This is a genomic window from Paractinoplanes globisporus DSM 43857, from assembly GCF_000379645.1.
Lineage (GTDB): Bacteria > Actinomycetota > Actinomycetes > Mycobacteriales > Micromonosporaceae > Actinoplanes > Actinoplanes globisporus.
On the sequence record NZ_KB903296.1, the window covers coordinates 57,672 to 172,093 of the forward strand.

98 protein-coding genes (1 of these 98 only partly in view) are annotated in these 114,422 nt (G+C 71.1%); 53 read left to right on the top strand and 45 right to left on the bottom strand.

The window, feature by feature from the left end; all coding sequences use genetic code 11:
• Positions 1–10 precede the first annotated feature (10 nt).
• The 6 genes from A3CQ_RS61635 to A3CQ_RS0109680 all read right to left on the bottom strand — a co-directional run bounded on the left by A3CQ_RS61635 (position 11) and on the right by A3CQ_RS0109680 (position 7,693).
• Positions 11–853, bottom strand: a complete 843-nt coding sequence (locus A3CQ_RS61635) for a maleylpyruvate isomerase N-terminal domain-containing protein (protein WP_020510725.1) — start codon at positions 851–853, stop codon at positions 11–13.
• A 49-nt stretch (positions 854–902) separates the two neighbouring features.
• Positions 903–3,317, bottom strand: a complete 2,415-nt coding sequence (locus tag A3CQ_RS0109660) for a transglycosylase domain-containing protein (protein ID WP_040432099.1) — start codon at positions 3,315–3,317, stop codon at positions 903–905.
• A gap of 241 nt (positions 3,318–3,558) precedes the next feature.
• The gene (locus A3CQ_RS0109665) at positions 3,559–4,356 is read right to left on the bottom strand and encodes a MerR family transcriptional regulator (protein WP_020510727.1); all 798 of its coding nucleotides are present in this window, start codon (positions 4,354–4,356) and stop codon (positions 3,559–3,561) included.
• Positions 4,356–5,114, bottom strand: a complete 759-nt coding sequence (locus A3CQ_RS0109670) for an ABC transporter permease (RefSeq protein ID WP_020510728.1) — start codon at positions 5,112–5,114, stop codon at positions 4,356–4,358. Before A3CQ_RS0109670 ends, A3CQ_RS0109665 begins: the two co-directional genes overlap by 1 nt.
• A complete protein-coding gene (locus tag A3CQ_RS0109675; RefSeq protein WP_026205499.1) occupies positions 5,111–5,881 on the bottom strand; it encodes an ABC transporter ATP-binding protein in 771 nt (256 codons plus the stop codon). Before A3CQ_RS0109675 ends, A3CQ_RS0109670 begins: the two co-directional genes overlap by 4 nt.
• Positions 5,882–5,947: 66 nt before the next feature.
• The gene (locus tag A3CQ_RS0109680; protein ID WP_051115209.1) at positions 5,948–7,693 is read right to left on the bottom strand and encodes an alpha/beta hydrolase; all 1,746 of its coding nucleotides are present in this window, start codon (positions 7,691–7,693) and stop codon (positions 5,948–5,950) included.
• Between the two features lie 266 nt (positions 7,694–7,959).
• Here A3CQ_RS0109680 and A3CQ_RS0109685 point away from each other — a divergent pair, with 266 nt between their 5' ends.
• Positions 7,960–11,265 carry an AfsR/SARP family transcriptional regulator gene (locus tag A3CQ_RS0109685; protein ID WP_020510731.1) on the top strand — a complete coding sequence of 1,102 codons (3,306 nt, stop codon included), beginning with the start codon at positions 7,960–7,962 and terminating at the stop codon, positions 11,263–11,265.
• Positions 11,266–11,376: 111 nt separating this feature from the next.
• Here A3CQ_RS0109685 and A3CQ_RS0109690 read toward each other — a convergent pair whose 3' ends face one another.
• From A3CQ_RS0109690 to A3CQ_RS0109700, 3 genes are all read right to left on the bottom strand, one after another.
• Positions 11,377–12,204, bottom strand: coding sequence for an ABC transporter permease (locus A3CQ_RS0109690; protein ID WP_020510732.1), 828 nt, complete (start codon positions 12,202–12,204; stop codon positions 11,377–11,379).
• Entirely contained in the window at positions 12,201–13,190 is a 990-nt protein-coding gene (locus tag A3CQ_RS0109695) for a daunorubicin resistance protein DrrA family ABC transporter ATP-binding protein (RefSeq protein ID WP_020510733.1), read from the bottom strand. Before A3CQ_RS0109695 ends, A3CQ_RS0109690 begins: the two co-directional genes overlap by 4 nt.
• 96 nt (positions 13,191–13,286) lie before the next feature.
• Positions 13,287–14,150 (bottom strand): SDR family NAD(P)-dependent oxidoreductase, encoded by an 864-nt coding sequence (locus tag A3CQ_RS0109700; protein ID WP_020510734.1) that lies wholly within the window; start codon positions 14,148–14,150, stop codon positions 13,287–13,289.
• Between the two features lie 101 nt (positions 14,151–14,251).
• Here A3CQ_RS0109700 and A3CQ_RS0109705 point away from each other — a divergent pair, with 101 nt between their 5' ends.
• The 4 genes from A3CQ_RS0109705 to A3CQ_RS0109720 all read left to right on the top strand — a co-directional run bounded on the left by A3CQ_RS0109705 (position 14,252) and on the right by A3CQ_RS0109720 (position 19,231).
• Positions 14,252–14,782 carry a TetR/AcrR family transcriptional regulator gene (locus A3CQ_RS0109705; RefSeq protein ID WP_020510735.1) on the top strand — a complete coding sequence of 177 codons (531 nt, stop codon included), beginning with the start codon at positions 14,252–14,254 and terminating at the stop codon, positions 14,780–14,782.
• 67 nt (positions 14,783–14,849) lie between these two features.
• Positions 14,850–15,029: a hypothetical protein gene (locus tag A3CQ_RS60625; protein WP_157295599.1), complete on the top strand. Its 180-nt coding sequence runs from the start codon at positions 14,850–14,852 to the stop codon at positions 15,027–15,029.
• Positions 15,026–16,759 carry a ubiquinone-dependent pyruvate dehydrogenase gene (gene poxB, locus A3CQ_RS0109715; protein WP_020510737.1) on the top strand — a complete coding sequence of 578 codons (1,734 nt, stop codon included), beginning with the start codon at positions 15,026–15,028 and terminating at the stop codon, positions 16,757–16,759. Before A3CQ_RS60625 ends, poxB begins: the two co-directional genes overlap by 4 nt.
• A gap of 81 nt (positions 16,760–16,840) precedes the next feature.
• Positions 16,841–19,231 (top strand): putative bifunctional diguanylate cyclase/phosphodiesterase, encoded by a 2,391-nt coding sequence (locus tag A3CQ_RS0109720; RefSeq protein ID WP_020510738.1) that lies wholly within the window; start codon positions 16,841–16,843, stop codon positions 19,229–19,231.
• On the opposite strand, the gene A3CQ_RS0109725 is transcribed toward A3CQ_RS0109720, so the two are convergent.
• The gene (locus A3CQ_RS0109725; RefSeq protein ID WP_020510739.1) at positions 19,226–19,864 is read right to left on the bottom strand and encodes a DUF1062 domain-containing protein; all 639 of its coding nucleotides are present in this window, start codon (positions 19,862–19,864) and stop codon (positions 19,226–19,228) included. The genes A3CQ_RS0109720 and A3CQ_RS0109725 overlap by 6 nt on opposite strands.
• A gap of 125 nt (positions 19,865–19,989) precedes the next feature.
• Here A3CQ_RS0109725 and A3CQ_RS52190 point away from each other — a divergent pair, with 125 nt between their 5' ends.
• The 3 genes from A3CQ_RS52190 to A3CQ_RS0109740 are packed head-to-tail and all read left to right on the top strand — an operon-like array spanning position 19,990 to position 21,977.
• Positions 19,990–20,967, top strand: coding sequence for an RNA polymerase subunit sigma-70 (locus A3CQ_RS52190; RefSeq protein ID WP_020510740.1), 978 nt, complete (start codon positions 19,990–19,992; stop codon positions 20,965–20,967).
• A 12-nt stretch (positions 20,968–20,979) separates the two neighbouring features.
• Positions 20,980–21,423 (top strand): DUF6069 family protein, encoded by a 444-nt coding sequence (locus tag A3CQ_RS0109735; RefSeq protein WP_020510741.1) that lies wholly within the window; start codon positions 20,980–20,982, stop codon positions 21,421–21,423.
• An 11-nt stretch (positions 21,424–21,434) separates the two neighbouring features.
• Positions 21,435–21,977, top strand: a complete 543-nt coding sequence (locus A3CQ_RS0109740) for a hypothetical protein (RefSeq protein ID WP_157295603.1) — start codon at positions 21,435–21,437, stop codon at positions 21,975–21,977.
• A 7-nt stretch (positions 21,978–21,984) separates the two neighbouring features.
• Here A3CQ_RS0109740 and A3CQ_RS0109745 read toward each other — a convergent pair whose 3' ends face one another.
• On the bottom strand, positions 21,985–22,698 hold the full coding sequence (locus A3CQ_RS0109745) for a type 1 glutamine amidotransferase (RefSeq protein WP_026205501.1): 714 nt from the start codon (positions 22,696–22,698) through the stop codon (positions 21,985–21,987).
• A complete protein-coding gene (locus A3CQ_RS0109750; RefSeq protein ID WP_020510744.1) occupies positions 22,676–24,028 on the bottom strand; it encodes a glutamine synthetase family protein in 1,353 nt (450 codons plus the stop codon). Before A3CQ_RS0109750 ends, A3CQ_RS0109745 begins: the two co-directional genes overlap by 23 nt.
• Positions 24,029–24,118: 90 nt before the next feature.
• Here A3CQ_RS0109750 and A3CQ_RS0109755 point away from each other — a divergent pair, with 90 nt between their 5' ends.
• Positions 24,119–24,631, top strand: coding sequence for a MarR family winged helix-turn-helix transcriptional regulator (locus tag A3CQ_RS0109755; RefSeq protein WP_020510745.1), 513 nt, complete (start codon positions 24,119–24,121; stop codon positions 24,629–24,631).
• On the opposite strand, the gene A3CQ_RS0109760 is transcribed toward A3CQ_RS0109755, so the two are convergent.
• From A3CQ_RS0109760 to A3CQ_RS0109790, 7 genes are read right to left on the bottom strand one after another with little or no spacing between them, the layout of a single operon-like run.
• A complete protein-coding gene (locus A3CQ_RS0109760) occupies positions 24,597–25,262 on the bottom strand; it encodes a gamma-glutamyl-gamma-aminobutyrate hydrolase family protein (RefSeq protein WP_020510746.1) in 666 nt (221 codons plus the stop codon). The genes A3CQ_RS0109755 and A3CQ_RS0109760 overlap by 35 nt on opposite strands.
• A complete protein-coding gene (locus A3CQ_RS0109765; RefSeq protein WP_020510747.1) occupies positions 25,259–26,110 on the bottom strand; it encodes a fumarylacetoacetate hydrolase family protein in 852 nt (283 codons plus the stop codon). Before A3CQ_RS0109765 ends, A3CQ_RS0109760 begins: the two co-directional genes overlap by 4 nt.
• Entirely contained in the window at positions 26,110–27,045 is a 936-nt protein-coding gene (locus A3CQ_RS0109770) for a 3,4-dihydroxyphenylacetate 2,3-dioxygenase (RefSeq protein WP_020510748.1), read from the bottom strand. The genes A3CQ_RS0109765 and A3CQ_RS0109770 overlap by 1 nt, the downstream gene beginning before the upstream one ends.
• A complete protein-coding gene (locus tag A3CQ_RS0109775; protein WP_020510749.1) occupies positions 27,033–28,514 on the bottom strand; it encodes an aldehyde dehydrogenase in 1,482 nt (493 codons plus the stop codon). The genes A3CQ_RS0109770 and A3CQ_RS0109775 overlap by 13 nt, the downstream gene beginning before the upstream one ends.
• Positions 28,511–29,311, bottom strand: coding sequence for an acetoacetate decarboxylase family protein (locus A3CQ_RS0109780; protein ID WP_020510750.1), 801 nt, complete (start codon positions 29,309–29,311; stop codon positions 28,511–28,513). Before A3CQ_RS0109780 ends, A3CQ_RS0109775 begins: the two co-directional genes overlap by 4 nt.
• A 10-nt stretch (positions 29,312–29,321) precedes the next feature.
• The gene (locus tag A3CQ_RS0109785) at positions 29,322–30,257 is read right to left on the bottom strand and encodes a PDR/VanB family oxidoreductase (protein ID WP_020510751.1); all 936 of its coding nucleotides are present in this window, start codon (positions 30,255–30,257) and stop codon (positions 29,322–29,324) included.
• Positions 30,254–31,501: a cytochrome P450 gene (locus A3CQ_RS0109790; protein WP_020510752.1), complete on the bottom strand. Its 1,248-nt coding sequence runs from the start codon at positions 31,499–31,501 to the stop codon at positions 30,254–30,256. The genes A3CQ_RS0109785 and A3CQ_RS0109790 overlap by 4 nt, the downstream gene beginning before the upstream one ends.
• A gap of 184 nt (positions 31,502–31,685) precedes the next feature.
• Between A3CQ_RS0109790 and A3CQ_RS0109795 the strand changes: the two genes are divergently transcribed.
• Positions 31,686–32,096, top strand: coding sequence for a hypothetical protein (locus A3CQ_RS0109795; RefSeq protein ID WP_020510753.1), 411 nt, complete (start codon positions 31,686–31,688; stop codon positions 32,094–32,096).
• A gap of 482 nt (positions 32,097–32,578) precedes the next feature.
• Positions 32,579–32,719, top strand: coding sequence for a hypothetical protein (locus A3CQ_RS60630; RefSeq protein ID WP_020510755.1), 141 nt, complete (start codon positions 32,579–32,581; stop codon positions 32,717–32,719).
• Between the two features lie 541 nt (positions 32,720–33,260).
• On the opposite strand, the gene A3CQ_RS0109810 is transcribed toward A3CQ_RS60630, so the two are convergent.
• Positions 33,261–34,457 carry an FAD-dependent monooxygenase gene (locus A3CQ_RS0109810; RefSeq protein WP_026205504.1) on the bottom strand — a complete coding sequence of 399 codons (1,197 nt, stop codon included), beginning with the start codon at positions 34,455–34,457 and terminating at the stop codon, positions 33,261–33,263.
• Positions 34,458–34,537: 80 nt separating this feature from the next.
• Here A3CQ_RS0109810 and A3CQ_RS0109815 point away from each other — a divergent pair, with 80 nt between their 5' ends.
• A complete protein-coding gene (locus A3CQ_RS0109815; RefSeq protein ID WP_020510757.1) occupies positions 34,538–35,134 on the top strand; it encodes a muconolactone Delta-isomerase family protein in 597 nt (198 codons plus the stop codon).
• Positions 35,135–35,138: 4 nt separating this feature from the next.
• Positions 35,139–36,119: a sensor histidine kinase gene (locus A3CQ_RS62640; RefSeq protein ID WP_020510758.1), complete on the top strand. Its 981-nt coding sequence runs from the start codon at positions 35,139–35,141 to the stop codon at positions 36,117–36,119.
• Here the strand turns inward: A3CQ_RS62640 and A3CQ_RS0109825 are convergent.
• The gene (locus A3CQ_RS0109825) at positions 36,085–36,453 is read right to left on the bottom strand and encodes a response regulator transcription factor (protein WP_026205506.1); all 369 of its coding nucleotides are present in this window, start codon (positions 36,451–36,453) and stop codon (positions 36,085–36,087) included. The two genes, A3CQ_RS62640 and A3CQ_RS0109825, sit on opposite strands and share 35 nt — an antisense overlap.
• A gap of 35 nt (positions 36,454–36,488) precedes the next feature.
• Here A3CQ_RS0109825 and A3CQ_RS0109830 point away from each other — a divergent pair, with 35 nt between their 5' ends.
• The gene (locus A3CQ_RS0109830) at positions 36,489–38,756 is read left to right on the top strand and encodes an ATP-binding protein (RefSeq protein WP_026205507.1); all 2,268 of its coding nucleotides are present in this window, start codon (positions 36,489–36,491) and stop codon (positions 38,754–38,756) included.
• Between the two features lie 21 nt (positions 38,757–38,777).
• Here the strand turns inward: A3CQ_RS0109830 and A3CQ_RS0109835 are convergent, their stop codons facing one another.
• Genes A3CQ_RS0109835 through A3CQ_RS0109850 form a run of 4 tightly spaced genes read right to left on the bottom strand, consistent with a single transcriptional unit; the run spans position 38,778 to position 42,017 of the window.
• Positions 38,778–39,704, bottom strand: a complete 927-nt coding sequence (locus A3CQ_RS0109835; protein WP_157295605.1) for an ABC transporter substrate-binding protein — start codon at positions 39,702–39,704, stop codon at positions 38,778–38,780.
• Positions 39,701–40,363 (bottom strand): ABC transporter permease, encoded by a 663-nt coding sequence (locus A3CQ_RS0109840; RefSeq protein WP_020510762.1) that lies wholly within the window; start codon positions 40,361–40,363, stop codon positions 39,701–39,703. The genes A3CQ_RS0109835 and A3CQ_RS0109840 overlap by 4 nt, the downstream gene beginning before the upstream one ends.
• Positions 40,360–41,010: an ABC transporter permease gene (locus A3CQ_RS0109845; RefSeq protein ID WP_020510763.1), complete on the bottom strand. Its 651-nt coding sequence runs from the start codon at positions 41,008–41,010 to the stop codon at positions 40,360–40,362. The genes A3CQ_RS0109840 and A3CQ_RS0109845 overlap by 4 nt, the downstream gene beginning before the upstream one ends.
• Positions 41,007–42,017 carry an ABC transporter ATP-binding protein gene (locus A3CQ_RS0109850; RefSeq protein ID WP_020510764.1) on the bottom strand — a complete coding sequence of 337 codons (1,011 nt, stop codon included), beginning with the start codon at positions 42,015–42,017 and terminating at the stop codon, positions 41,007–41,009. Before A3CQ_RS0109850 ends, A3CQ_RS0109845 begins: the two co-directional genes overlap by 4 nt.
• 104 nt (positions 42,018–42,121) lie before the next feature.
• Between A3CQ_RS0109850 and A3CQ_RS0109855 the strand changes: the two genes are divergently transcribed.
• Entirely contained in the window at positions 42,122–43,546 is a 1,425-nt protein-coding gene (locus A3CQ_RS0109855; protein ID WP_020510765.1) for an aromatic amino acid lyase, read from the top strand.
• Here the strand turns inward: A3CQ_RS0109855 and A3CQ_RS0109860 are convergent.
• Positions 43,532–44,038 (bottom strand): cysteine dioxygenase, encoded by a 507-nt coding sequence (locus tag A3CQ_RS0109860; protein WP_020510766.1) that lies wholly within the window; start codon positions 44,036–44,038, stop codon positions 43,532–43,534. The genes A3CQ_RS0109855 and A3CQ_RS0109860 overlap by 15 nt on opposite strands.
• Positions 44,035–44,928 carry an amidohydrolase family protein gene (locus tag A3CQ_RS0109865; RefSeq protein ID WP_020510767.1) on the bottom strand — a complete coding sequence of 298 codons (894 nt, stop codon included), beginning with the start codon at positions 44,926–44,928 and terminating at the stop codon, positions 44,035–44,037. Before A3CQ_RS0109865 ends, A3CQ_RS0109860 begins: the two co-directional genes overlap by 4 nt.
• 97 nt (positions 44,929–45,025) lie before the next feature.
• Here A3CQ_RS0109865 and A3CQ_RS0109870 point away from each other — a divergent pair, with 97 nt between their 5' ends.
• Positions 45,026–46,009: a LacI family DNA-binding transcriptional regulator gene (locus tag A3CQ_RS0109870; protein ID WP_020510768.1), complete on the top strand. Its 984-nt coding sequence runs from the start codon at positions 45,026–45,028 to the stop codon at positions 46,007–46,009.
• Here A3CQ_RS0109870 and A3CQ_RS0109875 read toward each other — a convergent pair.
• The gene (locus tag A3CQ_RS0109875; protein ID WP_020510769.1) at positions 45,986–47,422 is read right to left on the bottom strand and encodes an aromatic amino acid lyase; all 1,437 of its coding nucleotides are present in this window, start codon (positions 47,420–47,422) and stop codon (positions 45,986–45,988) included. The two genes, A3CQ_RS0109870 and A3CQ_RS0109875, sit on opposite strands and share 24 nt — an antisense overlap.
• Positions 47,419–48,423, bottom strand: a complete 1,005-nt coding sequence (locus tag A3CQ_RS0109880) for an ornithine cyclodeaminase family protein (protein WP_020510770.1) — start codon at positions 48,421–48,423, stop codon at positions 47,419–47,421. Before A3CQ_RS0109880 ends, A3CQ_RS0109875 begins: the two co-directional genes overlap by 4 nt.
• A 53-nt stretch (positions 48,424–48,476) precedes the next feature.
• Between A3CQ_RS0109880 and A3CQ_RS52200 the strand changes: the two genes are divergently transcribed.
• From A3CQ_RS52200 to A3CQ_RS0109895, 3 genes are all read left to right on the top strand, one after another.
• A complete protein-coding gene (locus A3CQ_RS52200) occupies positions 48,477–49,301 on the top strand; it encodes a MurR/RpiR family transcriptional regulator (RefSeq protein WP_020510771.1) in 825 nt (274 codons plus the stop codon).
• Positions 49,302–49,437: 136 nt separating this feature from the next.
• Positions 49,438–50,793 (top strand): DUF1996 domain-containing protein, encoded by a 1,356-nt coding sequence (locus tag A3CQ_RS0109890; protein WP_026205508.1) that lies wholly within the window; start codon positions 49,438–49,440, stop codon positions 50,791–50,793.
• A 74-nt stretch (positions 50,794–50,867) separates the two neighbouring features.
• The gene (locus A3CQ_RS0109895; RefSeq protein ID WP_040432102.1) at positions 50,868–51,215 is read left to right on the top strand and encodes a VOC family protein; all 348 of its coding nucleotides are present in this window, start codon (positions 50,868–50,870) and stop codon (positions 51,213–51,215) included.
• Between the two features lie 564 nt (positions 51,216–51,779).
• Here A3CQ_RS0109895 and A3CQ_RS0109900 read toward each other — a convergent pair.
• From A3CQ_RS0109900 to A3CQ_RS0109910, 3 genes are all read right to left on the bottom strand, one after another.
• Complete coding sequence (locus A3CQ_RS0109900) at positions 51,780–54,965, bottom strand: glycoside hydrolase family 3 C-terminal domain-containing protein (RefSeq protein ID WP_051115210.1); 3,186 nt, start codon at positions 54,963–54,965, stop codon at positions 51,780–51,782.
• A gap of 130 nt (positions 54,966–55,095) precedes the next feature.
• The gene (locus tag A3CQ_RS0109905; protein ID WP_020510775.1) at positions 55,096–55,821 is read right to left on the bottom strand and encodes a hypothetical protein; all 726 of its coding nucleotides are present in this window, start codon (positions 55,819–55,821) and stop codon (positions 55,096–55,098) included.
• Complete coding sequence (locus A3CQ_RS0109910) at positions 55,814–56,389, bottom strand: RNA polymerase sigma factor (protein WP_020510776.1); 576 nt, start codon at positions 56,387–56,389, stop codon at positions 55,814–55,816. Before A3CQ_RS0109910 ends, A3CQ_RS0109905 begins: the two co-directional genes overlap by 8 nt.
• A gap of 105 nt (positions 56,390–56,494) precedes the next feature.
• Here A3CQ_RS0109910 and A3CQ_RS52205 point away from each other — a divergent pair, with 105 nt between their 5' ends.
• The 7 genes from A3CQ_RS52205 to A3CQ_RS0109945 all read left to right on the top strand — a co-directional run bounded on the left by A3CQ_RS52205 (position 56,495) and on the right by A3CQ_RS0109945 (position 70,011).
• Complete coding sequence (locus A3CQ_RS52205) at positions 56,495–57,706, top strand: YncE family protein (RefSeq protein ID WP_020510777.1); 1,212 nt, start codon at positions 56,495–56,497, stop codon at positions 57,704–57,706.
• Entirely contained in the window at positions 57,703–58,170 is a 468-nt protein-coding gene (locus A3CQ_RS62035) for a hypothetical protein (RefSeq protein WP_020510778.1), read from the top strand. Before A3CQ_RS52205 ends, A3CQ_RS62035 begins: the two co-directional genes overlap by 4 nt.
• 85 nt (positions 58,171–58,255) lie before the next feature.
• Positions 58,256–63,715, top strand: coding sequence for an ATP-binding protein (locus tag A3CQ_RS0109925; RefSeq protein ID WP_020510779.1), 5,460 nt, complete (start codon positions 58,256–58,258; stop codon positions 63,713–63,715).
• A gap of 103 nt (positions 63,716–63,818) precedes the next feature.
• Positions 63,819–64,166: a YciI family protein gene (locus A3CQ_RS0109930; RefSeq protein ID WP_020510780.1), complete on the top strand. Its 348-nt coding sequence runs from the start codon at positions 63,819–63,821 to the stop codon at positions 64,164–64,166.
• Between the two features lie 15 nt (positions 64,167–64,181).
• Positions 64,182–65,444: an RNA polymerase sigma factor gene (locus tag A3CQ_RS0109935; protein WP_020510781.1), complete on the top strand. Its 1,263-nt coding sequence runs from the start codon at positions 64,182–64,184 to the stop codon at positions 65,442–65,444.
• A gap of 399 nt (positions 65,445–65,843) precedes the next feature.
• Positions 65,844–68,000 carry a carbohydrate-binding protein gene (locus A3CQ_RS0109940; protein WP_245577153.1) on the top strand — a complete coding sequence of 719 codons (2,157 nt, stop codon included), beginning with the start codon at positions 65,844–65,846 and terminating at the stop codon, positions 67,998–68,000.
• Positions 68,001–68,256: 256 nt separating this feature from the next.
• Complete coding sequence (locus A3CQ_RS0109945) at positions 68,257–70,011, top strand: carbohydrate-binding protein (protein WP_020510783.1); 1,755 nt, start codon at positions 68,257–68,259, stop codon at positions 70,009–70,011.
• Between the two features lie 51 nt (positions 70,012–70,062).
• Here A3CQ_RS0109945 and A3CQ_RS0109950 read toward each other — a convergent pair whose 3' ends face one another.
• The gene (locus tag A3CQ_RS0109950; RefSeq protein ID WP_020510784.1) at positions 70,063–71,145 is read right to left on the bottom strand and encodes a LacI family DNA-binding transcriptional regulator; all 1,083 of its coding nucleotides are present in this window, start codon (positions 71,143–71,145) and stop codon (positions 70,063–70,065) included.
• 427 nt (positions 71,146–71,572) lie between these two features.
• On the opposite strand from A3CQ_RS0109950, the gene A3CQ_RS0109960 reads away from it, so the two are divergent.
• The 5 genes from A3CQ_RS0109960 (at position 71,573) to A3CQ_RS0109980 (ending at position 77,095) form a co-directional block, all read left to right on the top strand.
• Positions 71,573–72,928 (top strand): ABC transporter substrate-binding protein, encoded by a 1,356-nt coding sequence (locus A3CQ_RS0109960; RefSeq protein ID WP_020510786.1) that lies wholly within the window; start codon positions 71,573–71,575, stop codon positions 72,926–72,928.
• A gap of 75 nt (positions 72,929–73,003) precedes the next feature.
• Positions 73,004–73,999, top strand: coding sequence for a carbohydrate ABC transporter permease (locus A3CQ_RS0109965; RefSeq protein WP_020510787.1), 996 nt, complete (start codon positions 73,004–73,006; stop codon positions 73,997–73,999).
• Positions 73,996–74,880 (top strand): carbohydrate ABC transporter permease, encoded by an 885-nt coding sequence (locus A3CQ_RS0109970; RefSeq protein WP_051115211.1) that lies wholly within the window; start codon positions 73,996–73,998, stop codon positions 74,878–74,880. The genes A3CQ_RS0109965 and A3CQ_RS0109970 overlap by 4 nt, the downstream gene beginning before the upstream one ends.
• A 50-nt stretch (positions 74,881–74,930) precedes the next feature.
• Positions 74,931–76,442 carry an arabinosylfuranosidase ArfA gene (gene arfA, locus A3CQ_RS0109975; RefSeq protein ID WP_020510789.1) on the top strand — a complete coding sequence of 504 codons (1,512 nt, stop codon included), beginning with the start codon at positions 74,931–74,933 and terminating at the stop codon, positions 76,440–76,442.
• A 53-nt stretch (positions 76,443–76,495) separates the two neighbouring features.
• Positions 76,496–77,095, top strand: coding sequence for a dihydrofolate reductase family protein (locus tag A3CQ_RS0109980; RefSeq protein ID WP_020510790.1), 600 nt, complete (start codon positions 76,496–76,498; stop codon positions 77,093–77,095).
• Between the two features lie 356 nt (positions 77,096–77,451).
• Here the strand turns inward: A3CQ_RS0109980 and A3CQ_RS52210 are convergent, their stop codons facing one another.
• On the bottom strand, positions 77,452–77,787 hold the full coding sequence (locus tag A3CQ_RS52210; protein ID WP_020510791.1) for a hypothetical protein: 336 nt from the start codon (positions 77,785–77,787) through the stop codon (positions 77,452–77,454).
• A 118-nt stretch (positions 77,788–77,905) separates the two neighbouring features.
• On the opposite strand from A3CQ_RS52210, the gene A3CQ_RS0109990 reads away from it, so the two are divergent.
• The 6 genes from A3CQ_RS0109990 to A3CQ_RS0110015 all read left to right on the top strand — a co-directional run bounded on the left by A3CQ_RS0109990 (position 77,906) and on the right by A3CQ_RS0110015 (position 82,796).
• On the top strand, positions 77,906–78,892 hold the full coding sequence (locus A3CQ_RS0109990) for an NAD(P)-dependent alcohol dehydrogenase (protein WP_020510792.1): 987 nt from the start codon (positions 77,906–77,908) through the stop codon (positions 78,890–78,892).
• Entirely contained in the window at positions 78,889–79,773 is an 885-nt protein-coding gene (locus A3CQ_RS0109995) for a phosphotransferase enzyme family protein (protein WP_020510793.1), read from the top strand. The genes A3CQ_RS0109990 and A3CQ_RS0109995 overlap by 4 nt, the downstream gene beginning before the upstream one ends.
• Before the next feature lie 57 nt (positions 79,774–79,830).
• Positions 79,831–80,169: a VOC family protein gene (locus A3CQ_RS0110000; RefSeq protein WP_211216513.1), complete on the top strand. Its 339-nt coding sequence runs from the start codon at positions 79,831–79,833 to the stop codon at positions 80,167–80,169.
• Between the two features lie 370 nt (positions 80,170–80,539).
• Positions 80,540–81,253, top strand: a complete 714-nt coding sequence (locus A3CQ_RS0110005) for a FadR/GntR family transcriptional regulator (protein WP_020510795.1) — start codon at positions 80,540–80,542, stop codon at positions 81,251–81,253.
• Positions 81,250–82,089 carry a sterol desaturase family protein gene (locus tag A3CQ_RS0110010; RefSeq protein ID WP_020510796.1) on the top strand — a complete coding sequence of 280 codons (840 nt, stop codon included), beginning with the start codon at positions 81,250–81,252 and terminating at the stop codon, positions 82,087–82,089. Before A3CQ_RS0110005 ends, A3CQ_RS0110010 begins: the two co-directional genes overlap by 4 nt.
• Positions 82,086–82,796 (top strand): lysoplasmalogenase, encoded by a 711-nt coding sequence (locus A3CQ_RS0110015; protein ID WP_020510797.1) that lies wholly within the window; start codon positions 82,086–82,088, stop codon positions 82,794–82,796. Before A3CQ_RS0110010 ends, A3CQ_RS0110015 begins: the two co-directional genes overlap by 4 nt.
• A 57-nt stretch (positions 82,797–82,853) precedes the next feature.
• Here the strand turns inward: A3CQ_RS0110015 and A3CQ_RS0110020 are convergent, their stop codons facing one another.
• Complete coding sequence (locus A3CQ_RS0110020) at positions 82,854–84,635, bottom strand: discoidin domain-containing protein (RefSeq protein ID WP_040432103.1); 1,782 nt, start codon at positions 84,633–84,635, stop codon at positions 82,854–82,856.
• 238 nt (positions 84,636–84,873) lie between these two features.
• Here A3CQ_RS0110020 and A3CQ_RS0110025 point away from each other — a divergent pair, with 238 nt between their 5' ends.
• Complete coding sequence (locus A3CQ_RS0110025; RefSeq protein WP_020510798.1) at positions 84,874–85,965, top strand: sensor histidine kinase; 1,092 nt, start codon at positions 84,874–84,876, stop codon at positions 85,963–85,965.
• Here the strand turns inward: A3CQ_RS0110025 and A3CQ_RS0110030 are convergent.
• A complete protein-coding gene (locus tag A3CQ_RS0110030) occupies positions 85,960–89,439 on the bottom strand; it encodes a S8 family serine peptidase (RefSeq protein ID WP_051115212.1) in 3,480 nt (1,159 codons plus the stop codon). The genes A3CQ_RS0110025 and A3CQ_RS0110030 overlap by 6 nt on opposite strands.
• A 236-nt stretch (positions 89,440–89,675) precedes the next feature.
• On the opposite strand from A3CQ_RS0110030, the gene A3CQ_RS0110035 reads away from it, so the two are divergent.
• Positions 89,676–91,205, top strand: a complete 1,530-nt coding sequence (locus tag A3CQ_RS0110035) for a M4 family metallopeptidase (protein ID WP_020510800.1) — start codon at positions 89,676–89,678, stop codon at positions 91,203–91,205.
• A 43-nt stretch (positions 91,206–91,248) separates the two neighbouring features.
• Here the strand turns inward: A3CQ_RS0110035 and A3CQ_RS0110040 are convergent, their stop codons facing one another.
• Positions 91,249–92,556, bottom strand: a complete 1,308-nt coding sequence (locus tag A3CQ_RS0110040; protein ID WP_020510801.1) for a radical SAM protein — start codon at positions 92,554–92,556, stop codon at positions 91,249–91,251.
• Positions 92,557–92,705: 149 nt separating this feature from the next.
• On the opposite strand from A3CQ_RS0110040, the gene A3CQ_RS0110045 reads away from it, so the two are divergent.
• Positions 92,706–93,551 carry an NAD-dependent epimerase/dehydratase family protein gene (locus A3CQ_RS0110045; protein WP_020510802.1) on the top strand — a complete coding sequence of 282 codons (846 nt, stop codon included), beginning with the start codon at positions 92,706–92,708 and terminating at the stop codon, positions 93,549–93,551.
• Here the strand turns inward: A3CQ_RS0110045 and A3CQ_RS0110050 are convergent.
• The gene (locus A3CQ_RS0110050) at positions 93,548–95,227 is read right to left on the bottom strand and encodes a DEAD/DEAH box helicase (RefSeq protein ID WP_020510803.1); all 1,680 of its coding nucleotides are present in this window, start codon (positions 95,225–95,227) and stop codon (positions 93,548–93,550) included. The two genes, A3CQ_RS0110045 and A3CQ_RS0110050, sit on opposite strands and share 4 nt — an antisense overlap.
• Before the next feature lie 118 nt (positions 95,228–95,345).
• Here A3CQ_RS0110050 and A3CQ_RS0110055 point away from each other — a divergent pair, with 118 nt between their 5' ends.
• From A3CQ_RS0110055 to A3CQ_RS0110070, 4 genes are all read left to right on the top strand, one after another.
• Positions 95,346–95,852, top strand: a complete 507-nt coding sequence (locus tag A3CQ_RS0110055) for a PH domain-containing protein (RefSeq protein ID WP_026205514.1) — start codon at positions 95,346–95,348, stop codon at positions 95,850–95,852.
• Complete coding sequence (locus tag A3CQ_RS0110060) at positions 95,849–97,525, top strand: PH domain-containing protein (protein ID WP_020510805.1); 1,677 nt, start codon at positions 95,849–95,851, stop codon at positions 97,523–97,525. The genes A3CQ_RS0110055 and A3CQ_RS0110060 overlap by 4 nt, the downstream gene beginning before the upstream one ends.
• A gap of 742 nt (positions 97,526–98,267) precedes the next feature.
• Positions 98,268–98,666, top strand: a complete 399-nt coding sequence (locus A3CQ_RS60645; RefSeq protein WP_157295618.1) for a hypothetical protein — start codon at positions 98,268–98,270, stop codon at positions 98,664–98,666.
• 78 nt (positions 98,667–98,744) lie between these two features.
• Positions 98,745–99,866 (top strand): flavin-containing monooxygenase, encoded by a 1,122-nt coding sequence (locus A3CQ_RS0110070; RefSeq protein WP_040432105.1) that lies wholly within the window; start codon positions 98,745–98,747, stop codon positions 99,864–99,866.
• 239 nt (positions 99,867–100,105) lie between these two features.
• Here the strand turns inward: A3CQ_RS0110070 and A3CQ_RS0110075 are convergent, their stop codons facing one another.
• On the bottom strand, positions 100,106–101,107 hold the full coding sequence (locus tag A3CQ_RS0110075) for a thaumatin family protein (RefSeq protein ID WP_157295620.1): 1,002 nt from the start codon (positions 101,105–101,107) through the stop codon (positions 100,106–100,108).
• A 149-nt stretch (positions 101,108–101,256) separates the two neighbouring features.
• Here A3CQ_RS0110075 and A3CQ_RS0110080 point away from each other — a divergent pair, with 149 nt between their 5' ends.
• On the top strand, positions 101,257–102,705 hold the full coding sequence (locus A3CQ_RS0110080; protein WP_211216514.1) for a nitroreductase family protein: 1,449 nt from the start codon (positions 101,257–101,259) through the stop codon (positions 102,703–102,705).
• 82 nt (positions 102,706–102,787) lie between these two features.
• A complete protein-coding gene (locus A3CQ_RS0110085; RefSeq protein WP_085944306.1) occupies positions 102,788–103,999 on the top strand; it encodes an alpha/beta hydrolase family protein in 1,212 nt (403 codons plus the stop codon).
• An 18-nt stretch (positions 104,000–104,017) separates the two neighbouring features.
• Here the strand turns inward: A3CQ_RS0110085 and A3CQ_RS0110090 are convergent, their stop codons facing one another.
• Both A3CQ_RS0110090 and A3CQ_RS52215 read right to left on the bottom strand, forming a co-directional pair.
• Complete coding sequence (locus A3CQ_RS0110090; protein ID WP_020510811.1) at positions 104,018–104,686, bottom strand: response regulator; 669 nt, start codon at positions 104,684–104,686, stop codon at positions 104,018–104,020.
• Positions 104,686–105,873: a sensor histidine kinase gene (locus A3CQ_RS52215; RefSeq protein WP_157295625.1), complete on the bottom strand. Its 1,188-nt coding sequence runs from the start codon at positions 105,871–105,873 to the stop codon at positions 104,686–104,688. Before A3CQ_RS52215 ends, A3CQ_RS0110090 begins: the two co-directional genes overlap by 1 nt.
• Before the next feature lie 109 nt (positions 105,874–105,982).
• On the opposite strand from A3CQ_RS52215, the gene A3CQ_RS0110100 reads away from it, so the two are divergent.
• Complete coding sequence (locus A3CQ_RS0110100; protein WP_020510813.1) at positions 105,983–106,600, top strand: class I SAM-dependent methyltransferase; 618 nt, start codon at positions 105,983–105,985, stop codon at positions 106,598–106,600.
• Entirely contained in the window at positions 106,587–106,913 is a 327-nt protein-coding gene (locus A3CQ_RS0110105; protein ID WP_020510814.1) for a TraR/DksA family transcriptional regulator, read from the top strand. Before A3CQ_RS0110100 ends, A3CQ_RS0110105 begins: the two co-directional genes overlap by 14 nt.
• 8 nt (positions 106,914–106,921) lie before the next feature.
• On the opposite strand, the gene A3CQ_RS0110110 is transcribed toward A3CQ_RS0110105, so the two are convergent.
• Positions 106,922–107,713: a hypothetical protein gene (locus A3CQ_RS0110110; RefSeq protein WP_020510815.1), complete on the bottom strand. Its 792-nt coding sequence runs from the start codon at positions 107,711–107,713 to the stop codon at positions 106,922–106,924.
• 141 nt (positions 107,714–107,854) lie between these two features.
• Here A3CQ_RS0110110 and A3CQ_RS0110115 point away from each other — a divergent pair, with 141 nt between their 5' ends.
• Positions 107,855–108,607 carry a class I SAM-dependent methyltransferase gene (locus A3CQ_RS0110115; RefSeq protein WP_020510816.1) on the top strand — a complete coding sequence of 251 codons (753 nt, stop codon included), beginning with the start codon at positions 107,855–107,857 and terminating at the stop codon, positions 108,605–108,607.
• Here A3CQ_RS0110115 and A3CQ_RS0110120 read toward each other — a convergent pair.
• Both A3CQ_RS0110120 and A3CQ_RS0110125 read right to left on the bottom strand, forming a co-directional pair.
• Complete coding sequence (locus A3CQ_RS0110120) at positions 108,587–109,735, bottom strand: lysylphosphatidylglycerol synthase transmembrane domain-containing protein (RefSeq protein ID WP_157295627.1); 1,149 nt, start codon at positions 109,733–109,735, stop codon at positions 108,587–108,589. The two genes, A3CQ_RS0110115 and A3CQ_RS0110120, sit on opposite strands and share 21 nt — an antisense overlap.
• Before the next feature lie 39 nt (positions 109,736–109,774).
• Positions 109,775–110,770 carry a lysylphosphatidylglycerol synthase transmembrane domain-containing protein gene (locus A3CQ_RS0110125; protein ID WP_020510818.1) on the bottom strand — a complete coding sequence of 332 codons (996 nt, stop codon included), beginning with the start codon at positions 110,768–110,770 and terminating at the stop codon, positions 109,775–109,777.
• A gap of 121 nt (positions 110,771–110,891) precedes the next feature.
• On the opposite strand from A3CQ_RS0110125, the gene A3CQ_RS0110130 reads away from it, so the two are divergent.
• The 4 genes from A3CQ_RS0110130 (at position 110,892) to A3CQ_RS57220 (ending at position 114,263) form a co-directional block, all read left to right on the top strand.
• Complete coding sequence (locus tag A3CQ_RS0110130) at positions 110,892–112,160, top strand: MFS transporter (protein ID WP_020510819.1); 1,269 nt, start codon at positions 110,892–110,894, stop codon at positions 112,158–112,160.
• 88 nt (positions 112,161–112,248) lie between these two features.
• The gene (locus A3CQ_RS0110135) at positions 112,249–112,722 is read left to right on the top strand and encodes a universal stress protein (RefSeq protein WP_020510820.1); all 474 of its coding nucleotides are present in this window, start codon (positions 112,249–112,251) and stop codon (positions 112,720–112,722) included.
• Positions 112,723–112,767: 45 nt separating this feature from the next.
• Positions 112,768–113,223 (top strand): PadR family transcriptional regulator, encoded by a 456-nt coding sequence (locus tag A3CQ_RS52220; RefSeq protein ID WP_020510821.1) that lies wholly within the window; start codon positions 112,768–112,770, stop codon positions 113,221–113,223.
• A complete protein-coding gene (locus A3CQ_RS57220; protein ID WP_020510822.1) occupies positions 113,220–114,263 on the top strand; it encodes a hypothetical protein in 1,044 nt (347 codons plus the stop codon). Before A3CQ_RS52220 ends, A3CQ_RS57220 begins: the two co-directional genes overlap by 4 nt.
• Here A3CQ_RS57220 and A3CQ_RS0110150 read toward each other — a convergent pair whose 3' ends face one another.
• Positions 114,264–114,422 carry the 3' end of a DUF1707 SHOCT-like domain-containing protein gene (locus A3CQ_RS0110150; RefSeq protein ID WP_020510823.1) on the bottom strand. The gene runs 258 nt beyond the window's last position, so 159 of the gene's 417 nt are visible here — the last part of the coding sequence; its start codon lies beyond the right edge, outside the window; the stop codon is at positions 114,264–114,266.

Sequence of the window (114,422 nt, forward strand, 5' to 3'; positions counted from 1 at the left end):
GACCCGGCCGTCACGGAAGGCGGAACAGGGAGTGGAAGCGCAGGCCGAGCCAAGGCCGACGGCCGTACGCGAGCGCGCCGCCGGACGCGATGGCATGCCAGAGCTTGCGTCGGTGGAAGCCGACGAGAAGGGCGTCGCAGCCGGACAGGGACAGGACGCAGTCGACCTCGCGGCCGTCGGCCGGGACGGTCGAGGCGCGCCCGGCGTCCAACTGGAGCACGAAGCGGGGAGCGTGGCGGATGCGCACCTCGTAGCTGCCGGTGAAGCCGCGGCTGCCGGACGGGTCGACGAGCAGCGGCAGCATCTCGCTCATCACGATCGGGGCGGCGGTCGCGGCGGATCGCTCGTCCAGCCACGGCCTTGTCCGCAACGCTCCCGCCAGGTCGTAGCCGTGCACGACGCTCTCGCTGACACTGAGGGCGACCAAGGTGCCGACGGTACGGGTGACATCGGTGCCATACCACGGCGTGGGCCGGGCGGCCCGTAGGTCGGGGCCGGTGTCGAGGGCGGCGAGCAGCTCGTCGGCGCAGTCGCGCAGGCCGTCGGCGGCCTCGCGAGGGCCGGGGAACGACACCACCGCCAGCGCCCGGGCGTTCGTCGAGGCGACCACCTCCGGCAGTGTGTGGCCGGTGCCCAGGTTGGCCGTGATGAACTCGCCGTAGTCGTCGCCGCGTACGGCCAGCGCGAAGGCGCGGTAGACCACGCACAGGTGGGCGACCAGCTGGCCGGCGGTCCAGTCCAGCCCCGGCGCCGGGGCGTCCAGGTCCGTGCCGGCGCGGACCCGGTCGACCAGGCGGCGGGTCTCGCGGTCCAGGGCGGCGCGGAGCGCGTCCCGGTCGGGCTCGACGATCACCCGGGGCGGTTGGTACGGCAGGTCCGGCGCACGCGCCGAACCTACCGGATCAATGCCCGGGCTTGCCGTTGCCCTTGCCGCCGCCCTTGGTGCCGGGGTTCTGGCCCGGCGGGCCGCCCGGCCCCTTGCTGATCTCCATGACGACGAGGCCGCCGCGGGAGGCGCGGTTGCTCGGGTTGGTGTCGGCGACGGTGCCGGGCGGGCAGTTCGAGGCCACCTGGCCGCCGGTCGTCGGGGTGAAGCCGGCGCCCTTCAGCACCGCGGTCGCCGCCTGGACGCTGGCGCAGTTCACGCCCGGGACCGAGACGAGGTCGCCGACGGCCACCTTGCTGTCGCCGGGCTTCTTGAACTGGACGCTCGGCTTGCCCCTCATGTAGTCGGCCACCGTGTTCCACACCGCCGGGTTCACGATGGCGTGGTCCATGTGCTGGCTGGTCTGTGGCCAGTCCGTATCGGCGAGATAGCCGGCCACCACGATCGAGGTGGTGCCCAGGATCAGCGCCGCGGTCTTGGAGCTGTCGGTGGTGCCGGTCTTGCCGAACACCGGGTGGTCGACGACACCGTGGGCCCCGGGGGCCGTGCCGGAGCCGCCGCAGCTGCCCAGCTGGGCCGAGTCGCCGACCGGGCAGCGGGCCGCGTCCAGGGCGGTGCGGGCCACGTCGGCCGAGACGACGCGCCGGCAGCTCGGGCTGCCGACGTCGATCTTCGAGCCGTCCCGGTCGACGATCGACTTCACCGGGGTGGGCGCGCAGTACATGCCGTCGCCGGCCAGCGTCGCGTACGCGTTGGCCAGGTCGAGCGGCGTGGACTCGGAGACACCCAGGGTGAACGCGCCCCATTGCTCGGCGTTGCCGGGCTTGGCCAGGTCCGCGTCGTTCGAGGCGCGGAACTGGATGCCGAAGTCCTGGGCGGTCCGCACCACGTTCTGAGCGCCGACCTCCTCCTCGAGCGGCACGAAGTACGTGTTCACCGAGTGCCCGAACGCGGCCCACATGTTGTAGACGCCGGCCTCGCTCTCACCGGCGTTGCCCGGGCAGTAGAAGTGCGTGCCGGGGCAGGCGGCCGGGCTGCTCGGCGAGACGATGTAGTGGGTCTTCGCGACGACCCCCGCGTTGATCACCTTGCTCAGCGGAATGCCCTGCTTCAGCGCGGTCACCATCGTGAACATCTTGAAGGTCGAGCCGGCCTGGTACCCGTCGACGTCGCCGCCGCCGCTGATGATCGGGTTGGTCGTGTTCGGGTACGTGCCCTTGAGCTTCTTCGCGGCCTTCTTCGGGTCCGACGAGATGTGGTTCTTCGAGTCGTCCAGCTTGTAGTTGCGGTTCGCAGCGAGCGCCAGCACCTCACCGGTGCCCGGTTTCACGGCCGCCAGCATCAGGGCGTCCTTGTTGCTGGTCTTGATCTTCTCGTTGATCCGCTTGTGCGCGGCCGCGGTCGCCTTGAGGTCCATCGTCGTGACGATCCGGTACCCGCCGTCGTTCAGGCGCTGCTCACGGTCGTACGTCGTGGCGCCGAAGGCCTGCTGTTGCAGCCACCAGCGGGTGAAGTAGTCGCAGAAGAAGCCCCACTCGTTCTTGTTGACCGAGACGCACCCGTTGCCGACCCGCTTGACGGTGTGCGGGATCTTCTCCTTCGCCGCCGCCTGCTCCTGCGCCTTGGTGATCGCGCCGGTCGTCACCATGCCGTCGAGCACGTACTGCCGCCGGGTCTGCGCCTGCGGGTACCCGCTCGCGGTGGTCGGGTTGAAGCTGGTGGGCGCCTTGACCATGCCGGCCAGCAGGGCCGCCTGCGCGACGTCGAGGTCCTTCGGGCTCTTGTTGAAGTAGATCTGGCTGGCGGCGTAGATGCCGTACGCGCCGTTGCCGAACGGGGCGATGTTCAGGTAGCGCTCGAGAATCTGCTGCTTGGTCATCTCCTTCTCGACCTGCATCGCGTACTTCATCTCGGTGATCTTGCGCTTCGGGGTGTCCTCGGTGGCGGCGACGACCTCCTGCGGGTTGGTCGCCGAGTAGGCCAGCGCCATACGCACCCACTGCATGGTCAGGGTCGAGGCGCCCTGCTTGTCGCCGCCGGTCTCGTCGTTCACGAACGCCCGGATCGTGCCCTTGAGGTCGACGCCGCCGTGTTTGTAGAAGTCGCGGTCCTCGGCGGCGACGATCGCGTTCTGCATGTTGATCGAGATCTGCGACAGCGGCACGTCGCTGCGGAACTCGTCGTACATGACCGCGATCTGCGTCTTGCCGTCGGACGCGTAGACCCGGGTGATCTGGGGGGAGGCGAACTCGTTGAGCTGGCTGGGCAGAGCCGCGAACGCCTTGCCGCCCGCCTCGACCGTCAGGCCGGACATCGCCGCGGCCGGGAACGCCGCCGCGGCGACCACCACCCCCGCGAGAACTCCGCAGATCAGAAGCGAGCTCGCGTTGGTGAAGATGTTGTGATCACGTCGCCGAAACCAGGAAGACACGCCGCGCAGGCTACAGAACGAATATGTGAGTCCCGCGTGAGGTGGAGAGGTGAATTCGCATACATCCCGTTTCACCAGTCCATTTCGAATTCCGCCTAATCAGATGGTTGTACCACCTGCGATGTGGGGATGACGGTCCGCGATCATGGTCGGGGAAGTCCTTAAGACCGCGGGGCTTCGCCCCACACCCCTCGGCTCAGAGATCACCCCCGGGTTTGTCTGCGCGGCTGTCGCCGCCAATTCAAGCGTCGTCTCCGGTCATCGCGGGGTCGAGGCGGTTGGCGGGAAATTTTTCGATTCTGGTCCAGCCTTTCCAGCCGCGGTCTTCGAGGATGGCCAGGAGGCGTGCGGCGCCGGGGGAGGATTCGAGCATGGCGGCGTCGAGGAGGGTGGCGAAGCTGTCGGTGATGGCGTCGGGGCCGGCCTCGCCGGACTGGACGGCGCGGATCATCAGGCGTTCCACGATGTCGGCTATCTCGACGACGCGGGGGTCGTCGGGGGGCCAGTCGAGCGCGTCGTTCAGCAGGAGGTAGAGCTCCACCACGTCGGGGTTGTCCAGGTCCTCGTGCTTTTGGGCGATCACGGCGTCGATCTGGTCCGGCACCTGGGCGGCGACGAGGATCCAGCCGTCGCGTTCCGCCTCGATCTGCCGCTCGTCCACGCCCAGGGCGCGCAGCCGGTCGAGGTAGTCCAGGACGCAGCGGGGGAGTGCGAGCCGGTCGCCGGCGGCCAGGCCGGCCAGGCGTTGGCGGGTGCCGCGCAGGCGCCGGATCTCGGCGCGCAGGTTCTTGTCGATCTCCCGTACGCCGGCGGCGAACTCGTCGGGGCCGGCGTCGAGAAGTTCCTGCACCCGGGCCAGTGGCACGCCGGCGTCGGCCAGCGTGTGGATCCGGATCAGGCGGACGATGGCGGCGGCGTCGTAGGTGCGGTAGCCGGAGCGGTCGCGGACGGGCTCCGGCAGCAGCCCGATCTCGTGGTAGTGGCGTATCGCCCGCACGGTGACGCCCGCGTACGCCGCGACCCGGCTGATGGTGAGCATCAGGCGATTTTCCGCCGATAGGCGAGCATCGCGAAGACGTACGCCACGACGAGCAGGCCGCCGCACCAGGCGAGGGCGATCCCGAGATCGTCGGCTGGTCGACCGGCGAACAGGTCGCGAAGTGTGTTGACGATCGGCGTCACCGGCTGATTCTCCGCGAACCACCGGACCGGGCCGGGCATGGTCTCCGTCGGCACGAACGCAGAACTGACAAATGGTAGGAACACCAGAGGGTAGGAGAACGCGCCCGCGCCCTCGACCGAGGTCGCGGACAGGCCCGGGATCACGGCGATCCAGGTCAGGGCCAGGGTGAACAGCAGCAGGATGCCGCCGACCGCGAGCCACGCGAGCACCCCGGCGCTCGAGCGGAAGCCCATCAGCAGCGCGACGCCCAGGACGATCACGAGCGAGATCGTGTTGGCGGCCAGCGAGGTCAGCACGTGGGCCCACAACACGCCGGACCGGGCGATCGGCATGGACTGGAAGCGTTCGAAGATGCCGCTCTTCAGGTCCATGAACAGCCGGAACGCGGTGTAGGAGATGCCCGACGCGATGGTGATGAGCAGGATGCCGGGCAGCATGTAGTCGATGTACGGGACGGGGCCGGTGTCGATCGCGCCGCCGAACACGTAGACGAACATCAGCATGAGGGCGATCGGCATGATCGCGGTCGTGATGATGGTGTCGAGGCTGCGGGTGACGTGGCGCAGGGTCCGGCCGGTGAGCACGGCGCTGTCGCTGAACAGGTACGTGGTCATTCCTGCTCCCGGCCGCCGGCGATGGTCGCGAGGAAGATCTCCTCCAGCGTCGGCTGCTTCTGGACGTACTCGATCCTGGCGGGTGGGAGAAGTTGTTTGAGCTCGCCGAGGGTCCCGTTCACGACGATCCGGCCCTGGTGGAGGATCGCGATCCGGTCGGCCAGCTGTTCCGCCTCGTCCAGGTACTGGGTGGTGAGCAGGACGGTGGTGCCCTGCCTGGCAAACCCTCTGACGGTCTGCCACACCTCGAGGCGTGCCGACGGGTCGAGCCCGGCGGTCGGCTCGTCCAGGAAGATGACCGGCGGGCTCCCGGCCAGGCTCATCGCGATGTCCAGGCGGCGGCGCATCCCGCCGGAGTAGGTGGACACTCTCCGCGCGCCCGCGTCGGTCAGCGAGAAACGGTCCAACAGTCCGTCCGCGACCGCGCCGGGGTTCCGGAGATGCCGCAGCCGCGCGACGAGCACGAGGTTCTCCCGCCCGCTGAGGATCTCGTCCACGGCGGCGAACTGCCCGGTCAGGCTGATCGACTCGCGCACCCGCGCCGGCTGCGTGGCCACGTCGAAGCCGCCGACGGCCGCCGTCCCCGCGTCGGCCTTCAGCAGCGTCGCCAGGATCCGCACGACCGTCGTCTTGCCGGCCCCGTTCGAGCCGAGCAGCGCGAAGATGCTCCCGGGCGCCACATCAAAATCCACACCCCGCAAAACCTCGAGCTTGCCGTACGCCTTCGTGAGCCCTCGCACGCGAATGGTCGGATGGTCCGCTGTCATGCCACCGAGGATGCGGGGTTGACGCGGCGTCAAGGTCAAGCCCCGACGCCGCGCCCCCTCATCGCGTTATCGAGTGCCGTTGAGCGTCGACGGCATGGGCGGGCCGGCCACCTGCGGGCGCGCGGTCTGGGCCGCGGTCGCCTTCAGGGTCGAGGCCGTCGCGCCCGGGTCGTCCGGGAGCGGCTCGAGGAAGGGCTGGTAGGCGCCCTGGCAGAGGGTGCCCTTGGCGGGCAGGGTCACCTTCAGCAGGTAGGCGTCGATCGCGCCGGTGGCGCAGTCGGACGTGCCGTAGGAGGTGTGGCCCCAGTTGGTGTTGGACAGCAGGCGGCTGTTGGGCAGGCGCTTGGCGGCCGACACCGCGTCGTCGTAGTTGGTCGCCGGGTCCCACTTGGTGCCGACGATCAGCACGGGCGCCGCGGTCTTGCGGGTCCACGGTCCGGTGTAGGCGTCCTCGTCCCGCACGGTCCAGGTGTTGCGCGCGCACTGGGCGGTGGCCCAGCCCCAGGCGCGGCCGAAGTACGGCGCCCGCTTGTCGGCCTTGGCCATCAGCGCGGGCCACGAGCCGGCGTCGGCGGGGTGCAGCGCGTCGGTGCAGTCGACACCGGCGAACGCCTCGAAGCCGTTGTCGTACGGGAAGTCGCGGGCGGGGGCCTTGGCGCGGGCGGCCCGGATGCGCTTCATCAGGGCCTTGCGCGCGGTGGCCGCCTTGGCGCTCGTGCTCGGCTGGGTGAGCAGGGTGTAGACGAACTGCGAGTCCTGCGTGACCCAGTCGCCGGCGCCCACGTCGTACAGGTCGCCGAGGATGGCGCCGACGAAATCGGCGTACGTGATGGTGAAGGTGCCGAACTCGTCGGTGACGACCAGCGGCTTCTGGCGCAGCTTCTGAGCGATCAGGTCGAAGTTGGCCACCGGGTTGCCGGCCGCGAACGCGCAGTACTTCTCGCCGGCCTTGTCGCAGCGCTTGAGGATCTCCTGCAGCGCGCGGTAGGCGCCGTCGGCCGAGCGCAGGCGCTCGTCCTGCTCCTGGGTCGCCGTCTTCTTGGTGCCGACCCAATGCTCGGGGTCGAGCACGCCGTCGACCACGATCGCGCGGAAGCGGTCCGGGAACATGTTGGCGTAGTACTGGCCGATCGCGGTGCCGTAGCTGAAGCCGAGGTAGCTCAGCTTCTTGTCACCGACCGCCCGGCGCAGCACGTCCATGTCGCGGACGACCTCGGCCGTCGACATCGAGCCGGAGAGCGGCTTGCCCGTGGTCGAGCAGGCCTTGCCGAACTGCTTCGCGCCCTCGACGTACGACTTCTCCTCGGCCTTTCCCCACGGGAAGGCGACATTCATCTTGCTCAGTACGGCGGTCTGATCCTTGACCGTCTTGAAGCATTTGACGTTTGTGCTGCTGGCGATGCCGCGCGGGTCGAAACCGACGATGTCGAAGCGGTCGAGCAGCGACGGGCTGAGGAACAGCGGAGCGGCGGCCGCGATTTCCACTCCCGAGCCGCCGGGGCCGCCGGGGTTGAGGAACAGGCTGCCGATCTTGTGTTTCTGGTCCTTGGCCTTGATGCGCAGGACCGCGATCTCCGTCTTCGCGCCCTTGGGGTTGTCGTAGTCGAGGGGAAGCCAGGTGGTCGCGCACTGGGCGCCGTCGTAGCAGTTGAACCAGCCGAGTTTCGGCGTGGGCACGCTGTCGACGCGCTTGCGTTCCTGGGCGGAGGTCTGGTCGGTCCGGGTCGCCGCCGTCGCCGGGGCGGCCGCCCCGGCGACGAGGACGCCGGCGATCGACACCGCCACGAGAACGGTTCTGCCAAGCCTTCGCATCCACGATTCCTTCCGTCGAGCTTTTGCGGCGGGATCGCCGCGCTCCGGATAGTAGGAAATGAATGCCATACATCTACATGAAGCAATGAAGTTAAAGGATATGACATTTCCCGCTGCGCAAATTTCGTTTGCGTAGGAAATGGCGACAATGCTGTAGCCAAGGAATTGACCCAGGTTCCTAGGACGCGTGCGCCTGAGACCGGGCTGAGAGGGTCGCCCGGTGGGGCGGGTTGGGCGCTCCGGGCCGGACGCGAGAGGATCGGCGTGTGGGTGGGCACGGGGAGATCGCTACGCGGCTGCGGCTGACGTTGCTGGGCGCGTTCGAGGTGTGCCTCGGCGACGCGCCGGTGGCGGTGCCCGGGGCGCGGCTGCGTGGCCTGCTCGTGCGGCTCGCGCTGGCCGGCGGCGCCGCGGTCGAGCCCGGCCTGCTGGTCGACGCGCTCTGGCCCGAGGAGCGCCCGGCCGACCCGGTCAACGCCCTGCAGTCCCTGGTCTCCCGGCTGCGCCGGCTGCTCGGCGCGCCGGGCGCGGTGGCGCAGACCGAGGGCGGCTACCGGCTCGACGTGACCGCGGCCGACGTCGACGCGCTGCGGTTCGAGCGGCTGGCCGCCGACGGGCGCGAGCGGCTGCGGGCCGGCGACCCTTCGGCCGCCGCCGAACTGCTGAGCGAGGCGGTCGCGTGCTGGGGGGAGCACCCCGCAGCCGAGCCGGCCGCCGTCGCCGCCGTGGCGCCCGCGGTCGCCACCCGGCTGGCGCAGGAGCGGGCCGAGGCCGAGTCCGACCTGGCCCAGGCCGAGCTGGCCCTGGGCCGGGCCGATGCGGCGGCCGCCCGGATGTCGGCCCTGCTCGCCGAGCAGCCGGTGGACGAGCGGGCCGCCGCCCTGCTGATGGACGCGCTCGCCGCGCAGGGCCGGCAGGCCGAGGCGCTCGCGCTGTACGAGCGGGTGCGGGAGGCACTGGCCGACCGGCTGGGCGTCGACCCCGGCGCCGCGCTGCGCGAGCGGCACGTGCGGCTGCTGCGCGCCCCGGAGCCGGTGGCCGAGCCGGCAGCCGAGAATCGACCGCCGCGCGAGCAGAGGCGCAGCAACCTGCCGGCGCCGGTCACCAGCTTCATCGGGCGCGACGACGACCTCGCCCGGATCGGCACGCTGCTCGCCGCCGGGCGCCTGGTCACCGTGCTCGGGCCGGGCGGGGCCGGCAAGACCCGGCTCGCGCTGGAGGCGGGCCGGCGGCGCCGGCACGAGTTCCGCGACGGGGTCTGGCTGGTCGACCTCTCCTCGGTCACCGAGGCGGCGAAGGTGGGGGCGGCGGTGCTGGCCGCGATCGGGCTGCGCGGCGCCGCGATGTTCGAGGCGTCCACCAAGCTGCGGCTCGACGGCGACGACATCGACGTGCTCACCGAGGAGCTCGGCGGCCGGGAGAGCCTGCTCCTGGTCGACAACTGTGAGCACCTGATCGACGCGGTGGCGCACCTGATCGCGGCGCTGCTGCCGCGCTGCCCGGAACTGCGGGTGCTGGCGACCAGCCGGGAACCGCTCGCGGTCGACGGCGAGGCGCTGGTGCCGCTCGGCCCGCTGACGCTGCCCGAGCCGGAGGACGGTGTCGAGGAGGCGAGGCGGCGGGCGTCGGTGCGGCTGTTCACCGAGCGGGCCGGTGCCGTGCGGCCCGGCTTCGACGTGGACGCCGAGACGCTCGGCGACATCGGGCGGATCGTGCGCGGGCTCGACGGCATGCCGCTGGCGCTGGAACTGGCCGCGGCCCGGCTGCGCACGCTGTCGCTGGCCGAGCTCGCCGACGGGCTCTCCGACCGGTTCCGGCTGCTGACCACGGGCAGCCGCACCGCGTACCCCCGGCATCGGACCCTGCGGGCGGTGATCGCGTGGAGCTGGGATCTGCTGAGCGAGCACGAGCGTACGGTGGCGGAAAGGGTCTCGATCCTGCCCGGCGGCGTCACGGAGGCCTCGGCCACCGCGGTCTGTTCCGGCACGGACGTGCCGGCGCGTGAGGTGCCGGAACTGCTCGCCGCGCTGGTCGACAAGTCGCTGCTGCAGCTCGCGCCGGACCCCGGCCGCTACCGGATGCTCGAGACCCTTCGTGAGTACGGCATCGAGCGTCTCGACGAGCGCGGCACGCTGGGGGCGGCACGAGATCTCGCGGCCGGATACCTCGCCGAGCTGATCGCGAGCCTCGACTCGCGGCTGCGCGGGCCGGGGCAGCTCACCGCGCTGGCCGCGCTGAGCGCCGAGTACGACAACGCCCTGGCCGCCCTGCGCCACCTGTGCGACACGGGCGAGGCCGACCGCGCGGTCTCGCTGGCGCTGCACCTGGGCTGGTTCTGGCAGATGCTGGGCCGGCACGCGGACGCCGCCTACTGGCTGGAGGAGTCCCTGGCCGTGCCGGGCGGTCGGTCGACGCTCGACCGGGACTGCGCCTCGGCGGTGATGCTGCTCAACCTGATCAGCAGCCGGGGCTCGGCGATGGACCAGGAGACCCGGGACCGGCACGACGAGCTGCAGGCGCTCTGCGACCGGCTGCTGGCCTACCCCGAGCTGCCGGGCCTGGCCGGGACGCTGGCGGCGGTGACGCTGACCTTCCTGGAGCAGGCGGATGCGGCGCTGGTCATCATCGGCCGGCTCATCGACGGGCCGGACGTCTGGGTGTCGGGCCTGGCGCGCATGTTCCGGGCCCAGTTCGCCGAGAACAACGGAGACCTTCCGCAGGTACGCATCGACGTGGAGGGCGCGCTGGACTGCTTCGGCAAGGCCGGCGACCGCTGGGGCCTGGCCACCGCGCTGCCGATGCGCGCCCAGCTGCGGCAGTACGACGGCGACCTCGACGGCGCGCTGGCCGACCTGAACCGGGCCCGTTCGCTGGCCGGCGAGTTCGGGTCGCTCAGCCTCAGCGACGAGATCTTCATCGACCTGCGCTGGATCGACCTGCACCTGCGGCGCGGCGACACGGCCCAGGCCGTCGAGATGATCGACGGCACGCGAGAGCGGGCGCAGCGGTCCGGCTCACCCGAGATGATCGTCCTGGTCGACGCGCTCGAGGCCGGGATGTGGATACGCATCGGCGACCTGGATCGGGCGCGGGAGCTGGTCGAGGTGGCCGAGGCCGGGATGACCACCGGGCTGCCGTTCGCCGGCGACCACGGCCGGGCGCTGGTCGGCAGCGTGCGGGCCTGGCTCTGCCTGGAGCTGGGCGACGCCGACGGCGCCGAACAGGCGGTGGTCAAGGCGTACGCGGCGGCGCTGGAGAGCCGGGACATGCCGATCCTCGCGCTGGTGGCGGTGACCGCCGCCGGGCTCGCCGGCTTGCGCGGCCGGCACCGCGACGCGGCCCTCATGCTCGGCGCAGCGGCCCGCCTGCGCGGCACCCACGACCGAACCGATCCGCAGGTACGGACGATGACCGAGCGCGGCGTGCGCGCGCTGGGCGAGGACGGCTTCGCCGAGGCGTACGAGATCGGGTGGAAGCTCGACGGAAAGACCGCCTCGGCCGAAGTGGACCCGGCCCGGCTGCGCCGCGAGGCACTGCCGGGCCCGGCCCTTCCCACGCCGCCGAGAGAGTGAAGGTTTGGCGGCGAACGCCGCTCAGAGGGACCACCCACCCACCGCAACCAAACCGCCAGGCCGATCTCCGAGCGCGGCCGGGGTGCGGGGCGGAGCCCTGCGGTGTTGAACCTAGGCCCGACGCGCGTAGGCCCGGAGAGCGAGCGGCACGAACACCACCAGCAACCCGGCCATCCACACCAGAGTCCAGAACAGATGCCCAGCCACCGGCCCACCCACGAGCAGCCCCCGGATCGTGCCCACCAACGGCGTGATCGGGTTGACGTGCACGAAGCCCTGCAGCCAGCCCGGCAGCGTGTCCGTCTGCACGAAGACGTTGCTGCCGAACGAGAGCGGGAAGACCAGCAGGAACATCACGCCCTGCACGGCGCCCGAGGTGCGGACCAGCATGCCGACCCAGACCGAGATCCAGCAGAAGCACAGGCCGAACCCGATCGACAGGGCGACCGCGGCGACCGCCGGCACGAAGCCGGTCTCGACCCGGAAGCCCATGATCGTGCCGAAGCCGAGCATGACCAGGCAGACGGTCAAGTAGCGGACGACGTCGGCCGCGACGGCGCCGACCAGCGGCGCCGAGCGGGCCACCGGCAGCGACCGGAAACGGTCGAAGACGCCCTTCTCGATGTCGGCGTTGAGGTTCTGTCCGAGCGCGATGCCGCCCATCGCCAGCGACTGCGCCAGCATGCCGGGCAGCAGGAACTGCAGGTAGGCGTGCCGGTCGCCGCCGGAGATGGCGCCGCCGAGCAGGTAGGTGAACAGCAGCAGGAAGATCACCGGCTGCAGGGTCACGTCGATCAGGGCCTCCGGCGTACGGATGGTCTTGATCAGACTTCGGCGCGCGAGCGCGACGCTGTGCCGGGCCAGGGCGGCGAGCGATCCGCCGCGGGGCTTGTCGATGTCGCCGACGATGTTGCGCACGGGAACGTCAAGAGTGGTCATACGAGCTCAGCCTCCTTGGCAGCGGCGGAGTCGGCCTGGTCGCGGGTGAGGGCGTGGAACACCTCGTCGAGGCTGGGCAGGTGCAGGCCGAGGTCGACGACCTCGATGCCGGCCCGGCGCAGCGCCGGCAGCGCCTCGTCGAGCGCGCTGTCGCCGGAGACCGGCACGCTCACCGCGCCCGGGCGGGCACCGGCGGCGGCGTCGGCCGACGCGTTCGTGCCGGGGGCGGCGACCGCGTCGAGCACGGCGAGGGCGTCCGGCACCCGGGCCGGGTCGGCCGGGCGTACCTTGAGCGTCAGGCCGCCGACGCGGCGCTTGAGCCCCTCCGGGGTGTCGTGGGCGATGACGCGGCCCTTGTTGATCACCACGATCTCGTCGGCGAGCGCGTCGGCCTCGTCGAGGTACTGGGTGGTGAGCAGGACGCTGGCGCCCTGGGTGACCTGGGTGCGCACGACGCCCCACATGTCCTCGCGCTTGGCCGGGTCGAGGCCGGTGGTCGGCTCGTCGAGGAAGATCACCTCGGGGTGGCCGACCAGGCTCGCGGCCAGGTCGAGCCGGCGCCGCATGCCGCCGGAGTAGGTCTTGGCCGGGCGGTCGGCCGCCTCGGCGAGGTCGAACCATTCGAGCAGCTCGGCCGCGCGCTTCCTCGCGTCCTTGTTGGTGAGGTCGAGCAGCAGGCCGATCAGCACCAGGTTCTGGGTGCCGGTCAGGTCCTCGTCGACGCTCGCGTACTGGCCGGTGAGACCGATGCGGCGGCGCACCCGCTGCGGCTCCTTGAGCACGTCGATGCCGGCCACCTCCGCATGGCCCTCATCGGGGCGCAGCAGGGTGGCGAGCACCCGTACCGCGGTGGTCTTGCCGGCGCCGTTGGGCCCGAGCACGCCGAGCACCGTGCCCCGGCGCATCGCCAGATCCACCCCGTCGAGCGCCTGTGTCTTGCCGAATCGCTTGCGGAGTCCCTCCGCGCGAACCACGAGATCGCTCATGATCCTGTCCCTTCGTTCGCGGGCCTGGCCGGCCCTCGGGAAGGAGACTGGCGGGTCGCGCTGACATCCCGCGCACACGCCGCTGATACGGGGCTGTCAGGCCGCTGTCAGGTCGAGTGACAGTCGCCACAGGCGGGCGGCCTTCGCCGGATCGATGGCGTACGCGGCGACGCCCCGGCGCACGCCCGGCGTGTACGGACCGGCCTCCCGGCAGTCCTCGAAGTACTTGCCGGTCACGCCCTCGACCAGCGGCGACGCGGCCAGCAGCACCGAGGTGGCGGCGCCCTGCTCGACGTTCTTGACCGAGACTCCGGTGGCGCCGGCCGGGTCGAAGGAGTCGGGCGGGGTTTCCATGTGGCGGCTCAGGCCGGTGCCCCAGATGCGGCCCGGGTTGAGGGCGTTGACGGCGATGTGGTCGGGCGCCCAGCGCTTGGCGGCCTCCACGGCGAACAGGATGTCGGCGGTCTTCGACTGGCTGTACGCGGCCCACGGGTCGTACGGGTGATGCTCGAAGTTGGGATCGTCGAAGAGCACCTCGCCGTTGACGTGCCCGACCGAGCTGACCACGACGACCCGGGCGTCGCCGGCCGCCGCGAGGGCGTCGTGCAGGCCGAGCGTCAGCGCGAAGTGGCCCAGGTGGTTGGTGGCGAACTGCAATTCAAAACCTTGGGGTGTACGCGTCAAAGGGGTGGCCATGACGCCGGCGTTGTTGACCAGGATGTCCAGCGGGCCGGTCCAGCGGTCGATGAAGCGGCGGACCGAGTCGAGGTCGGCGAGGTCGAGTTCCGCCGATGTGCCGACATTTCGGGCAGCGACGGTCACCTCGGCGCCCGCGGCGGCGAGAGTCCGGGCGGTAACGAGGCCGATGCCGGAGCCGCCGCCGGTGACGATGGCGCGCTTGCCGGTGAGGTCGACGCCGGCGATGACGTCGGCGGCGGTGGAGGTGGCGTCGAAGCTCATGGCCTTGCTCCCTTGCTACAGTGGTTAAGCGGACCGGGGTCCGGTTGCATCTCGAACGATAAGCGGACCGAGGTCCGGTTAGCAAGTGGGGAGGGTCACCCGTGCGCGCGGACGCCAGGGAGAACCACGACCGGGTGCTGGAGGTCGCCGCCCGGGCCTTCGAGCGGGAGGGCACCGGCGCCTCGCTCAAGGCGATCGCGCGGGAGGCCGGCGTCGGCATCGGCACGGTCTACCGCCGGTTCCCGACCCGGGAGGCGCTGGTCGAGGCCGTCTACCGGCAGGAGGTCGACCGGCTCTGCGCGGCCGGCCTCGAGCTCGCCGCCACCCGGCCGGGCGTCGACGCCCTGCGCGAGTGGATGGAGCTGTTCGTCGACTTCATGGCGGCCAAGCGCGGGCTGGGCGAGACCCTGCGGGCGGTGCTGACCTCCGACGACGACAAGCAGCAGACCCGCGACCGGCTGCGGGCGACCATCGCCGCCCTGCTGGCCACCGAGGGCGTACGCCCGGGGATCGAGCCGAACGATCTGCTCATGGCGCTCGGCGGGATCACCCTGATCGCGGCCGAGGAACGGCAGCGGGAGCTCGCCACCCGGCTGGTCGGGCTGCTGCTGGACGGGGTCCGCGCCCGGTAGCCGGATCCTCGGGCCCCAGCGCCAAGACCTTCCCTCGCGACATTTTCACGAACTGAAGGGACCTGCGATGACAAGGACGACGCCCCTGGGCGCGGTCGGAACGCTCGCCATGGACGCGCTGCTCTCCCTGCGCTACCGGCGCGCCGGCGGCACCGACAGCCTCCGCGACGAGGGCCTGTTCCAGCGCACGCTGCCCGACTCGTCCGCCGCGTTCGCGGCCGTCACCCCGCGCGGAGGCAAGTCGTGAGGACCGTCGCCGACCACATCGTCGCCACCCTGAAGGCCTCCGGCGTGCATCGCGTCTACGGCCTGCCCGGCGACAGCCTCAATGGTCTGACCGACGCGCTGCGCCGCGACGGCGACCTGGCCTGGCAGCACGTGCGGCACGAGGAGGCCGCCGCGTTCGCCGCCGCCGGGGAGGCCGCCACCACCGGGCGGCTCGCGGTCTGCGCGGCCAGCTGCGGCCCGGGCAACCTGCACCTGATCAACGGCCTGTTCGACGCCCAGCGCAGCGGCGTGCCGGTGCTGGCGATCGCGGCCCACATCCCGCGCGCCGAGATCGGCACGGCCTACTTCCAGGAGACCCACCCGCAGGAGCTGTTCCGCGAGTGCAGCGTCTACTGCGAACTGGTCAGCGACGCCGAGCAGCTGCCCCGGCTGCTCGAGATCGCCATGCGGACCGCCATCGAGCGTCGCGGCGTCGCGGTGCTGGTCGTGCCGGGCGAGGTGTTCCGCGCCTCCACCGCCGACGACACGAGGATCACCAAGATCCTGCCGACGAAGTCGGTGGTCGTGCCGTCCGACGGCGACCTGGCCACGGCGGCCGACGCGCTCAACCGGGCCGGCCGGGTCACGATCCTGGCCGGGGCGGGCTGCCAGGGCGCGCACGCCGAGCTGCTGCAGATCGCCGAGCGGCTGCAGGCGCCGATCGTGCACGCGCTGCGCGGCAAGGAGTTCGTCGAGTACGACAACCCGTACGACGTGGGGATGACCGGTCTGCTCGGCTTCCCCTCCGGATACCGGGCGATGGAGCACTGCGACGCCCTGCTCATGCTGGGCACCGACTTCCCGTACCGGCCGTTCTTCCCGGAGCACGCGACGATCGTGCAGGTCGACATCCGCGGCGAGCACATCGGACGGCGGGTCCCGGTCGACGTTCCCCTGGTCGGCGGGGTCAAGGAGACCATCGGCGCCCTGCTGCCGCGGCTGCGCGAAGGCCGCGACACCGAGCACCTGGAGCGCATGCGGGCGCACTACCGGCGTACGCGAAACCGGTTTGATTCTCTGGCTCGCGCGGGACGCGGCAAGGGACCCCTGCACCCGCAGTCGGTGGTGGCGGCGGTCGACCGGATCGCCGCACCGGACGCCGTGTTCCTGCCCGACGTGGGCACCCCGACATTGTGGGCCTCGCGGTATCTCACCATGAACGGCCGGCGGCGACTGATCGGCTCGTTCAACCACGGCTCGATGGCCAACGCGCTGCCCCAGGCGATCGGCGTGCAGGCGTCCCACCCGGGCCGGCAGGTGGTGGCGCTCTCCGGCGACGGCGGCCTCGCGATGCTGCTCGGCGAGCTGGTCACGCTGCGCCAGCAGAAGTTGCCGGTCAAGGTCGTCGTCTTCGACAACAACGCGCTGGCCTTCGTCGAGCTGGAGATGAAGGCGGACGGGTTCGTCAACTACGGCACCGAGCTGGACAACCCGAACTTCGCCGAGGTGGCCCGCGCGATCGGCCTGCACGGGGTCCGCGTCGACCACCCGGAGAAGCTGGAGGACGGCCTGCGCGAGGCGTTCGCCCACGACGGGCCGGCCGTGATCGACGTGGCGACCGTGCGGCACGAGCTGTCGATCCCGCCGAAGGTCAGCCTGGCGCAGGCCAGGGGTTTCACGCTGTGGGCGACCCGATCCATCCTCAGCGGCTCGGGCGACGACGTCGTCGAGGTCGCCGGGGCAAACCTGCGGCAGCTCGCGCGGGAATGACGTTCTGACCCACGGACCATTGGTGAAAGTGGAACGTTCGGGGGAGATCAGGCACATATCAAGGCCGATAGTGTTCGGGCCGTGACGTTGTCCGGGCGATACGTGCGGGCCACCGCCGCCGTCGTCGTACTCGGCACGGCCTGGTGCGTGGCCTACCTGACCGTCGGCGCCGGGACCGAGACGATCGCGTACGTCTTCGTGCCGATCGGTGGCGCGGTCGCGGTCGCGTCCGTCCGTCACCTGACCCGCGGCGGCCTCGATCCGGTCGCCCGGCGGTTCTGGCGGGCCGTCCTGTTCGCCGTCGGCGCGATCACGGTCGGCTACGGCTGGCTGGCCGTGGACATGATCACCCATGCCGCCGAGGCCCGCACCCGCAGCATGCCGATCCCGGCCGCGGGCTGCGTGGCCGCCGGGATCGTGATCGCCATCTGGGCGCTGGCCAGGGTACCGGTGGTCGCCACCGACGGTGTCGAGCGGTGGCGCGTGGCGCTGGATCGGACGATCGCGTTCCTCGGCTGCGCGGCCGTGCTGTGGTACGTCGGGCTGGCCCCGATGCTGTCGGCCCGTGAGCCGTGGAGCCGGCAGGCGATGCTGCTGGTCGGGCTGTGCTTCCTGATCGCGACCGCCGCCGCGACGAAGGTGTCGTACATCGAGGGCGGCCCGGTCGACCGCACCGCGATCCGGCTCGTCGCGGCGGCGTTCGGGGCCCCGGCCGCGGTCGTCGCCGTGCTCGCCGTGCGGCTGGGGTACTTCGGCAGCATCCCGTCCCAGGCGATCGTGATGCCGCTGGCCCCGCTGCTGATCACGCTCGGCGTCGCCGCGCAGGGGCGCGCCGGTCGCGAGCCGCGCCGCGGACCGGGCCGCCTGGGCGTGCTGCTGCCCTACCTGGCGATCGTGGCGGTCGACGTGCCGCTGATCGCGGTCGCGTTCGGCGAGCCGCTGCGCTGGCCGGTCCGGGTCGCGCTGGTGGCCACGGTCGCGGTGACGGCGCTGGTCACGGTCCGGCAGTACATCGCGTACCGGGAGAACGCCCGGCTGCTGCGGAACACGCGGATCCAGGAGGAGCGGCTGCAGTACGAGGTCAGCCACGACGGCCTCACCGGGCTGGCCAACCGGGCCCTGTTCCGGGACCGGCTCACGGCCGCGCTGGCCACGACCGGCTCGGCGTCGGTGCTGCTCGTCGACCTGGACGACTTCAAGACCGTCAACGACCTGCTCGGCCACGGGGCCGGCGACCGCCTGCTGGTCTCGGTCGCGCGGCTGCTGCAGGCCGAGGTCGGGGACGTCGGACTGCCGGCGCGGGCCGGGGGTGACGAGTTCGCGGTGCTGCTCACCGGCGCCGGCACCGATCCCGAGGCGCTGGCCGGGCGGCTGCTGGCCGCGCTCGCCCAGCCGATCAGCGAGCACCGCCTGCTGGTGCAGGCCAGCATCGGCATCGCCGTCGCCGGGCCCGGCTCCACCGTCGACTCGGTGCTGCTGAACGCCGACGTCGCGACGTACAACGCCAAGCAGCGGGGCAAGGCGTGCTTCGTGCGCTACGCGGACGGCATGAAGGAGCCCGTTCTGGCCCACATGCAGCTCGGCGGCGAGCTGCGGCGGGCCCTGGAGAACGACGAGTTCCGCGTGGTCTACCAGCCGATCATGCGGCTGGACGGCACCCGGATGATCGGCGTGGAGGCCCTGATCCGGTGGCACCACCCGGCCCGCGGCGAGGTCGGCCCGGCCGAGTTCATCCCGGCCGCGGAGAGCACCGGCCTGATCGTGCCGCTGGGCCGGTTCGTGCTGCGCGAGACCTGCCGCCAGGCGGCGGCGTGGCTGGCCGAGTTCGGGCCGGACGCGCTGGAGGAGGCCGGGCTGAACGTGTCCGCCCGGCAACTGCACGACCCCGACTTCGTGGCGGACGTGGCCGGCGCGCTCGCCGACAGCGGGCTGCCCTGCGAGCGGCTGGTGCTGGAGGTGACCGAGTCGGCGGTGCTTCGCGGCCAGCAGGTCTCCCGGGCGCTGTTCGAGCTCGACCGGATGGGCATCCGCCTCGCCCTGGACGACTTCGGCACCGGCGAGTCGTCGCTGAGCCTGCTGCGCGCCTTCCCCGCCGCGATCATCAAGCTGGACAAGTCGTTCGTGGACGGCATCGAGATCGACGACGGCCGGCCGGCCGACGCCCGGCAGGCGGTGGCGCGCGCGGTGAGCCAGCTCGCCCGGGCGCTCGGCCTGGACACGGTGGCCGAGGGGGTCGAGAGCGCCGAGCAGGCGGCCGTGCTCCGCGATCTCGGCTACACCGTCGGCCAGGGCTTCCACCTGGCCGAGCCGATGACCGCCGACGGCGTGTCGAGCCTGCTGGCCCGCCAGCGGTCCGCGACGCCGGCCGGCAGCCGGGCTCCCCTGAACCGGCCGCCCGCCGCCGGCCGCGCCACGACACGGCTGGCAGCGGGGGCGGGATCGAATGACGGGAGACTCACCGGCCAGTCATGACGCCGGCGCCATCACCACGAAGGTGAAGCCGGCGGTCGTGGGGCGCCGCAGGGAGACGTCGCACTTGATCCGCCGCCGTGCCTCGTTCCGGCTGAGGCGGAGCCCGTGCGCGATGAGCCGGTCGGGACGAACGGGCACCGGATCCTGGAACTCGACCGCCACGCGTACGGGCCACGCCTCGTCGAGCCGAGCGGGCGGAGCGTCCAGCCGCCAGGCTCCCCGCCAGTCCAGGGCGAGGCCGTGGCGCCGGGCGAACGGCGGATCCAGCAGGGTGGCCGCCACCAGTTCCGGATCGTTGGCGTGGTAGCCGTCGAGCAAGGCCGGATCGAGGGATCTGACCGTTGCCCGCTCGTGGACGGCGAGCTTGCTAGTGCGATCGCAGGACACGCAGCGGACCAGAAGCCACACGTCCAGCAGCTTGCCGTTGGCGTTGACGCGGAATCTCCCCTTGCCCGTGGTGGCCGACCTCGACGGGCAGTCGACGCACCGCACCGACAGCAGAGGCAGCCCGGTCCGGCGGACGATCCAGGGCAGCCCGGCAAAGCCGACGGAGGCGTCGGCCTGCGAATGCTCGGAGGAAAACGTCAGGTCTACAGAGCAGGCGTGATCACGCGGTTCGTCCTCTGTCCGCACAGCGAAGGGGTATCGGCAACCTACGAAAACGCCGCGACGGAACACAAACGAATTTCGGTGATGAGTTATCGGGTCCGCACCCGTCACACCTACGACGGAACACGACGGGACGGAAGGATGACGTAATGAGTGCGGACACGCGGCTGAGTGACGTCGACGAGCCGACATTCTCCGGGCTGGCCGAGCGGCACCGGCGGGAGTTGCACGTGCACTGCTACCGGATGCTCGGGTCGTTCGAGGACGCCGAGGACACGGTGCAGGAGACGTTCCTGCGGGCCTGGCGGCGGCGGGAGACGTTCGAGGGGCGGTCGACGTTCCGGGCCTGGCTGTACCGGATCGCCACCAACGCCTGCCTGGACCTGCTGGCCAGGTCCCGCCCGGAGCCGGCGACCGGCGGGGAGGTGCTGTGGCTGCAGCCCTACCCGGACCGGCTGCTCGACGAGCTGCCCGCGGGTGACGCGGACGAGCCGGAGACCGTCGCCGTCACAAGGGAAACGATCGAGCTGGCGTACCTGATCGCGGTCCAGCACCTCGCGCCGCGCCCGCGCGCCGTGCTGATCCTGCGGGACGTGCTCGGCTGGCCGGCGAAGGACGTCGCGGAGCTGCTCGGGGACTCGGTCAACTCGGTGAACAGCGCGCTGCAGCGGGCCCGGGCCGGCATGCGGGAGCACCTGCCCGCCGAGCGGCAGGACTGGACCGGCGGCGAGGAGGACGCGGGGACGCGGGAGCTGGTGCGCCGCTTCACCGAGGCCAGCGTGGCCACGGACATCGCCGGGATCGCCGCATTGCTGCGGGACGACGTCCGCTGCTCGATGCCGCCCACGCCGGGCCTGTTCGTCGGCCGCGACGCCGTGGTGAGCGACTGGGCCGAGAGCGGCTTCACCGACCTCGAGCACCTGCGGGCCGTGCCCACCTCGGTGAACCGGCAGCCCGCGGTCGCCTTCTACCACCGGCGGGAGCCGGACGGCGCGTACCTGCCGCTGACGATCGACGTCCTGCGCATCACCGGCGGGGCGATCACCGAGATCGTCACGTTCCACGGTGACCAGTTCCCGCGGCTCGGGCTGCCGGCGCGCCTGCCGGCCGACGAGATCACCGAGTGACGGGGGAACGACATGGCCAGCACGAATGACACCAGGATCGTCGCGGGCGGGACCAGCTACATCCGCCGGGCCCGCGGGCTCGCCGGCACCGGTCTCGTCGCCGCGCTCGGGGCGATGGTGGCCACCACGCTTGCCGCCGCGCTCGCCCGGGCCGCCGGCGTCGACTTCGAGATGCCCGATGGTGGCGAGACGATCCCGTTGCCCGGGTTCGCCGTGGTCACCGGCTTCTTCTCGGTCGTGGGCATCGTCATCGCCGCCGCCCTTCTGCGGTGGAGCGCCCGCCCCGCCGAGCGCTTCGTGTGGACGGCGGGGGTGCTGACCGCGATCTCGCTGGTCCCGCCCCTCATCTCCGGGGCCGACGCCGCTACCACCGCCGCCCTCATCGGGCTGCACCTCGTCGCGGCGGCGGTGATGATCCCCACCCTGGCCCGGAGTCTCCGCAACCGGGTTCGCTAGCCTCGACCACCGTGCGGAGCAAGCGCCGGCTGACGATCGTCGCCGTGGTGGTACTGCTCACCGGCTGCGCGCCGGCGGGGAGTTCGTCGGCGGGCTCCCCGGGTACCGTCACCAGCAGAGCTGCGGCTTCGGCCCCAGCCTCGTCCGAAGAGGCGTCCTGCACGCGGAGCCCGGCGCCGATGCCGGCGGTGGACCCGTCGGCGTCCTACGACAGCGGCGATCCCCAGCAACGTGCCCGGCGCGCGCTGGCCGAGCAGCACCATCCGACGCCGCGCCGCGGAACCGTTCCGCCGGCCGCCGTCCCCGGCGCCGAGGCGTGCGTCTACGTCCTGCGGCTTCAGTTCTCCCTGCTCACGAGCGGATTCCGCAGCGTGCCCGAGGGGCCGGCGGTCGACGACACGCTACGGGCCGCCGGTCTGACGAGCGTCGTCGTCGGCGCCGGGCCGGTCTTCGCGGCCTCGACCGGCGCCGCCTGCGTCTACGGCGCGTTCGCCGCGGCCGGTCCCGAATTCAGCATCGGCCCGCTCGGCGCCGACGGCGCGTGCAGCCCGTGACCAGGCGTCAGATCTGCCGCAGGAAACCGTCCACGAGGGCATACGCTCGCTCGATGGCACCGGCGCCGTCCACCGAGGTGCGCTCTCTCAACAGGGAAACGTCGATGCCCCGCTCGGCCGCCTTGGCCGCGCCGCCGTTGCTCAGCCAGCCGTCCAGCGACGCGGCGGTGAGCTCGGGATGGAACTGCAGGGCGAGATTCCGGCGCAGCACGAACGCCTGCGAGGCGGCCGGGTTGCGGGCCAGCTCCTTCGCGCCCGGCGGCAGCGTCCAGCGGTCGTAGTGCCACTGGAACCACGGTCCGCCGGGCACCAGCGTCTCGTCGTCGCTGGCCACGTCCGCCCAGCCGATCTCCGGCGCGTCCGAGGCGGCGACGCTGCCGCCGTGCGCCGCCGCGAGCAGCTGCCCGCCGAAGCAGATGCCCAGCACCGGCACGCCGGCCGCGTCCGCCCGCCGCAGCTGAGCCATCTCGGGCACCACCCAGCTGCCGATCAGCGAGTGGTCGTAGGCGGACCAGGGCGAGCCCAGCACCACCACTGCACTAAATCCCGAAAAATCGGGAAAATCAGTCAAAACGCCGGGGTGGGAGAAATGTGAGGCCGGCACGACCAGGTGGTCGACGACCGCGTACCCGTGGAAGGCGAAGCGCTCGGCGACCGGCCCGGCCGGGGAGGCGTGGTCGTGATGGACGATCAGAACCTCAGAGGTGGTAGCTGTACTCACGGAACTCCCAGTCGGTGACCCACTGCGCGAACCGCTCGAGCTCATTGCGCTTGTAGGCCAGGAACGTGGCGATGAACTGCGGGCCGAGCAGGTCGGCGATCTCGGTGTCGGCCTCGAGCGCGGCGATCGCCGCCGGCAGGTCACCCGGCAGCTTCGCCGCCTTGGTGACGTCGTAGCCGTACCCCTCCAGCTTGGCCGGTGGTTCGAGCTTGTCGCGGATTCCCAGGTACGCGGCCGCGATCAGCGCTGCCGTCGCGAGGTAGGGGTTCGCCGACGCGTCGCCGAGGCGCAGTTCGAGCCGGGCCGCGCGGCCGCGCTCGGGCGGGATGCGGACCATCGCGCTGCGGTTGTCCAGACCCCAGTCGATCAGCCACGGCGCGAGCGTGTCGGGGCCGAACCGCTTGTACGAGTTGACCGTCGGGTTCAGCAGTGCGGCGATGGCCGGCGCGTGCGCGAGGATGCCCGCGATCGCCGACCGGCCGACCTGGGACAGCCCGTCCTCGCCCTGCGGGTCGTCGAAGAGCGCGGCGCCGTCCGGCGACGAGACCGAGAAGTGCAGGTGGAAGCCCGAGCCGCCCTCGTCGTTGAACGGCTTGGCCATGAACGTGGCCATCTTGCCCTGCATGCGGGCCAGCTCCTGGATCGCGTTCTTGAAGCGGAACGCCCGGTCGGCCGCGTCCATCGCCTCGGAGTGCCACAGGTTGATCTCGAACTGGCCGGAGGCGAACTCGTGGTTGGCGGCGACCACGTCCAGCCCGTACGCCTCGAGCCGGCGCAGCGACGCGAGCAGCGTGTTCTCCGGGTCCCCCTTGTAGCCGGCGACGTAGACGTTGCCCGTGCCCTCGCCGTACCGCTTCCAGCCGTTCGGTGCGCCGGCGCTCTCCTCCATCACGTAGAACTCGAGCTCGGGCCCGACGATCGGCTTCATGTCGAGGGTGGCGAACCGCTCGACGACCCGGCGCAGCACGGTGCGCGGGCTCTCCTGCGCGGGGGAGCCGTCGGGGTTGAAGACGTCGGCGATGACGTGCGCGACGCCCGGCTCCCACGGCACCGGCTGGATCGTCGAGAGGTCGGGCAGGGCGAGCACGTCGGGCAGCCCGGCCGACAGGCCACCGTCGATGTCGATCACGTCGCCCATCGGGGAGGTGCCGTAGATCGAGCGGCAGAAGGCGACACCGTCGCCGACCGTGCGGGCGAAGTGGCGTACCAGGAGGTCCCGTCCGCGCTCCGCGCCGATCAGGTCGCTGTAGGCCAGTCGTACGACATCGATGTTCTGCTCGGTGAGCTCCGCCTGCGCGGCCTCCATGGCGTGCGCGTCGACAGAGAGCATGGGCTCAACTCCTTGGAAGGGCGATTGTGCCGGGCATCACAGCAGATCGTACGGACCCAAACGACCGTGTCAATAGCTACGATCGCTTCCATGACCGACCACCATCCCAGCCTCGTCGAGACCGAGCGGGCGATGCGCGAGCACGTCGAGTCGCTCGGGCTCGACTTCGAGGCGGCGCACGCCGTGTCGAGCATCTATCGCGCGGCCAACGCGGTGCGGTCGTACATCTGGAACGAGCTGCTGCGGCCGTACGACCTGAGCTGGACCGGATGGGTCGTGCTGTGGGTGGTGTGGATCTTCGACGGGATGGAGACGCGGCACGCCGCCGAGGCCGCCGCGATCTCGAAGGCGACGCTGACCGGGGTGGCCCGCACCCTCGAGTCGCGGGGCTGGCTCGAGAAACGCGGCCGCACCGACGACCGGCGGCTGGTCGAGCTCTACCTCACGGCCGAGGGCAAGAAGCTCATGGAGGAGCTGTACCCGAAGTTCAACGCGATCGAGACCAAGGTCGTCGGCCGCCTCTCGGGTCAGGACACGAAGGGCATGACGAAGAGCCTGCGCGAGATCGTCACCACGATCGAGGAGACCGGCCTGCCCGGATGAGGCCCTCGAAGAGAGCGGCCTGATCGGGGTCGGCGCCGGCGGTGTCCTCCGGATGCCACTGCACCCCGCGGAACCACCCCTCGTGGTCGTCGAGCGTCAGCGCCTCGATCGTGCCGTCGTCGGCGTGCGCGATCGCCCGCAGGCCCTTGCCGAGCCGGCCGATGCCCTGGTGGTGATGGCAGGAGACGGTCAGGCCGCCGACGACGTGCACGCGCCGGTGCGGGGTCGGCAGGTCCTGGATCAGGTCGCCGCCGCGGGCCACGTTCACCACCTGCAGGCCGCGGCAGATCGCCAGCAGCGGCCGCCCGTCCTCGATCGCGACCCGCGCCACCGCCAGGTCGAACGCGTCCTGCACCTCGTCGACGTCGTACTCGCTGGCGTGGGTGTCCTGCCCGGCCCAGCGGGCGGCCAGATCGCCGCCGCCCGGCAGCAGCACGCCGTCGGCGAAGTGCAGCCGGTCGCGGACCTCGTCGTCGCCGACCGGCCGGGTGGGATGGACGCTCATCGGCTCGCCGCCGGCTTCGAAGACGGCTTCCATCAGCTTGTACGCGTTGACCTCGGCGCGGAACCGCAGGGCCGAGGCCCGCTCCGACAAGCGGGCCGGGATCGCGATCAGCGGCCGCGCGCTCACCGGCGGGGCGCCCGGATGCCGCGGAACTCCCAGTCGCCGCCCTGCGCGGTGGAGAGCACCTCCTCGCTTTCCGTCGGCTGCGCGCCCACATCCGTACGGATGGAAGTGGGTCCTTCGATGATGTGGTTGCGCAGCGTGCCCAGGCCCTCGACCTCGACCTCGACGACGTCGCCGGGGTGGACCGTGCGGGAGATCGCCGGGGTGCCGGACATCAGCACGTCGCCGGGCTGCAGCGTGATGGTGCGGGCGATGTCGGCGACCAGGTAGTGCATGTCCCAGTTCATCTCGTCGGTGTTGCCGTCCTGCCGGACCTCGCCGTTGACCAGGGTCCGGATCCGCTTGCCGCGGAAGTCCCAGCCCTCGACCAGGCCGGGACCGAGCGGGCAGAGCGTGTCGGAGCCCTTGACCCGCAGCATCGAGCCGGCGTCGGTGTCCCGGAAGTCGTGCAGGCCGTAGTCGTTGCCGACCGTGTAGCCGCGGATGTAGTCGCCGGCCTCGGCCGGGGAGATGTTGCGGGCGGTGCGGCCGATGACGATCGCGATCTCGCCCTCGTAGTTGAGCCATTTACAACCGGCCGGCCGTACGACCGCTGCGTCGTGGCTGTTCAGGGCGCTGACCGGCTTGTGGAAGTAGGTCGGCGCCGGCGGCAGCTTCGCCATCATCTCGGTCACGCGCGAGGCGTAGTTGAGATGCACACAGACGATCTTCGAGGGGACGACCGGGGGCAGGTGGACGGCGTCGGTCGTCTTGACCGTCCGGCCGTCGTGGGCCACGAGCTCGTCGCCGCGGCGCTCGACGTCCACGACATTGCCGTCCAGCAGGATCCGGCGGGTCTCACGCAGCGTCATCACACATCCAAGGTCTGGCGGAGGTAGTCGGGGTCGGGCGCGGTGCGGTGCGGGCGGGGGAAGCCGGCGGACGGGCGGTCGAACCAGAGGTGGACCTGGCCGGTGCCGACCGAGTTCTCGTACTCGCCGTACTGCCGGCTCGGCGCGGTGCAGTCGCCCTCGCCGAGCGCGCCGATCATCATGAGGTAGTGCCCGAAGCGCGCCTCGGGCTTGTACTTGGAGAACTCGGGCATCGTCTCGAGGACCCGCGCGTGGTCACCCTCGGCGAACCATTCCAGCCGCTCCATATCCGCCGCGTACGCCTCGGGGCTGAAGATGTGTTCCTTGCCGGCGGCCTCGTGGTCGCGCAGCTGGCGCAGCGGCCAGAACGTGTGCGACATGGCGCCGGAGGCGATCAGCAGCACCCTCCGATCCGACTCCGCGATCGCGTCGCCGAGCGCCCGGCCCAGCCGCAGGTTGTCCTCGGTGTCGGCGGTCTGGCAGACGCCGATCGAGATCCACCGCTTCTCGGGCAGGCCCTGGCCGAGGAACTCCCACAGGTTCGTGGTGGCGTAGAAGATCGGCAGGTGGTCGTCGTCGATCGCGGTGATCCAGGTCGAGTGGCCGGCGCCCTTCGACGCGATCAGGTGGGCCAGCGCGGGGTCGCCCGGGAAGTCGTACGGCCGGCGGCACATCCCGCGTGGCAACTCCTCGGAGGTGAACAGGCCGGCCCGGCGCTGCTGAGCGGTGACGACGAACTCGACCGTGGTGGCCCAGTGCGAGTCGAGCACCACGACGGTGTCGTACTCGACGACGTCGAAGACCTCCTTGCGCAGCCGGTGCAGGCCGGAGACCAGGGTCGAGTCCTCGCCGTGGTTGAGCTCGCGGCGGGTCTCCTCCGGCAGCACGATCGTGGGCACGTGGGCGATCAGCCCGGCCCCGACTACCTCACCCATGAGCCGTCCATCCGTTGAGCCTTCCATCCGTTCGGGCTGAAGACCGTGTTCTTGACGTCGCAGTAGAAGTCGAACGAGTACGTGCCGCCCTCGCGCCCGATGCCGGACTTGCCGTTGCCACCGAACGGCGCGCCCAGATCGCGGACGAAGAAGCAGTTCACCCAGACTGTTCCCGCGTTCAGCCGCGCGCTCACCCGCTCGGCCCGATCCGGCGAGCCGGTCACCAGCGTGGCGGCCAGCCCGAAGCGGGTCTCGTTGGCCATCCGGACGCCCTCGTCCTCGTCGGCGAAGGTCTGGACGGTCAGCACCGGGCCGAACACCTCCTCGGTGAGGATCTCGCTGCCGGGCTTGGCGTCGACCAGGATCGTGGGGGAGTAGTAGAGGCCACCGAGCTCGGAGTTGGGCCCGCCGCCCAGCGCGACGCGCGCCCCATCCTCTACGGCACGTGAGACGAAGCCGCTGACCCGCTCGAAATGGGCGCGGCTGACCAGCGCGCTGACGTCGGTCCGCTCGTCGCGCGGGTCGCCCTGCACGAGCGCGCGGGCCCGTTCGATCACGCGGGCCTGAAATTCCGCGGCGATGCTGTCCTGCACGAGCATTCGGAACGCGCCCAGGCAGACCTGGCCGGCGTTGTCGAACTGCTCGACGGCCAGGTCGACGGCGAGGTCGAGATCGCAGTCGGCGAAGACCAGCAGCGGCGACTTGCCACCCAGCTCGAACGAGAGCGGCACGATGTTCGGCGCGGCCGCGGCGGCGATGATCCCGGCGGTCGGCACCGAGCCGGTGAACGACAGCCGGTTGATGCCCGGGTGCCGGGACAGCGGCGCCCCGGCTTCGGCGCCGGTGCCCTGCACGACGTTGAGGACGCCGGCCGGGAGTCCGGCCTCGTGCGCGATGTCGGCGAGCAGGGACGCGGTCAGCGGCGCCCACTCCGGCGGCTTGAGCACCACCGTGTTGCCGGCGGCCAGGGCCGGGCCGATCCGCCAGGTCGCTAGCATGAGCGGCGCGTTCCAGGGCGTGATGATCGCGGTGACGCCGGCCGGGTCGTACGTGATCCGCTCGCGGTGCCCGCGGATCTCCAGGTCCGGGTGGGCCAGCTTCTCGGCGTAGTCGGCGAAGAAGCGGAAGTTCATCGCCACCCGGGACATCACGCCGCGGCGGTGCGAGCGCAGCAGCGAGCCGTTGTCGCGGGTCTCGACCCGGGCGAGGTCCTCGCGGCGGGCGTCGATGCCGTCGGCGACCCGGCGCAGGATGTCGCCACGCTCGGCGGCGCTCATCGAGGCCCACCCGGGGAACGCCTCCCGTGCCGCCGCCACTGCGAGATCCACCTCGTCCGCGCCGCCGGCCGCGATCTCGCCGAGGGATGACTCGTCGATCGGGGAAACATCGGTGAATGTCCGGTTGGAGGAGACTCGTTGTCCGCCGATCCAGTGCCGGGTGTCGACCTTGACGCCCTCGACCTCGATCATCCGTCCTCCTTCGCCAGGTGGGCGAGCGTGCTGCCGCCGTCCCAGACGACGCCGACCTGCCGGTAGTACCCGCCGATCACCTCGTCGACCGTGAGCCGGGACAGCTCCTCGGTCGGCGACTCGAACAGCCGGAGCTCGACGTCCCCGGCCCAGGCCTGGCCCCCGTCGAAGGAGGCCGCACCGGAGCGGATCAGTTCGGCGTAGGCGTCCGGAGCCCCGCGCTCGATGCCGGGGTAGAAACGGTGGTGCGCCATCGGGTGCCCGTTGACGAATCCGTTGGAGTCGGAGGGCGCGCGCAGGGTCAGCACCGCCTCGGCGATCCGCCGGTCGGCCGCCGCGAGGGTCGCGCCGAACATGCCGCCGGCCGCGATCTGCGGCGCCGCCTGCCCGAACGGGTGCGGCCGGGTCTGCCACATCGAGCCCAGCTTCTTCGGGTACCCCTGGTGCAGCCCGCGGGCGATGGCGAAGTCCTTGTCGACCCAGATGTAGACGCAGCGCGAGAAGACCTGGCCCTCGAACGAGCAGCGGACCACCACGAAGGCTTCCTTGTACTGCGAGCGGACCGGGTCGAGCAGTTCCGCGCGGCTCGACGAGCAGGACTGCCAGTCGGCCCAGATGATCGCCACCGCGCCCGGGTCCTCGGGCGCGAGCTCGAGCGGCGCGGGCAGCAGCTCGGCGACCCGGGCCGGGTCGGTGCGGTACTCCACCGTGAGCAGGTCGCCCGAGTAGTACCAGGGCGGGCTCGGGATCAGCGAGGACGCGCCGCCGGCCGTACGCGGATAGAAAAAGCCCTTCATGTGCCCGTCCTCAGAGCGCGAGTGTGAGGCGTGACCCCTTGCAGCGGGACACGCAGATCATCATGACCTCGTTCGAGGCACGTTCCTCGTCGTCGAGCACCGAGTCGCGGTGGTCAATCTCGCCGTCGATCACCTCGGTCTCGCAGGTGCCGCAGATGCCCTCCAGGCAGGAGCCGAGCACGCTGACCCCGGCGGCGCGGATCGTCTCGAAGATGGACCTCTCCGGATGTACCGGCAGGGTCCGGCCGGAGTGGGCGAGGACGACCTCGAAGGAATGTCCCGGGTCGCCGGTGACGGCCCGCGGGGTGAAGCGCTCGAGATGCAGGCTTCCGGGCGGCCACGTCGCGCAGCGCTGCTCGACCGCGGCCAGCATGCCCTCCGGCCCGCACGCGTAGACCAGCGTGCCCGGCCGGGGGACGCCGAGGATGGCGTCGAGGTCGAGCCGCCCGTGCGAGTCCTCGGGCACGAGGTGGACCCGATCCCCGGCGAGCTCACGGGTGAAGGCCATCGACGCGCGGGAACGGCCGCCGTAGTACAGCTCCCAGTCGGCGCCCGCCGCCGCGACCTCGCGGATCATCGGGAGCAGCGGGGTGATGCCGATGCCGCCGGCCAGGAACAGGTAGCGCCGGGACGCGACGACCGGGAAGTGGTTGCGCGGCCCCCGGACCCGGACGGTTTCGCCGGCGGCCAGGGAGTGCACCCGGACCGAGCCGCCCCGGCCCTCCGGGACGGCCAGCACGGCGATCCGCCAGCGGGCCCGGTCGCCGGTGCGGCCGCACAGCGAGTACTGCCGGACCAGGCCCTCGCCGAGGATCAGGTCGATGTGCGCGCCCGGCGTCCACTCCGGCAGGTCGCGGCCGTCCTCGCGGGCCAGCGTCAGCGCGACCACCCCGTCGGCCGCCGGCTCGACCGACCGCACCACCAGGTCGGCCTCGAACTCGGTCATCGCGGCGTGATCGACACCGGGAACTTCTTGATCCCGTTGACGAAGTTGGAGCGGACCCGGGCGACCTCCCCGTTCAGCTGGATGTCGCGCAGGCGGGGCAGCAACTCCTCGAACATCAGCCGCACCTCCATCCGGGCCAGGGCGTTGCCCATGCAGAGATGCGGGCTCCCCTTGCCGAACGTCAGGTGGTCGACGTTCTGCCGGCGTACGTCCAATGTGTAGGGATTTTCGAAGACCGACTCGTCGCGGTTGCCCGAGGCGAACCACATGACGACCTTGTCGCCCTGCTTGATTGCCTTGCCGCCGAGCTCGAGGTCCCGGGTCGCCGTCCGCCGGAAGTGGTAGACCGGCGAGGCCCAGCGCAGCAGCTCCTCCAGGCTTCCCGCGATCAGCGACGGGTCCTCCTGGAGCAGGCGCAGCTGCTCGGGCTGCTCGATGAGCGCAAGCATCGACTGGCTGATCGCGTGCCGGGTCGTCTCGTTGCCGGCGATCACCAGCAGCAGGAAGTAGTTGTCGAAGTCCTTGTCGGTCATCGGCACGCCGTCCGACGGCAGCTTGTTGGCGAGCTGGCTGATCAGGTCGGTGCCGTCGCCGCCGCGCCGCCGGTCGCGCAGGGCCCGGCCGTAGTCGAAGACATCCTGCGTGGTGGGGGACCGGAACGGCAGGTGCTTGTACTTCTCGCTCTCGGGCGAGTCGAGTGGGTGCTCGATGAACTCGGGGTCGGTGTTGCCGACCATCTCGTTGCCCCAGGCGATCAGCTGCCCGGTGTCCTCGAGGGGTACGTCGAGCAGCCGCGCGAGGACCTGGATCGGGAAGTCGGCGCTGATCTTCTCGACGAAGTCGAACTCGGTGGCCGACAGCGCCTCGTCGACGGTGCGCTTGGTGAGCCGGCGCAGGAAGCCCTCGTAGTTCTTCATGAGGTTGCGCGGGCTGAACTCGCGGGCGATGAGCTGGCGCAGGACGAGGTGGCGCTGCCCGTCGGTCTCGATGAGGGACCGGCGGATGTCCATGAGGTCGTCGTCGACCTCCTCGAGATTGACGAACTGCTCGGAGGTGAAGCTCTTGGTGTCCCGATCCACTGCCCAGATGTCCTGATATTTCGTGACAGACCAGAACCCGCGGTTGGGCGCCGGCTCCGGGTTCCAGTGCACCGGGTCCTCGCGCCGCAGCGTGTCGAACTGCTCCCAGCCCTCGTTCCGCTGGAAGCGGTCGTAATCGGCGAGGTCGACCTCGTCGAGTTTCATCGCCGAACCTCCTGCGTCGAATATCGTTCGGACCCAAACGATATGTGCGAACGCGGGTCATCCGCAAGAGGGGGTTCTGCGCTTATCGTTCGCGATCAAACGTTCGCATGCGAACGATGCGTCCACCTCGACAAAGGACGGCGTCATAAGCCAAGCCGAGCGGTCGAGCAACGTCGAGCCCGAGGTGCACAAGCTGCGCCGGGGCAGCCTGGGCGTGCTCGCCATATCCTTCTTCGTCATCTCCGCGGCCGCGCCGCTTACTGCCATGGCCGGGGGCGCGCCCGTCGCCATGCTTCCTCGGCAACGGCTCGGGCATCCCGGCCGCCTACGTCGTGGTCAGCGTGCTGCTGCTGGTCTTCTCCGTCGGCGCACGCTCGTCGCCCCGCTGGTCGGCGGCATCGCCACCACAGCCCTGGCGGTCTATGCCGCATCCCAGTTCGGCCTGCTGATCAGCAGGCCCGGCAGCGCCCTGAGCTGGCTGCTGCCCGCCCTGATCGTCGTGGCCGCGGTGGCCGGCCTGGCCTCCGCCTTTGTGCTCAAGGCCAAGAATCCGCGGGCGTACGAGGTGATGGGCCGTCACCGCGGAGACGCCTGACCGCGCGTACGAGGTGATGGGGCGCCACTGAGGCGACGCCTGACCGCGCGGTGAGGCGTTGGCGCGGCCCGTCGGGTAGGCGATATGCGACCGATGCCGGAAGCGCACGCCGCCGGGTCGATCTCCCCCGCCGAGCGCCAGGAGGACATTGATGAGTACGAGTTCACTACAAACATCACGCCCTCATCGTTCGCGTCCCACTGCTGAACAGTGATGAGGAACTGTTCGACACGAACATTTGCGCCCCAAGATTGCCCCGAAGAGCCGACGGCACGCCGACCGAAACCGGCCGACCTCCGCGCGGCCAGGCACGACCCGGGCCGTGGCACGCCCGGCCCGGCTCTGCGCACCATGACGCACCGCTCTGCGCACCGTGACGCACCGCTCTGCGCACCATGACGCACCGGTCCGAGTTGCCGGGCTGGTGCGGGGATGGTGGTTGAGGGCTCGCCAAGGTGGACTGAGCAGCGCATACTGGGCGCATGGCGATCCTGATCTTCACCCTGCTGGTCATCGGTGTCGGACTTGTCGCGGGCACCGCCTCTCGCCGCCGGCGTGGGTTGCCCACCCCGCCGCAGAACCCGGACGCCGGCCCGACCATCCACCACCACCTCGGCCAGTGACCGCGGCGCCCGCCGCGCGGCTGCGATGCGCGTGGACGTGACTGCCTTTACGCCACGCCGGTGAAGGCAATCCACGCTTAGCCCAGCCACCACGAGCTGATGTGGCTTTACAGCTTTCGAGGGCAAGGTCCGCGTCGGATGGTTTGCGGTCGTGACCGTGCTACGAACACCTGCGCATCATTGATTGCCTGCTGTCGCGCAACGTTGAGCCGCAGGCGTCCGATACGAACACGAAGTCACCGAACTTGCCCGTAGCCTGACCATCCGCCGGGCCGGGCGGACCGCACCGGGCGCGACCGGGCAGCGGCCAGGGCCATGGCACGCCCAGCCCGGCCACCGGCCGTGCGTAACCCGCGCCGAACGGCGGTTCGGCGGCCGGGTCCGGTGTGGAACATCTCGGCCCGAGACCTCGGGTCCGAACGGCGTCTTGGTGCGCAGAGCAGTGCGTCTTGGTGCGCAGAGCGGTGCGTCTTGGTGCGCAGAGCTGACCGCCGCCGCGCGTCGGCTCCTGCCGGGTGCGGAGAACGCTTCGGCCGGGCGGCTATAGGGCCGGGAGGAGCGTCGCGTCGTGGCCGTAGATGGCGGTGATGGCGTTCATGGAGAGGTTGGTGGCGCCGTCGGCCATGGCGGCGTCTCGGGCCTGCTGGCCGGGCCCGTCGGGGAGATGGAAGCGGGTCTTGTTCTCGAGCGAGAGCGACTGGATGTGGCCGGCGCGCGGGCGGCGGATGCGCTCGTAGCGCTGGAGCGCCTCGGCCGGGTCGCCGGGGTTCTCGGCCAGGCAGGCGGCCAGGGCGGCACCGTCCTCGATGGACTGGGCGGCACCCTGGGCCATGAACGGGAGCATCGGGTGGCAGGCGTCGCCCAGCAGCGTCACCCGGCCCTGCGACCAGCGCGGCAGCGGCGGACGGTCGAAGAGCGCCCACACGTACGTCTCCTCGACCGTGCCGAGGATCGCGGAGACCTGGGGGTGCCAGCCGTCGTAGGCCGCCAGCGCGTCGGCGACGTCGCCGCGGTCGGTCCACGACTCGCGGGTCCACGTGTCCTGCTCGACGACGGCCACGAAGTTGAGGAAGCGGCCGCCGCCCACGAAATAATGCACGAAATGCCGGCCCGGCCCGAGCCAGACCTGGGTGGTGACCTCGAGGGACAGGTGGCTCAGCCGGTCGGACGGGATCAGGCCGCGGTACGCCACGCAGCCGGTGAACCGGGGACGCTCGGCCCCGAACAGCTCGCCCTGCACGAACGAGTGGATCCCGTCCGCCCCGACGAGGACGTCGACGTCCGCGCTGCTCCCGTCGGCGAACTCCGCGCGTACGACATCGTGGTTCTGATCTAAGCCGGTCAGCCGGCGTCCCAGATGAAGCCGTTCCGGGGGGATCGCCGCGGCCAGCGCGGCGAGCAGGTCCGCCCGGCGCATCTGGTAGTACGGGAACCCGAACGCCGCCTCGAGCCGGTCGCCCTGCGGGGTGTCGAGCAGCGTGCGGCCGTCCTCCCAGCGGCGTTGCAGCAGGGCCCGGGGCCGCACTCCGGTCTCCGCCAGCTCCTTCTCCAGCCCCAGCCCGTGCAGGATCCGGGTCGCGTTGGGGCTGACCTGCAGGCCCGCGCCGATCTCGCCGAGCGCGCTCGCCCGCTCGTACACCTGAACGTCGAAACCCGCCGCGAGCAGGGACAGCGCAGCGCTGAGCCCACCGATGCCCCCGCCCACGACGCCGATAGAGAGATCTCTATGGGTCGCCATGCCGGCCAGCGTACTGGCGACGGGCACGCCAGGGGGTCACACGGGCGCGAAGCCGACAGCCGTACGCGGAGCATGGGTGCATGGAGTTCCTGGTCACCATGACGACGACCGTGCCGGCGGGGACGACGCCGGCCGAGGTGGACGAGATGCGCGCCCGCGAGGCGGCGAACACGTCGCGGCTGGCCGCGGAGGGAAGGGTGCTTCGGCTGTGGCGACCCCCGCTGGCGCCGGGGGAGTGGCGGTCGATCGGGCTGTTCGACGCCGCCGGCCCCGACGAGTTGGAGGCGACGCTCGCGACGATGCCGTTGCGGGTATGGCGGAAGGACGAGGTCACGCCGCTGGGCCGGTTCGGCAACGACCCCGGGCGCGACCGGGTGGCCGTCGACCCGGACCGCCGGGAATACCTGATCTGGTTCGCGGTGGCCCCGCCGGCCGGCACCCGGCCGACGGACGCCGAGGAGGTGTACTCGCGGGAGGCCGCGGCCGCTCGGAAGCTGGCGGACGAGGGCACGCTGCTGCGGCTGTGGTCGGCGCCCGGGCGCAACGCCGGGCTCTGGCAGGCGTCCGGGGACGACGAGATGCGCGACATCGTGGCGTCGTTGCCGGCGACGGCCTGGCTGATCACCGAGACAGTGCCGCTGACCCGGCACCCGAGCGATCCGATCCGCCTATCGTGAGGCAGTGAGCGTCCTGCCGCCGGTCGCCGAGGCGCTGGCGCGATGCGTGGGCACGGGGGTGCTGATCGCCGCCGGCGATGTCGTGGTCGCGGTGAACGACGAGTTCCTCGGGCTCTTCGACGCGCCCGCGGAGTCGGCCGCCGGTCTCGGGCTGGCGGAATTGGCCGCTCGGGAGCCGTTCCGAGGGGCGGCCGAGCTGTGGGCGGCCCGCGATCAGCCCGGGCGGCGGCGTCGCTGCCGGCTGCCCGGCGACCGGGTCGTCGAGGTCCGGTGGCATCCGCTGCCCTCCGACGACGGTCCCCTGGTCGCGGCGGTGGTCACCGACCTCACCGCGGAGAACCGGGTCCGGGCCAGCCTGCGCTCGCACAACCGGGCCCTCGCCGAGCTGGTCGCGACCAAGACCGAGCTGGTCTCGGCGATGCTGCACGAGCTGCGCACGCCGCTCGCCGCCGGGCTGGCCATGGCCGACCTGCTGCCGGAGGAGACCGGCGACCCGGCGCTCGACGAGGCGCTCGCGCTGATCGTGCGCAACGTGCGGCGGATCCACGCGGTCACGGCCGAGATCGCCACGATCAGCGGGATCGAGAACGGGTCGGTGCCGCTCGAGCAGAAGGAGTTCGACCTGGCCGAGCTGCTCTCGTCGTGCGGCTTCGCGGTCGCGGCCGGGCCGTCGGGCGTCGTGGGGGACCGGGAGCGCCTGGCCGAGGTGTTCCGGCGGCTGGTCGCGGCGGTGCGGGCGCTCGGCGGCGACGACACGATGATCGCCGAGCCGCGCGGTGAGCGGTGGCGGATCGCGTTGCGGCTCCCGTCGCGACAGGCCAGCGACCGGCTGTTCACCTTCTCCGAGTCGGGCGGGAACGCGACGGCGCTGATGCTGGCCCGGGCGGTGATCGGCCGGCACGGCGGCACGGTCGGCGTCCAGAGCGCGGACGGCACGCCGTACCTGGTGGTCAGCCTGCCCCGGTCAGCGCGTCGACCCGGGTGAGCAGGTCCTGGGCGGTGAACGGCTTCACCAGGTAGTCGTCGGCGCCGGCGTCGAAGCCGGACGCCACGTCGAGCCACTGGCCCCGGCCGGTGAGCAGGATGATCGGGATGTCGGCGGTCTCGGCGTCGTCACGCAGCGCACGGCACACCTCGAGGCCGGTCATGTCCGGCATCGTGACGTCGAGGACGGCGCAGTCGGGCGGCCGCTCGTGCGCGGCCCGCAGCCCCTCGCGGCCGGTGCTGCTGGTGGAGACCTCGAGACCGCCCGAGCTGAGCACGGTCTTCACGATCTCCAGCATCGTCGGATCGTCGTCGACCACCAGGACAGAAGTCACCGCATCCCCCTCCGCCGTTACTTACAGTAGCTGGTGTGGGGGATCAGGGTGAGCGGTTCGCCTGGTGGACCGTCGGGCGGATGCTGACGTTCGGGTTCCTGCTCGCCCTGCTGGCCCTGGCCGTGGTGGGCGCGAGCGCGTACGTGCGGATCGGGGCGCTCATGCGCAGCCAGGCGCCGCTGCAGCATTCGCACCTGCTGCTGGGCGAGATCGGGCGGCTCGGCGACGCGGTGAACGGGCTGGACCGGGTGGCCCGCGGCTATCACGACGTGCCGACCCCGATGGGGGCCGAGGCGCTGCGGACCGCCTCGGGCGTGGTGGCCGACCGGCTCGGGCAGGTACGCACCGACAGCGCCCGGGACTCGGTGCACCAGCAGATCCTCGACCAGTTGCAGCCGCTGATCGACAGCCGGCTCGCGGCCTTCCGGGCGGCCGCCGACCAGGGCAGATCCGCCCAGGTCGACGCGGATCTGGCCGATGTGCAGGCGCTGGTCAGCCAGATGCACCTGCACGAGGAGTCGCAGCTCGCCGAGCAGCTGCGGGTCAGCGACACCAGTGCCCGGCGTACGCGCAGATTGATCTTGTGGGTCTCGCTGAGCACCGCGGCGCTGGTGGCGCTGTGCGGACGGTGGATCACGCGGCGGATCACGGCGCCGGTCCGGCGGGTCACGGCGGCGGCGCAGCGGGTCGCCGCCGGTGACCTGAGCCGGCGGGCCGAGGTGAGCGGGCCGCAGGAGCTGGCCCAGATGGGCCGCGCGGTGAACGCGTCGATGACCGCGATGGTCGCCGCCCGGGACGAGGCGGTGGCGGCCGCGGCCGCGAAGTCGGCCTTCCTGGCCACGATGAGCCACGAGATCCGTACGCCGATGAACGCGGTGATCGGGATGACCGGGTTGCTGCTGCACACCGACCTCGACACGCGCCAGCGGGAACTGGTCGACACGGTGCACGCCAGCGGCGAGTCCCTGCTCGTGATCATCAACGACATCCTGGACTTCTCCAAGATCGAGGCGGGGGAGCTGACGCTGGAGTCGCGGCCGTTCGCGCTCGGCCCGTGCGTGCAGCAGGCGATCAACCTGGTGGCCCTCACCGCGGACGCCAAGGGGCTGTACCTGTCCGGTCACCTCGCCGACGACTGCCCGCCGACGGTGCTCGGCGACGAGAGCCGGATCCGGCAGATCCTGGTCAACCTGATCGGCAACGCGGTCAAGTTCACCGAGCACGGCGCGGTCACCGTGACGGCGTCGTCCCCGGGCGCCGGCGAGATCCGCCTCGCCGTGCGGGACACCGGGATCGGGATCCCGCACGACCGGCTCGACCGGCTGTTCCTGCCGTTCAGCCAGGTGGACGCGTCGGTGGCGCGCAGTTACGGCGGCAGCGGGCTGGGGCTGGTGATCAGCCAGCGGCTGGCCGAGGCGATGGGCGGCGGGATCGCCGTGGACAGCACGCCGGGGCAGGGGTCGACGTTCACGGTCACGGTCCGCCTGGCCTCCACAAACGCTCCCGTGGTGGCTCCGGCTGTGACAGGAGCGCCCGTCGGGAGGTCGCTGCACGTCCTGGTGGCCGAGGACAACCCGGTCAACCAGCGGGTGGCGCAGCTGCTCCTCGAGCGCCGCGGCCATCGCGTCGAGCTGGTGACCGACGGCGCCGAGGCGGTGGCGGCGGTCCACCGTACGAAATTCGATCTTGTCTTGATGGATGTGCAGATGCCGGTGCTGGACGGCCTGGCCGCGACCGAGAAGATCCGGGCCCATCCGCCGGCGCACGGCTCGCCGCGGATCGTGGCGCTGACCGCGAACGCGCTGGTCGACGACCGGACCGCGTCGAGGCGCGCGGGGATGGACGGGTTCCTGGCCAAGCCGATCCGCGAGGCCGAGCTCGACGCGGTCCTGGCCGGGGCGGCGGCCCGGGTCGATGTGAACGAGTCGCTCTCCTACGCCACCGAGGCCGAGAGCATCCGGGCCTGGGTCGACGACATGGCCGCGGCCACCGGCGGCGACAACCACAAGCTCGCCGAGATCCTGCACAACTACGCCGACCGGCTGCCGTACGTGCTGCGCAGGATGGAGCGGGCCGCCGCCGACGGCGACGCCCGGAACCTGGCCCGGCTCGCGCACGGCCTGAAGGGCTCGTCGGCGACTCTCGGCGCCAGCCGCTTCGCCGCGCTCTGCGCCGACGTCGAGGACCGGGCCCACCTCGGGCCGCTCGAGACGCTGCCGAACGACCTCTATGAGCAGGCGCACGAGGTCGGCGGCGTTATGCAGGTGATCTCGGCCGAGCTGGAGGGCGCCGCCCGGGCCTGACGACCCGGGCGGCACGGGAGATCAGGCCAGGCCGTTGTCGGCGAGGAACGCCTTGGCGACCACCGCCGTGTCCTGCTTGTCGAGCTGCACCTTGGCCAGGTACGTGGTGAGGTTGTCGGTGGTGAGCTTGGCCGAGACCGCGTTGAGCGCGCCGCTCACCGTGGGGTTGTTCGCCTCGCTGCGGATCAGCGGGAGGACGTTCTCGGCGAGGTACAGGTTCTTCGGGTCGTCCAGGACGACCAGGTTGTTCTTCTTGATCGCCGAGTCGGTGGAGAAGATGTTGCCGACGTCGATCTGGCCCTTGAGCAGCGCGCTGAGCGTCAGCGGGCCACCGGCGTCGAGCGGCTTGAAGGTCTTGAACTTCACCCCGTACAGCTGGTCGAGGCCCTTGAGTCCCTGGTAGCGCTCCTGCCACTCGGGGCCGGCGCCGATCGACAGCTTGCCGGCGACCGGCTTGAGGTCGTCGATGGTCTTGAGGGTGTACTTGGTGGCCGTCTCCTGGGTGACGGTCAGCGTGTCCTTGTCCTCGGCCGCCGACTGGTCGAGCACCTCGGTGCCGGACGGCAGCACCTTCTTGAGCGCGGCGAGCACGTCGTCGGGGCTGCTGACGCCCTGCGGCGCGCCGCCGGTGGCCAGCGCGGACAGCAGCGCGCCGTTGTACTCGGGCAGCAGGTCGATCGAGCCGTCCTGCAGCGCCTTGAGGTACAGCTCGCGGGCGCCGATGTTGAACTGCCGCTTGACCTGCACCCCCTTGGCCTCCAGGGCCTGGGAGTAGATCTCGGCGAGCAGCTCGCTCTCGGCGAAGTTGGCCGAGCCGACCGTGATCGTCGACGGCGCGTTGCTGGCGCCGCCCTTGTCGGTGTCGTTGCTGAGCGGGTCGTTGTTGGCGCCGCAGGCGGCGAGGGCGAAGGTTGCCGCCGCGGCGACGAAAATACGGGCACGCATCATTTCGAGGACCTTTCTGTCAGTCCTGGGGAGACGACCCAGCGCTGGGCTAGGGCGAACACCAGGTCGAGCACGACCGCCAGCACCGCGACGACGATGGCGCCGGCCAGCACACGGGAGTAGTCGTTGACGGCCAGGCCGTCGATCAGCAGGCGGCCCAGGCCGTTCAGGCCGACCGCCGCGGCGACCGTCGCGGTCGCCACCACCTGCAGGGTGGCGCTGCGGAAACCGCTCATCAGCACGGGCAGGGCCATCGGCAGCTCCACCTTGGTGAGCACCTGCCAGGGGCGCATGCCGACACCCTTGGCCGCATCGACCACGCGGTGGTCGAGGGTGCGGATCCCGGCGTACGCGGAGGTCAGCACCGGCGGGATGACCAGCACGGTCAGCGCGATCAGCACCGGGGCGAGCCCGAGGCCGAGCAGCGTCACCATGAGCATGAGCAGGCCCAGCGTGGGCAGCGACCGGCCGGCGTTGCCCGCGTTGATGGCCAGGAACGAGCCGCGGCCGGTGTGCCCGATCCAGAGGCCGACCGGCAGCGCGATGGCCGTGCCGATCAGCAGCGCCAGCAGCACGTACCAGAGGTGGGAGAGGATCAGCCGGGGGATGCTGCCGTCGGCGAGGTCCCAGTGCGCCGGGTCGAGCAGGTAGGAGAGGTTCACGAGGCGGCCCCCTGGAACCGGGTCCACGGCGTGACCAGCCGGCCGAGCAGCACGATGACCAGGTCGGCGGCGGCCGCGAGCAGCACCGACAGGATGATGCCGACCAGGATCGGCTCCACGTAGAACAGCTGGAAGCCGCGGGTGAACAGCTGGCCGAGACCGCCGACGCCGATCAGGGCGCCGACGCTGACCAGGCTGATGTTCGCGACGGTGGCCACCCGCAGGCCGGCCAGGATCACCGGCAGCGCGACCGGGAGCTCCACGTCGGTCAGCCGGCGCAACCGGCGGTAACCCATCGCGGTCGCCGACTGGACAACCAGAGGATCAACAGATTTAAGACCATCGGCGACCGTACGCGCGAGGAGCGCGACCGTGTAGATGGTGAGCGCGACCACGATGTTCAGCGGCGACAGGATCTTGGTGCCGAGGAGGACCGGCAGGAAGACGAACAGCGCCAGCGACGGGATCGAGTAGAGCATGCCGCACGTGTTGACCAGCGGGTGGTACAGCCAGGGGAAGCGGACGCCGAGGTAGCCGATCGGCAGGGCCAGGACGAATCCGATGAGTACGGGGATGAGCGCGAGCGCGATGTGCTGCCGGAGGGCGGCCAGCACGGCGTCCCCGTTGTTCGACAGATAGGTGATCACTTCGTCTCCCGGCGCCGGACCAGGTGATCGGCGATGTCGTGGTGGGACACGACGCCCTCGGCCTTGCCGTCCGGGCCGACCCGCACCGCCATCCCGGCCGGCGAGGTGATGGTCAGGTCGGTGACCAGCCGCAGCGAGTCCGCACTGGTGAACGTGCCCGCGGCTCCGCCGCCGGTGCGCCATCCGGCCGGCCGCCCGGCGTCGTCGAGAAGAAGATCGGGGGCCTCGCTCACCGGGCGCACCGGCAGGCCGGCCGCGGTGTCGAAGGAGAGGCTGCGCAGCCCGCGGTCGCGGCCCACGAACTCGGCCACGAACTCGTCGGCCGGCTGCTCGAGCAGCTCGCGCGGGGTGCCGACCTGGGCCAGCACGCCGCCCTGCCGGAAGATCGCGACCACGTCGCCGAGCTTGATCGCCTCGTCGATGTCGTGGGTGACCATGGCGATGGTCTTGCCGAGGTCCTGCTGCAGGCGCAGGAACTCGCGGTGCAGGCCCTCGCGCACGATCGGGTCGACGGCGCTGAACGGCTCGTCCATCACCATGATCGGCGGGTCGGCCGCGAGCGCCCGGGCCACGCCGACGCGCTGCTGCTGGCCGCCGGAGAGCTGGGCCGGGTACCGCTTCGCGAAGTCGGCGGACAGGCCGACGCGCTCCAGCAGTCCCAGCGCGTCGGTGCGGGCCTGCCGCCGGGTCCGGCCCAGCAGCATCGGCACGGTGGCGACGTTGTCGAGCACGGTGCGGTGCGGGAAGAGCCCGGCGTGCTGGATGACGTACCCGATGCGGCGGCGCAGCAGGGCCTCGTCCTCGCCGGCGACGTCCTGCCCGTCGATGAGCACCCGCCCCGAGGTCGGGCTGATCATCCGGTTGATCATGCGGAGCGACGTGGTCTTGCCGCAGCCGGACGGTCCCACCAGCACCGTGGTCCGGCCGGTGGGAAGCTCGAGCGAGAGGTGGTCCACGGCGGTGCCGCCGCCCGGGTACACCTTCACGACATCGTCGAATGTGATCATGCCGCTCCCGGTTGTGAATGAGGCTATTCATACTTCATGGGTAGTGAATAAGATGTCAACAGCCGGGCCGAGCCTTTACGTTCCTGAAACTGAGTGGTGTCGATATGCGCGCAAACGTCCGGCTTGACGGGCACTCGCTCACGATCGACGGCCTGATCGCCGTCGCCTCCGGCCGGGCCGGCGTCACGGCCGACCCGGCGGCGCTGGCGCTGGTCGAGGAGCGGCACGCGGTGCTGCTCGCGGCCCGGGCGCGGGGCGGGGTCTACGGGGCCAACACCGGGGTGGGCGCGAACCGGAACGAGCAGACCTCGGACGACGGCGGGCACGGGCTGCGGCTGTTGCGCAGCCATTGCGCCGGCGTCGGCCCGGTCGAGGACGACCTGACCGCGCGGGCGGCGATGACGACCCGGCTCAACCAGATCCTGGCCGGCGGGTCGGGGATCTCCCGGCCGGTCGCCGACGCCCTGCTGGCGGCCCTGGCCGACGGCGCGGTGCCGACCCTGCACTCGTGGGGCGCGATCGGGACGGCGGACCTGGCCGCGCTGGCCGAATTGGGCCTGACGCTGGCCGGGGAGCGTCCCTGGCGGTCCGGTCACGCGCCGGTGGCCGTGATCGGCGCCACCGACGCGCTGCCGATGATCTCGTCGAGCGCGCTGACCGTGGCGACGGCGGCGCTCGCCCTCGACCGGATGCGCAGCCAGCTGCGGGCGTCCGTCGTGGTCGGCGCGCTGACCTTTCTCGCGCTGCGGGGCAATCCATCGGCGTACGACGAGGTGGTGCACGCGGCCCGGGCGCATCCCGGCCAGGCGGACGTGGCGGCCTCGCTGCGGGCGCTCGTGGACGGTTGCGGGACGCCGGCGCGCATCCAGGACCCGTTCGGGCTGCGGGTACTGCCGCAGGTGACCGCGCCCGCCCTGGACGCCGCCCGGTCGCTGCACGAGGTGGTCATCGGCGAGCTGAACGCGGCGGTGGAGAATCCCCTGGTCACCGACGACGGCGTACGCCATCACGGCCAGTTCCACACCGCGACGCTGGCCTCCCATCTGGACGCCGTCCGCGGCTCGTTCCTCCCGGTGCTGTCGCTGTCGGCGGCCCGGCTCGGCCTGCTGATGCGCCCCGATCTGACCGGTCTGCGCGCGTTCCTGGCCGACGGGCCGGCCGGCAGCTCCGGCCTGATGATCAGCGAGTACGTGGTGCAGGACCTGCTCACCGAGATCCGCGTCGGCATGCAGCCCACGGCGGCGGGAACGTTGACCATCTCGCTCGGCCTCGAGGAGCACGCGAGCTTCGCCACCCAGGGCGCCCGCTCGCTGCGGGCGATGACGCGGCTGGCGCCGACGCTGCTCGCCGCTGAGCTGGTCGCGGCCGTCCGCGCCCTCCGCCTGGCCCCCGGCCGCTTGATCGACGGCACGGCCCGCGAAGCGTTCGACCTGGCCGCCAAGGTCATCGACCCCTCGATGGGCGACCGGCCCCTCGGCGACGACCTCGCCCGGGCCGCCGCACTGCTCCCGGCGCTAGGGGACCTCTAGCGGCCGTAGTTCGTCGGCGTAGCTGACCGCGCGGCGGCGCAGGACACCGGCCGTGGTGATCGAGTACTGCCCCATGCGCCAGAGCGGCGGCGAGTAGGCGTGGATCGAAACCGAGCCGTCGACGGCGCCGGCCATGCGGTGGATGTGGTCGGGCCCGAACGCGAAGACCCGGCCCGGCCCGACCACCCGGGTCACCGGCTCCCCGCCCATCCGCGGCGTGGCCTCGGAGACCGCGCCGCGGGTCACCGCCACCGCGCCCGAGGAGATGTCGTGGTCGTGCCAGCCGGTGTCGTCCACGACGTTCCAGCAGAGGACCCAGACGTCGACGTCGCCGTCCCGGTAGAGCTGGGCGTAGTGCCGCTTGCCGGTGTCGTGCCGCACCAGCGGCTCCCAGACGTCGCGGCGGGCGGCGACCTCGCCCACCCAGGCCCGCAGTTCTTGCGGGGTCATGACCCGGCCGGGCAGCGCGGGCAGGGCGTCGACCATCGTCATCGCGGCTCTCCGATCAGGACACGTGGGTTGGCGGTGAACATGGCGTGGGTGAAGGCCGCGCCGAGGCCGGGGTCGACGGGTTCCGCGTACGGCCGGTCGGAGCCGTGCACGATCGGGTCGACGCCGACGACCCGGACCATCGCGTCGACGGCCCGCGTGCCGTAGGAGGAGGTCTCGTAGAAGACCCGTGGGTCGACCGGGCCGAGCGCGCCGCCGCGGGCCGCGAGGCGCTCGTGGTGCAGCGGCGCGAGTCCGGCCAGCGCCACGAAGGCGATCCGCAGCCGCGGGTGCCGTCGCCGGCCCTCGACATGCCAGGCCAGCCAGGAGTGGTGCAATTGCGTGACGTACGGGCCGATGGCCGGCCACCAGGACGGAAGGCCGGGGTCGCCGGCGGGCGCGGGGCCGGGATGCACGAGCACGGGCTTGCCGGCCCGCTCGGCCTCGTCGAGCAGCGGTCCCATGCGGGCGACGGCCGCCGGGTCGGCCAGCGCGGTCGCGGGCAGCTGCAGGCCGGCGACGCGCTCGGCCCGCAGCACCTTGGCCAGGCCGTCGGGGTCGAGGTCGGTGACCGACGCCGCGGCCCAGATGCCGAACGGGTCGCCCAGCTCGAGCGCGCTCTCGTGCCAGACGTCGATCAGCTCGGCTCCCTCGGGCCCGGCGAGGTGCTCGATGCCGAGCGGGCTGGACAGCGAGAGCAGCACCCGCTCGCGGCCCTCGGTGAGCTCACGCCGGCGACGTTTTTCGAGGTCGTGTGCGGCCGGGGCGACCTCGTAGGGCGGCTCGCCGGCGAGGTGCAGGGTCCAGCCGCGAAGGTACGGGAAATGCCGGCGGCGGCGGAGCGCGTCGAGCAGGAGCGGCGGCCAGAGGTGCTGGTGGCAGTCGATCGCCATGGCTGCTCCTGACTAGGGAAGCGCTTCACTCGATGCATGGAGTGAAGCGCTTCCGTACCCCGCCGCGCAAGATGTTCCCACCTGTTAGTCTCGGCACGTGGCGGGGCAGCGACGCACGTTGCAGGACCTTGCGGACGCCGTCGGGCTCTCGCTCGCCGCGACGTCGTACGCGTTGCGCGGGGTCCGCGGCTCCCCCGAGACCATTCATCGGGTCCGCGAGAAGGCCGACGAGCTGGGATACACGGTGGACCCGATCGCCCGGGCGCTGGCCAGCGGGCGTACCGGATCGGTCGGGGTGAGCGGCTCCCTGCGCGACCTCTGGCAGCAGGATCTCTCCGTGCTGGTCACCCGGGCGCTGCGGTCCCGCGGGCGGTACGCGACCATCGCCGACGCGGACGCCGACCCCGAGCAGGAACGGCTGATCGTCGAGCAGTTCGTGGCACAGCGCGTCGACGGCGCCCTGGTCTCGCCGGTCGACCCGACCGCCACCTACTGGCGGCTGCTCGGCCCCGAGGTCGCGGTCGTCGCGATCGGCGACGCGCTGACCACCCGGCCCGGCTCCGGCAGCGTGCTTTTCGACAACAAGTACGGCGTCGACGCGGCTCTCGCCCATCTCGCCGGGCTCGGGCACCGCCGGATCGGGCTGCTCGCGCCGGCCCTGCCGTCGACCCCGGGCCGCCCGGCGCAGGTGCTCGCGGCCTCGGTCGCCGAGCGCCTCGGGGTGTCGCTGATCGAGGTCTCCGCCCCGGCCGCCACGGCCGACGCGGTCGAGGTGGCGGCCGCCCTGCTCGCGGGGCCGTCCCGGCCGACCGGGGTGTTCTGCCTGAGCGACTCGCTGGCCTTCGCCGCCTACCGGGCCGCGCGCGATGCCGGCCTGCGGCTGCCCGACGACCTGTCGGTGGTCGGTTACGACGACCACCAGCTCGCCGCCCTGGTCGACCCGGGCCTGACCACGATGGCCTGGGACGAGGACGCGATCGTCGAGGCGGCCGTCTCCCAGCTGGAGGGTCCGGCCGATCCGCCGCCGGTCTTCCGGCCCGAGCTGGTCGTGCGGGGCTCAACCGCCGAGCCACCCGATTAATTCGTCGAGATCATGTCCGTACGGCCGATCGGCCGTGCTCACGGGCAGGATTTCCGCCCACGACCCGGCGGGCACGTCGGCGCCGAGCAGCCGGGCCTGGTGCACGGCCAGCAGCTCGCAGGCCAGCACGTCGCGCAGCCCGGTCACCGCCTCGCCGAGGCACTCGGCGGCCTCGAAGCCGAAGCTCTGCACGTCCTCCTGGCCGAGCGAGGTCTCCATCGGCCCGATCAGGGCCGGTCCGGTGAAGCGGCGCAGCCGGTGTGCGACGCCGACCGCGCGCTTGTGGACGGTCACCATCCCGGCGTGCAGACCGGGGGAGTCGGAGAGCTGCCGGGGCAGGCCGGTGCGGGCGTCGTCGAGGAGCCGGTGCAGGCGGGCCGTGCCCAGCTCGGCCAGGTGCACGAGCGCGGTGGTCAGGGCGGCGGCCGTGGCGGCCAGGTCGGTGCCGGCGAACCCGAACGTGCCGACGAACCGGCCGTCGAGATGGGCGGGGGAGTCGGTCACCGCGGTCAGCGCCCGGTCGGCCGCCGCCTCGAGCCCGGCGGCCGCGCGCAGCGCCACCGCGAGCGCGGGGGCGGTGACCCGGAAGGACACCGGGGCCTGCAGAGCGCCGGTCCGGCCGCTGCTCCGGTAGCGCTCGCGTAGTGCGTCGAGGACGTCGCGCAGTTCGTCGCTGTCGGCCAGGGCCGGATGCAGCGGGTCGGTGCTGGCGCCGATGACGGCGTGCTCGGCGGCCACCCCCTCCAGGACCTGGGCGAGCAGGGTGCGGACGTCGCTCGCGGCGAGGATGGCCAGGCCGGTCAGGCCGGGCACGCCCTCCAGGAAGGCGACGCCCTCCTTCGCCTCGAACGGGCGCGGGGCCAGTCCGGCGGCGGCCAGCGCGAGGGCGGCGTTCTGCCCGGCCGCGGCCTCGCCATTCCCGCCCGGGCTCAGCACCTGCCCGGTTCCGATCAGGACCGCTCCGGCGTGGGCGAGCGGGATGATCTCGCCGGCCGCGCCGCCGCGCCGCGGGATCGCCGGGACGACGTCGGCGTCGAGCAGGGCGACCAGGAACTCGCACAGGCCGGGGGAGACGCCGGCGGCCGGGTGCAGCAGGGTGCGCAGCCGGGCGGCGAGCACAGCGCGGGCCTCGATGCGGCGCAGCCACGGCGCCGAGCCGGCCGCGCGGCCGGCCATCAGCGTGTTCTGCTGGCGGGCGCGGGCCTCGGCGTCCAGGCGTACGCCGGCCATCGCGCCCATGCCGGTGTTCACGCCGTAGACCGGGCGGTCGCCGTCGAGGTCGTCCAGGGTGGCGCGGCGGCTCTCGGCCAGCGCGGCGAGCAGGCCGGGGGCGAGGACGACGCGGGACTCGGCGCGGGCCAGCCGTTCGATCGTCGCCCGGTCCAGGTCCTCGGGGCGGTGGATCTCGTTCATCGGTAGCGCAGCATCGTGCCGGTGTCCGCGGCCTCCGCCCGGGTCAGGATGAGGTGGGCCAGCGCGACGTCGAGGATCGACAGGCCGCGGTGCCAGAAGAGGATGCGCTCGTCCGGGCTCTCCCGGCCCGGCTTGCGCCCGCTGACGATCTCGCCGATCTCCGCGTACAGCGTCTTCTGGCTCAGCCGGCCGGAGTCGACGTGCGGGCGGAGGGCCCCGAACCGGCCGGACCGGGACTCGCGCCAGTCGTCGACGACCACCTTGTCCATGACGTCGAGCAGGTCCAGTTCGACCGCGCTGACGGTTCCGTACGGCACCACGAACGCGCCGCGCTTGACTTTCGACGTACGCAAAAGGGGTGTTGGTTCTTCCAATCGCGAAGCCTCGACCAGGATGTCCGCGTCGTCGAACGCCTCGTCGGCGGTCGCTACCGCCCGGACCGGCGTGGAGGTGACCTCGCGCAGCCGTGCCGCGAACGCCTCGCGCGACTCGGGGCGGCGGCTGGTCACCCGGATCTCCTCGAGCGGGAAGAGGCTGTCGAGCATGGTCACGTTGGCGAAGGCGGTGCCCCGCGCGCCGACGTGGCCGAGGATCCGCGAATCGGGCCGGGCCAGGTATTTTGCGCCGACCGCGGTCATCGCGCCGGTGCGTACCTCGGTGATCAGCGTGGCGTCCATGATCACCAGCGGGACGCCGGTCGTGGGGTCGTAGAGCGTCATCAGCGCCAGCTCGCTCGGCAGGCCGCGCTGGTAGTTGGGCACGAAGTCGCCGACCACCTTGACCCCGCTCACGCCGTGCTCGCCCAGGGTTCCGACGTGGCCGCGGAGGACGTTGAAATGACCGGCTCCGCCGTTGTCGGGCACCAGATGGGTGCGCGGCTCGAAGACCGTGCGGCCCCGGCCGTGCGCGTCGACGACCGCCTCGACGGCCGCGATGACCTCGCCGTGGGTGATGCCGAGCCCGTCGACGTCCGGCCCGGAGAGGAACCGGAGCTGAATCATGCAATGCACCCTATAACCTGAGCGTTTCAAGCTATTCAGTTCGGGGGGCCGCGATGGACACGGGTCACGCCGAGGACTGGCTGCTCTCGCTGGCGCAACGGCATCGGCTGTCGCCGGCCCAGCGCCAGATCGTGCGGCGGATGCTCGGCATGTTCCCCGACGTCGCCTTCCTGTCGACCATCGAGATCGCCGAGCGGACCGGGGTGAGCCAGCCGACCGTGACCCGGCTCGCCACCGCGCTCGGCTTCGCGGGCTTCCCCGAGTTCCGGGCCGCGCTGCGCGACGTCGTGGTCGGGGCCGCGCCTTCGCCGGCGGTGCCCGGCATCCCCGCCGTGGAGCTGGAGATTGCCAACCTGGAGAGCCTGCGACGGGTGCTCGGCGGCGATCCGATGCGGGAGGCCGTGCGGCTGCTGGCCGGCACGGCCCCGCTCGGCGTGATCGGGCTGCGCGCCTCGGCCGCTCTCGCCGACTACTTCGGCTACTTCGCCCGGCGCCTGCTGCCCGGGGTCGTGGTGTGCACCGACGCGGGCACGGTCGACGACACCGTGCTGGAGATCCATCAGCAGGGCGCGAGGGCGCTGCTGGCCTTCGCCATGCCGCGGTACCCGGCGGCGACGGTGGACGCCATCCGGCTCGCGCGGCGGCTGGGCCTGGCCACGGTCGTCGTCACCGACACCGGCCTGGCGCCGTTCGCCCGGGACGCGGACGTGCTGCTGGTCGCGCCGGTCGGCACCGGGCTGGTCTTCGACTCGCACGCGGCCGGGGTGGTGCTCGCCGTCAGCCTGCTCGACGCGATCGCCGGCACCGATCCGGGGCGCACCCAGCGGCGGCTCGAGGCGCACGAGACGCTGGTCGCGCGCTGGGCCTTCGGCGGCTGAGTTTCGGGAAGCGCTTCCTCAGGGTTCGCGCTTGTTTCCGCACATGATGATTATCTAAATAGCTGGCGGTTGAGGAAGCGCTTCCCCGGCGTCGATACTCCATCGCACCCCGTTTCCCTCCCCCGAAGGGATCGCCATGCATCAATCCCCACGGTTCTCGGCGCTGGTGGCTTCCGTTCTTGCCGCCGCGCTGGTGATCATGACCCCGGGCGCCGCCCGGGCCGCCACCGTCACCGTCCAGGCCGAGTCGTACGCCGCGCAGTCCGGCGTGCAGCTCGAGGCCACCGCCGACAGCGGCGGCGGCCAGAACGCCGCCTACCTCGCCGAGGGCGACTGGATGCGGTACGACAACGTCGACCTCGGCGCCGCCGGGACGCTGACGGTCCAGGCCCGGGTCGCCTCCGCGGTCGGCACCGGCCGGATCGAGCTGCGTACCGGGTCGGCGACCGGCCCGTTGCTCACCCAGTTCACCATCGCGGCCACCGGCGGCTGGCAGGTCTGGTCGACGCTCACCACGACCGTCGCGTCGCACCCGACGGGCGCGCAGACCGTCTTCGCGCTGCTGCGTAACTCCACCGGCGGCGACTTCGTCAACATCAACTGGTTCTCGTTCGGCGACGGCGCGCCCGCCGACTCCGGCCCCGGCTGGGTGCCGATCAACCAGGCCGCGTGGAACGCCCAGCTGGCCGAGTTCAACGCGCTCGTGCCCCGGACGGTGCCGGCCAACTCGGTGCGGGTGCCGGAGTTCAACGCCACCTGCGCGTACAGCCACTCCCACCCCGACGACCCGATCGTCTTCCCCGGCATGCCCGGCGCGTCGCACATGCACAGCTTCCTCGGCAACTCGCTGACCGACGCGTACACGACGACGGGCACGCTGCTGGCCAACGCCGGCACCAGCTGCCGCCCGGCGCCGGACCTGTCGGCCTACTGGATCCCCACGCTCTACCAGAACGACCGCGCGATCGAGCCCAAGGACGTCGTCGTCTACTACGGTTCGCGGCTCACGGACTCGTCGGTGACCAAGCCCTTCCCCCAGGGCTTCCGCATGATCGCCGGCGACGCCAAGCTGCAGACCCCGACGCCCGCCGGCTCGGTGAACGCCTTCTACTGCGCCGGCCCCGGCGGCGAGATCGGCCGCAGCACCGACGGCAACTGGCCGATCTGCGCGTCCACCGCCACCCTCATGTTCCACCTGGTCTTCCAGGACTGCTGGGACGGCAAGCATCTGGACAGCCCGACGCACAAGGCTCACGTCTCGTACAGCTACGACGGCACCTGCCGCGGTGACTACCCGGTGGCCATCCCCAACCTGTCATTCCTGATCTCGTATCCGACCGCCGGCACCGCGGCCGGCTTCCGCCTGGCCTCCGGCATGGCATCGTCGATGCACGGCGACGCCTTCTTCGCCTGGGACAACCGCGAACAGTCCCTCCGCGTGAAGAACTGCCTGGTCCAGCGCGCAAAATGCAACACCAACGGCGATTTCTAACTTTTCCCGTACGGGGCCGCGGGTGATCGCCCGCGGCTCCGTTCTTGTCATACCCGGCCCGTAGTGTCACCGGCATGGCACAACTCGGTAGCGTGTTCCTGCCGGTCGTCTCCCCCCGAGACAGCGCCGCCTGGTATTCGGCGGTCTTCGGCCTGGCCGTCTCCAGCATCCAGGAGCACGCCGCGGTCCTCGACTCCCCCGACCGCGAGTTCCGCCTGACGCTGATGGGCCCCACCAGCGGCATCGCCGCCCCGCCCGGTCTGACCTGGGCCCCGTTCAGCTTGCTGGTGACCGACATCGAGGCGGCCCGCAAAAGCCTGGTCGACCGTGACCCCGGCCCGATCACGGGCGACGACCGCAGCTGCTTCTGGTTCACCGCCACCGACCCCGACGGCAACATCCTCCTGATCTGCGACCGCTAACCCACCCACCCCAGGCGCGTGCCGCTCCCGCGCCTCGCGCTCGTGCCACGCCCGCGCTCGTGCCACGCCCCCGAGCGCTCGTGCCACGCCCGCGCGTCTGCGTGCCCCTCCGGTCCGCGCCCTTTTCGCGCGCGTGTGCCCTTTCGCGCCTGTGTGCCCCTTCCACATTCGCGCGCCCAGTCCGGGCCCGCGGGTCAATCCGGCTGGGTGCGCCACCCCGCGTTCGTACGGTCCTACTTTCCGGACGCGGCGTCCCACGTCCCGGGCAAACGCGATCGCGAACCCGCCGGAGCCCAACGCTGAGGAGCTTCTGTTCGCTGCGGATACGACCGCTGGAGCGTGACAGGCGGCGGCCAGGGTGACCGCGCACGTTGCGGGCATGGCGACCGGGCGTGACCCACCGCGGGGCGTGATGGGCGGCAGTGAGGGTGACCGTGCGCGTTGCGGGCGTGGCATCCGGGCGCGACCCACCGCGCGGCGAGACCGGCAGTCGGCGTCACACTGCGGGCGGTTGTGGGCCGGGCCGCTCGCCGTCGGGATTGCGGGCGGCCCGGCGCTGTCAACTCAGCTGACGGTCCAGACGAAGGTCATGCTGTCGGTGCCGTCCTTGGTCACTCGCACGGTGCTGGTGCCTCGGGCGGTGGGGGTGCCGGTGACCACGCCCGCTGGGGACATGGTCAGGCCGGGCGGGAGGCCGGTGGCCATCCACTGGCCGGGTGCGCCCGCGCTGGCCGGCCACGATATGGCCTTGCCGACCGGGGAGCTCATGCCGTGCGGGTTCACGAGGCCGGATGACGCCGTGATCGGCGAGGACGCGGTGGAAACGGTCAGGGAGGCGGGGGCGGTCAGGGTTGTGGTCACGGGGAGGTTTCGGCTCGAGTTGCCCAGCAGGATGGTGTAGGCGCCGGCGGTTGTCTTCCAGGTGTGGGTGGCGGTGTCCCAGTGGGCCAGGTCGCGGGAGCGTAGCTGGAAGGTGGCGGTTGCCGAGGCGCCGGCGGCCAAGGTGATGCGCTGGAATCCCTTCAACTGGTGTGGGGGCTCGCCGTCGGAGGCGGGGTTGGTCACGTAGAGCTGGGCCACCTCGGTGCCGGCTCGGGTGCCTGAGTTGCGGACGGTGGCGGTGACCGTGGCCACGCCGTTGGTCATCGCGGATGCGTGCAGGTCGCTGAAGGCGAAAGTGGTGTAGGACAGGCCGAAGCCGAAGGGGAACATCGGGGTCACGTTGCGGGCGTCGTACCAGCGGTAGCCAACCTGGAGGCCCTCGCTGTACTGGACCTGGCCGTTCACGCCGGGCCACTGCGCGGCGGTGGACGCAGGGACGGCGGAGAGGGACGTCGGGAAGGTCATCGGGAGCTTGCCGGAGGGGTTGATGTCGCCGAAGAGCAGGCCGGCGATGGCGGTGCCCCACTGCTGGCCGTCGTAGAAGCCCTCGAAGACGGCGGGCACCTGGGACAACCACGGCATGGCGATCGCGGCGTTGTTGTTGAGCACCACGACCGTACGGGGATTGGCCGCGACCACGGCCGAGATCAGCGCGTCCTGGTTGTTGGGGAGGGTCAGGTTGGCGCTGTCGTGCTCCTCGTTGCCGTAGTTGTCGCTGGCGAACACGATCGCGACGCTGCTGCGCTGGGCGAGCGCCACCGCGGACGCCTGGTTGCTGCCCTCGTCGTAGGCGACCGTCACCCCCGTACCGGCGACTCGGTTTTGAATGCCGGTCAAAGGCCAGACCGTCGCACCACTGCGGACCGTGGCCGAACCGCCGCCGATGGTCTGGGTGCCGGCGCCGCCGTCGACGCCGATGACCGCGATCGAGGAGAGGCCGCTGGTCGCGAGCGGGAGGATGCCGGTGTTCTTGAGCAGGACCGTTCCTTCCTGAGCGCCGCGCAGGGCGACCTGCACGTGCGCGGGCGTGGTCACGGTCGCGCCGAGCGAGCCGCTCGGCGCCCTGTCGAACAGGCCGAACGCGAACATCTGGGTCAGCACCCGGGAAACCATGGTGTCGAGGGTCTGGGTGGTGACCGTGCCGGCCTGCACCGCCTGCTTGAGGAAGTCGGCGTAGAAGTAGCCGTTCGGCATCTCCATGGTCAGGCCCGCGTTCGCCGACTCCACCGTGGAGTGGGTGCCGCTCCAGTCGGACTCGACGAAGCCGCCGAAGCCGGCCTGCTGGTAGAGACCCGTGTTGAGCAGGGCCGGGTTCTGGCAGGCGGGCACCGAATTGACCACGCTGTACGCGCACATCACCGAGGCCGGGGCGCCGTCGCGGATGGCGGTCTGGAACGCCGGCAGGTAGATCTCCTGGAGCGTCCGCTCGTCGACGACGACCGAGCCGGCCGGGTGCTCGATGTTGTAGACCGCGGCGTGCTTGACCGAGGCCATCACGCCCTGGCTCTGGATGCCCCGGACGTCGGCCGCGGCCATCTGCCCGGACAGGTACGGGTCCTCCCCGTACGTCTCGAAGGCCCGGCCCCACCGCGGATCGCGGACGATGTTGACGGTCGGGCCGAGCGCCACGTTCGCGCCCTTGCCGGCGAACTCGGCGCCGATCGCCGTGCCGTACTGCAGCGCGTAGTCGGTGTCGAAGGTCGCGGCCGTGGCCGTGCCGGACGGCATCTGGGTGACCCCGTCGAGGCCGTCGCCGACGCCGGCCGGGCCGTCCTGCAGGCCGAGGCCGGGGATGCAGAGCGCGGGGATGCCGGTGACGTTGCCGATGTACGGCGAGGCGTTGTTGTTGCCGTGCAGGATCGACACCTTCTGGTCGATCGTCATCCGGGCGAGCACCTGCGCGACCCGGTCGGCTATCGGCGCGGTCGACCCGACCCACGGGCAGCCGGTCCCGCCGGTGGGCGGCGGTGACGAGGTCGGCCCGCCAACGGTATGAACAATGAACTCCCAGAGCGAATAACCAAACGCGGTTGCGCGGGTCAGACCGTACATTCGTATGAATCGGCCGGTCGCGCTCAGCGAGACGGTCTGCGTGCCGTCAATCCCGTTGGTGACCGGGGTGGCGTCGGTCCAGGCGTTGCCGTCGGTGGACACCTGGATCTTGAAGGTGGCCGCCCGCGCCGTCTCCCAGCGCAGGTCGGCGCCGCAGATCTGCTGCGACGAGCCGAGGTCGACCTGCAGCCACTGCGGGTCGGCGAATGCCGACGACCAGCGGGTGCCGTCGTTGCCGTCGGTCGCGGAGGTGGCCGGGGTGCCTGCGTTCTCCGCCGACGACGCGGTGGTGGGGTGGCCGACGGCGCTGTTGCCCGCCGCGCACGACGTCGGCGCCGAGCCGCCGAAGACCTGGAACTCCCAGAGCGAGTAGCCGTACTGGGTGGCGCGGGTCAGACCATACATCCGTATGAAGCGGCCGGTGGCGGTCAGCGAAAGGGTCTGCGTGCCGTCGACGCCGTTGGTGACCGGGGTCGCGTCGGTCCAGGCGTTGCCGTCGGTGGACACCTGGATCTTGAAGGTGGCGGCGCGGGCGGTCTCCCAGTGCAGCGAGACCTGGCTGATCGCCTGGGACGAGCCGAGGTCGACCTGCAGCCATTGGGGATCGGCGAAGGCGGACGCCCAGCGAGTGCCGTCGTTGCCGTCGGTCGCCGAGGTGGCCGGCGTGCCGGCGTTCTCGGTGGACGAGGCGGTCGTGGGCCGGCCCTGGGAGAGCAGGGTCAGCGCGGCGTGCGCGCTCGGCGCCACCAGGACGATCGAGACGAGCAGGAGAGCGGCGGCGCCGATCAGCACCGACCGCCATCGGGGGATGGACATGAGAGCTCCTTTGGGGGAGAAGCCTGCGCTCGGGGAAGCGCTCTCTCACGACGGTCCTGCCGTTTTCGAAGCGTGTCAATGAGTACGGGACGGTTCCGGTACTAGATGGTGGTCGAGATAAGAAAGCGCTTCACGCCACCGACCGGGCCACCTCGACCGCCTCCTCCTTCGTGGGCAGCCCCTCCAGGCGGTAGGTCACCGCGCCGGACTGCCAGACCAGCGTCGGCCCGGCCAGCCGGGTGGTGGCCGTGCGCTCGACGCCGTCGCGGTCCACATAGGTCAGCGAGTGCGGGGCGGCCAGCCACAGAGCCACGTCCGCGCCGAAGTAGACCCACTCGGCGTCCGGCGCCTGCTTCATCCACACCGGCGACACCGTGCCGTCGAACTGGTCGAACAGCACCGTGCCGCCGCGATAGCCGAACTCGATCACCCGCGGGACGCCGGCCGCGCTCTGGTCGGCCAGCGTGACCTGCTCGGGGGTGCCGAGCTTGGCGGGCACCTTGACCGGGAACGGCGCGACCCGGCGGGCCTCCTCGAGCGCCGCCGAACGCCGGGAGGGCAACGGGCTCGGCGAGCCGGTCGGGGTGGGCGCCTTCTCCACGCGTACGTCCACTCCTGCGACATGCAGCAAGTTGCCCACGGCCGTGACCACCGCGGCTCGTGCCGGCGCGATGGCGCCGGTCGCACCGGCCACCGCGACCAGAACTCCGATCAACCACAGACGCCAGCGCCGCGCGGGCCGGGCTTGGGAGAGGCGCTCACGCACCAGGGCCCGCTGGTCACGAGGCGGCGGTACGTCGAGATGGTCACCGAGCGAGCGCAGGTCGGCGATCAGGTCGTCGTGTGGTTCAGGCATCGGTTCCCTCCTCTCCGCCCAGGTGTTCGCGCAGCTTCTTGAGGGCGCGGGCCGTGCGCGACTTGACCGTGCCCTTGGGCAGTCCCAGCGTCACCGCGGTCTCCGCCTCCGACAGGTCGAGCAGGTAGCGGCACACCAGCACCTCACGGTCGCGCCGATCGAGCCGGCGCAACTGGTTGACCAGGTGCTGCCGCCGCTCGTTCGCCATCGCCGACTCCGCCGGGTCGGGCGCCAGCGTGGGCTCCTCCTTCGCGGCCGCCCGCAGAACCAGGCCGTCCCGGCGGCCGCGCGACCGGTGCAGGTTGCGCGTCTCGTTCGCGACGATCGCCAGCAGCCAGGCCTTGAACCCGGACTCGCCCCGATACTTGGACAGCTGCCGATAGGCCTTGACCAGCGCCTCCTGCACCACGTCGTCGGCCTCGGCGCCGGCGCCGAGCAGGACGGCGGCCCGGTGCGCGGGCGCGGTGTACTGCGCGACCAGCACCTCGTAGGCGTCCAGGTCGCCGGCGCGCGCCCGCGCCACCGCGGTCGCGTCGTCCAGCTCGGTGGCCCTCTCCAGCCTCGACACCTCCGTCGCCCATCGCTGTCGAACACATCATCGACACCGCCGGCCGCAAAAAGGTTCCCGCCCTGCGAACGGGAACCTTTTCTCGTCCCGCGGTGTCGACTGGGCATGACGACGCGGCGAACATTCCTGGGGCTGACCGGCGGAACGGCGCTGGTCCTGGCCGGTGCGTGCGACGGGCCACGCGCCGCCGACGAGCAACGTGTGCCCGACGTGGTGCTGGTGGACAGCCGCAAGGGACTGGTTGTTCTCGGCGGGGCGCGGCCCGGCATGCCGGGGATGCGGGCCGCCGCCAGCGCCGACGGCCAGTTCGTCTACGCGGTCACGGCGGGGGAGGGCCTCGTGGGGTTCGACCCGGCGGAGGGGATATCCACCCGGGGCAGTGCGCTCGGGGGCGGGTGGATACCTCGCGTCATCTCTCCCAGGGGCGTGGCCTGCGCGCTGGCCCAGACGCCGCCGGCGACCGTTCCGGCGGGCCGGGCCAGCACCCCACTCCTGGTGACGGTCGGCGGGAAGGAGCGCCAGTTCGACCTGCCGGGGGTGATCGAGCCGGACGCCTTCACCACCGACAACGGCGGGCTCTTCGTGCTCGACTGGCGGCCGGCGACGAAACCCGACGCGTACCGCGTGCGGCTGCTCGACCTGGCGGCCGGGACCGTCGGGCCGCTGCTCACGCGGGACAAGACGGCCGTACCGCCGGGCGCCGAGGAGGAGATGCGCGGGGAGGGGCGGCAGGCGGTGCCGTCCCCGGACGGGGAGATCCTCTACACGCTCTACACCCACCAGCCGGGGCATCGGCACACCCGGGACCTGCTCTCCGGGCGGCCGGGCAACGCGCACGCGTTCGTGCACGTCCTGCACCTGGCCCAGCGGTGGGCCTACTGCCTCGACCTGCCCGACCCGTTCGGCCAGGGACCGCCGGCCGGGCACGCGATCGCCGTGAGCCCCGACGGACGCGAGCTCGCCGTGCTCGACGTGAACCACGGAAAGGTCGTGTTCGCGGGGACGGAGGCCCTCGCGGTCGCGGGAGTGGTGAGTGTTCCGGTCAAGGCGGAGGCGGCGGCGAGCCTCGCCTACGCCCCGGGCGGGACAAGGCTGCTGGCCGGCGCCGGTCGCACGGTCACGAAGCTCGACCACTCGGGCTCGGCAGTGGCAACCTGGCCGGTACCGGCGGAGGTGCGCGGGCTGGGATTGAGCCGGGACGGCCAACGGATCTACTGCGGCGGGGAGAACGAGGTGCTGTGGCTCGACGCGAGTACGGGCGCGGTGCGCGGACGGGCGCGCGTCAATGGTCTGATCGCCGTACGGCACGTCCGATGAACGCCATCCGCGGGTCGGCCGCGCTGATCCTCGTACTGGCAATTGGTGGATGCACGGCGAAGCAGGAGCAGGAGCAGGCCGCCGAGCTGCCTTGTTCTACCAAGATCGACACGAGCGCGCTGCCGACCTGGGCCCGGACCGGTTTCAGCGGCGACGGCAGCGGCAACCCGCACGTCTTCAGCAAGTCGGGGGACATGGTCGGGGTGCTGTTCGGCAATCCGCTGACCGCCCCGCCGGCCACGGATCACAACAACAAGATCCTCTGGGTGTCGAAGACGCCCGTGACCACCGGTGACAACCTGAAAATCACGGCGAAACTCGACGGAACCGGCGAAACGGCCGAACGGCAGGTCGACGGCGGCCCCGGGCCCTCGATCATCGACCTGCCCAAACCCGGCTGCTGGCGGTTCACGCTGGCCTGGTCCGGGCGCACCGACACGATGGATCTCACCTACTCCTCATGATCGACTAGCGCCCTGCGGCGAACTGTCGGTGCGGGCCTGTAGCCTCCCCTCAGAGTTCTCTTGAGGTAAGGCAGGGCAGGGTCTGGTGTTCAAGCGAATCGCGATCGTCAACCGCGGCGAGTCCGCCATGCGGCTCATCCACGCCGTCCGTGACCTGTGCGCCGAGACCGGCGCCCGGACCGAGACCGTCGCTCTCTACACCGACGTCGACCGGGGCGCGATGTTCGTGCGCGAGGCCGACATCGCCTACGACCTGGGCGCGGCCGCCTCGCGCCCCTATCTCGACCTCAAGACCCTCGAGCGGGCGCTGGTCGACACCGGCGCCGACGCCGCCTGGGTCGGCTGGGGCTTCGTGGCGGAAGACCCGGCGTTCGCCGAGCTGTGCGAGCGGGTCGGCGTCACCTTCATCGGCCCCGGCCCCGACGCCATGCGCAAGCTCGGCGACAAGATCGGCGCCAAGCTGATCGCCGAGGAGGTCGGCGTGCCGGTCGCGCCGTGGAGCCGCGGGCCGGTCGAGACGCTCGAGGCCGCGATCGCCGAGGCGGACCGGATCGGCTATCCGCTGATGCTCAAGGCGACCGCCGGCGGCGGCGGGCGCGGCATCCGCGTGGTCCGCGACGCCGACCAGCTGAGCGACGCGTACGAGCGCACCAGCCAGGAGGCCGCGCGGGCCTTCGGCAGCGGCATCGTCTTCCTGGAGCGCCTGGTCACCGGTGCCCGGCATGTCGAGGTGCAGGTCATCGCCGACGGCCAGGGCACGGCGTGGGCGCTGGGCGTGCGCGACTGCTCGGTGCAGCGGCGCAACCAGAAGGTCATCGAGGAGTCGGCGTCGCCGGTGCTCAGCCCTTCCCGGGCCGCGGAACTGAAGGCGTCGGCCGAGCGCCTCGCCGTCGCGGTGGGCTACCGCGGCGCGGCCACCGTCGAGTTCCTGTATCACCCGGGCGACGACCTGCTCGCGTTCCTCGAGGTGAACACACGCCTGCAGGTCGAGCACCCGATCACCGAGTCGACGACCGGGTTCGACCTGGTCAAGGCCCAGCTGCACGTGGCGTCGGGCGGTCGGCTCGAGGGCGAGCCGCCGGCCGAGCGCGGGCACGCCATCGAGGCCCGGCTCAACGCGGAGGACCCCGACCGCGACTTCGCGCCCTCCCCGGGCCGCATCGCGCGGCTGGTCTTCCCGGCGGGGCCGGGCATCCGGGTCGACACCGGGGTCGGCGAGGGCGACTCGATCCCGGGCGACTTCGACTCGATGATTGCCAAGATCATCGCGTACGGGACGGACCGCGACGAGGCGCTCGGCCGGCTCCGGCGGGCCATGGCCGAGACCACCGTGATCATCGAGGGCGGCGCGACCAACAAGAGCTTCGTGCTCGACCTGCTCGCCCAGCCCGAGGTCATCGACGCGTCGGCCGACACCGGCTGGATCGACCGGGTGCGCGCCGAGGGCCGGCTGGTCTCGCAGCGGCACTCCGGCGTCGCGCTGGCCGCGGCCGCGATCGAGGCGTACGAGGAGGACGAGCGCGTCGAGGAGGAGCGGCTGCTGGCCACGGCGTTCGGCGGCCGTCCCCAGGTGCGCCACGAGAGCGGCCGCCCGCTCGACCTCAAGCTCCGCGGCGCCGGGTACCGGGTTCGGGTCGCCCGGGTCGGCGCCCACCGGTTCCGGGTCAGCATCGAGGCCGGCGACAACCGGCGCGCCGCCGACGTCGAGATCCACCGCTTCGACGAGCACACCGGGTGGATCGTCGTCAACGGCGAGCGGCACCGCCTGCTCACCGGCGCGCACGGCGCCATCCACCTGGTCGAGGTCGACGGCGTCGCCCACCGGATCACCCGTGACGAGGGCGGCGTCCTGCGCTCGCCGATGCCGGCCCTGGTCGTGGCCACCCCGCTCGAGGCCGGCGCCGAGGTCGAGGCGGGCGCGCCCGTGCTCGTGCTCGAGGCCATGAAGATGGAGGCCGTGATCCGCGCGCCGTTCAAGGCCCGGATCAAGGAGTGCCTGGTGGCGGTCGGCGCCAAGGTCGACGCCGGCGCGGCCCTGCTGCGGCTCGAACCGCTCGGCGACGCCGAGGCCGAGGCGGTGGCGGCGGCCGAGCACGTCGAGATCGACCTCCCGGCCGAGCCGGCCGAGGTGCCCGCGCGCGAGCGGGCCGCCCGCGGCCAGGAAGACCTGCGCAGCCTGCTGCTCGGCTTCGACACCGACCCGCACGACGATCGCCGGGTGCTCAACGACTACCTCGCGGCCCGCCGCGCCGCCGCCGAGGCCGGTCAGCGCCCGCTCGCCGGTGAGGTGCAGCTGATCGAGGTCTTCGCCGATCTGGCCGAGCTGAGCCGCAACCGCCCGGCCGGCGAGGACGGCGCGAGCGACACCCACGTGCACAGCCCGCGGGAGTACTTCCACTCGTACCTGCAGAGCCTTGATGTGGAAAGGGCCGGGCTCACCGAGCGGTTCCAGGCCCGGCTGGCCAAGGCGCTCGGGCACTACGGCGTCACCGAGCTGGAGCGCACGCCCGAGCTCGAGGCCGCGGTGTTCCGCATCTTCCTGGCTCAGCAGCGGTCGGCCGCGGACGCCGCCACGGTCGCGGCGCTGCTGCGCGCCTGGATAGGCGAGCCCCCGCCGGACGACACTCTGCGCGAGCCGGCCGGTCTCGCCCTGGAACGGCTGGTCTCGGCGACGCAGGTCCGCTTCCCGGCGCTGGCCGACCTGGCCCGCGGCGTGGTGTTCGCCTGGTTCGGTCAGCCGCTGCTGCTGCGCAACCGCGCCCGCGTCTACGTCGAGGTCCGGCAGCACCTGCGGTACCTCGACGCCAAGCCGGACGCCCCCGACCGCGAGCCGCGCATCGCCGGCATGGTCCGCAGCACCGAGCCGCTGGTCCGCGTGCTCGGCCAGCGCCTGGTCCGCGACAACCTCGACAACTCGGTCATGCTCGAGGTGCTGACCCGGCGCTACTACGGCAACAAGGGCCTTTCCGACCTCCGTACGGTGGAATCGGGGGGTTGCTCCTATGTCGTCGCCGAGCGGGCCGGCTCCCGCCTGGTCACCGCCGCGGTGAAGTTCGCGCAGCTCGGCACGGCGCTCAACGGCCTGGCCGCGCTGGCCACCGGCGAGATCGCGCTGGACGCCGACGTCTATCTGTCCTGGGAGGGCCAGCCGGCCGACTCCGACGACATGGCCGCCGCGCTCTACGAGGCGATCAACGGGCACCCGCTGCCGCGGCAGATCCAGCGGCTCACCGTGGCCGTCGCCGGGCGCGGCGGCGCCGTAATGCACCACCACTTCACGTTCCGCCGCTCGACCACCGGGATGACCGAGGAACGGCTGATCCGCGGCCTGCACCCGCACATCGCGCAGCGTATGCAGCTCGAGCGGCTCCGCAAGTTCGACCTGACCCGGGTGCCGTCCTCGGACGAGGAGGTCTACCTCTTCCGCTGCGTCGCCCGGGAAAATCCGGCCGACGACCGGCTGGTCGCGTTCGCCCAGGTGCGCGACCTGGCCGAGCTGCGTGAGCACGACGGCCGCCTGGTCGCGCTGCCCACCACCGAGGACACGATCGCGACCTGTCTCGACTCGATCCGCCGGCAGCAGTCGAGCCGGCCGTCGGACAAGCGGTTCAACACCAACCGGATCGTCATCTACGTGTGGCCGCCGGTCTCGCTGACCCGCGAGGAGATGGAGACGATCGCCCGCCGCGTGGCGCCGACCGTCGCCGGGGCCGGGCTCGAGGAGATCCTGTTCATCGCCCGGCAGCCGACCGCCGACGGCAAGCTGATCAAGGTCGCGGTCCGGATCGTCTTCGACGTGACCGGGGGCGCCTCGCTCACCATCGGCGCGCCGTCGGACGAGCCGGTCGAGCCGCTCGACGGCTACCGGCAGAAGGTGCTGCGCGCCAGCAGCCGGAACACGGTCTACCCGTACGAGATCACGAAGATGCTGGGCGACTTCGTCGAGCACGATCTCGACGACGCCGGCGACCTGGTGCCGGTCGAGCGCCCGAAGGGGCAGAACGGCTCGGCCATCGTCGCCGGCGTGATCACCACCAGCACCGCGGCCCACCCCGAGGGCATGAGCCGGGTCGTGCTGCTCGGCGACCCGACCAAGGCGCTGGGCTCGCTGGCCGAGCCGGAGTGCCGCCGGGTCATCGCCGGTCTCGACCTCGCTTCACGCCTCCAGGTGCCGCTGGAGTGGTACACGCTGTCGTCCGGCGCGAAGATCTCGATGGACTCCGGCACGGAGAACATGGACTGGGTCGCCGCCGCGCTCAAGCGGATCGTCGAGTTCACCCAGGACGGCGGCGAGATCAACATTGTGGTGGCGGGCATCAACGTCGGCGCCCAGCCGTACTGGAACGCCGAGGCCACGATGCTCATGCACACCAAGGGCATCCTCGTGATGACCCCCGACTCGGCCATGGTGCTGACCGGCAAGCAGGCGCTCGACTTCTCCGGCGGCGTCTCGGCCGAGGACAACTTCGGCATCGGCGGGTACGACCGGGTGATGGGCCCGAACGGGCAGGCGCAGTACTGGGCGCCGTCGCTGGCCGCGGCCCGCGACGTGCTCATGGCGCATTACGAGCACACCTACATCGTGCCCGGCGAGCAGGCGCCGCGGCGGGCCGTCACCACCGACCCCGTCGACCGGGACGTCTCGAGCTTCCCGCACAACGCGCCCGGGAGCGACTTCACCACGGTCGGCGAGATCTTCTCGGCCACCGCCAACCCCGACCGCAAAAAGCCCTTCGACATCCGTACGGTGATGCGCGCGCTCGCCGACCAGGACCACCCGGTGCTGGAGCGCTGGGCCGGCATGGCCGACGCCGAGACCGCGGTCGTGCAGGACGTGCATCTCGGCGGCATCCCGGTCTGCCTGCTCGGCATCGAGTCCAAGTCGGTCACCCGGCGCGGCTTCCCGCCCACCGACGGCCCGGACGCGTACACGGCGGGCACGCTCTTCCCCCGCTCGTCTAAGAAGGCGGCACGGGCCATCAACGCGGCCAGCGGCAACCGCCCGCTGGTGGTGCTGGCCAACCTCTCCGGCTTCGACGGCTCCCCGGAATCGATGCGCAAACTTCAGCTGGAGTACGGCGCCGAGATCGGCCGCGCGGTCGTGAACTTCCGCGGCCCGATCGTCTTCTGCGTGATCTCCCGCTACCACGGCGGCGCGTTCGTGGTCTTCTCCAAGCGTCTCAACCCGAACATGACCGTGCTGGCGCTCGAGGGCTCCTTCGCCTCGGTGCTCGGCGGCGCGCCGGCGGCGGCCGTGGTCTTCACGGCCGACGTGAACCGCCGTGCCGCGGCCGACCCGCGCGTCAAGGAGCTGGAGGCGCGGGTGACGGCCGCCTCGGGCACCGACCGCGGCGCGCTGGCGGCCGAGCTCGACGAGCTGCGCGCCTCGGTCCGCAACGAGAAGCAGAACGAGGTGGCGGCCGAGTTCGACCGCAAGCACAGCATCCAGCGTGCGGTCGAGATCGGCTCGGTCGACGCGGTGATCCGGGCGGCCGAGCTGCGGCCGCGCATCATCGAGGCGATCGACTTCGGCGCGCGCCGCTGATCCGGTAGAAAAATCTCTGGCAGGAACTGTCGATAGCGCCGGGCCCGATCGTCGTCAGGGTGGAAGCGGCCGATCGGCGGCCATCCGACGTGAGGAGACCATCATGCGTTACCTGTTGCTGATCTACAGCGAGGAAACCAGCGGCGCGCCCGACCCGGCCGAGGCCGAGCAGGTGATGAACGAGTACTGGGCGTACACCAACGCGATCACCCAGGCCGGGGTCAGCCCGGGCGGCGACGCCCTGCAGGACAGCAAGACGGCCACCACCGTACGGCTGAAGGACGGTGAGCGCGTGGTGACCGACGGGCCGTTCGCCGAAACCCGCGAGGTCCTGGGCGGCTACTACGTGCTCGACGTGCCCGACCTGGACGCGGCGATCGACTGGGCGGCCAAGTGCCCGGGCGCGAAGTACGGATCGATCGAAGTGCGGCCGATCATGGAGTTTTCCTGATCCCGGAGGTCACCGATGGGTGCGGCGGCCGACTCGGTCGAAGCGGTCTTCCGCGAGGAGTGGGGCCGCCTGCTGGCCTCGCTCGTGCGCACCCTCGGTGACCTCGATCTGGCCGAAGAGGTCGCCGCCGACGCCGTCGCGATGGCGTTGCAGCGGTGGCCTCGGGACGGGGTGCCCGATCGCCCGGCGGCGTGGCTGCTGACCACGGCCCGCCACCGGGCGGTCGACCTGTTGCGCCGGGACAAGGTGCTGGCCGCGAAGCTGGCGCTGCTGCAGGTGGAGGCGGACCGGTACGAGCCGCCTCCACCTGCACCCGAGCCGGGCTGGGCGGACGACGTGCCGGACGAGCGGCTGTACCTCTTCTTCACCTGCTGCCACCCGTCGCTGGCGCTCGAGGCGCAGACCGCGCTGACGCTGAACTGCCTCGGCGGCCTTGCCACGCCGGAGGTGGCCCGCGCGTTCCTCACCCCGAACGCCACGATGGCCCAGCGCCTGGTCCGCGCCAAACGCAAGATCCGCGAGGCACGCATCCCGTTCCGCGTGCCCCGGGCCCACGAGCTGCCCGTACGGCTGCCGGCGGTGCTCCGGGTCATCTATCTGATCTTCACCGAGGGGTACGCCGCGACCAGCGGCCCGGCCCTGATGCGCCCCGACCTGGCTGACGAGGCGGTGCGGCTGGCCCGGATCCTGCGCCGCCTCATGCCCCGGCAGCGCGAGGTGGCCGGCCTGCTGGCCCTCATGCTGCTCATCGACGCCCGCCGCGACGCGCGGGTGGACGTCCGCGGTGACCTGGTGCTGCTCGACGACCAGGACCGCTCGCGGTGGGACGCCGGCAAGATCGAGGAGGGACGCCGCCTGGTGGTCGAGGCGCTGACCGGCGGCCCACCCGGCCCGTACGCCCTGCAGGCCGCCATCGCGGCCGTGCACGACGAGGCGGCGAGCGTGGCGACCACCGACTGGCCGCAGATCGTCGCCCTGTACGACGTGTTGCGCACGGTGGCACCCTCACCGCTGGTCGACCTCAATCGCGCGGTGGCGGTCGCCATGGCCGACGGCCCCGCGGCCGGGCTGGCGCTCCTCGACGCCTTGGCGGCCGACCGCCGGCTGGCCGGCTATCACCTGCTCCCCGCGGCCCGCGGCGACCTCCTGCGGCGACTCGGCCGCACGACGGAGGCGGCGGAGGCGTACCGGCAGGCAATCGATCTTGTCGGCAATGGCCCGGAAAGGGCATTCCTGGAACGCCGCCTGAGCGAGACCACTGCGCGCAATTCCGATTGAAAGCCCCCCTTTGGCCGGCGGTGGTCCGTTCTATCGCGGCCCGCGCGATTTTGTCGCTCTCGCGGCATCGGCGGGCTAAGTCGGTGAATGCGTCGATGACTCCGGGCGAGACGTCCTGATCGGACGGAAACGTCCGTCGCGGCTGTTCCTCGCTGGTGTCCACGCCGATCGGGCGTCGTACTACTACGTTGTAGAGAACTTCTTTACAACGTAGTAAAGCGACTGTAACGTGACGCCAACCGTCAGTCACGCGGGTGCCCCGGGGGACAACTTCACCCTCTCCCTGACGGTCGCGATTCAACGAGAAAGGTAGTGAGAGTCTTGCAACTGAGTGAGCGCTTCCGAGGGGCACTGAGACCGGTCGCGGCTGTCGTGCTCGCTTCGGCGATGGTGCTGAGCGTGTCGAGCGTGGCGCACGCCGACGAGGGGGTCGACCTGACCCCGGGCCCGCACATCATCGCCGACCCCAACTCGCCGACGGGTTACACCGGGCACTTCGTGTACTACAACCCGACCGCGACCAGCGTGCGGTTCGACGCCGACATCCTGCTGCGTAACTGGGCGGACCAGACCGACACGACGGTCTACCAGCCCCAGCAGTACCGCCCCGGCCTGATGCGCGGCGCCGGCGCGTACGACGTGCAGATGACCAATGCCGGCGACGGTTACTGGTACACCGACGTGCCCCTGGCAGCCGGCCCCAACCAGTACTGGTTCTACGTCAACAACAACACGAACCTGTGGGTGGCCGACCCGGCGAACTCGCCGATCTACGCCCCGGACGGTCTGACCGGCACCGCCCGGCGCGCCTTCAACCGGGTCAACGTGCCGTACGACGCCGAGAAGCAGAACTACGCGCCGCTGGCCGAGCGGGTGATCGCGAACCCGCGGCCGGACACGCCCAAGGGCACCTGGAGCTACGTGCCGATCCAGATCGGTACGACCCAGCGGACGCTGGGCGTCTACCTCCCGCCGGGGTACGACCCCAACCGCGCGCAGCCGTACAAGACGATCTACCTGCAGCACGGCAGCGGCCAGGACCAGTCCGACTGGCTGAACATGGGCAGCGTGCCGGTCATCATGGACAACCTGATCGCCGACGGGCAGACCGAACCCGCGGTCATCGTGACGACGAACTCCCAGTACATGGGGTCCTCGCCGTACACGACGAACCTCGAGGGCATCATCATCCCGTTCGTCCAGAGCCACTACAACGTCTCGACCGACCGGATGGATCGGGCGTTCGCCGGCCTGTCGATGGGCGCGTCGATGACAATCAACATCATCAACAACAACCCCTTGCGCTTCGGCTACTACGGCGTCTTCAGCTGGACCCCGCCGCCGCGCACGACCACCGCGAACATCAAGCAGGCCTACATCTACATGGGCTGCGGCGCGTGGGACAACCTGAACCTCTGCGTGACGCAGGCGCAGCTCAACGCGCTGAACGGTCTGGTCAACTACAAGTTCGACAAGATCGCGGGCGGCCACGACTTCAACGCCTGGCCCCAGCTGTTCGCGAACTTCGCCCGGAACTACGTGTGGCAGCGTGGGTCGTTCGTGAACGGCGCCCCGGTGTTCGCGACCGGCGGCGAGTCGCAGTCGGTCGACGAGGGCCAGCCCCTGTCGTTCGGGGTGGCGGCGACCGACCCGGACGGTGACGCGGTGACGTACTCGGCCAGTGGTCTGCCGGCCGGTGCGAGCTTCGACCCGGCGACGCAGCAGTTCTCGTGGACACCCGGCTTCACCCAGGCGGGGACCTACACGGTCACCTTCACGGCCAGCGACGGGACCAAGTCGTACAGCCTCTCGGGCACCAAGGACGTCACCATCACCGTACGCGACGTGCCCGCGCCGGCCGCCGTGACGGCGCCGTCCATCAGTGGCACCGCCGAGGTCAACGGGGTCCTGACGGCCGACCCCGGCACGTGGGACGTCGCCGGCGCCACGTTCGGCTACCAGTGGTCGGCGAACGGCCAGGCGATCGCCGGCGCCACCGGCACCAAGCTGGTGGTGACGCCGGACCTGTCCGGCAAGGCGGTCACGGTCACCGTGACGGCGAGCGCCACCGGTCGGCCGGACGGCAGCGCCACCTCGGCGCCGGTCACCGTCAAGGCGGTCGCGGCCTGGAAGTCGACGGCCGTCTACAACAGCGGTGATCTGGTCATCTACAACGGAAAGCTGTACCAGGCCGGCTGGTGGACGCAGAACCAGGCGCCGGGCGACCCGACCGGGGCGTGGCAGGAGCTGGCCGTGACGGCGGACGGATCCACGGCGTGGACCGCGTCGCGGATCTTCAATGCCGGTGACCAGGCCTACTACCAGGGCAGGCTGTACCGGGCCCAGTGGTGGACCCGCAACCAGACTCCCGGGGACCCGAACGGGCCGTGGACCGAGGTCGTGACCACGCCCGCCGGCGCGCCCAACTGGGCCGTCACCACGATCTACAACGCCGGTGACAAGGTCACGTATCAGGGCCACGTCTACCAGGCGCAGTGGTGGACACGCGGTCAGGCTCCGGGGGGCTCGTCCGGCCCCTGGAAGCTGGTCTCGTAGCCGTTCCCGATTGGAGCGGGAGCCGGGCCGACGGTTGGTCGGTCCCGGCTCCTTTGCCTGCTCAAGTGCCCTGGAAAACGTTGTAAATCAATTTCTTTACAACGTCGTAAATCGACGCTAGCTTGGCTCCAGGAGCGCCGCTCGGCGCTCACCGGCCGTCCAAGGAGGAACGTTGCAACGCGTTCTGCAATTGCGGAGACAACCCGGAGGGGCCTCGGGCAATCGCGTCCGGGTCCTCAAGACAGTCGCGGCTGCCATGCTCGCTTCGGCCATGCTGCTGAGCGTGTCGAGCGTGGCGCGCGCCGACGACGGGGTCGATCTGACCCCGGGCCCGCACGTCGTCGCCGATCCGAACTCGCCGACGGGTTACACGGGGCACTTCGTGTACTACAACCCGACGGCGACCAGCGTGCGGTTCGACGCCGACATCCTGCTGCGTAACTGGGCGGACCAGACCGACACGACGGTCTACCAGCCGCAGCAGTACCGCCCCGGTCTGATGCGCGGAGGCGGCGCGTACGACGTGCAGATGACCAATGCCGGCGACGGTTACTGGTACACCGACGTGCCCCTGGCCGCGGGCGCGAACCAGTACTGGTTCTATGTGGACAACAACACGAACCTGTGGGTGGCCGACCCGGCGAACTCGCCGATCTACGCCCCGGACGGTCTGACCGGCACCGCCCGGCGCGCGTTCAACAAGGTCTACGTGCCGTACGACGCCGCGAAGCAGAACTACGCCCCCTTGGCAGCACGGCAGATCGAGCTTCTCCGGCCGAACGCGCCCCACGGCACGTGGAGCTACGTGCCGGTCCAGATCGGCACGACCACCCGGACGATCGGCGTCTATCTCCCGCCGGGATACGACCCCAACCGCGCCGAGCCGTACAAGACGATCTACATGCAGCACGGCAGCGGCCAGGACCAGTCCGACTGGCTGAACATGGGTGACGTGCCGGTCATCATGGACAACCTGCTCCAGGACGGTCTCACCGAACCCGCCGTCGTCATCACGACGAACACGAACTACCTCGGCAGCGCCGCCCAGGGATACCCCAACCTGCGCGACGTCGTGATGCCGTTCGTCGAGAGCAACTACCACGTCTCGACGCAGGCGAAGGACCGGGCGTTCGCCGGGCTGTCGGCGGGCGCGGCGGTCACCTCCAACCTCATCAACTTCGACGCGACGAAGTTCGGGTGGTACGGGGTGTTCAGCGGCGGCGTCGGAGTCCGCAACACGACGCCGAATCTCGGGGTGCCCTACATCCTCTTCGGCGGCGGGGCGTGGGACTTCGGGTTGCCCAACCCGACCCAGGTGGCCGCGCTGACGAACGCGAACGTGAAGAACGTCGTGGTCGCCGGTGCACACGACTTCAACACCTGGGACCAGTTGTTCACCACCTTCGCTCGGGACTATCTGTGGCAGCGGGGGGCGTTCGTCAACGGTGCCCCGGTGTTCGCGGCCGGCGGCGAGTCGCAGTCGGTCGACGAGAACCGGACGCTGAAGTTCACCGTCTCGGCGACCGATCCGGACGGTGACGCGCTGACGTACTCGGCCGGCGGGCTGCCCGCAGGTGCCAGCTTCGACCCCGTGACTCGGCAGTTCTCGTGGACGCCGAGTTACTCTCAGGCGGGGTCGTACACGGTCACCTTCAAGGCCAGCGACGGCACGAAGTCGTACAGCCTGTCGGGAACCAAGCAGGTGACGATCACCGTGCGGGACATCCCGGCCTGGAGTTCGTCCACGGTGTACACCGAGGGCAACCAGGTGAGCTACCACGGCTCGACCTGGCTGGCGTCCTGGTGGACGCAGAACCAGACGCCGGGTGATCCGTACGGACCGTGGCAGGAGATCCTGATCGGCGCCGACGGCACCTCGATCTGGACACCGACGCGGATCTTCGTGGCCGGTGATGTCGTTGTCTACCAGGGCAAGCGCTACGTGGCGCAGTGGTGGACCCGCAACCAGACGCCCGAGACGCCCTACGGGCCCTGGCGGCTCGCCAGCTGACCCCGCACCGAACCGGCCGTGTCACTCCCAGGGTGACGCGGCCGGTTCGGCTCAGGCCGGACCCTGGTCCGCCAGCACCGATGGACTCACGGCCGTCGCGAGCGCCGGCACCGGGTCGACGAATCCCGTGGACTCGCGGGCGGCCACCCTGTAGTCGGCCAGGATCTGCCGTGGCGGCGCCGGGTCGCCCTTCTCGTTGATCCGCTCGATCAGGAGGTCGACGGCGACCTCGGCGATCTGGTCGCGGCCGGGATCGACGCTCGACATCGACGGGACCGAGAAGCGCGCCTCGTCGATGTTGTCGAGCCCGATCACCGCGACGTCCTCCGGCACGCGGATTCCGGCCTGCCCCAGCGTGCGGAGCGCGCCCAGCCCGAGCGTGTCGTTGAACGTGAACACGGCGTCGAACTCGAAGCCGTCCGCCAGGAGATCGCGCATCGCGGCGGCGCCGTTCTCGCGATGCCAGGGCGCGGCGACCCGCACGAGCGCCGGGTCGTACGGGATGCCGGCCGCGTCCAGCGCCTCCCGGTACCCGCGTACACGAAGGTTCGCGGAGCGGATGTCGTCCGGATGGGTCGGGTGCGCCCCGATCACCGCGATGCGCCGGCGGCCGATCTCGATGAGGTGCTCGGTGGCCGCGCGGGCCGAGCCCACGTTGTGCATCGTGACGTGGTCGGTGGGGCCGCCGAAGATGCGCTCGCCCAGCAGCACCAGCGGGAACGGCACCTGCAGCAACCCGACGTCCTCCTGACCGAGCTGCTCGGGACTGAAGAGGAGTCCGTCGGTCAGCCGCAGCCGGTCTCCGGACAACACCGCCATCTCGCCTTCGCGAGTGGCGCCCGTCTGATCCACGAGCACCGCGACATTGCGCCGCTCGGCCGCGCGGATGACCGCGTCGGCGAGCTCGGCGAAGTAGTTCTGACGCAGCTCCGGGATCGCCAGCCCGATGACTCCGGTCTTACCCGAACGCAGTCCGCGGGCCGAGAGATTGGGGCGGTACTCGAGCTCGGCGATCGCCAGGAGCACCCGCTCGCGCGTGGTGGCGCGCACGTACGGATAGTCGTTGATGACGTTCGAAACCGTCTTGACCGATACCCCGGCGACGCGCGCGACGTCGTGCATGGTGGCGGCCATCGGAATCCCCCTCATCGCGCTGCGCCCGCGGAGAAGCGGACTTGAACTGAGTGTAGCGGCGTGTTCTTGGCCATCGGCCCGGGCGAGAAGCAAGTCGCTCTGGCCCTCGTCGATACCTCGAGGGCCATTGCCTCACGGCAATGGGTGCTTCTCGCCGCCGAGGCTCGGCTGCGGACCAACCTTACGCGGTACCGGGTCGCTGAGGACGTTGCGGATCCGCAAGTCAGGCCGGGGTCTTCGATGGCCGGCGTCCAGTCTTGACAGCGCGCGGACGCTCGGCGATAGTCTCCTACAACGTTGGAAATACAACGTGAGAAATGCGGCCAGGACGCGGAGCGGATAGGCGAAGGTCCACCTTCGCGGTCACGCCGGTCCGCGGATGCCCCTGCACCGATGATGACGCTCCGCATCCGAAAGGAATCGAACAGTGAAGACGAAGCAGGTCCTCGCTGCGTCTTTGGCCTTCCTGCTGACAGGCGCGATCGCCGCATGCTCCGGCGACGACGACAGCACCGGCAGCAACAGCCAAAAGCCGACGAACTGCACCAACACCATCTCCAAGCCCGACCTGCCCGTGGTCACGCTCTGGGCCTGGTACCCGAACACGCAGCTGGTGGTCGACAACTTCAACAGCCAGCACAACGACGTCCAGGTCTGCTGGACGAACGCGGGCGCCGGTGGCGACGAGTACGACAAGTTCCAGACGGCGGTCACCGCGGGCAAGGGTGCTCCCGACGTGGTCATGCTGGAGGCGGACCGGATCCCGACCTTCCAGGCGCAGAAGGCCCTCGTGGACCTCACCGACAAGGGCTTGAACGACGTCAAGGCGAACTTCAGCGCCGGTGCGTGGAAGGACGTCTCGGTCGGCAGCGGTGTCTACGGCGCGCCGATCGACGGCGGGCCGATGGGCATGATCTACCGCAAGGACATCTTCGACAAATACAAGATCAAGCCGCCCACCACCTGGGCCGAGTACGAGGCCGCGGCGCAGAAGGTGAAGGATGCCGGCGGCCCGCTCTTCGGTGACTTCCCGGCGAACCAGCCGGCCTATGTCACGGCGCTGCTGTACCAGAACGGCGCGCAGCCGTTCGCGTACGACCCCGCCAACAAGGGTGAGATCGGCATCAAGCTGAACGACGACGCGACCAAGAAGGTGCTCGACTACTGGGCCGGGCTGGTCAAGAAGGGGCTGGTCGGCAAGCAGGACCAGTTCACTCCCGAGTACATCTCGGGCGTGATCGGCGGCAAGTACGCCACCTACCTCTCAGCCGCCTGGGCGCCGGGCTACCTGCAGGGCGCGGGCGTGGGCAAGGGCGCCGACGCGAAGGTGTGGGCGACCGCCCCGATGCCGCAGTGGGACCCGGCCAACCCGGTCTCCGTGAACTGGGGCGGCTCCGCGTTCTCGGTGACCACCCAGGCGAAGGACCCGGCGCTCGCGGCCAAGGTCGCGTTCGGGGTCTACGCCGACGACGCGTCGCTGAAGGACGGCTGGCAGAACCAGATCATCTTCCCGCTCAACCTCAAGGTGCTGAAGTCCCCGGAGTTCGTCGACGCCAAGGTCGGGTTCTTCGACGGCCAGCAGGCCAACAAGGAGGTGTACGTCCCGGCGGCCGATGCCTACCAGGGCATGACCTACACGCCGATCGGACAGTACTACTACTCGGCCTTCACCAAGCAGATCGCCGCGATCAACGACGGGTCCAAGACCGGTTCGGCGGCCGCGGACGCCCTGCAGGACGACGTCGCGAAGTACGCGAAAGAGCAAGGCTTCACCGTCAAGTGACCTGACACGGCGGGCTGGTCCGTGCGAAACATGGGCCGGCCCTCCGTTCCTTCCTTCCCCGGACCCGGAGACATCATGACCGCCTCCACCAGCGGCCCCGTCCCGACGAAGGGGGGCGGATCCACGCCCCTCCCCGACGACGGCATGACCGCTTCGACCACCGGCGATGTGCAAACCACCAAGCGCCGGCGCACGAACTCGCGGCAGAACGTGGCCGGATGGCTCTTCGTCGGACCCTTCGGCATCGTCTTCCTCGCCCTGCTCGTGCTCCCGATCGGCTACGCGCTCTACATGAGCCTGTTCCAGAAGAGTCTGATCTTCGGGACCAGGTTCGTCTTCCTCGGCAACTACCTCAAGGCGTTCAGCGATCCCTCCTTCCTCGGGGGAGTGTGGTTCGTCCTGCGGTTCTCGGTGGTGCTCATCCCGGTCCAGATGGCCGTCTCGCTGGCGATCGCGCTGATCCTCGACACGGTGACGAGCAAGTTCGCGCGGTTCTCCCGCCTCATGATCTTCCTGCCGTACGCGATCCCCACCGTCATCGGCGCCCTGATGTGGGGGTTCCTCTACAGCCGGAACTTCGGTCCCATCGCCGACGTCTTCGGCGCCTTCGGGGCGTCCGGACCGGACTTCCTCAGCAGCAACCTGATCTTCTATGGCCTGCTGAACGTCGTGACCTGGCAATGGGCCGGGTACTACATGATCATTCTGTACGCCGCGCTGCAGGGAATCGATCCGACCCTCTACGAGGCCGCCCGCATCGACGGCGCGTCCACGTGGCAGATCATCGTCCGGATCAAGATCCGGCTGCTCACGCCGGCGCTCGTCCTCATTCTCGTGTTCGCCCTCATCGGAACGCTGCAGTTCTTCAACGAACCGAAGATTCTTCAGCAACTCGCGGCCGGCGCCATTCCCGATGACTTCACGCCGAACATGTACGCCTATCAGCAGGCGTTCACGCTGGCGAACAACAACTACAGCTCGACGATCTCGTTCGCGCTCGGCGCCGTCGTATTCGTCTGCGTCTACATCTTCATGTTCGTCACCCGCAAGCGAGGGAACTTCCTGTCATGAGCGCCACTGATCTCGAGGGCAGGCGAGTTCGCCGGACGCCGAGGTATCTCCCGCTGCACATCGTGCTCGCGCTGCTGGTGCTCTACTTCCTGATCCCCTTCTGGTGGGTCGTCGTGAACAGCTCGAAGGACTCGGCCGGGCTGTTCGGCGGTGGCAACGCCCTCTGGTTCTCCTCCGACATCAACTACATCGAGAATCTGAAGCAGCTCTTCACCTACAACGGCGGGCTCTACGCGCGCTGGCTGGCGAACTCGGCCCTGTACGCGTTCGCCGGGGGCATCGGGGCGACGGTCCTGGCGGTGCTGGCCGGATACGGCTTCGCGAAGTACACCTTCGTCGGCCGCCGCGCCGCGTTCTCGATCCTGCTCGGCGCGGTCATGGTGCCGGCGACCGCGCTCGTCATCCCGACCTTCATCCTGTTCTCCCAGGCGGGCCTGACCGACACCATCTGGTCGGTGATCCTGCCGACGCTGCTCAACCCGTTCGGCGTGTTCCTCGTCAACCTGTACGCGCGTGACGCGGTCCCCGACGAGCTCCTGGATGCCGCACGCGTGGACGGTGCGGGCGAGTTCCGGACGTTCGTCAAGGTCGCGCTGCCGATGCTGCGACCGGTCATCGTCACGGTGCTGCTGCTGTCGGTCGTCTCGTCCTGGAACAACTACTTCCTGCCGCTCGCCATGCTCGTCGACAACCGGCTCTTCCCGGTGACGGTCGGTATCGGGCTGTGGCAGTCCACCGCATCCACCTACGGCGCCGCGGGAACCAACCTGTGGAGCATCATCATCCTCGGCTCGCTGGTCTCGATCATTCCGCTGATCATCGCGTTCCTCTCCCTTCAGCGCTATTGGCGGGGAGGGCTGACCGTTGGCGCCCTGAAATAGCCCGCCCGCATCGCCGACAAAGACCAGCCACTACCGAAACTGAGGACACCTTGATCTCCGCGCGTCTCACCATCGACCCGCATTTCGTCGTGGGGCCGATCAACCGAAGGCTCTTCGGCTCCTTCGTCGAGCACCTCGGGCGATGCGTATACGACGGCATCTACGAGCCGGAGCATCCGGACGCCGACAAAGAGGGGTACCGGCGCGACGTGATCGAGCTGGTCAAGGAGCTCGGCGTGAGCACGATCCGCTACCCCGGAGGCAATTTCCTCTCGGGGTACCGCTGGGAGGACGGCGTCGGGCCGCGCGAGAAGCGTCCCCGGCGTCTCGACCTCGCCTGGCACTCCACCGAGACGAACGAGATCGGTCTCGACGAGTTCGCGAGCTGGCTCAAGAAGGTCGACAGCGAGCTCATGTACGCGGTGAACCTGGGCACGCGCGGACTGCAGGAAGCGCTCGACGTGCTCGAGTACGCGAACGTCCGGTCGGGCACCACGCTCTCCGACCAGCGGATCGCCAACGGCGTGGTCGAGCCGTACGCCATCCGGATGTGGTGTCTGGGCAACGAGATGGACGGTCCCTGGCAGCTCGGGCACGGCACTCCGGAGGAGTACGGGCAGCTGGCGGTCAAGACGGCGCGGGCGATGCGGCAGCTGGACCCGACCCTGGAGCTCGTGGTGTGCGGGAGCTCGAACGCGCAGATGCCGCTGTTCGCCAACTGGGAGCGGGTCGTGCTCGAGGCGGCGTACGACGAGGTCGACTACATCTCGTGCCACGCCTACTACGAGCCGCACGACGGCGACTACGCGAGCTTCCTGGCGTCCGCCGTGAACATGGATCGGTTCATCGATTCCGTCGTCGCCACCGCCGACCACGTCAAGGCGGTGCGCGGCAGCAACAAGACGATCAACGTCTCGTTCGACGAATGGAACGTCTGGTACCACTCGCGCTATGCCGAGGTCGACCGCATCACCGGGATCGACGACTGGCCGGTGGCCCCGCGCCTGCTCGAGGACGCGTACTCGGTCGCCGACGCGGTGGTGGTCGGCAGCCTCCTCATCTCGTTGCTGCGGCACGCCGACCGCGTCACGTCGGCGAGCCTCGCGCAGTTGGTGAACGTGATCGCGCCGATCATGACCGAGCCCGGCGGCCCGGCGTGGCGGCAGACGACGTTCTTCCCGTTCGCGCTGACCTCCCGGCTCGCCCGCGGAGTGACCCTGGAGCTCAAGCTGGAGAGCCCGATCTACAACACCGCGCTCCACGGTGAGGTCGGCGTGGTGGACGCCGTCGCGACCCACGACGCGGGCACGGGCGACACCGCGGTCTTCATGGTCAACCGCAGCCTCACCGAGGCGGTCGAGCTGGCGGTCGACGTAAGCAACCTCGGGCGGGTCGAGGTCGTCGACGCGCAGTCCCTCCACGACGATGACATCCACGCGACGAACACGCTCGACGATCCGCTGCGCGTCGGCCTCACCCCGAACACTTCGCACTCCATTGAGCACGGCATTCTGCGGATCACGCTGCCGCCGGTCTCGTGGACCGCGGTGACGCTCCGATGAGTTCGGCCTCCCTGGCCGGTCTGTTCTGGTGACACCCGGACAGAGGAGGAACCATGGGCAGGGTCATCGCATCCATCACCACGTCGGTCGACGGTTACGTCACCGGTCCCGACGATGGGCCGAAGTACGGACTGGGCCGCGGAGGTGAGCGGCTGCACTACTGGGTGATGGGCGGCCCCTGGACGTACGAGGGCGGCCATGACTTCGCCATGCACGGTCCCGACAAGGAGTTCTACGACGAGATCGTCTCGACGATCCGGTCCGGGGTGGTCGGCCGCGGCATGTACGACGCGGCCGGGGCATGGGGTGGGACCAATCCGTTCCCCGGGCCGCTGTTCGTGCTCACCCACCGGGTCGCGGACCAGCCGGCGGCCGAGTCCGGCTTCCGGTTCGTGGCCGACCTGGACGCGGCGTTCGGCCAGGCGGCCGAGGTGGCGGGGGAGGGCGATGTCTCGGTCGGGGGCGGCGCCGACATCATCCGGCAGGCGCTGGCGGCCGGGAAGGTCGACGAGCTGGTCATCTCGACGGCGCCGGTGATTCTCGGGGCGGGCAAGCGGCTGTTCGAGGGGTTCGATCGGGACATGGACCTCGAGGTGGTCAAGGTCTACAGCTCACCGTTCGCCACCCACGTGCGCTACACGGTCACGAAATAGCCGCACTCATCGCGGGGCAACGGGGCGGCGGCAGGCGGCGGCCGCCCCGAGGAGGATGCGTGTCCGTTTCGGCCGGCGCTGTTTCGGTCGGGGCCGTTTCGGTCGGGGCTGTTTCGGTCGAGGCCAGCAGCAACGGGGGCGGCGTCAGTGCCATCACGGCGACGAGCGCGATGCTCAGCGCGGCCGGACTCTACCGGGGCCGTGCGTACGTGGTCAGGCCCGCGGACCGGCTCTCCTCGCGTGATCTGCGCAAACGACCGGTGCTGTCCGACACGGACGCAAGGCCGCTTCCAGCGACGGCGACTCCTCCTCAATCGAGTGTGGACATTCCGAATCCGGTGTGGCGCCGTCAGTCGTCAGGGCGTGGTGGACTCGACCCGGGTCAGGTCGAGACGGCGCACGTTCAGCGTGACCACGTCGGTCACGTCGTCGATCTGGTCGCCGCCGGCATAGGCGTCGTTGGCCAGGTGCCCGGCGCCGTCGATGAGGACGTAACCCGTGTCGACCAGATCCTCGGCGATCCCGAGGGGAGCCTCCGGCAGGACCTTGGTACCGGCGAAATGGACGCCGCCGACGTTGCCGGCCTGCTCGCCGTCGACGTCGATGACGGCCATGCCCGGAGTGATGCGGGCGAGCAGGGCGTCGCCGTTCTCCTCCGACTGCCCCGAGTTGCTGTCGCTGTCGCCGCTCATGATCCGTTACCCTTCGTCGGTTCGTCCCGCCGTGCAGATTACCCGTCAGGACGGTGAAGAATGGTAAGGCCGTTGCAGTCGGTTGACAGTAAGGCCGTTGAGCCGATCCGATGGCCTCGTGAAAGCCGTGATCTACGCCCGCTACGGAGGGCCGGAAGTCCTGCGTGTGGCGGACGTGCCGGCGCCGGTCCCCGGCGATCGGGACGTGCTGATCAGGGTGCGGGCGGCCGAGGCGACCAAGTCCGACTGTGAGTTCCGGAGCTTCCGGCTGTCGGTGAAGTGGTTCTGGCTGCCGCTCCGGCTCGGGCTCGGCGTCACCAGGCCGCGGCGCCGCATCCTGGGCATGTACTTCGCGGGTGAGGTCGTGTCGACGGGCGGGCGGGTCACCCGCTTCGCGCCGGGCGACCAGATCTACGGCTCCACCGGCCTGCTCCAGGGCGCCTACGGCGAGTACGTCGTCCTTCCCGAGCGCGCCGCCATCGCACCCAAGCCGCGGACCATGACGTTCGCCGAGGCCGTCGGCGTGCCGCTCGGCGGACTCAACGCCCTGCACTTCATGCGGCGCGCGAGGATCCAGCCCGGGGAGCAGGTGCTGATCAACGGGGCCGGCGGCAGCATCGGCGCCCACGCCATCCAGATCGCATGCTCGATGGGCGGACAGGTCACCGCGGTCGAGCACCCGATCAAGGAGGATCTCGTCCTGCGGCTCGGGGCCACGGACTTCGTCGACTACACCACCGAAGATGTCACGACCACGGGCCGCCGGTTCGACGTCATCTTCGACATGGTTCCCGGCAGCTCGTACGGCCGGCTCATCGGCTTGCTCCGACCGGGCGGGCGCTATCTCAACGGCAACCCGCGGCTCTCGGTGCTCGTTCGCTCGGTGCTGACCATCCGGTTCACCGACAAGACCGTCACCGTGGCCTTCGCCCCCGAATCGACTGAGGCCCTCGCCGCGCTCACCGAGATGATCGAGGCCGATCAGATCCGGCCGATCGTCGACCGGATCTATCCGATGGACGAGGCGGCTGCCGCCCATCGCCGGGTCGAGACCGAGCAGCGGCTCGGCGCGGTCGTGCTCACCATCGCCGAGGGGCCGCCGTGATCGCGGCCGTGCTGCGGCGCTTCGGGTTGGAGCCGGACGAACCGGCGACGGGCTTGGAGTCGCGTTCCGGGGCCGGGGTCCACGCCGTACGGACGTCAAGGGGTGTTGCCTGCTATCTCAAGGTGACGCCGGCGGCGCTCGGACCGGACCTGCTGGCCGCCGCGCGCCGGGAACTGCGTTTCTATCGGGATCTGGCGGAGCGGGCGCCGGTGCGCACACCGCGCCTGCTGGACGCGGCGGATGACGGCGACGGGGTGGCGTTGCTGCTGGCGGCGGCGGGCAAGCCGGCCGAGGCCGGGTCGTGGACTCCGGGCATGTGGGCGGCGCTCGGCCGTGATCTGGCCGCCTTGCACGACATGGCGGACCTCGGCGGGCAGCCGTGGACACGCCCGGACCATCTGCGTGAGGCGTTGGCGGTGCCCGACCTCGCCGTCGTGGAGCAGTTCTGGGGCGCGACACTGCCCCGGCTCGCCGACCTCATCTCCGCACGAACTGACCTGTTCGACGCGATGGACGCGTTGCCGGCGGCGTTCGTGCACGGCGACTGCCACACCGGCAACATCGCCGTGACGGGCGAAGGGCTGACCTTTCTCGACTGGCAGATGTCGGGCCGCGGGCGTCCGAGCACAGATCTCGCATTCCTTAATGTGCGAGCCGCGCCCGCGGGGGTGACCCCACCGCCCGCACTCACCACCGCCTACGTGGCGCATCGCGGCCTCGACCGGCGAATGGTTGAACTCGCGATACTGGCTGAGGAACTGACCATCTACGTGTTCGAATGGCCGCCCTTCGCCGCATACAACAACTCGGCGGGGATCGAGCGGGTCCGGCAGCGAGCATCCCGGCTCGCCCGACGCTGGTTCCAGCGGGCGTACGCATGAAGCCCCAAATCGATGACCGTCCGGGTCTACGATCAGGGCGTGATCAATGGCGGGCACGTGATTCTGTACAGTCGCGACGCCGAGGCCGACCGGGCGTTCTTCCGGGACGTACTGGGGTATCCGCACGTCGACGCGGGTGGCGGCTGGCTCATCTTCAAGGCCCCACCCGGGGAGTTGGCCGTGCACCCGACCGACGGGGAGCCGGCGCAGGAGTTCTACCTGATGTGTGACGACCTCGCCGCGACGGTGGCCGAGCTGACCGAGCGCGGGGTCGAGTTCACCGGGCCGGCCAGCGACCGGGGCTGGGGCCTGATCACCGGTATCAAGTTGCCCGGCGGGGGAGAGCTCGGCCTCTACGAGCCCCGCCACCCGCTGGCCCACACCCTGCCCGACTGACGCCGCGAGCCGCACACCGGCGGCCGGGCGTCACTGATTGGCGGTCGCGCCGTGCTCGGCCCGCGCGCCGAGCCCGTCGGCCGGCGCGCGGAGCGTGCCCTGGACCGTCGCGGCGTGCGCGATCAGCGCGTCGAGCCCGTCGGCCGGCGCGCGGAGCGGGCCATCCCGGCGTGCTCGGCCCGCGCGCAGAGCAGCCCTCGACCGCGGCCCGGGCCAAGTGCGCCGGGTCGGAGGTCTGCGCAACCGATGCCGCGCCGGGGTCGGTGGCGCTGATCCGGTGCCCCCAGCGTTCGCCGGCTAGCGTCGAACCGGTCTGACAACTGGTCCAACCAGTTGACGGGTTGACGTGACCCCGGGCACACTGCGCGGTATGACCTTCGAGCCGTTGTCCCGTCAGTCCGTTTCGGACCAGGTGTTCGGGCGGCTGCGCGACGCGATCGTCAGCGGGCGGTACCCGGCCGGCGATGCCCTGCCCAGCGAGCGCGAGCTGGCCACCGCCTTCGGCGTTAACCGGCACGCGATCCGCGAGGCCCTGCGCCGATTGCAGCAGCTCGGCCTGGTGCGGGTCAGCCAGGGCGGCGCGACCCGGGTGCTCGACTGGCGGGCCACCGCCGGGCTCGACCTGGCGATGGCGCTCACCGGCGCGCGCGACGTGCTGCCGGTCCGGACCCTGATCCGCGACGTGCTCGAGATGCGCGCCTGCATCGGCGCCGACGCGGCCCGGCTCTGCGCGCAGCGGGCGACCGGCCAACAGCGCCGGGCGGTGGTCGAGGCCGTCGAGACGTACGCCAGTGCCGCCCCCGACCTCGAGCGCATGGGCGCCGCTGACCGGGATCTGTGGCGCCGCATCATCGAGGGTTCGGGCAACGTGGCATACCTATTGGCCTACAACAGCCTGACCGCGGGCGACCTTGCCGTCGGAAGTGTGCCGCCGCACCGCCGTACGGCCGAATTGCTGGACGTCACCGCCCACCGCAACCTCGCCGAACTGATCGCCGACGGCGACGCCGGCGGCGCCGAAGCCGTGGCTCGCGCTCTGCTCGCCGTCCCCGTCGGAGCACCCGGAGAGATCGGAGCAGCATGATTCCCGCCGTCCTCTACGCCGTCCCCGCGTTTCTCCTGCTCATCGTCCTGGAGGCGGTGTCGTTCCGGTTCCTGCCGGACTACGAGGAGCGCGGCTACGAGGCCCGCGACACCGCGACCAGCCTCTCGATGGGCCTCGGCAGCCAGGTCATCGGCGTGCCGTGGAAGCTGTTCACCGCGGTCGCCTTCGCCGGGCTCTACGTGCTGAGCCCGATCAAGCTCGACCCGCACGACTGGTGGGTGTGGGTGCTGCTGTTCCTGGCCGACGATCTGGCCTACTACTGGTTCCACCGGCTGCATCACGAGGTGCGGGTGCTCTGGGCCGGGCACGTCGTGCACCACTCCAGCCAGTTCTTCAACCTGTCGACGGCGCTGCGGCAGAGCTGGACGCCGATGACCTCCCTGCCGTTCTGGCTGCCGCTCGCGCTGCTCGGCCTGCCGCCGTGGATGATCTTCCTCCAGCAGTCGATCAGCCTGGCCTACCAGTTCTTCCTTCATACCGAGCGGGTCGACCGGATGTGGCGACCGATCGAATGGTTTTTCAATACGCCATCGCACCACCGGGTGCACCACGGCTCGAACGATCCGTACCTGGACCGCAACTACGGCGGCATCCTGATCGTCTGGGACCGCCTGTTCCGCAGCTTCGAGCCCGAGGGCGAGCGCGTGAATTACGGTCTGACCACAAACATCAAAACCTTCAATCCTTTGAAAGTCGCCACCCACGAGTACGCCTCGATCTGGCGCGACGTCCGGGGCACGGCGAGCTGGCGCGACCGGCTCGGCTACGTGTTCGGCCACCCGGGCTGGCGGCCCGTCCCGCAGCCGGTCGCGTGAAGCTCAAACTCTTCGCCGTCGCCGCGATCGCTGAACTGATCGCGGTGGCAGCGGACTGGGCGCCCCTGCAGTGGGTGGCGAAGCCGCTGCTCGCGCCCCTGCTGATCTGGTATCTGGCCCGCTCCGAGCCCGATCCGGTCGAGCACCGTCATCGCGCCGACCTGGTCGTTGCCTCTTTGTGTTTCGCGACCGTCGGCGACATCGCGCTGCTGGTGCCGGGCCAGTCGGCCTTCCTGATCGGGATGCTGTTCTTCCTGGGCTGCCAGGTCATATTGACTATCGCGTTCCTGCGCCGGGCCCGGCCGTCGGCCAGTGCCCTTGCCGATGGTCAGTCCTTGCCGCCGGCCAAAGTCCTGACCGGCGGCCGGGCCCTGCCGCCGGCCAAGGCCGTGGCGGGTTTCGGGATCGCCTGGGCGGCGGCGAACATCCTGCTCGGGCCGCAGTTGGGCGCGTTGCGGATCCCGGTGCTGGTCTACAGCCTGGCGCTGATCGCGATGGCCGCCGCCGCGACGGGGGTCAACCGCCGGGTCGCGGCGGGCGGCGGGCTCTTCCTCATCTCCGATCTCGCGATCGGGCTGGGCGCCGCCGGCATCCGGGCGCCGGCGCACGACGTGCTGGTGATGGGGACATACGCCGCCGCGCTGTACCTGATCGCGACCGGCTGGGCGGAGGTGCGACGCCCGGTCGCGAGTGCCCCGGCCGTGTGACTTACTCCGCCTGGGTGGGGGTGCGGCGCCCGCACGCGAGCGCCGCACCCCCGTCATTCACCAGCCGACGGCCACCAGCAGGTACTGCGGGCTGCCGTGTGACACGAACGAGCTCTGCCCGGCGACATCGTCATACGGGAAGCCGTATGCGAGCCGGCCGAGCGCGTGGTCGTGCCAGAACTTCGCGTAGTAGTTCGCCGGCGCGCCGCGGTAGAAGTTGGACACGGTCTCCCACTGCGCCTGCGGCAGATCGATCGTGTGCCGGTTGAGCGCCGCGCACTGCTGCGGCTGGCCGGCCAGCACGCCCGCGCAGCCGAAGATGTCCGACGTGGCGGCCGAGATTCCGTTCTGGGACGCGTAGCTGGACATGTAGGTCTGGTACTGCCCGCCGGAGCGGAACGCGGCGTCCGAGCCCGGCGCCATGATGCGGTAGGGCGCGGTGGCCGTGGCCAGGTGCTTGAACTCGGTCGGCACCTCGTCGCTGAACTTCTGGAAGGTGACGGCCCGGTCCTCGGTGAAGGTCTGGTAGTCCTCGCCGACCTGCACGTCGTACCCGTCCTTGGCGTGCAGCCGCATCGCGATCTTCAGGCCGAACGCGTCCACCCGGGTGGTGTTGCCGTTGAAGACGTTCGCGCCCACCGTGAACTCGATGAAGTCGAAGTACTGGCTGGTCGGCGAGCCGAGATAGAAGTACATGCGCCCGGCCGAGTTGGCCGGCATGTCGAGGTACTGCTGTTCGGCGATCGAATGGGTCTGACCGTTGAAACTCCAGTAGACCTGGCTGTCAGGGTATTTGCCGTTCGTCCGGTTGAGGATCTTGACCTCGACCACGTTCTGCGCGGCCGGGATCGTCGACGTGTCGCCCCAGAACGAGTCGGGCATCGTGGTGCCGCCCGGGGGAGTGCTGGTGGGCGGAGTGGTCGGCGGAGTGGTGACCGTCCCGGTGATGTGGACGACGAACGACCACAGCGAGTAGCCGTAGGCGGTGGCCCGCGCGGTGCCGTACATCCGGATGTAGCGCCCGGTGCCGCTCACGTTGAGCGACTGGTTCCCGCCGGTCGAGGTGGTGGTGCTGTAGATCGAGGTCCAGGTGCTGCCGTTGCTCGAGATCTGGATCTGGTACGCGGAGGCGTAGGCGGCCTCCCAGCTCAGCGCCACGTTGCACACGGTCTGCGACGAGCCGAGGTCGACCTGCAGCCACTGCGGGTCGCTGAACGCGCTGGACCAGCGGGTCGAGGCGTTCCCGTCCACCGCGGCGGCGGCCGTCGTGGCGGCGTTCTCGCTGCTGGAGGCGGTGGCCGTGCGGCCCTGGGCGGCATCCGCCGTGCCGCAGGCAGTCGACGACCCGGTCGAGCCGTAGACCTGGAACTCCCACAGCGAGTAGCCGTACGCGGTGGCCCGAGCCGTCGCATTCATCCGGACATATCGCCCGGAGCCGCTGACCGACAAAGTCTGGACGCCGCCCGTACCAGTCGTCGTGCTGTAGATCGTGGTCCACGTGCTGCCGTTGGCCGAGGTCTGGATCTGGAACGACCGGGCGTACGCGGCCTCCCAGTTCAGCGTGACCGAGCTGATCGTGGCCGTGGCGCCGAGGTCGACCTGCAGCCACTGCGGGTCGCTGAACGCGCTGGACCACCGTGTCCCGGTGTTCCCGTCGACCGCGGCGCTCGCCGGGGTGGTGGCGTTCTCGGTGCTGGAGGCGGTCGCGGTCCTGCCCTGCGAGAGCAGGGTGTCCGCGGCCTGTGCGGTGGTGACGGTGACGACGGCGTAGACCGCCACCACCAGGGCGAGGACGGCGCCGACCAGTTGCGTGCGCCGTCGGGGGATGACCTGTCGCATGGACTCTCCCGGGGAAGGGGATGGATGCCGCCCGGCCGGGGCCGGCCTGGGGATGGGCGGCAGAGAGCGCTCTCATCCGGCAGTCTCATCGATCGCCGTCGTCGCGAGCAAGGGATTCAGGTTCCGGAACCGAGCCCGATTTCACCCGTTATATGGTGGTGAAGTAGAAGGTAGCGGACCCTTTCGCCTGCTCGGAACCGGACCGCGCGCCGCGGCTCGCCAGGCCACGGCGCTGTTCGTGCTGGCGGGCTCGCTCGCGCTGGTCGGCATGCCCGGCAACCCCGGCGGCTACCCGCGGCTGCTGATCGTCGGCGTCTGCGACTTCCTCTGCGCCCTGGTCGCCCTGCTGATTCCCTGGCCGCAATGGCATCCGAACGCGCCCGCCGCCCTCGGCCTGCCCGGCTTCGCCGTCCTCGGCCTGGCCACCTGGTCGTTCGGCGGCGTCGTCACCGGCACCGGGCCGTTCCTGGTGCTGCTGTACGCCTGGGCCGCGCTGCATTTCCCGCGCTGGATCCTGCTGGCGTTCCTCGTCCCGGCCACCCTCGCGTACGTGCTGCCGCTGATCCTCACCGGCCAGTCCGCGGTCGTGCTCGGCAGCGCGCTCGTGCTCATGCCGGTCGCGCTCACGGTGGCCCTGCTGATCGAGGCGCAGGCCCGCCACCTGCGCGACGAGCGCGAGCGGCTGGCCCGCATCGAGCAGTGGCGGGCCGCGATGGTCAGCACGCTCGCCCACGACGTGCGATCACCGCTGGCCACCGTGCGCATAGCCCTGGAGGAGCTGCGCGAGCAGGCGACCGACGACACCGACCGGATGCTCGACGCCGCGCTGCGCCAGACCGCCCGCATCTCCCGGCTCGCCGAGGCCCTGCTCGACCTCGACCGCATCGACACCGAGGGCCACCTCAAGCTCGACCGGCGGCCGACCCCGGCCCGCGAGCTGGTCTGCGACGCTCTCGGCTACGTCCGCTCCGGCGCCGACGTCACCGTGGACATCGACGCCGGACTCACCATCGAGGTGGACCGGCAGCGCTTCGAGCAGATCGTCGTCAACCTGGTCGGCAACGCCCTGCGCTACGGCGGGCCGCCGGTCGTCGTCACGCTCACCCGCGACGGCCCGACCGACCGCCTCGAGGTCCGCGACCACGGCCCCGGCATCCCCGAGACGCTGCGGCCCCGGCTGTTCGGCCAGTTCGCGGTGGGCGGCCCCGACGGCGTGGGCCTCGGCCTCTGGATCGTCCGCCAGCTCGCCGAGGCCCACGGTGGCCGAGCGAGCGCCGAGGCCCGGGACCCCGGCGTCGCCATGGTGGTCACCTTTCCCGCAAATTCATGATCGGCCGTACGCCCGGATCACCGTCTGCCGCACGCTGTTCCCGGCCCGGTCGCTCGCCGTCACCCGCAGCGAGACGGTCCCCGTCCCGGCCGGGATCCGCTCGTCTCTCACCTGAGTCCACGTCGCGCCGAGGTTCGTGGAGTACTCAACGGACGTCTTGCACGCGCCCGGGACCGTGACCCGCAGCCGGTGGGCCCGCCTCGTCGCGGTGCCGTCGAGCGAGACCGGCGCCGCGTAGGAGATCTGGAGCAGCGGCAGGTTGCCCGCCTTGCCCGAGTGGAACGTCCACTCGGTCTCGGTCCGCGTGCCGTAGATCCAGTCGTCCCCGCCCCGGGCCGTCGACAGCGTCAGCCTGTACCCGGCGTCCCCGGCCGGGACCGTGATGTCCTGCCACGCGTCCGGGGTCGTGGCCAGCAGCGTGCCGTTCCGGTAGAGCGACGCGCTCGCCGAATCCGCCTGGTCGACGGTGTGATGCCGGTCGGTCGAGTCGACGTAGTCGGCGACCCGCAGGTGCAGCACGTCCCCGGTGCGGGTGTTCGCGTACCCCACGGGCGTCGCCGGCCGCACCACCGGCGAGTTCCACGTCTCCGCCGCGACGCCCGGGTGGGCGTACGAGGTCGCCGCGTCCGCCATGCCTCCGTCGAGCGAGGCCCCGAGATCGTTCCACGGATACGCGTGGTGCACCTGGTGCTGCCAGATCGTGTCACCGGTCGACACCCACTCCGTACGCACCGACGGCGTCCGCACGTCACGCTGGGTGTCGTTCCACGAGTAGTCCTGCCACGGCCGCCAGCCGAACCGCTGCTCGCGTACCCAGTCGAAACCGCCGTTGTCCGCGTAGCGCGACGTGATCCGCTGTGAGTTCGCGGCCGTCACCTTGTAGACGATCTGGCTGGGCACCCGGCCGGGGGAGACCTGGAAGACGTCGTAGAGGTACGGGCTGTTCGGCGTGAGCGTCAGCGAGAGGGAACGACCCAGCTTCCCGGCAAGATCGCGCGGGAGTACCAGGGCCGGGATCGCCAGCCGTTCCCCGTCCGGCGACCAGGGACTCCACGCCGACCGGTCGGCCCGCCGGATGAAGATCACCGCCGTCGCCCCGGCCTCCGCGGCCGCCTGCACCTGCCCGTACTCGTCGTCGTTGATCTCCTCATCCAGGACCACCGCCTTACCTCGCGCCGACGCGCCGAGCCCGGCCACCAGCGGGAAGGTCCGGGTACCGTCGTACACCGGCGAGCTGGGCAGCAGGTTGAGGTTGCCGATCGGGGACCGGGCGATCGGCGCCACGAGCTGCCAGCGCGAGGAGAACTCGAAGCTGCCGGCCCGCAGCGGCGTGGTCGGCGTGACGTTCACTTGCCTGAGCGTGCTGAAGTACATGAAACCGTTGGCGATGCTCCGCCCCGACCCGGTCACCCTGTGCACGTAGTAGCTGATGACGGTCCGCTGTTCGGCCGGCTGCGGCGTCTCGATGCGTATCGGCCGGCCCTTGCGCGCGTCGAGCACCACGGTGAGATCCCGGTCGACCCGCAGCTCCGGGTCGACCACCTGGGTGACCTGCTCGTCGAGCGGGCCGCCGTCCTCGATCGTCGCGTCGAGCAGGTAATCGCCCTCCTCCAGCTCGAACGTCTTGGTCTCACCGGCGAAGAGGAAGTTGAGCACGTCGAAGCGCGCGTCGTCGCCGAACATCTGCAACGCCGGCACGCTCGCCGGCGCCCCGGCCCGGTCCACCGCGGTGACGGTCACCCGGTGGTGCGGCCCGTCGATCGTCCCGCCGAGCGCGGTCGTGACCAGCACGCCATCCGGCCCCGAAGCCTTGAGCCATCCGCTGAGCGGCCCCCGCGCGGCCGCCGCGACGTCGAGCGTGAGCGTCACCGACGCGCTGCCACCGGCCGGTACGATCACGCTGCCGGGTGCGGTCACCGCGGCCAGGTCCTCGTGCAGCGCCAGCGTCACGGGCGAGATCCCGGCGTTCGAGTAGGTGACGATCCGGGTCACCGGCGCAAGAGCAGAGAGCTCGCCGAAGTCCGCCACGCCCGACCCCGTGACCGTCTGCGTGGTCGCCCGGGCCAGGTCGACCCGCCCGGCGCCCTGCGCGTAGACACTCGTACCGGCGCTGGTGGAAGCCGTGCTGACCAGCGCGTTCTTGATCTGCGCCCCGCTCCACGTGGGGTGCTCCCCGGCCAGGATCGCGGCCGCCCCGGCCACGTGCGGCGTCGCCATCGACGTACCGGAAGCGGAGGTGTAGAAAGCGTCGACCGGGTCGCCCATCGTGGTCCCGGCCGCCCGCGCCGCGACGATGCCCACCCCCGGCGCCGTGATCTCTGGCTTGAGCGCCTGGTCACCGACGCGCGGCCCCCGGCTGGAGAAGTCCGCGATCTTGTCGTGCGCGTCGACCGCGCCCACGGTCAGGGCCGAGGAGGCACTGCCCGGCGTCCCCACCGTCGATGTGCCGCCCTCGTTCCCGGCCGCCACCACGAACAGTGCCCCCGACTGCGCGCTCAACGCGTCCACCGCCGCGCTCATCGGGTCGGTCCCGTCGGTCGGCTCGCCGCCGAGGCTCATGTTGACCACGCGGGCGCCCTGGTCGACGGCCCACTGCATGCCCTCGATGATCGACGACTCGTACCCGTTGCCGGTGTCGTCGAGCACCTTCCCGATCAGCAGTTTCGCGCCCGGCGCGACGCCTTTCTCCCGCCCGCCGCTGGCCTTTCCGGTGCCGGCTACCGTCGCCGCGACGTGCGTGCCGTGCCCGAACCGGTCCACAGTGTCGCCGCTGCCGCTGAAGTCGCGCGCCTGCGCCACCTTCCCGGCGAGATCCGGGTGAGCCGGGTCGACGCCGGTGTCGAGCACCGCCACCGTCGCGCCGCTGCCGTCCAGCCCGGCCTTCCAGGCCGCCGGCGCGCCGATCTGCGTGGTGCTCTCCTCGAGCGCCGCCCCGACCTTGCGGTCGAGCCAGATCCGGCCGGTGGTCACGCTCCGTGCATTGCTTGCGCCGCTTTTCCAGTACGTCCCGAGAGCGTCCTTGCCGGCCTTCAGCGCGACGGCGCCGATGCTCGGCAGGCTCGTCCCACCCCCCGTACGGAATGCGCTGGTATTTGATTGCACGATCAGCGGGAGCGTCGAGCTGACGGCGTCCCCGTAACCCTGCTGGAGCAGCCGCTGCACGTCGAAGAGCGCCGGATCGACCCGCCCCGCCGCCAGCAGCGGAACCGCGTCGCTCGGGATCACGCGTACGCCCTCGGAAGTCTCGACGGTCCGGAAACTGACGCCGTCGCGGCCCTCGCCCGGCCGGACGGTCGCTGCGAACCGCCCGCCGCCCGCCGGGGTGAGCTGAACGACGTCGCCGGTGATCAGGGTGATGACCTGCGCCTGGGCCTTCGGTGGCGGAACGGCCGCGGACGCGGCGCGCACCGGCCCGGCCACGGTGGTGGCCATGAGCACGGCGAGCGGCACCGCGATGCGCTGGGAGAGAGACATCCATCGACTCCTCTGCTGGGTTGCAGAGCATTCTGAAGTCGATCTATTGCCTGGGTGCGCATCCGTGGCTGCCGTGAAGCGGACATGGCGCGATGTGGACGGACAAGGGTTTCCCCTATTCCGGTCATCGGCGCAGATATATAGCGTCGTCTATTGGTACCGCCGGTCGCGGTTACCCAGCCGCGCCGGAGTCGAGCCCGTCCGTCACCCCTCGGGCGGGAGAAGGAGTGCGCGTGATGTCCCGAATCCCCCTCGTCATCGCCGTGGGGACCGCAACCGCGGTCGCCGCCGCGTTGACTTCCGGGCCTGCCCTGGCTCAGCCGCCGACGGCGAAACCCGCCGCCTCCCCGGCCTCGGCGGCCGATGCCCTGGTCGCCGCGAAACCGTCGTACCTGCACGCCAGCGCCGCCGAGACGTTCCAGCGGGGCGCCGTGGTCACGTCGGCCGGATTCAGCTACGTCCCCTACACCCGCACGTACAAGGGCCTGCCGGTCAAGGGCGGCGACTTCGTCGTCATGACCGACGGCGCCGGCGTGGCGAGGTACACCTCGGTCGCGCAGACGACCGCGATCGGTGAGCTCGCCGTCACCCCGAAGATCACCGACCGGGCCGCGCTCGCCACCGCGAAGAAGCAGCTCAAGTCGGTCAGCAGCGTGGAGGGCACGAACCTCGTCGTGGTCGCCGCCGAGGGCGCGGCCGCCCGGCTGGCCTGGCAGACGACGGTCAACGGCGTCGGCGCCTCGGGCGTCAGCCGGCTCACCGTCGACGTGGACGCGGTCACCGGCAAGGTGCTCGGCAGCGAGGAGCACGTGACCGAGGCGACCGGCACGGGCACCGGCTGGGTCTACGGCTCGGTGTCGCTGAACACGACGCAGTCCGGCTCGACGTTCCTGCTCCAGGACCCGTCACACACCACCGTTCGCACGCAGAACGCCTCGAACAACGCCACCTTCAGCGGCAGCGACAACGTCTGGGGCAACGGCAACGGCACCAACCGGGAGACCGGCGGCGTCGACGCGCTGTTCGTGGCCGAGAAGCAGTTCGCGATGCTGTCCTCGTGGCTCGGCCGCAACGGCCAGAACGGCTCCGGCGGCGCGTGGCCGATCCGGATCGGCCTGAACGACGAGAACGCGTACTACGACGGCACCCAGGTCCAGATCGGCCACAACACCGCCGGTCAGTGGATCGCCTCGGCCGACGTGGTGGGCCACGAGCTGGGTCACGGCATCGACGACCACACGCCGGGCGGCATCTCGCGGCGGGGCACCCAGGAGTTCGTCGCCGACACGTTCGGCGCCGCGACCGAGTGGTACATCAACAGCCCGAACGACCCGCCGGACTACCTGGTCGGCGAGGAGGTCAACCTGGTCGGCAGCGGCCCGATCCGCAACATGTACAACCCGTCGGCGCTGGGCGACAGCAACTGCTACTCGTCGAGCACCCCGAACCAGGAAGTGCACGCCGCGGCCGGGCCCGGCAACCACTGGTTCTACCTGCTCGCCCAGGGCACCAGCGGCAACGGCCAGCCGGCCAGCTCGACCTGCAACAACAGCACCGTGACCGGCCTCGGCATCCAGAACGCCATCAAGATCATGTACAACGCGATGCTGCTGAAGACGTCGAGCTCGTCGTACCTGAACTACCGGAAGTGGACGCTGCAGGCCGCCAAGAACCTGTTCCCGGGCAGCTGCACCCAGTTCAACTCCGTGAAGGCCGCGTGGTCCGCGGTGAACGTGCCGGCTCAGTCCGGCGAGGCCACCTGCTGATCGGTGTTTCCCGGGGGCCGGCCCTGTGCCGGCCCCCGTTTCTTCATGCGTTGGCCGGCAGGCTGTCCATGAACGAGCTCACCGAGAACACCGCGTTGCCGGCGCCGGCCGGGCCGTACCCGGGCGGGCTGGACAGGCCGTTGGCCTCCATCGTCGCGCGGTACGCCTCGAGCAGCCGGATGTGGTACTCCAGCGGCGCGCCCTGCGGGTTGGTGCGGCCCAGGGGAGTGGTCGGCTCGGGGCACCAGGTGGTGAACCGGGGCAGGATCCCCCGGGACATGAAGTACTGCAGGCCCTCGGTGGTCGACTCGATCGCCTCGTCGACCGTGCGGAAGCCGAACGGCTCGGCCATCTCGACGCCGGCCACGAAGTTCGGGATGACGTTGCGCGGCCCGAAGACCTCGGCCGACTCGAGGATGCGGCGGTGCCACTCGGCCCGGCCCACGTAGCGCTCCTTGCCCGGGCAGTAGAGCTCGAACAGCCGCTTGTCCCACACCTCGAAGTTGGGGTGGTAGATGCTGATCCCGTAGTCCTTGAAGCGCTGCACGTCGGCCCGGGGCAGCGCCTGCGCGACGACCTTGCCGATCCACCGGCCCGGGAAGCGCTCCTCGATCGCCTGCGCGTACCGGCCGTAGAAGTCGGCCTCGGCCAGCCCGTCGACCTTGCGGGTGACGCTGCCGCCGGTCAGCGTGTACGCCTGCGACGCCTTCGCGGTGTCGTACTTGTCGATGATCTCGAGCGCCTCGAGGATCTCGTCGACCGGCTTGACCCCCGTGTACGGCCGGCCGGCCGCCTTGTGCTGGCGGAAGTTGTGGTTGATGTCGCAGTACTGGCACTCCTCGGAGGCGCCGAAGTACTGACAGACCCGGTACACGGTCAGGTAGACCAGGTAGCCCCACTGGATCGTCGGGGCCACCTCCATCACCTGCTTGCCGTTGTCGAGGGTGTGCCGGTAGTAGTCGGGCATCGGCGGCAGGCCCACCTCGGCGATCGGCCGGTCGTCGAGGAAGAGCTTGAGCCGCCCGTCCTCGTCGGCCTTGACGCGGTACGGGGAGTCCGGGTTCGTGCGCACCGACACCACCGTGCGGCGAAGGTCGTAGGGGCCGCCGAGCAGCACGATCTCCTCCGGCGGCCGGCGCAGGGCGGCCTCACCCAGCTCGGGCAGGGTCCGGTGGTCGAACGAGAAGATGAAGTACGACTTGGGCTTGACGTCGCCGCTCTCGTTGTCGGTCAGCGCCGAGTCGTCGAAGGCGAGCCCGCCACGCAGCAGGTCCTCCTTGATGACGGCCTCACGGGGAACGTGCGGGAAGCGGCCCATCAGGTCCTCGACAAGATCCGTACGCGACTGCATGCGCTTCTCCGATGCTGACTGGTTCACGGGCTCATCCCATGTCATCACATCGACATCCCGTCTTCGCCCCGGGGAATGGAGACGTTCCTCTCCTACGGCCCGAGTCGCCAGAATGATCTGTGCCAAAACTGCGATCGGAGAGATCACCGGTGCGCGTCGCGGCGGTCACCGGGAGTTCCGGCCTGGTCGGTACGGCGATCGCGGCGGCCCTGGACGCCAATGGTTGGTCCATTCGCGGGGTCGATCGTTTGCCGGGCGAATGGACCAGCATCGTCGGCGACCTGCGCGATCCCCGGGTGCGCCGGGCCGCGGTTCACGGGTCGGACGTCGTGATCCACACCGCGGCGCTGCACGCGCCGCACGTCGGCCGGGTGGATGACCTGGAGTTCCACGCCGTCAATGTCGGCGCCACCGAGGCGCTGCTCGACGAGGCCGGCCGCGCGGGCGTCCGGCGCGTCGTCTACATCAGCAGCACCAGCGTCTACGGGCACGCCCTGGTGCCCACCGACCGGGCGGTCTGGGTCGACGAGGGCCTGGAGCCACTCCCGCGCGACATCTACGACGAGACGAAACTGGCCGCCGAGCGGCTCGTCGCGTCGATCGCCATCCCGTCGGTCACCTTGCGTATCGCCCGCTGTTTCCCGGAGCCCCCGCCGGTGCTGGCCACCCACTTCCTGCACCGGGCCGTCGGACTGGACGACGTCGCCGCGGCCGCCGTGCGTGTCGCGGAGCACCGCACGGTGACCGGAACCTTCAACATCGCCGGCCCCTACCCGTTCACCCGCGACGACTGCCCCGCGCTGCTTCACGACGCGGCCGGCGTGATCGAGGCGCGGCTTCCCGGCGTCGCCACGGCGTTCCGCGAGCGAAACTGGGCGCTGCCCCGCACGCTGGACCGCGTCTACGACTCCGGCGCCGCCACGGCAGCCTTCGGCTATCGCCCCCTTCACGGAATCCATCAGGTGCTGCAGACGTCCGGAAACGGATTGGTCTAACGGGCGAACCGTTCCCGGCGTACCGTCGGCCGCCGTCCTCGGATGGTGCTGCGCCGCATGGCCATGATGATCATGTCGGCGGCCGATTCCGGGACCTCGACCAGCGAGAACCGGTCGGTGATCTGGATGGCGCCGATCTCCCGGGCGCTGAGTCCCGACTCCCCGGCGATGGCTCCGACCAGATCTTGGGGCCGCAGCCCGGCCTGCCGGCCGATGCCGAAGAACAACCGGGTCACCCCCGACTCGGGCGCCGACCGGCTTCGTCCGGCGCCTCCCGGCCGGACCTCCCGGCTGCGTGGGCCCCGGTCCGGCGGCGGCGGGGCGGGCGTCGGGATCTCCTCTTCATCGGCGTCCCCACCGGCCGCCTCGTGCAACAGCCGGACGGCGGCGAGCGCGATGTCCTCGACATCGAACTCCCCGGTCAGCGAGTCGAGCACCACCCGATACCGCTCGAGATCGTCCGTCTCCAGGCTGCTCTCCAGCGCCGCCCGGGTCAGTTCCAGCCGTCGCGCCCGCAAATCCGTGACGGTCGGCAGCTTCTCGACCGAGATGCGCTGGCCGGTGAGCCGCTCGATGGCCTTGAGCATCCGCTGTTCCCGCGGCTCGGCCAGGGTGATCGCGCAGCCCTCCCGCCCGGCCCGGCCCACCCGCCCGATGCGGTGAACGTACGCCTCGGGCGCGGCCGGCACGTTGTAGTTGATGACGTGAGTCAGCTGTTCCACGTCGAGGCCGCGGGCGGCCACGTCGGTCGCGACCAGCAGTTCGGTGCTGCCGGCGCGCAGACGGCCCATCACCCGGTCGCGCTGGTCCTGGCTCATGCCGCCGTGCAGGGCCTCCGCCCGGTACCCGCGCCCGTTCAGCGTCTCGGTGACCTGGTCGACCTCCTCCCGCGTACGGCAGAAGACGATCGCGGCCGACGGCGCCTCCACGTCGAGGATGCGTCCGAGGGCGGCCGGCCGGTGCGCCCGGGCGACGATGTAGGCGATCTGGCGTACCAGGGGAAGCTCGTCCGGCGAGACGGACTTGCGGCCCATGGTGATCCGGACCGGATCACGCAGGTGGCGGCGGGCGATGCTGTCGATCCGGGGCGGCATCGTCGCCGAGAACAGCACGGTCTGCCGCTCGGCCGGGGTCTTGGCGAGAATCGCCTCGATGTCCTCGGCGAACCCCATGTCCAGCATCTCGTCGGCCTCGTCGAGCACGACGGTGCCCACCTCGCCGAGCTGCAGCGTCTCCCGTTCGATGTGATCGAGCACCCGGCCCGGCGTCCCGACGACGACGTCCACGCCGCGCCGCAGCGACTGCAGCTGCCGTCCGATCGGCTGCCCGCCGTACACGGGGAGCACGCGTACGCCCAGGTCACGGCCGTATCGGTGGACGGCCTGCGACACCTGCTCGGCCAGTTCCCGGGTCGGCACGAGAACCAGCGCCGCCGGTCCCGCGTCCGTCCGGCCGACGGTCAGCCTCTGCAGCACGGGCAGCGCGAACGCGGCCGTCTTGCCGGTGCCGGTCGCCGCCTGCCCCACCAGGTCGTTGCCGGCGACCAGCGGGGGAATCGCCTCCCGCTGAATCGGCGTCGGTTCCTCGTAGCCGAGGCTGGTCAGCGAGCTGAGCAGCTCCGCCCGCAACCCCAGCCCGGCGAAACCCGCCTCGGACTCGACCGGATCATCTTCCATGGCTACCACAATATGGAAGACGTCCCGACCGCCTATCGGCCCACCCATGACATTTGTCGGGCCGTTCGCACGACGTACGGATCGATGGGACTGGTTTTTGGATGAGATGGTGAAAGGCGTGACAACTACGGCGGATGTGGTGCGGCTGCGGCCCCCGATGAACCGGGTGAGCCCCCGGGCCCTGTGGTACTGGGCGGCGCGGGCCGCGGTGCTGTGGATCGTGCTGCTCGTGCCCCAGGTGATCTGGTGGTTCGCGGACGGCGACGGCGCCCGGACGCCCCACCTGATCGTCGGGGTGGTGTGGCTGGTGCTGGCGGCCGTGCACATGGCGGTGATGCCGCAGTGGCGGTACCGGGTGCACCGGTGGGAGGCCACGGAGACGGCGGTGTACACCCAGAGCGGCTGGCTCAACCAGGAACGGCGGATCGCGCCGATCTCCCGGGTGCAGACCGTCGACAGCGAGCGCGGGCCGATCGAGCAGTTGTTCAAACTGACCAGCGTTACGGTGACCACCGCGTCGGCGGCCGGCCCCATCAAGATCGACGGATTGGCCGCGAAGGACGCCGACCAGCTGGTCGCCGACCTGACCGTCCGGGTCGGCGAGACCACCGGGGACGCGACGTGACCACCGCCGTCGACCCTGCCGAGGAGACGGCCGCCGACGCCGGTGAGGGCTGGCGCCGGTTGAGCCCGCGGATGCTGGCGGTGCATCCGGTGATGGAGCTGCGACGGCTGATCTTCCCGCTGCTCGCGGTGCTGATCGGGCTGCGCAACGGCAGCGGCGTCGACGGCGGCTGGTGGGCGCTGGGCATCGGCGCGCTCGGCATCGGGCTCGGTTTCCTGCGCTACTTCACCACCTCGTTCCGGATCACCCCGACCCACGTGCAGGTACGCCGGGGACTGCTCCGCCGCCGGGTGCTGACCGTGCCGCGGGACCGGATCCGGACCGTGGACGTCACCTCGAACGTGCTGCACCGGATCTTCGGCCTGGCCCGGGTCACGGTCGGCACGGGCCGGACGGACATGAAGAGCGACGGTGTGAAGCTGGACGGGCTGAGCGCGGCGGCCGCCGAGAATCTGCACCGCGAGCTGCTGCATCGCCCGCCTGTTCCGTCTTCGGTGCCACCGTCGCCGCTACCCGCCTCATCGCTACCCGCCTCGTCGCTACCCGCCTCATCGCTGCCGGGCTCGTCGCTGCCGTCGTCGTCGCCGCTGCCCGCCTCGCCGCTGCCTGCCTCTCCGGTCGCTGACGCCGGGTCCGAGACCACGCTGGCGACCCTCGATCCGGCCTGGATCCGGTACGGCCCGTTCACGTTGTCGGGCCTGGTCGCGATCGGTGTGCTCTTCGGTCTCGGCTCCCGCCTGGTGAACGAGAGCCACATCGACCCGGCGAAGATCGGTGTCGTCCACGACTCGATCGGCTACCTGCGGGACCAGCCTCTGCCGCTGGCGATCCTCGTGGTGGCCGCCGCCGTCGTCGTGTTCACCACCATCGCTTCGACCATCGGGTACGTGCTGACGTTCTGGAACTTCCGACTGAGCCGGCACAGCAGCGGCACGCTGCACGTCCGGCGCGGCCTGCTCACCACGAGGAACACCACGATCGAGGAGCGCCGCCTGCGCGGTGTCGAGCTGAGCGAGCCGCTGCTGCTGCGCTCGGTGCACGGCGCCCGGGTCCTGGCCATCGCCACCGGCCTGCGCGTCGGCCGAGGTGGCGACCGTGGCGGCTCGGTCCTGCTGCCACCCGCACCGCGCGCCGTCGCGGTGGACGTGGCCGGCACCGTGATCGGCGACGCCGACCCGCTGACCGTGGCACTGACCCCGCACGGCCCCCGAGCCCGCCTGCGCCGGTTCACCCGGGCCGGCACGGTCAGCACCATCCTGATCCTGGTCGCGCTGGCTACCGTGCTGTTCGCCGACGCCCCCGCGTGGGTGTTCTGGTCGGCGCTGGTGCTGCTGCCGCTAGGACTGTTGCTGGCCCTGGACCGGGCCGCCTCGCTGGGCCACTCCCTGTCCGACCATTGGCTGGTCAGTAGGTTTGGCAGCCTGGTGCGCCGCCGCTACGTGCTGCGCACCGACGCCGTGATCGGCTGGAACATGTCCACGTCCGTCTTCCAGCGCCGAGTGGGCCTGACCACCCTGGTCGCCACCACGGCCGGCGGCCACCAGCACTACGCCATCCCCGACGTGCCCGACGCCGAGGCGCTCCGCGTGGCCCGCACCGCCGTACCAGGCCTGCTGGACCAGTTCCTCGCGGACCGTCCCGTGGCGCCCGTCAACTCGCGACCGGTAGCTTGAGCGCGTGGCCACAGACGACGAGGGCGGATATCCAAGCCGCGAGGACCGAATCGTCGCCGAGTTCGCCGACGGGCTGGATGTGGAGGGCATAGCCGCCCGCTACGGCCTTACCGTCGAACAGGTTTACGCCGTGGTCGAGCGCGAGGTAGGTCCCTCAGACCAGCATCTCCCCAGCCCACCGCCATATCAGCCGCCGGTCTCCTACGCCCCGCCGCCGAATTCCTACGCGCCCCCACCGGCCGGGCCGCCGGGCCCTTACACGCCACCGGCCGGGCCGCCGGGCCCCTACGCGCCGCCAGCCGGAGCGCAGGCCCCCTACGCGCCACCGGCTGAAGCGCCGGGCCAATACCCGCCGCCGGGCGGAGCGCCGGGCCCCAACTCGCCGCCGGCCGGGTCGCCGGGCCAGTACCCGCCGCCGGGCGGAGCGCCGGGTCCCTACTCGCCGCCGGCCGGGTCGCCGGGCCAGTATCCGCCGCCGGGCGGGTCGCCGGGCCAGTACCCGCCGCCGGGCGGAGCGCCAGGCCAGTACCCGCCACCGGCCGGACCGCCAGGCCCCTACGCGCCATGGCCGGGGCCCTATCCGCCTGCGCCGGGACAGCCCTACTACGGACCTCCGGCATACCCGCCACAGCCACCGGCCCCGGGGCAATACGGGCCACCACCGGCCTACGCCCCGCCGGGCTCTCCGGGACCAGGACAGAGCGTTCCGCCGACGTCGGGCTTCCCGGACGAGGATGCGATCGTGGCCGAATATGGCGAGGGCAACGATGTCGAAGGGATAGCCCGTAAGCATGGTCTGACCGTCGAACAGGTCTACGCATTGCTCCAGCGGCAGGTCGGTCCTTCCGAACAGCAGTTCTCCAGCCCGCCGCCCCCATATCCGCCGCCGGTGTATTACGGGCCGCCGCCCGGCGCCAACTACTCCGCGCCGCCGGCCTATCCGGGTCCGGGACCAGTACCTCAGCCGGCCCCGGGCGTCGTGGACGACGACGCCATCGTGGCCGAGTACGGCGACGGCCACGACGTCGAGGCGATCGCACGCCGGCACGGCATCAGCGTCGACGACGTCTACGACGTGGTCCTGCGAAACGTGGACGACGACGACCCGGATTCTCCCGCCGATCCCGCGCCATCGTGGTGAGGTCTTTCCTTTGAGGCGCACGGGGAAATGAGGCACCCCTCGTGACTTGCGGACCGGAGATCGCGCACACTTCTGCGCATGGGTGATGTGACTGTGCTCGGCGCCGGGGCCGCCGGGCTGGCCGTGGCGGCTCAGTTGAAGGCGCGCGGGGTGGACTGCGTGGTCCTGGAGCGTGGCCCGGGCGTGGCCACCAGCTGGCGCGGCCGGTATGACCGTTTGCACCTGCATACCATCCGAAGTTTGTCCGGCCTGCCTGGCTTCCCCATCCCCAAGCAGTACGGCCGGTGGGTCAGCCGCGACGACCTGGTGCGCTATCTCGAGGCGTACACGGAGCGCTTCGGCATCGACGTGCGGACCGGGACGACCGTGGTGGGTGTCAAGCCCAGCGCCGACCGCTGGTCGCTGCGGCTCGAGGACGGCTCCGAGCAGTCGACGAAGACCCTGATCGTGGCGATCGGCTATCTCCACACGCCGGCGCTGCCTCAGTGGCCCGGCCGGGAATCCTGGACAGGCACGATGATTCACTCGGCGGAGTACCGCAACCCCGAGCCCTTCCGCGGCCAGAACGTCCTGGTGGTCGGGCCCGGCAACAGCGGCTCCGAGATCGCGTCGGACCTGGCCGAGGGTGGCGCCGCATCGGTGAGCCTGGCGATCCGCACCCCACCACACATCGTGCGCCGCGAGACGGCCGGCTGGCCGGCCCAGATGAACGGACTCCTGCTGGGCCGTCTCCCGGAGCCACTCTTCAACACGATGGCCGCCACCATGGCAAGGGTAGAAATGCCAGACCTCCGGCCGTACGGAATCGATCGCCCTTCAGAAGGTCTGAAGACCCGCCTGCGCACCCACCGCTACGTGCCGGTGCAGGACGTCGGCATCGTCCGCGACGTCGTGGCCGGCCGCGTGCGCCCGGTCGCTGCCGTACAGGCCTTCACCGAGACCTCCGTCCTGCTGGCCGACGGCACCGCCCTCCAGCCCGACACGGTCATCGCGGCGACGGGATACGGCACCGGCCTGCACGACCTGTTCGACGACCCGTCCCTGTTCGACGAGACCGGCGTGCCCAGGGTGCATGGCGGCCCGCCGGCCCGCCCCGGCCTGTTCTTCATGGGCTACGACGTCACGCTGGGCGGCATGCTCCGCCAGGTGGCGATCGAGTCCCGCCTCGTGGCCCGCACCATCCAAGAAGCGCGATCCTGACTCGTCGCCGGCCGTCCCGACGCCGTCTGCTGAGCAGCCGTGCGTATGGGTAAGCAGAGCAAAGCGTATGGGTAAGCAGAGCAAGGCGTATGGGTAAGCAGAGCAAACGGTGCCCGCGGTATCCGGATCTGTCGCCGCCGTGCGCGGACGGGCCGCAACGGCGTCGTCGATCCTCGCTCTTCGCGGGGCCGGGAACCCGGCAGGTCAGGTGTCCTCGTGGTGACCGGAGTTCTGCACGCTCAGGTGGTGCCCTTTGGTGGGGTCAGGCCGAAGGTCACGCGGTAGTCGCAGCCGCCCTTGCAGGACATCGTGGCGGAGTCGTCGAAGGCGTACGAATAGGCGAATGGTTCGGCCTTTTTGAAGACCTGGGTGTAGTCGACGGGCCAGCGGGACGGCACGCAATTCTCGCGGCCCGCCCATTCGCCTCGGCAGCAGGTGGCGTCGGTGTTGAAGGCCGCGCATGGGTTCTTGCAGGCCACGACCGTGCCGGCTCGGGTCACCCGCATCGCGGACGGGCAGGCGATGGGGCGGGTGCAGCCCGCGGAGGAGCAACCGCGGCTGGTCAGCGGGTCCTTGGTGACGGTGTGGAAGACGTTGATCCACATCGGCAGGTTGGCGCCGTCGACCATGCTCACGTCGTAGAAGTCCAGGCCCGACCAGGCGTCCAGCGCGAACTCGGCGAGCGTGGTCGGGGCCGGGTCGGGCTGCACGCAGGCTTCCGAGTCGGCGCAATACCCGGACTGGCACACATTTCGGCCGCTGCCGTCGGTGTGGCACCCGGTGCGCGCCCAGATGCGGCCGCCCCATCCCGTCGGCAGGAGCACGCTGGTGGACGCTCCGGGGGCGAGCTTCCATTTGGTCCGGGGGATGGGGTGTTCTTTCTGCTGGGTGACTGCCACCCAAATGGTCTGCTGGGTGGCGTTCACGATGAGGACCGTGTGGCGACCGGAGGTGTGGGACGGCTTGGTGGCGGCCGGGGTCACCGCCGGGCTGTGCGAGGCACTCGCCGACGGCTTGCCGGTGCTCGACGCGCTGCCCCGCGGAGACGGCGCGGCCGACTTGTCACCCGCCGCCACAGCCGGGGTGGTCGCGGTGGCGGAGACGATCGGGGCGGCCCCCGCACTGGTGCCCTGGTCAGCGCCGCCCGAGCACCCGACCAGCGCGGTGACCAGAACCCCGCTCACCACCGTCGCGGCGAACCGCCCCCGCGCCGGCCCACGCCGACGGACCGAACCTGCCACCCAGCCCACGATCCCCAACTCCTCTCGACCGCGGGGCGCCTCACGGCACCACTCCCCACGGGAGAGTCCTCATCCACCCCCGAATAACAGAAACCCGAGCCCGGCCTTCCGGGGCGTTGTCCGGGGGCAGCACCTCTAAAGTCGTCCCGGTGGAGACTGCGACGCAGATTTTGCACCGGCTGACTTCCTACGAGCCGGGGCGGGAGTGGGACGACGTCATCGACGACCCGCGTCTTGTCCTCGATCTGGAACCGAACGACTTCGACCGCTTTCCGCTGTTCTACAAGCGGTACGTCGAAGGGCTGCCTCGGGTCGAGCTGCCGCGTGACCTGCCGTCCACCGAGCCGTCGGCCATTGCCGTGCTGGCCGGCACCGCCAGGGTTGCCGCCGGCGAACTCGACCTGGCCCAGCTTGCGCGGCTGCTGCATCTGTCCGCGGGCATCGTGCGCACGTCGAAGCGCAGGAACGGGATCACCCACCTGTTCCGGGCGGCCGGCTCGGCCGGAGGCCGGTTTCCGCTCGAGCTTTACGTGCTCGTTCCGGAGGGCCATCGAGGGCTTCCGGCCGGGGTGCATTGGTATGACCCCGCCGGTCACGCATTGGTTAGGGTCGCGCCCGCACCGAGCGGCGGCGAAGCGGCGATCGTGGTCACCGGCGTGCCGTGGCGGACGGGCTGGCGGTATCGCGAGCGCGGCTACCGGCACATCTACTGGGACGCCGGCACGATGCTGGCGCAGACCGTGGCCCTGGCCCACTCGGCGGGGATTCCGGCGCGGATCTACACCACGTTCCCCGATCGGGCGGTCACCGAACTGGTCGGGGCGGACGGCATACACGAATGGCCTGTTGTTGTCATTGGTCTGGGCTCGGGGCAGCCCGCGCTGACGTCGTCCGGCCCCGCGGTCGCCGGCGAGGTCGACGGGGCCCCGGTGGAATTCCCGCTGGAGACGGCGGCGCAACGGGCCGGCGACGGGATGGTCCTGGGCGCGCCGTGGGCGGAAGGCGACCCGGTCGCAGTGCGGGAAACAGTCGAGGGTGGGCCGGGCGAGCCCGTCGAGGCGGTTGTGCTCACCCGCGGCTCTCAGCGACGCATGGACCCGACCCGCGGCGTGCCGGCAAACGTGCTCATCACCGGGCTGTCCGTGGCCTTGCGCGGGATCGACCTGCCGCACTTCGTGGCCGTGCACGACGTCGAGGGTGTGGCGCCGGGCGTGTACCGGTGGCCCGACCTCGGGACGCCCATTCACGCGGGCAACCAGCGCGAGGAGCTCTTCCGGGTGTCGCTGGAACAGGGGCTGAGCCGGGACGCGGCCTTCGTCGTGATCACCGCGGCGGATGTGGCGAGCCTGAACGACCGGGAGTACCGGGCCGCGCAACTGGCCGCGGGACTGGTCGAGGGGCGGCTGCACCTCCTCGCGTACGCGATGGGTGCGAGCGCGACCGGAATGACCTTCCTCGACAGCGAGATCCCGGCACTGGTCGGGGCGCCGCTGGACGCCATGATCTTCACCTGCGTGGGGGTGCCGGACTACCGGTCGACGCCGGGTGGGCTGCCGGGAGCGCCGGCCGACGTACGCCCGATGCAGCACCGGGACTGACGGCACGGTACCGGCAGCACTACCCCGAATTGGGGGGAAGGCGGGACTGACTCAACACCTGGGGATTCCTACGGTCAGTCCTATGAGGAGAACGCTGAGTTTGGGTATTGCGGGGGCGCTCATCGCATCCTCGCTCGTGGTGGCCGGGCAACCGGCCACGGCGGCGACCGGACGGCTGGTCTCGGCCACCGCCCTGCACACGTACGCCACCCGCGCCGACGTGGACGCGGCGCTGACCGCGGACAAGTTCGATCCGGGCACCGACCGCTTCGGTGTGCGGACCTATCGGCTCATCTATCGGACCATTGACGCGACCGGACGTCAGACCACGGCGAGCGGGCTCGTCGCGCTGCCGATCAACAACAGCAAGCAGCTCCGCACGGTGTCGTTCGGTCACGGCACCGAGATCTACAAGGGGGACGCGCCGTCCACCTCCGACGACGTCTTCCTGATCGGGCCCGCCCTGACCTTCGCGTCGGCCGGGTTCGCGGCGGTCGCGCCGGACTACCTCGGCCTCGGCGCAGGGCCGGGACCGCACCCGTGGATGGACGTGCCGTCGGAGACCACCGCCGAACTCGACCTGCTGCGGGCGGCCCGCGTCTTCGTCGGCGGGCAGGGGCGCCAGCTGACCCGCGACGTCTACGCCTCCGGCTTCTCGCAGGGGGCCTCGGCCGCGCTCGGCCTGGCCCGGGCGTTGCAGCAGGGGGCCGATCCGTGGTTCCGTGCCGCCGCGGTGGCCCCGATCAGCGGCGCCTACGACTTCCGGCACGCGGCGATCCCGTCGCTGTTCACGCCCGAGGTCAATCCCTTGCTGGCCAGCGCGTACACCACGTACCTGCTGGTCGCCTTCGACCGGCTGCACGACATCTACCCCGACCCGGGGTACGTCTTCCAGCGGCCGTACGTCGGTCTGCCGAAGTTGTTCGATGGCACCCACCAGGGCCTGGAGGTACTCATGGCGCTCCCGGCCACGATCGACGACCTGCTGACACCGCGGGGGAAGGCGTTGCTCCTGCATCCGACCGGCCGCTTCGCCGACGCGCTGGCCGTGCTGGACAGCGTCTGCACCGACTGGGCGCCGCGGATGCCGGTGCGGCTCTACTACAGCCCCGGTGACGAGGAGGCAGTGAACGCCAACACCGAGCACTGCCACGCCGCCCTGGCCGGTCACGGCGTCGCGGCACCCACGATCAACCTCGGCGTCGACATCGACTACAACGGTTTCGTCCACGAGGGCTCGGAGGTGCTCGGCGTGCCCCAGGTGACCCGCTGGTTCACGCAACTGAGCAGCTGAGGAACGGCCCGGCCGGGTTCACGAGCCCGGCCGGGCCAATCCGCTCTCGTACGCGAGGACGACCGCGCCGATCCGGTCCCGGACCTGGAGTTTGCCGAGGATGCGGCTCACATGGGTCTTCACCGTGGTCTCCCCGAGGTGGAGCCGGCCGGCGATCTCGGCATTGCTCAGCCCCCGGGCGACCAGGCCCAGCACCTCCCGTTCCCGGTCGGTGAGGCGTTCCAGCCGAGGGTTGGGCAGCGGGCCGGCGCCCGCGGTGACGTAGCGGTCCAGCAGCCGCCGGGTGACCGACGGCGAGACCATCGGGTCGCCGCGCAGCACGCCCCGGATCGCCACCAGGATCTCCGCGGCGGGAGCGTCCTTCACCAGGAAGCCGTCGGCACCCGCCCGCAGGGCCGCGAACGCGTACTCGTCGAGGTCGAAGGTCGTGATCATCAGGATCCGGGTGGTGGGCAGGGCGGCGCGGATCCGTCCGGCCGCGGTCACACCATCAAGACCCGGCATGCGTACGTCGAGAAGGGTCACATCGGGGCGAAGCTCGGTCGCGGCCTCGATCGCCTCGAGCCCGTCGGCGGCCTCGCCGGCGACGGTCAGATCGGGCTGGCTCTCCACCACCATGCGGAGCCCGACGCGCATCATTTCCTGGTCGTCGCAGATCAGGACGCGTGACGGTGACCGGTCGACCATCAGCCCATACTGTCGCCGGCCACCTGTGGAAGCGCTGTGATGGGCGCGCCGAGGGGCAGCGTGGCGACGACCCGGTAGCCGCCCTCGGGTCGTGGGGCCGCGGACAGCGTGCCGTCGAACATCGCCACCCGCTCGCGCATGCCCGAGATGCCGCGCCCTGACGACGGCAGCCGTGGCGCGGAGAAGGGCGTCGCGCTCCCGTCGTTGCGCACCTCGATCCGGATCGCCCGGTGCGGTCCGGGTTCGCCGAGGTCGACGGTGACCTCGGCGGCGACGCCGCGGCCGGCGTGCCTGACCACGTTGGTCAGCGCCTCCTGGACGATGCGGTACGTCTGCACTACCGCTCCGGCCGGCACGCCGGTATCGCTGCCGGTGACACGAAGGGTGGCTCCGTCGACCCCGGCGGCCAGCCGGTGCAGGTCGGCCAGGACCGGCTGCGGCGCGGTCAACTCGGCGCCGGCCACAAGCACCGCCAGCAGCCGGCGCAGCTCGGTCAGCGCCTCCCGCCCGGTGCTGCTCACGAGCTGGAGAGTTCGGTCCACCACGGCCGGGTCGGTGTGCCGCATCAGCAGCGCGCCCTCGGCGTTGACGACCATGACGCTCACGCTGTGGGCGAGCACGTCGTGCAGTTCCCGCGCGATCCGGGTGCGTTCCTCGGCGACCGCCGCCCGCGACAGCGCCCGGCGCTCGGCGTCGGCGAGTTCCGCCCGTCGCTCGATCGATCGGATGTACGCCCGCCGGGCGCGCACCCACTCGGCGAGCAGCCAGACGGTCGCGATCGACAGGCCGTAGGTGAGCAGGCTCCAGGACGCGTCCGGCCCGGCCCCGGCGGTGAGGGTCCAGGCGGCGAAGAACCCGGCCACGGCGGGCAGAGCGACCAGGGCCGAGGCGCGACGACCGCGCACGACCAGCGTGTAGAGCATGACGTGCAACGACAGATGGGCGAGCGGGAGATGCTCGGCCCAGGTGCGGGTGAACAGCCCGAGCCAGGCGGCGGCGAGCACGATCACGGTCATCGCCTCGGGCCGGCGGCGGCGCCCGATCAGCGGCAGGACCAGCCCGGCCAGGATGACGGCCTGCGCCCAGAACGGCCGCCCGGCCGGCGGATCCAGAATCAACGGCACCGCGAGGAGCACCGCCATCACCGGGCCGGCCCACACTCCCGGGCGCCACCTCGCCGCGAACACGGCCCCCACCGTACCGATCGAAATTCGGCCGAGCGTCCTCCCACGGTAGGACGGGGTCGGGCGCCCAGCAGGACGACCGGCGATGATCATGGCTCCTAGCGTCCCTGCCATGCCCATCCTCACCGAGTTCCTCCGGCACCCGCTGCTGACCGGGGCGGTCGCCGCCAGCTCGCCCGCACTCGCCCGCCTGATGACCGACGGCATCGGCCTGGAGCAGGCCCGGACCGTCGTCGAGCTGGGACCCGGGACCGGCGTGTTCACCGAGGCGATCCGGCGCCGGGTCACGCCGGGCACCCGGATCGTCGCCATCGAGATCAACAGCCATTTCGCCGTACGCCTCGCCGACCTCTACCGCGGGGGACCGGTCGAGGTGGTGCACGGCTCCGCCGCCGACCTGGCGCGCCTGGTGCCCGGCCCGGTCGACGCGGTGGTGTCGGGGCTGCCGTGGACCGTCATGGCCGAACCGGTCCGGCTACGGATCCTGGACGCGGTCACCGCGGCGCTCGCGCCCACCGGCATGTTCACCACCTTCGCGTACGCCCATGCGGCCTGGACGCCACCCGGCCGCCGGTTCGGCGCCGAGCTCAAGCAGCGGTTCGGCATCACCGGAACGAGCCGGGTGGTGTGGCGTAACCTGCCGCCCGCGTTCGTGCACCGCGCCACCGCGCCCCGGGTGGCTCGGCACGACCAGCCGGCGGGCCTAAGCTCCGGAGATGGTCCGGGATGAGCTGCTGCGGCTGCGCGCGAACGCCGAGGCCGAGGCGGCGACGCTCGCCCGCGACCTGGAGGGGCTGTTCACGGCGTCGCGGGACTCGAATGCCGACGACGAGCACGACCCGGAGGGCGCCACCATCGGCTTCGAACGCGCCCAGCTGACCGCGCTGCTGGCCGCCACCCGGGAGCGGATCGCCGAGATCGACGACGCGCTGAGGCGGGTGGACGCGTCGACCTACGGCGTCTGCGAGGGCTGCGGCCGGCCGATCCCCGAGGAACGCCTCGCCGCCCGGCCGTTCGCCCGCCGCTGCATGGCCTGCGCGTAGAACGACGGTCAGCGGTACCAGTCATAGACGTACGACGGGGCCTTGGTTTGCTCGGTCTGGGTCGGAAGTTTCGGCACCGCGGCGGTTCCGTACTGGTCGTAGGTGATCAGGTAGGTGCTCGCCTTGAACTTCCCGGCCGCCGGGATCTGCAGGGATGTGGTCGTGAGCCGGCCCTGGCCGTCCAGCACCGCGGTGAAGGCCACGTGGCCGGCCTTGCCGCCGAGGGCCTTGAGCTGGTCGGCGCCGAGAATCACGCCGGCACCCGTCTCGCCCAGGTTGGTGACGCCGCGGAAGTGACCCGGGCTGGTCTGACTCAGGTCGGAGGCGTTCTCGAACACCTCCTTCGTGTAGCCGGGGTCGCTCTCGGCGCCGTAGACGTACGGCTTGCCGTTCTGGGGGATCTTCTTGGGATCGAGCGACATCCACTTCTTCGGTACGGCTTGCAGAGCGGCCGGGGTGACCTTGACCTTCAGCCAGAATCTGTCCCTGGTCAGCAGGACGGTCGTGGTCTCGGTGTGGACCGGCTTCGTGGCCTGCCGGACGGTCACGAACTCGGCGATCTGGTCAGGCGGGTCGATCACGCCGCTCATCGGCCGGTCCGACCCGATCGAGTAGCGGTAGATGGGCGAGCTCTCCGTCGGAACGCCCGCCATGAGTACCTGCAGGGGCGTGCGGGAGTCACCCGCAGTCGACGGCGCCGACGATGCGGGCGCCGTGACCGGGTCATGCGACGTGCAGCCGCCGGCAGCCAGCCCGACGATGACGACGAGAACGGCGAGCCGGGCCGGACGAGACAGCATCGATTGATCATCAAGGACGTAAATCCCGAGCGGAACGCCCATCCGGCCGAGCCCGTCTCCTCCGAAGCGTCGCCGAGGGCAAGCAGTTCACGGCGGTCCGGCCGGTCGCACCGCTGCCTTTCCGGTGACATCATCGGCCGCATGGAACGAGACGCGCGGGTCCTGGCCTCGTCGTTCGGTGCGGCGGCGGTCGCGTACGCCGAGCATCGCCCGGATTACGCGCCGGCCGCGGTGCGCTGGGCGTTGGAGCGGGCGCCCGGCCGGCGGGTGCTCGACCTCGGCGCGGGCACCGGCAAGCTGACCGCCACGCTGGTCGCGCTCGGGGCCGACGCCGTCGCGGTCGAGCCCGACCCGGCGATGCTGGCCGAGCTGCGCCGCGGGCTGCCGAATGTGCGTGCCCTGGTGGGTAGTGCCGAGGCGATCCCGCTGCCGGAAGCGTCCGTCGATGCCGTGCTGGCCGGGAACGCGCTGCACTGGTTCGACCTGGCCGTCGCGGGGCCCGAGATCGCCCGGGTCCTCGCGCCCGGCGGCGTGCTGGCCGGCCTGTGGAACGTGCTGGACGACCGGGTCGAGTGGGTCGCCGGGCTCCGGGAGGTGAGCGGGAGTGCGGCCATCGGCCCGCGGGACACGCTCGGCAGCTGGCGGGCCGCCGTCGCGGGCCTGCCGCTTTCCGGCGACGGCGAGCTGAACGAGTTCCCGCACGGGCAGCGCCGCACCGCCGGCTCCCTCGTCGCCACGCTCGCGACCCGGGCGGGGATGCTGGTCATGCCGGAACGGGAACGCGAGGCCGCGCTCGGCCGGATCCGGGCGTTCCTGGCGAGCCGGCCCGAGACGTCCGGCGGCGAGTTCACCCTCCCGATGCTGACCGGGGTGCTACGAGTCCAGCCGCGATGACGGCGGCGGTGCGGAAAGGTCCGCCTGCGAAGACGACGGCGGTGCGGAAAGGTCCGGCTGCGAAGACGGCGGCGGTGCGGGAGGGGCCGGCTGCGATGACGGCGGCGGCGCGGAAGGGTCCGCCTGCGGTGAGCGGCGGATGCGCAGCCAGGACAGCCAGCCGATCGCCATGATGAAGCCGAAGCTGATCAGCCGGTAGAGGACCACCGCCGCGACCGCGGCCGATGTGTCGACCCCGCCGGCGATCAAGCCCAGGATCAGGGCGCTGTCGATGATGCCCAGCCCGCCGGGGACGATCGTGATCGTGCCGGCGGCCATCGCAGCGCAGAAGGCCAGCAGGACGTCGGGAAGTCCGGCCGGATGCACCCCGATCGCCCGGAACGACAGCCACAGGCAGATCGCGTCGAGGAACCAGTTGGAGAGCGCGAACAGCGCCGCCGCCACGCCGTGCCCGGGCCGCAGGCGGGCGCTCCGGAGCTGACCGAGGAAGCCGAGGATGCGGTCGTCGCCCTCGTCCACCGGCCGGCGGCGGACCCGGTTGAGCAGGTGGATCAGCGGCTGCAAGGTCTCCGGGTGCCGGGCTACCCGGCGTACGCCCAAAGTGAGAAGGACCGCCGCGACCAGAAGGCCCACCAGGTGTTGCCAGTGGGTGGCGCCGCCGGCGGCGATCGCGCTCACCACGGTGACCACCGCCAGGGCGCTGGACGAGAGGATGCCGCTGAGCGCGATGCACCAGGAGGCGACGGCGGGACTGGCGCCGAAGCGGCGCATCTGCTGGTAGTTGAAGCGGGTCGAGAAGGCGGGACCGCCGGGCAGGGTCGCGCTGAGCGAGTGGGCCGCGTAGGCGAGCCGTAGGTGGTCGATCAGCGATACCCGGACGCCGGCCGATCGCAGCAGGTGGCGCTGCATTCGTCCGTACGCGTTCATCGCGGCCAGCTCGGCGAGGGTGGCCAGGGTCAGCCAGCCCACATGTGGCGCGCGCAGCTGGTGCAGCGCCGTGGACAAGGAACTCCAGCCGAGCACCAGCTCGACGGCGAGCAGGACGATCACGGCGCCGATCCCGGTCAGGCGCAACCAGCGGCGACGGTCCACCGCCGCCGCCGCCAGGGGAGTCTCCACGGCGGTCATCGCCGGGAAAATCGGCAGGATCCGGGCCGGGTTGAGGGGCTAGCCGAGCGCGACGGTCGGGCGCGGCTCGAGGCGGCGGGGGTACCGGATGCCGAGCCAGCTGATCCAGCCGATCGCCACGATGAAGCCGAAGCTGAGCACGCGGTAGAGCACGACGGCGGCGACCGCGGCCGGAGTGGCGACTCCGCCGGCGATCAGGCCGAGGATCAGCGCGCTGTCGATGATGCCGAGCCCGCCGGGGACGATCGTCAGCGTTCCGGCCGCCATCGCGGCGCAGAACGCGAGCAGCACCACGGTCAGCCCGGCCGGCGGCTGGCCGACCGCGCGGAAGCACAGCCACAGGCACAGGGCGTCCAGCAGCCAGTTGAGCAGGGCGCACAGCGCGGCCGCCACCCCGCGTCCCGGGCTCAGACGAGCGGCACGCAGCTGTACGAGGAATGCCCGGATACGCTCCTGCCCCGCGTCGGCCGGCCGGCGGCGGAGGCGGTTGAACGCGGCAAGCGGGTGCAGAAAAACTTCCGGGTTACGGGCCGCGTGGCGTACGCCGAAAACCAAAGCAATCGCTAGGAGCAGCAACCACGCCAGGTGCTGCCAATGGGTTGTCCCGCCCGCGGCGAGGGCACTGGCCAGCGTGAGAGCGCCGAGCGCGCAGGCCGACATGATCCCGCTGAGCGCGATGGACCAGGACGCGATGGCCGGGCTGGCGCCGAGACGCCGCATCTGCTGGTAATTGAAGCGGGTCGAGAAGGCCGGGCCGCCGGGGAGGGTCGCGCTGAGCGAGTGGGCGGCGTAGGCGAGACGCAGGTGCTGGACGATCGACGCGCGGACGCCGGCCGAGCGCATCAGGTGGCGCTGCATTCGTCCGTACGCGTTCATCGCGGCCAGCTCGGCGAGGGTGGCCAGCAGCAGCCAGCCGGGGTGGGGCGTGCGCAGCTGCCGGAGCGCGTCGGCGAGCGACGACCAGCCGAGCACCAGCTCGACGGCCAGCAGGGTCAGCACCGCCCCGATGCCGACCGCCCGTAGTTTCCCCCGCACGGATCAAGCGTCCGCCGAACTTTCTCAATGAGCAAGTTTATTGAGGGAGATTGTGATCCACGACTCGCCCTGGTTTAATAGCTGCATTATGCAGATAGCCTGATCGGGTAACCCGTTCCGCATGGAGGTGATCCCGATCTTCAAGCAACCCAAGGCCGTGTACGCGGTGGCGTTCGCCTGCGTCGTGAGCTTCATGGGCATCGGCCTGGTCGATCCGATCCTGCCGGCGCTGTCGAAGCAGCTGGACGCGACGCCGAGCCAGGTGAGCCTCCTGTTCACCAGTTATCTGCTGGTGACGGCGGTGGCCATGCTGTTCACCGGCTGGGTCTCCAGCCGCATCGGCGCCAAGCGGACGCTGATCACCGGCCTCGCGCTGATCGTCGTCTTCTCCGCGCTGGCCGGCCTGTCCGGCTCGATCAACGGGATCGTCGGGTTCCGCGCGGGCTGGGGGCTGGGCAACGCGCTGTTCATCGCCACCTCGCTCGCGGTCATCGTCGCCTCCGCCTCGGGCGGCTTCGCCGGCGCCATCGTCATGTACGAGGCGGCGCTCGGTCTCGGCATCGCGGCCGGCCCGCTGCTGGGCGGCCTGCTCGGCGACATCAGCTGGCGCGGCCCGTTCTTCGGCGTCGCCGTGCTGATGGCGATCGCCCTGCTCGCCACCGTCACGATGCTCGACAAGACGCCGAAGCCGGCCCAGAAGACGTCCATCGCCGCCCCGATCAAGGCGCTGCGCCACCGCAGCCTGCTGACCATGGGCATCACGGCGCTGCTGTACAACTGGGGCTTCTTCACGATGCTCGGCTACGCGCCGTACCCGATGGAGCTGAGCGCGATCCAGCTGGGCTTCGTGTTCTTCGCCTGGGGCCTGCTGCTGGCGTTCTTCTCGATCACCGGCGCGCCGTGGCTGCAGCGGCGCTTCGGCACCGCGCCCTCGCTGTACGGGGCGCTGACCGCGTTCGCCGTGCTGATCCTGCTGATCGGGGTCTTCACCGACAACCGCTGGGCGGTGATCGTCTGCGTGATCGCCTCGGGCATCGTCGCGGGCATCAACAACACGCTCACCACCCAGGCCGTCATGCTGGTCGCGCCGGTCGAGCGGCCGATCGCGTCGTCCGCGTACGGCTTCGTCCGCTTCATCGGCGGGGGCCTGGCGCCCTATGCGGCGGGCAAAATGGTCGACCATTGGAACATCCACGTGCCGTTCGTGGTCGGAGCATTAGCTGTTTTGCTGGGCGTCGTGGTCCTTTCGACAGGCCACCGCAAGCTGGCCGCGGCGGACGCGGCGATGGCGAGCGACGGCGCTCACGGCGACGTCTCCGGCGAGGTCGCCGACGAGTTCGGGGGCGCCCCCGACGCGATCGACTTCGAGCGCGAGGTCGAGCGCGCCTGAATGTGGCGAACCTCCGTTGCTGAACGGTTACCGTCAGAATAAAGTGGACGAAGCTGAACAACGATCGTTCAGCAACGGAGGTCCCGTCATGTATGACGACGAGCTGCAGCCACGCACCCGAGCCGTCCCCGAGCGCTGCACCGACGGCCCCGGGGCGATCCTGGTGGGCGTGGACGGGTCCACATCCTCCCTGCGTGCGGCCGCCTACGCGGCCGGCCTGGCCCGGCGGCAGCGATCCAAGCTGGTCGTCGTCTACGTCCGCCCGCCGGCGTCGTACGCCCTGCCGGTCGCGGGGGCCGCGGTCACCGTGCTCCAGGCGCAGGACGCGATCGAGCAGGAGCTGCGGACGGCCATGGAGCAGCGGGTCGCCGCCCTGGACGTCGACGTCGAGCTGGTCGTGCGCACCGGCGAGCCGTACGCGGAACTGCTCGACGTGGCCCAGATGATCCATGCCGACGCGGTGATCGTCGGCCGCTCCACCAAGATCCTGCACCGCATCATGGGCTCGCTGGCGGTGAAGCTGACCCGCTGCGGCCGCTGGCCGGTGACCGTCGTTCCCTGATACTCAGGTTGACGATATATACCGGCCGACGTAGTGTCTCCGGTCATGCAGGAGCCCACGTTCTTGATCCTTACCGCCCTGGCGGCGGAGCCCGCCCATGGGTACGGCGTGATCCGGGCCGTCGAGGAGCTGTCGCAGGGCGAGGTGGTGCTGCGGCCGGGCACGCTCTACGGGGCGCTCGACCGGCTCACCGAGCAGGGCCTCATCGCCGTCGACCGGGAGGAATCGGTCGACGGCCGGCTGCGCCGCTATTACAAGCTCACCGACGCGGGTACGGCGGCGCTCGTGGCCCAGGTGCAGCGGCTCCGGCGCAATGCGGACGCGGCGGCGGCACGGCTGCGCCTGGCCTTCGTGGCGGCATCTCTGCGCCTCGCGTTCGTGGCGGCATCTCTGCGCCTTGCGTTCGGGGCGGCGCTTCTGCGCCTTGCGTTCGTGGCGGCATCTCTGCGCCTTGCGTTCGGGGCGGCGCTTCTGCGCCTCGCGTTCGGGGTGGCTCGATGACGGCGCGGCTCGAGCGTCGCTACCGGCGGCTGCTCCGGGCCTACCCGAAGGCGTACCGGGACCACCGCGGGTCCGAGATGGTCACCACCCTGCTCGACCTGGCCGAGGCAGGCGACGGCGGGCCCGGCTTCCGGCTGAGCGTGCATCTGATCCTCGCCGGTCTGCGGCAACGATTCCGGCTGCCCGCCCGGCGGCCTCTCGCCTGGCTGGGCGCCCTGCTCGCGGCGGTGGCGCTGGGCGCGTTCGGCGCCGCCGGCGGCACCTGGCTGGGCTGGCAGACGGCCGCATCGATCCCGTCCCACGTTTCGTTGCGGGCATTGAACGCCGCGATCACCGGCATGCCCGCACCCGCCGCCGTCTACACCGACCTGTCGGCGATGAAGGGCCCGGGCACCCTGGTCCGGGCCGACGGCAGCAGCGACTATTCGGCCGAGCGGGTCCGCTCGGCGCTGACCTCGGCCGGCTGGCGGATCACCTCGTTCCGCGAGGAGGACGGCGCCATCGTCGTCGGCGACCTCCGCGACGGCCAGGACGCGCCGGCCAAGTCGGTCTACTACACCGCGACCAAGGGCGGACTGAAGCTGCAGGGCGACGGCACCGTCATCGTCGGTGGCGCCGACCGTGGTCTGACCGGACAAGCTTCATACGGTACGGAGGTCTGGCCGCGGGAGCCGGCCGTCGTGCGACCGCTGACGATCGCCGGACTGGTCGTCGGCGCCCTGGCCGGATGGCTGCTGGCGGCGTCGGCCGCGGCCCGGCTGAGCCGCAGCGGACGACTCCGGCGGTGGCTCGCGGCCGGGCTGTCCGCGGCCGGCCTCGCCGCCATCGCGGTTCCCGCCTACCAGCACTACCGGGACACGTACCAGGTGATGGTCTACGCCCAGGGCTCGCCGTACCCGTACATCGTCGACGGCCCGCGCGACGCCGGGCTCACCCTCATCTGCACCGTGATCGGCCTGCTCGCCATCGCCGCCGCCGTCGCCCTGACGCGAACCCGCCGCGCACCCGCACCGCTCGTCGCCGTCGCCGACAGCGACTGATCAGCGGTGGTGGTGCCGGCCCCGCGCGAGCGGACGAAGCATGATGAAGAAGAACAGGAAACCGGGCCACAGGAAGTGTCCGCCGGACAGCAGCACCACTCCGACCAGCGCCGCTGCCGCCAGCACCGCCGCCGAGACGACCGCGGCCTTCCGGCGCCG

Bases quoted from the DNA above. Each gene is read 5' to 3' on its own strand.
- A3CQ_RS0109665 (WP_020510727.1), bottom strand. From the start codon at position 4,356: ATGCTCACCATCAGCCGGGTCGCGGCGTACGCGGGCGTCACCGTGCGG.
- A3CQ_RS0109670 (WP_020510728.1), bottom strand. From the start codon at position 5,114: ATGACCACGTACCTGTTCAGCGACAGCGCCGTGCTCACCGGCCGGACC.
- A3CQ_RS0109675 (WP_026205499.1), bottom strand. From the start codon at position 5,881: ATGACAGCGGACCATCCGACCATTCGCGTGCGAGGGCTCACGAAGGCG.
- A3CQ_RS0109680 (WP_051115209.1), bottom strand. From the start codon at position 7,693: ATGCGAAGGCTTGGCAGAACCGTTCTCGTGGCGGTGTCGATCGCCGGC.
- A3CQ_RS0109690 (WP_020510732.1), bottom strand. From the start codon at position 12,204: ATGACCACTCTTGACGTTCCCGTGCGCAACATCGTCGGCGACATCGAC.
- A3CQ_RS0109695 (WP_020510733.1), bottom strand. From the start codon at position 13,190: ATGAGCGATCTCGTGGTTCGCGCGGAGGGACTCCGCAAGCGATTCGGC.
- A3CQ_RS0109700 (WP_020510734.1), bottom strand. From the start codon at position 14,150: ATGAGCTTCGACGCCACCTCCACCGCCGCCGACGTCATCGCCGGCGTC.
- A3CQ_RS60625 (WP_157295599.1), top strand. From the start codon at position 14,850: ATGACAAGGACGACGCCCCTGGGCGCGGTCGGAACGCTCGCCATGGAC.
- A3CQ_RS52190 (WP_020510740.1), top strand. From the start codon at position 19,990: ATGAGTGCGGACACGCGGCTGAGTGACGTCGACGAGCCGACATTCTCC.
- A3CQ_RS0109735 (WP_020510741.1), top strand. From the start codon at position 20,980: ATGGCCAGCACGAATGACACCAGGATCGTCGCGGGCGGGACCAGCTAC.
- A3CQ_RS0109750 (WP_020510744.1), bottom strand. From the start codon at position 24,028: ATGCTCTCTGTCGACGCGCACGCCATGGAGGCCGCGCAGGCGGAGCTC.
- A3CQ_RS0109755 (WP_020510745.1), top strand. From the start codon at position 24,119: ATGACCGACCACCATCCCAGCCTCGTCGAGACCGAGCGGGCGATGCGC.
- A3CQ_RS0109765 (WP_020510747.1), bottom strand. From the start codon at position 26,110: ATGACGCTGCGTGAGACCCGCCGGATCCTGCTGGACGGCAATGTCGTG.
- A3CQ_RS0109770 (WP_020510748.1), bottom strand. From the start codon at position 27,045: ATGGGTGAGGTAGTCGGGGCCGGGCTGATCGCCCACGTGCCCACGATC.
- A3CQ_RS0109775 (WP_020510749.1), bottom strand. From the start codon at position 28,514: ATGATCGAGGTCGAGGGCGTCAAGGTCGACACCCGGCACTGGATCGGC.
- A3CQ_RS0109780 (WP_020510750.1), bottom strand. From the start codon at position 29,311: ATGAAGGGCTTTTTCTATCCGCGTACGGCCGGCGGCGCGTCCTCGCTG.
- A3CQ_RS0109785 (WP_020510751.1), bottom strand. From the start codon at position 30,257: ATGACCGAGTTCGAGGCCGACCTGGTGGTGCGGTCGGTCGAGCCGGCG.
- A3CQ_RS0109790 (WP_020510752.1), bottom strand. From the start codon at position 31,501: ATGAAACTCGACGAGGTCGACCTCGCCGATTACGACCGCTTCCAGCGG.
- A3CQ_RS60630 (WP_020510755.1), top strand. From the start codon at position 32,579: ATGGCGATCCTGATCTTCACCCTGCTGGTCATCGGTGTCGGACTTGTC.
- A3CQ_RS0109810 (WP_026205504.1), bottom strand. From the start codon at position 34,457: ATGGCGACCCATAGAGATCTCTCTATCGGCGTCGTGGGCGGGGGCATC.
- A3CQ_RS0109815 (WP_020510757.1), top strand. From the start codon at position 34,538: ATGGAGTTCCTGGTCACCATGACGACGACCGTGCCGGCGGGGACGACG.
- A3CQ_RS0109835 (WP_157295605.1), bottom strand. From the start codon at position 39,704: ATGATGCGTGCCCGTATTTTCGTCGCCGCGGCGGCAACCTTCGCCCTC.
- A3CQ_RS0109850 (WP_020510764.1), bottom strand. From the start codon at position 42,017: ATGATCACATTCGACGATGTCGTGAAGGTGTACCCGGGCGGCGGCACC.
- A3CQ_RS0109855 (WP_020510765.1), top strand. From the start codon at position 42,122: ATGCGCGCAAACGTCCGGCTTGACGGGCACTCGCTCACGATCGACGGC.
- A3CQ_RS0109860 (WP_020510766.1), bottom strand. From the start codon at position 44,038: ATGACGATGGTCGACGCCCTGCCCGCGCTGCCCGGCCGGGTCATGACC.
- A3CQ_RS0109865 (WP_020510767.1), bottom strand. From the start codon at position 44,928: ATGGCGATCGACTGCCACCAGCACCTCTGGCCGCCGCTCCTGCTCGAC.
- A3CQ_RS0109875 (WP_020510769.1), bottom strand. From the start codon at position 47,422: ATGAACGAGATCCACCGCCCCGAGGACCTGGACCGGGCGACGATCGAA.
- A3CQ_RS0109880 (WP_020510770.1), bottom strand. From the start codon at position 48,423: ATGATTCAGCTCCGGTTCCTCTCCGGGCCGGACGTCGACGGGCTCGGC.
- A3CQ_RS52200 (WP_020510771.1), top strand. From the start codon at position 48,477: ATGGACACGGGTCACGCCGAGGACTGGCTGCTCTCGCTGGCGCAACGG.
- A3CQ_RS0109890 (WP_026205508.1), top strand. From the start codon at position 49,438: ATGCATCAATCCCCACGGTTCTCGGCGCTGGTGGCTTCCGTTCTTGCC.
- A3CQ_RS0109895 (WP_040432102.1), top strand. From the start codon at position 50,868: ATGGCACAACTCGGTAGCGTGTTCCTGCCGGTCGTCTCCCCCCGAGAC.
- A3CQ_RS0109900 (WP_051115210.1), bottom strand. From the start codon at position 54,965: ATGTCCATCCCCCGATGGCGGTCGGTGCTGATCGGCGCCGCCGCTCTC.
- A3CQ_RS0109905 (WP_020510775.1), bottom strand. From the start codon at position 55,821: ATGCCTGAACCACACGACGACCTGATCGCCGACCTGCGCTCGCTCGGT.
- A3CQ_RS52205 (WP_020510777.1), top strand. From the start codon at position 56,495: ATGACGACGCGGCGAACATTCCTGGGGCTGACCGGCGGAACGGCGCTG.
- A3CQ_RS62035 (WP_020510778.1), top strand. From the start codon at position 57,703: ATGAACGCCATCCGCGGGTCGGCCGCGCTGATCCTCGTACTGGCAATT.
- A3CQ_RS0109930 (WP_020510780.1), top strand. From the start codon at position 63,819: ATGCGTTACCTGTTGCTGATCTACAGCGAGGAAACCAGCGGCGCGCCC.
- A3CQ_RS0109935 (WP_020510781.1), top strand. From the start codon at position 64,182: ATGGGTGCGGCGGCCGACTCGGTCGAAGCGGTCTTCCGCGAGGAGTGG.
- A3CQ_RS0109945 (WP_020510783.1), top strand. From the start codon at position 68,257: ATGCTCGCTTCGGCCATGCTGCTGAGCGTGTCGAGCGTGGCGCGCGCC.
- A3CQ_RS0109950 (WP_020510784.1), bottom strand. From the start codon at position 71,145: ATGGCCGCCACCATGCACGACGTCGCGCGCGTCGCCGGGGTATCGGTC.
- A3CQ_RS0109965 (WP_020510787.1), top strand. From the start codon at position 73,004: ATGACCGCCTCCACCAGCGGCCCCGTCCCGACGAAGGGGGGCGGATCC.
- A3CQ_RS0109970 (WP_051115211.1), top strand. From the start codon at position 73,996: ATGAGCGCCACTGATCTCGAGGGCAGGCGAGTTCGCCGGACGCCGAGG.
- A3CQ_RS0109980 (WP_020510790.1), top strand. From the start codon at position 76,496: ATGGGCAGGGTCATCGCATCCATCACCACGTCGGTCGACGGTTACGTC.
- A3CQ_RS52210 (WP_020510791.1), bottom strand. From the start codon at position 77,787: ATGAGCGGCGACAGCGACAGCAACTCGGGGCAGTCGGAGGAGAACGGC.
- A3CQ_RS0110005 (WP_020510795.1), top strand. From the start codon at position 80,540: ATGACCTTCGAGCCGTTGTCCCGTCAGTCCGTTTCGGACCAGGTGTTC.
- A3CQ_RS0110010 (WP_020510796.1), top strand. From the start codon at position 81,250: ATGATTCCCGCCGTCCTCTACGCCGTCCCCGCGTTTCTCCTGCTCATC.
- A3CQ_RS0110020 (WP_040432103.1), bottom strand. From the start codon at position 84,635: ATGCGACAGGTCATCCCCCGACGGCGCACGCAACTGGTCGGCGCCGTC.
- A3CQ_RS0110030 (WP_051115212.1), bottom strand. From the start codon at position 89,439: ATGTCTCTCTCCCAGCGCATCGCGGTGCCGCTCGCCGTGCTCATGGCC.
- A3CQ_RS0110035 (WP_020510800.1), top strand. From the start codon at position 89,676: ATGTCCCGAATCCCCCTCGTCATCGCCGTGGGGACCGCAACCGCGGTC.
- A3CQ_RS0110040 (WP_020510801.1), bottom strand. From the start codon at position 92,556: ATGCAGTCGCGTACGGATCTTGTCGAGGACCTGATGGGCCGCTTCCCG.
- A3CQ_RS0110050 (WP_020510803.1), bottom strand. From the start codon at position 95,227: ATGGAAGATGATCCGGTCGAGTCCGAGGCGGGTTTCGCCGGGCTGGGG.
- A3CQ_RS0110070 (WP_040432105.1), top strand. From the start codon at position 98,745: ATGGGTGATGTGACTGTGCTCGGCGCCGGGGCCGCCGGGCTGGCCGTG.
- A3CQ_RS0110085 (WP_085944306.1), top strand. From the start codon at position 102,788: ATGAGGAGAACGCTGAGTTTGGGTATTGCGGGGGCGCTCATCGCATCC.
- A3CQ_RS0110090 (WP_020510811.1), bottom strand. From the start codon at position 104,686: ATGGTCGACCGGTCACCGTCACGCGTCCTGATCTGCGACGACCAGGAA.
- A3CQ_RS0110100 (WP_020510813.1), top strand. From the start codon at position 105,983: ATGCCCATCCTCACCGAGTTCCTCCGGCACCCGCTGCTGACCGGGGCG.
- A3CQ_RS0110105 (WP_020510814.1), top strand. From the start codon at position 106,587: ATGGTCCGGGATGAGCTGCTGCGGCTGCGCGCGAACGCCGAGGCCGAG.
- A3CQ_RS0110110 (WP_020510815.1), bottom strand. From the start codon at position 107,713: ATGCTGTCTCGTCCGGCCCGGCTCGCCGTTCTCGTCGTCATCGTCGGG.
- A3CQ_RS0110115 (WP_020510816.1), top strand. From the start codon at position 107,855: ATGGAACGAGACGCGCGGGTCCTGGCCTCGTCGTTCGGTGCGGCGGCG.
- A3CQ_RS0110120 (WP_157295627.1), bottom strand. From the start codon at position 109,735: ATGACCGCCGTGGAGACTCCCCTGGCGGCGGCGGCGGTGGACCGTCGC.
- A3CQ_RS0110130 (WP_020510819.1), top strand. From the start codon at position 110,892: ATGGAGGTGATCCCGATCTTCAAGCAACCCAAGGCCGTGTACGCGGTG.
- A3CQ_RS0110135 (WP_020510820.1), top strand. From the start codon at position 112,249: ATGTATGACGACGAGCTGCAGCCACGCACCCGAGCCGTCCCCGAGCGC.
- A3CQ_RS52220 (WP_020510821.1), top strand. From the start codon at position 112,768: ATGCAGGAGCCCACGTTCTTGATCCTTACCGCCCTGGCGGCGGAGCCC.
- A3CQ_RS57220 (WP_020510822.1), top strand. From the start codon at position 113,220: ATGACGGCGCGGCTCGAGCGTCGCTACCGGCGGCTGCTCCGGGCCTAC.